Below are 112,653 nucleotides of genomic sequence, written 5' to 3' on the forward strand. Positions count from 1 at the left end.
GCCGCGGCGCTGAAGGAGCACAAGCTCACCCAGGTCCTGCACAATCTGCCGGCCGGCGACTGGGCGGGTGGGGAGCGCGGCATCGCCGTGCTGCCCGACCGCAAGGCCGAATTCCGCGAGGGCGTCGCCCAGGCCATCACCTATGCCAAGGCGCTCGACTGCAAGCTGGTCAACTGCCTGGCCGGCATCGCACCTGCCTCCGTCGATGCGGGGCAGGCAAGGACCACCTTCGTCGAGAACATCGGCTATGCCGCCGGCGAGCTCAAGAAAGCCGGCATCCGCCTGGTGATCGAGGCGATCAACACCCGTGACATTCCCGGCTTCTTCCTGACCAACACAAGCCAGGCCGCCGAGATCATCGCCGAGACCGGCTCGGACAATATCGGCCTGCAATACGACATCTACCACATGCAGATCATGGAAGGGGACCTCGCCCGCACCATCGAGAAGCACCTGCCGCAGATCTGGCACGTACAGCTGGCCGACAATCCCGGCCGCAACGAGCCGGGCACCGGCGAGATCGCCTATCCCTTCCTCTACCAGTGGCTCGACCAGCTCGGCTATGCCGGCTGGATCGGCTGCGAATACAAGCCCAAGGGCGAGACGGAAGCGGGTTTGGGTTGGCTGAAGGCCACGCGCTGAATCTATCAGGACGTTCCCCTTCTCCCCTTGCGGGACTCCGCAGTTCCTGCGGAACCGCTAGGGGTCCCGGCAGGGGGATGAGGGGTCTTGCGATCCCATGCCGGTGTGGTGGTTCACCCCTCATCCGCCCCTATCGGGGCACCTTCTCCCGCAGGGGGAGAAGGGAGCAACTCCCTAATGTTTTGACTTTATTCGAAGGACTCTCACCATGAATATCGGCTTTGTCGGACTTGGTATCATGGGTTCCCCGATGGCGGGACACCTGATCGCGGCCGGCCACACCGTCTACCTCACCACGCTCGGCAATGTGCCCGAGGTACTCGTCAAGGCTGGCGGCAAGGCCGAGCCGACCGCCGCCGACGTTGCCCGCAAGGCCGACATCATCATCACCATGGTGCCGGATACCCCGGACGTGGAAACCGTGCTGTTCGGCAAGAATGGCGTCGCCGAGGGCCTCTCCGCCGGCAAGCTCGTCATCGACATGAGCTCGATCTCGCCTGTTGAGACCAAGAAATTCGCCAAGCGCATCAACGAGCTCGGCTGCGACTATCTCGATGCGCCGGTCTCCGGCGGCGAGGTCGGTGCCAAGGCCGCCTCCCTCACCATCATGGTCGGCGGACCGGAAGCGGCTTTCGAGCGCGCCAGGCCGCTGTTCGAGACAATGGGCAAGAACATCACCCTCGTCGGCGGCAATGGCGATGGCCAGACAACCAAGGTCGCCAACCAGATCATCGTCGCCCTCAACATCGAGGCCGTTGGCGAAGCCCTGCTGTTCGCCTCCCGCGCCGGCGCCGATCCGGCCAAGGTGCGCGAGGCCCTGATGGGTGGCTTTGCCGCCTCCCGCATCCTGGAGGTGCATGGCGACCGCATGGTCAAGCGCACCTTCGATCCGGGCTTCCGCATCGCCCTGCACCAGAAGGACCTCAATCTCGCCCTCACCACGGCCCGCCAGCTCGGCCTTTCCCTGCCCAACACCGCCACGGCCCAGGAATTGTTCAATGCCTGCGTCTCGCATGGCGGCGCGGCCTGGGACCATTCCGGCTTGGTCCGAGCCCTGGAGATCATGGCCAATTACGAGATCGGCGCGCCGGTCAAGGGTTGACGCCAGCACGCGCCGGCTCTCGACCGGCCGTAGCGTTGTCCCGCACCCTGTCCCCGCTCGGAGCGGATTGGGGACAGGGCGAGGGGCGGCGCGACACATAATAATTCGCATAAGCGTTTCTTCCTCTGAAAGGTTCGCCATGTCGGAGCGGGCATTGTTGACATCGATGTTCGAGGCAGCAGTGGCTGCGGCGACGCCTTCTGCCTGCATGCCGGCCTTCCTGCCACGGCCGCCGAAGGGGCGGACCATCGTCGTCGGCGCCGGCAAGGCCGCTGCCGCCATGGCCAGGGCCCTGGAAGACACCTGGGACGGGCCGCTTCAGGGGGTGGTGGTGACGCGCTACGGCCATGCCGTACCTTGCCAGCGCATCGCGGTGATCGAAGCCGCTCATCCCGTGCCGGATCTCAACGGCGTCAAGGCCGCCGCGCGCATGCTGGCCCTGGTGGAAGGGGCCGGGGAAGACGATCTCGTCATCGCCCTGATCTCGGGCGGCGGCTCGGCCCTGCTCAGCCTCCCGGCCGATGGGCTGCTGCTTTCCGACAAGCAGGCGATCAACAAGGCGCTGCTCAAATCGGGCGCACCGATCGACGAGATGAACTGCGTGCGCAAGCATCTGTCCGCCATCAAGGGCGGGCGGTTGGCCGCCGCCGCTTTTCCGGCCCGCGTCGTCAGCCTGGTGATTTCCGACGTGCCCGGCGACGATCTCGCTGCCATCGCCTCCGGCCCCACCGTGGCCGATCCCACCAGCTTTGCCGATGCCCGCGCCATCCTTGCCCGCTATGGCATAGACGGGCCAGCCCCGGTGATCGCCCATCTCGAGGCAGCGCTGGAAGAGACGCCCAAGCCCGGGGATCCGCGCCTCGCGCGCTGCGAGACCCATCTGATCGCTTCGCCCCAGCAGTCGCTGCTTGCCGCGGCGGTGGTTGCCCGCAAGGCCGGTATCACGCCGATCATCCTAGGCGATTCCCTGGAGGGCGAAGCCCGTGATGTCGGCATCGTCATGGCCGGCATCGCCCGCCAGGTCGTCCAGCACGGCCAGCCCGCCGCCGCACCCTGCGTGCTGATTTCGGGCGGCGAGACCACGGTCACCGTGCGCGGCACGGGCCGGGGCGGCCGCAATGTCGAATATCTGCTCTCGCTCGCCGTCAAGCTCGGCGGGCAGCGCGGCATCCATGCCCTGGCCGGCGATACCGACGGCGTCGACGGCGCCGAGGAAGTGGCCGGTGCGGTGATCGACCCCACAAGTCTTGCACGCGCACGCGCCGCGGGGCTTGATCCGATCGCCAGCCTCGACAACAACGATGCCCATACCCTGTTTCAGGTCCTTGGCGATCAGATCGTCACTGGCCCGACCTTGACCAATGTCAATGATTTCAGGGCCGTTCTCGTGTTGTCCGAGGGAATGAAGCTGTAATGAGACTAGCCCTCGCGACATCAGCCATCTCCGGTGGAGACCATGCCATGGTCCGGCTCGACGAGCTGGCGGCCTGTTCCGCCGACAAAGGTGCGCTGACGCGGCTTTACCTCACGCCGGAGCATGCCGAAGGAGCCTCTCCCGCCAGCGGGAGGCTCTTTGGATTCGTGGTGCTCTCCGTCCCGTTTCGCCGTTTTCGGCAGGGGCCGCGCCACGGTATAGCGGCCGCGGGGCGGGATTCTCTCTCGCCGATACAGGACGTAGCGCACCTGCCTTTTCCTGCGAAGTGCCGGCGTCGGCGTGCTTCCCGATAGTGCGGTGTTTCTTTTCCGCGCCGTATGCCGGAAATGGCGCGAATATCCCTTGCCGGCTTCGGCTGTCTGATCCACCCGTCTGGCAATTTCAGTATGGAGCGCAGGAATCCCTCCCCAACGTCGTGGAAGCTGTCACCGCGCAGCGGCGACGGAAGGAGGAGAGTGGCGCCAACAGGTCGGAGGATGGCAAGATCGCGCGACTCGACCTCAACTCCACACGACCTCGCTGTGCCCGGCCACCCTCCCTGACGTCGGGGAGGGAGTCCTGCGCCCTATCCGCCCATGCTGCGATGTGTGGGTGCGGCAGCCGAAGCCAGGGACGAAACCTCGCGCGCCTTTCGCGAACCACGGGACGTGGGCATGCGGCAGCCTCTGGCGAGAAAGGCGGTTCCCGCCTTTGCCTGCTCTGCTTCGATCAACCCGTCGCCGAAACGGATGGGCACGCCGACCGGATGCTCGGTGGCTCGGCGATAAGGACATTGGCCCAAGACAAAAAAGGCCCCGCAAGCGGGGCCATTGCACGTGTCGAGGGAAAAGGGGAAGGAACTGGCGCCGAGGCTGGCTCAGCGGACGGCGAGTTGGACGGTGGAACCCGTTTCAACAGGCTTGGCTTCGGCAGCTTTGGCTTCGGCGGACTTGCCGGCGTCGACTGGTGTACCCTGTGCCGCGGCCTTCTCGCTCTTGAGCACCCAGTCGCGCAGCACGCGGCGTTCGTCCAGGGTCATTTCGGTCACGTTGTTCGGCGGCATGGCGTGCGTCATCACCGATTGCACGAAGACTTCATGCTCGTTGCGGGCGATATTGGTGGGCGAATCCAGGAGCACGCCCTTGGGCGGCATGTTGATGCCCTGATAGACCGGTGTCTCGGCATGGCACATCGAGCAGCGGCTGGTGATGATGTCGTGCACCGGTCCCGGCACCGTGGCGGCGAGCGCGGTTTCGGTTGCCGCCGGCGCCTCGATGGCGCCGAGGTCGAAGGCATCGCGGAAGGCCGGCGAGCGGAAGGCACTGATCCAGATGGCGCCGAAGATCAGGATGGCCGCAAGCGCCCAGGTCCACCACTTGTCGCCGCGTCCGGCATGGCGTTCGTTGTAGAACACGCGGATCAGCGCGCCGGCGACCAGGATCAGGCCCACCACCAGGAAGGCGTAGGGGCTGGAATAGGTCAGCGGATAGTGGTTGGACAGCATCAGGAACAGCACGGGCAGCGTCAGGTAGTTGTTGTGCGAGGAACGCTGCTTGGCTGCCTTGCCGAGCGCGGGGTCGGGCACCTGCCCGGCCTTGAGCGCGGCGATAACCTTGTGCTGGTTGGGGATGATGATGAAGAACACATTGGCCGACATCATCGTCGCCATCAGCGCGCCGGTGTGGATGAAGGCGCCGCGGGCCGAGAACATCTGCTGGAAGAACCAGGCCATGAACACCACGAAGACCAGGCCGATGCCGGCCAGCAGCGTCTCGTTCTTGCCGATCGGCGATTTGCACAGGAAGTCGTAGACCAGCCAGCCGGCGGCGAGGCCGCCAATGCCGACCACCAGGGCCACGGCCGGCGACAATACCCGCACGCTGGGATCGATCAGGAGCAGGCTGGATTGGGCGTAGTAGACCCACAGCAACAGGCAGAAGCCGGTCAGCCAGGTCGAGTAGGACTGCCATTTGTGCCAGGTCAGGTGCTCGGGCAGGAAGTCGGGCGCCACCAGATATTTCTGCACCTGGTAGAAGCCGCCGCCATGGACTTCCCAGGCCTCGCCGCCTTGACCCGCGGGGATCTTCGGGGTGGGGCGCATGCTTGCGTCCAGATGCATGAAGTAGAACGAGGAGCCGATCCAGGCGATGCCGGTGATGACATGGGCCCAGCGCAACATCAGACTGCCCCATTCGTACAGGGTCATCAGCATAGGTTATTTTCTCCCATTTCCTTCCCTGCCTGGAAAGCGGCCCTTTACGACCGGCTTACACAAGGCATGATTATTTCCTACAGTCACGGCAAGAACCGCCGGCCCGAAGAGCTGGCAAGCAAGAGTCTCGCCAGTTTGAGTGTCCTCGATCCGCATTCTATTCGTCGAATGAGGTCGAGAACGAAGAGTCGGCTCCGGCCGCAGGCAGCACGAGGGGGAGCATGATCAAGCACAAGCAGTCTTTTGCCGGGCGCTGCATCCGTTTCGATCAACGAACGGCAGTCGCCGCCGATCTGTCCTACGGAATCGCCCGCCATGCTTGAAAACTTCCGTTCCTTCGCCCGAGCCGTCGAAGCCGGCAGCTTCTCCGAAGCCGGCCGCCGCATGCGGGTTTCCGCCAATGTGATCAGCCAGCGCATCCAGGCGCTGGAAAACCACCTCGGCTGCCGGCTGTTCAATCGCACGACCCGCAATATGGGCCTGACCGAACAGGGCCGGATCTTCTATGACCACGTCATCGACGCCTTGCACACGATCGATATGGCCGAGGCCAATATCGGTGAGCTCGGTGCCATGCCGCTGGGGTCGATCCGGGTCGCCGCGCCGCTCGGCCTGGGGCGGCGCCTCGTCGGCCCGACCGCCGCGGCCTATCGCGACACCCATCCCCAGATCGACGTGCAATTGCGCCTGTCCGAGCGCCGCCTCGACATCATCGCCGAATCCTGCGACCTCGCTTTGCAATTCGTCACCTATGCCGACGGCTCGATGATCATGCGCAAGATCGCCGACGCCGAGCGTGTCCTGTGTGCCTCCCCCGCCTATGTCGAACGCGCCGGCATGCCGATGACGCCGGCCGATCTGGCGCGACACCAATGCCTGCTCCTGCGCTTTCCCGGCTCGCGCGAATTCCGCTGGTCCCTCAGCCAGGATGGCGAGGAAATCAGCGTTCCGATCAAGGGCTCGCTCGATGCCGACGACGGCGACGTGCTCACCGCCTGGGCGCTTGACGGGCGCGGCATCGTGCTCAAACCGGTCTACGAAATTGCCGATGCGCTTGCCCAAGGTCGTCTGGTTCCTGTTCTGACCGCCAATCCGCCACCGCCTGCCACGCTGGCCGTGCTCTATCCGACGCGAAATCTCGTGCCCCTCAAGGTGAAGGCTTTCGCCGACCTCTTGGTCGAGCGTGGCCGACGCTATCTCGCGACCGAACTCGCCCGGCTGGGGCCCTTGCCGTCCGGCCTGTCATCCTTGCAGGAGAATGAAGCCTGACACGCTCCATCAAGCCTCAGGACGGCCTGCAGCAGAAGAGTATTCTTTATCGAAACATCTTCACAAAATATTTGGAAATGCCGGGCCGCAAATTCGCTATCGTCTGGCGTGTGATTTGAAAATACGACGCGAATTGGGAACGACTCATACGTCCTTGCGAGCGACGCGAAGCAGTCCAGAGCCGGAAGCGCGGCGCTCGGTTGCTTCGCGTCGCTCGCAAGGGCGATAGCGGTCAAACATCATCAGCAGGCGCATGGCGCGGATCGCCAGAGCGTAGCCAAAGACAGGATTGGGTGAGAACGACATGGGAAGGCTCTCCACGCATGTGCTCGACGTCTCCAGCGGCAAGCCCGCGCGAGGCGTGACCATCGAACTCCAGCGGCTGGATGCATCGGGCGGGCGGGTCACCGTGACCACGACGACGACGAACCAGGATGGCCGCACCGACCAGCCTTTGATGGTGGGCGATGCCTTCGTGCCCGGCGTCTATGAGCTCATCTTCCACGTCGGCGCCTATTTCCGCGGCCTCGGCGCCACCGGGGCCGGCGAATTCCTCGATGTCGTGCCTTTGCGCGTGACGCTCGCGGACAAGGACGGCCATTACCACGTGCCGCTGGTCTGCTCGCCCTTCAGCTATTCGACCTATCGGGGCTCGTGAGAGATGACCGCAACGACGCAAGGAACCTATGATCGCGACCTCATCGGCTATGCCGGCAAGCCCCCCCACGCGGCCTGGCCCGGCAAGGCGCGCGTCTGCCTGCAATTCGTGGTGAATTACGAGGAAGGCGGCGAGAACTGCATCCTGCACGGCGATGCGGCCTCGGAAGCCTTCCTGTCCGAGATCGTCGGCGCCCAGCCCTGGCCGGGCCAGCGTCACATGAACATGGAATCCATCTACGAATATGGCTCGCGCGTCGGTTTCTGGCGCCTGCACCGGATGTTCACCGAGCGCCAGATCCCCGTCACCGTCTTCGGCATCGCCAGCGCCATGCAGCGCCATCCCGGGGCCGTGGCCGCCATGGTCGAGGCTGGTTGGGAAATCGCCAGCCACGGCCTGAAATGGATCGATTATCGCGACTACACCAAGGAAGGCGAACGCGAGCATATCGAGGAAGCCATCCGCGTTCACACCGAGGTCACCGGTTCCAGGCCGCTCGGCTTCTATCAGGGCCGCACCTCGGCGCAAACGCTGCAATTGACCATGGAGGAGGGCGGCTTCCTCTATTCGGCCGATTCCTACGCCGATGAACTGCCCTATTGGGTCGAAGGGCCGCGCGGCCCGCAGCTGATCGTGCCCTATACGCTCGACGCCAACGACATGCGCTTCGCCACGCCCCAGGGCTTCAACAGCGGCGACCAGTTCTTCGCCTATCTCAAGGACAGCTTCGACACGCTCTATGCCGAAGGCGGCGAGCAGCCGGCGATGATGTCGATCGGCTTGCATTGCCGCCTGGTCGGCCGTCCCGGCCGCGCCGCCGCACTCGCCCGCTTCCTCGATTACGCCCGCAGCCATGCCGAGGTCTGGTTCGCCACCCGCCTCGACATCGCCCGCCATTGGATCCGTCAGCATCCGCCGGAAGGCGGCTATGTGCCGACGCGCCTCAACCGCGCTCTGTTCGTCGAGCGTTTCGGCGGCGTGTTCGAGCATTCGCCCTGGGTGGCTGAGGGCGCCTATGACAAGGGGCTGACGCCGGCCGAGGATACGGCGGAGGGCCTGCATGCGGCGATGATGAAGGTGCTGAACTCGGCTTCCGACGATGCCAAGCTCGCCTTGATCATGGCGCATCCCGACCTTGCCGGGAAACTGGCCCAGGCCAAGATGCTGACCGCCGAATCCTCCGCCGAGCAGGCCTCTGCCGGCCTCGACCGCCTCACGCCGGCCGAACTCAAGCAGTTCACCGAGCTAAACGATGCCTACAAGGCCCGGTTCGGCTTCCTGTTCATCATGGCGATCAAGGGACGCAGCAAGGCCGAGATCGTCGCCGCCTTCGAGCGGCGCCTGCAGCATGACCGGACCCAGGAATTCGCCGAGGCCGTCAAGCAGATCGGCGAGATCGCCCGCCTGCGCCTGAAGGACATGCTGCCCGGCTGAGCGGTGGCAGCACGTGACACCACGTCCATGCCCTGCCATCACGGGGAGGGTATGGCGACCTCCGGCCGCCTCAGGCTTCCAGGAAACGGCCGATATTGTTGAGGGGGCCGACTCCGTCGCAGATGATCTTGAGGATGGCGAGCATCGGGACGGCCAGGATCGCTCCCGGCGCGCCCCACAGCCAGAACCAGAAGATCAAGGCGAGGATGATCAGTACCGGGTTGAGGGTGAAGCGCTTGGCCAGCAGCATCGGCGTGACGATCTCGCCCTCGATCAGATGGATCACCAGATAGAGGCCGGCCGGCAGGGAGGCCGCCAGGATGGTGTCGAACTGCAGCAGGCCGGCAAAGGCGAACAGGGCGACCCCGAAGAAGGGCCCCATGATCGGCACGAAATTGAGGGCGAAGGCGACGACGCCCCACAGAACCGGGTCACCCAGGCCCGTGGCCCACATGGTCAGGGCAGTGGCCAGTCCCACCAGCGCGTTCATCACGGTGATCGTCGCCAGATAGATCGAGATGTTCTCCTCGATCTGCTGCGACAGCGTCACGACCTGCCGCTTGTCGCTGAAGCGAGGCAGAATTTCGACCATACGCCGCAGGAAGGTGTCGCCGGATACCAGCAGGAAATACAGGATCAGGATCGTCTCGAAGAAGCCGCTGGCGAAATGCTGCGTGCCACGGAAGGCCGCGCCGAGAATGTCGACATTGGCACCGCCGCCGGCACCGATCTGCTGCATGAAGCTCTGGAAGGTCTGGATCGGCTGATTGAGGAAGGACAGGCGCTCCTGCAGCCGCGGCAGGGCATCCGGCAGGCGGGTGGCCCATTCGGTGGCGGGGCCAGCGACGGCGGCCCCCAGCCCCACGAACAGGCCGAAGAACACGAAGATCATCAGGAGGGCCGCGATGCTGCGCGGCAGGCGGAATCGCTCAAGCTGGCGCATGACCGGCTGGAACAGCAATTTCAATACGAAAGCGAGCACCAGGGGCAGAATGATGTCGGCGGCGACATAGGCGATCGTCAGGCTCGCCAGAAGGAGCAGGCAGGCTTGGATGGCCGTCTGGGGCGAGACGCTGCTAGGCCCCTCGTCGAGCTCGACGGGGGCACCGGGCTGCACGGCGGGCTTGTCGGCGGAAAGGGAAGTGGTCTGGTCTTGCATGCATGCCCCTGCTGGTAGCCCGGATTCGTTGTTTTTCGTCGAGGGTGCCTCGTCGGCACGCCATGGTCAGGCCCAACACAATGGAAGGCCTGAGAGTTCCGGCCCGCATGAAACGGACGATGATCGGGCCAGGTTCCGGCGGAACCATCGCGTAAGCAGTGCGTTTCCCGGCTGCCAGGCCTGTCGGCCTGGCAGCCGACGCTGCGGCGCCCGCCCGGTGTGCCCGGCATTCAAGCCACCCGCCGGGCATCCGGACGCGTGTCGCCAAGTGGGTGTGACGAAGCATGAGGCAGTTTCCTTGACCTTGCGCGTTTCATGTGAAACCGGATTTGCGACGAAACCCAAATGCTTGCATCGGCCCATGTTGCAGTGCAGTGTGCCGCGGTGATGCGCGGTACCTCTCGCTGCTCGATGCGCTGGTGGTCCGCAGGACGGCCGAACGGGAGACGATGGCATGACCCAGCTCTTCGGCACCCGGATCCGTGAAGGACATCCTCATCCGCGCGGTGCGATCTGGGACGGGGCCGGCACCAATTTCGCGCTGTTTTCGGCGCATGCCACCAAGGTCGAGGTCTGCTTGTTCGATCCGAGCGGCGTTGAGGAGCTCGAGCGCATCGAACTGCCGGAATTCACCGACGAGATCTGGCATGGCTACCTGCCCGATGTCAGCCCCGGCATGCTCTATGGCTATCGCGTACACGGCCCCTACGAGCCCGAGGCGGGGCATCGCTTCAATCCCAACAAGCTCCTGCTCGATCCCTATGCCCGCGCCCATGTCGGCGCGCTGACCTGGGATCCCGCCTTGTTCGGCTATACGCTCGGCGAGGGCGATCTCAGCTTCGATACGCGCGACAGCGCCCCCTTCATGCCCCGCTGCATGGTAGTGGATGCGCGTTTCGACTGGCCGGGCAACCGCTCGCTGGTGCCCTGGGACCAGACCATCGTCTACGAGACCCATGTGAAGGGCTTCACCAAGCGCCACCCCGGGATCGCGCCGGCCTTGCAGGGCACCTATGCCGGCCTCGCCTCGATCCAGTCCCTCGAGCATATCCGCTCGCTCGGTGTCACCACGGTCGAGCTCCTGCCGGTGCACACCTTCGTCGACGACGATCACCTGCTCCAGCGCGGCCTGAGGAACTACTGGGGCTACAACTCCATCGGCTTTTTCGCGCCCGATCCGCGCTATGCCGCCGACCCCGCGGGCGTGCTGGCCGAATTCAAGCAGATGGTGGCACGTTTCCACGATGCCGGCCTCGAGGTCATCCTCGACGTCGTCTACAACCACACGGCGGAGGGCAACGAACTCGGTCCGACCCTGTCCTTCAAGGGGATCGACAATGCCTCCTATTACCGGCTGATGCCCGATCAACCGCGCTACTACATCAACGATACCGGCACTGGAAACACCCTGAATGTCAGCCATCCGCGCGTGATCCAGATGGTGACGGACAGCCTGCGCTACTGGGTGAACGAGATGCATGTCGACGGCTTCCGCTTCGACCTCGGCACCGTGCTGGCCCGCGAGGTCGATGGCTTCAATCCCGATAGCGGCTTCCTCAAGGCTGTCAGCCAGGATCCCGTGCTCGAGAATGTCAAGCTGATCGCCGAGCCCTGGGATGTCGGGCTCGGCGGCTACCAGGTCGGCGGCTTCACGCCGGGCTGGGCCGAGTGGAACGACGTCTATCGCGATACGGCGCGTGACTTCTGGCGGGGCGAGGCTCGGCCTGCGGCCCTGGCGCCGCGCCTGTGTGGCTCGCCGGACAAGTTCGACCACCGCGGTCGCAAGTCCTGGGCCTCGGTCAACTTCGTCACCGCCCATGACGGTTTTACGCTGCGCGACCTGGTCTCCTATAACGACCGCCATAACGAAGCCAATGGCGAGGACAATCGGGACGGCAGCTCCAACAACCGCTCCTGGAATTGCGGTGTCGAGGGGCCGAGCGAGGATGCTGCCGTCACGGATCTGCGCGAACGTCAGATGCGCAACTTCCTGGCATTGCTGCTGCTCTCCCAGGGGACGCCGATGATCGTGGCCGGCGACGAGTTCGGCCGCAGCCAGCGGGGCAACAACAATGCCTACTGCCAGGACAACGAGATCAGCTGGCTCGATTGGCAGGCGGCGGAAGAGGGCAAGGCGCTGACCGATTTCGTCCGCAGGCTGACGGCGCTCAGACGCAAATATCCCATTCTGCGGCGATCACGCTTTCTGATCGGCGAGCGCATCAACGAGGCGATCGACGTACGCGAGGCGACCTGGATCCATCGCAGCGGCGAGGAAATGATGCGGTCGCACTGGGACGATGCGGGGGAACCTGCCTGCTTCGGCCTGTTGCTGGATGGCCGGGCCCAGGCCAGCGGCATCCGCAAGCGCGGATCGGATGCCACGCTGCTCGTCCTGCTCAATGCCCATCACGAGACGATGAGTTTCACCATGCCTCCCTGCTATGACGGTTCGGCATGGAAACGCCTGGTTGCCACCGACGATCCGGGGCTGCCCGAAGCCGATATCGGCGTCGGCGAAGCCTATGCGCTTGCCGGCCGCTCGCTGGTCCTGTTCGAGCGCGTCGATTGAGCGCGCTCCTGTTTTCCCGGTCAGATCGTCTATAGTGGCTCGAGCGCCCCGGGCGCCTATTTCAGCAGTCAGTGATTCTCAGGTCCGGAAGCGGTTTCCGGCAGCAATTTCGATTTGAGTCCGAGATCCGAAGCATGGCCGACCACGACAAGAGGACCATTCTCGTCGTCGAAGACGAGGCAGTCATTCAACTGCTCGTCGTCGATATCCTGAACGATCTCGGCTTTGCCACGCTTGCGGCCAAGGATGCCGATTCGGCCATACCCCTGCTGGAGGGGACGCAAAGCATCGATCTGATGATCACGGATATCGGACTGCCGGGCATGAACGGATGGGACCTGGCCCGTCGGGCACGCGAGGCGAGGCCTGCGCTGAAGGTGCTGTTCCTAACCGGCTATGAAGCCGCCGAGCGGCAGGATCTCGAAATGGATGAAGGACAGGACGTCATCGTCAAGCCCTTCGAGACCGGCGAATTCGAGGCCAAGGTCCGCTCGATGCTGCCTGCAGCTTGAGACGGAACAAAGGCTGGCTTCGGGCGTTCGCTCTCCAGAGCAGACGGGCATTCCCGGTTGGATGGCTGTCTGCTTCAACTCATTGTTTCGAAACGTCTTTGCGATGCCGATCCATCGCACGACGTCCTGACGGAGCCTGAGGGGACAAGAGCCGTGAAACAGCAAGCCTTCGCCGAGCCAGCCATGCACAATGCGCCGGAACATCGTACTGGCCCGCGCAAGCCGGTTCCTCGCAGTCCCGGCGTCGAATCGGGAGGCGACGATGTCGACAGCGCCCCTCCTGTGACAGTGGTGCTGGTCGATGACGACAAGGATGTCCGGCTGATCACGGCGGATCTGCTCGAAGATGCCGGCTTCAGGGTGCTGCAGGCCGGGCGCGCCGAAGCCGCGCTCGACATCCTGGCCTCGAACGGGGACGCCCGGGTCTTGATCACCGATGTTCGCATGCCCGGGCCGATGAGCGGCTATGATCTTGCCGTGAAGGCCAGGGAGCGCTGGCCCAGCCTGGAAATCATGTTCGTCTCCGGCTTTGGCTTGCCGGAGCGACGTCGGCTCTATTTCGACTGCCTCCTGGTCAGCAAACCCTTCAATCCCGATGAATTCGTCAACCAGGTGCGCGGCCTGGCCGAGCGCGCGAACTGAGCGGCCGGCAGAGTCAGGCCATGTCAGGCAGCGCCCGCAGCCTCGGCACGCGGGACAGCAGGATGACCAGGAGCTGGACCAGGAAGCCGATGGCGGCCGCGCCCAGGCAGGCTGCTGCGCCAGCATGAGCGGCTATGAAGGCACCCGCCGCGGCTCCGACCGGCCTCGAACCGAAAGTTGCGGTCATGACCAGGGCCGAGACGCGTCCCAGCATGGCGTTGGGTGTAATCGCCTGCCGGAGCGTTGTGGTGGTGATCGTCCATAGGATCGGCCCGGCGCCGAACAGGAAATAGCTGAATCCGGCAAGGATCGGCGAAGGGAACCATACCGTCCCCAGCATGAGGAGCGCGGCGCAGAAGCCGCCGAACGGCCCGAGCACGATCATGGTGCCGAAGGAGACGCGCCGAGCAAGTGCCGGGGCGATGCCGGCTCCGGCAATCATGCCGGCGCCATAGATGCCGAGGGTGACGCCGACCTCGAAAGCCGTCAGCCCAAGTATCTGTACGGCATAGGCGACATAGATGGCCTGGATGCAGAACCAGCCGATATTGAAGAAGACGGCGGTAAGAAGGATCGGCCTGAGCAGATCGTGGCGGATGACGAAGGCGGCGCCGTCCTTCAGATCGTGCAGGAGCCTGCGTCCGCTGCGAGCCGCCAATTCTTCCTTCGGCAGGCCGGCGAGCAAGAGCACCGCCCAGATCGAGAGAATGGCGGAGAGGACATAGGCGACGGGCGCCCCAATCCAGCCGACGAGGGCGCCGCCGAGGGCCGGGCCGCCGGCATAGGCGGCGCTACGTGCCAGTTCCAGCCAGCGATTGGCATCGGCAAGCTGGGTGCGCGGCACCAGCGTGGGGATCAGGGCCGGGGCGGCGACGCTGTAGCATACCGTGCCGATGGCGCCGACGCAGCCGAGCAAAGCCAGCAGGGACAGGTTCATCTGGCCGAGGCCGAGCAGCAGGACGGTGAGAGCCAGGGAAAGGGCGCGCAACGCCTCCGATGCCACCATCAGCTTTCGCCGTGAAGCCCGATCGGCGATCAGGCCGGCCGGGATGGAGAGCAGGAGAAAGGGCAGGGTCTGCGCCGTCTGAAGCCAGCCTGTTTCGGCCGGGCCGGCGGCGAGCAGGATCACGGCCGCGAGGGGCGCGGCGGCCAGGGCGATCTGCTCGGAGAGCTGGGCAAGGAGATTCGACCAGCCGATGCGCCGGAAAGCCGGCGGCAGGCGGTCTCTTTCGGGCGTCTTCATGACAGACCTCGGCAAGGAAAGGATCGCCGAACAAAAGCCGACGGCGCGGGTGCCAGCCACCCGTTTCCTGTGCTTGCCGAAGAGGTCATGCTGATCGCGCCGCTCCGTCGCTGGCGGGCATCGCTCCTTGCGTGGAACGCGGTTCAGGCCGGGCGCAGGCTGGCCCGTTTGTTGAAGAACAGTGCCTGGCTGATCGTGGCCTTCACGATTTCGGGCCTGAAGGGCTTGGTGATCAGGAAGGTCGGTTCCGGCTGCTGGCCGGTCAGCAGCCTTTCGGGATAGGCCGTGATGAAGATCACCGGCAGTTCCACGCTCGCCAGGATCTCGTTCACCGCTTTCAGGCCGGAGCTGCCGTCAGCGAGCTGAATGTCGGCGAGGATCAGGCCAGGTGAGTGTTCCGCCACCTGGGCGAGTGCCTGGGCATGGGTGCGTGCGATGCCGACGACGCGGTGTCCGAGCTCTTCCACGATCGATTGCAGGTCGAGCGCGATGATCGGCTCGTCCTCGATGATCAGGATCTCGGTGGCGATCTGGCGGGCGACCTCCTCGGTGGCCTCGGCCACCAGGGTGATCACTTCCTTTTCGTCGACCCGCATGATGGTGGCTGCCTCTTCCGAGGAAAAGCCTTCCATCGTGGTCAGCAGGAAAGCCTGCCGCGAGCGTGGGGCCAGGCGTTCCAGGCGCTGCTCCGGCGAGATGCCCTCGACCTGCTTGGCCGGCTCCATGTTGAGCGCCAGCGAAGACCACAATCTCAGGAACACCTGATAGAGCGCGATGCGTGGCGGAAGGGCGCGCGGAAAGCAAGCGGGATCGGCAACCAGGGCCTCCAGCGTCTCGACCACATAGGCGTCGCCGCTGGCCTGGCTGCCGCTCAGGGCCCGGGAAAAACGCCTCAGATAAGGCAGTTGCGGCGCGATCTCGGCTGCGATCGACATTGACATGCTCCCCAATCGGTCGCTCATGCGGCTGCGGCAGAGCACCACAGACGAATAGTTCCTGACAATGAATTTATTTCTTCGACAGAATGGAACGTATCCGGCATGGGATGCGTTTCGCCGGTTGGTATTGCATTGCCTCCTCCCCGACGACGGGCCTCCACGCCGGCCCAAGCAGAATTTCCCGGTGAGGCCGTGGATGGGCCTCCCCAAGAAACTCTGCAAATGTTCGGTATGGTGCCGATTCCTCTCGAGCGGGGCGATGGCCCGCTCGAGAGGAATCGGCTTGGAAGCAATGTCGGTGCCAGGCCGTTTCCACGGGAGTAGCAATGTCGAGGAATAAGAAGCCAGACGAGGATCTGCCCGATCAGAGCCCCCCCGATGGCGGCAAGCTCGATCCGCAGATCCGCGACTATGTCGCTCGCTCCCTGCAGGCCCATTATGAATCGATCGTCCGGGCGCCCGTGCCCGACAGGTTTTTGACACTCCTGGCCGAGCTCGAAGAGCAGGAGAAGAAGGCCGGGGAGGGCAAGGACGATGAGCGGCGATAGCTTCAAGGACGGGCTCATCGCACATATTCCCAGTCTGCGTGCCTTTGCCGCGTCCCTGTCGGGCTCGATCACCCTGGCGGACGATCTGGTACAGGATACGCTGCTGAAGGCCTGGGCCAATGCCGACAAGTTCGAGCCGGGCACCAATATGCGAGCCTGGCTGTTCACCATCCTGCGCAACATCTACTACTCGCTCTACCGCAAGCGTTCGCGCGAGGTGCAGGACAGCGATGGGGTCTATGCCGAGCGCCTGGCCGTCCATGCCGACCAGGAAGGGCACCTGGCGATCGCCGATTTCACGGCCGCCCTCGCCAAGCTGCCCGAGGAGCAGCGCGAGGCCCTGATCATGGTGGGCGCCTCGGGTATCTCCTATGAGGAGGCGGCGGAAATCTGCGGCGTTGCGCTCGGTACGATCAAAAGCCGCGTCAACCGGGCGAGGTCGCGGCTGGCCGAAATGCTCTCGACCAGCGATGCGGATGAAACGGGGCCGGATGCCAAGATGCTGGCGGCACTCCGGGTCGGCGGGCGCGAGCCTCCCTCGTGACGGCCCGCTTTCGCCAAGTCTTCAATAGGATCTTGGTCTTCAATAGGATCTTGGCCTTCGATACGGTCCAGGCCAAACTGCTGACCTTCTTCCTGATGGTCGCCATACCGGTCGGTGCCATCACCAGCATCATCGCGGTGGTGACCTATCGCGATGACGTCAAGACGATCGAGACGTCCCAGGCACAGACGGTCGGCAATTTCGTCGTTCGCATGGGCATCTGGTATGTCGGCGTCGTACGGGGGCTGATGATCTCGGCCGCCGAAGTCACGAACGGCGCCTCCTGCGAGGCGGTCGGCAAGGCCAATGTGGGACAGCTCGACGGCTACCAGGCCCTGCTGATCCAGGGGGATGGCAGCCCGGCCTGCCTGTTTTCCGGCATATCCGGCCTGGACCGGTCCTCGCTTGGCGCCGAATTGGCAGCGCAGGCTGCCAAGCCGGTGCTCCAACCCCGCGCGGTGTTGTCGCCGGTAACCAGCCGCTATGATTCGGTGGTGCTTGGGGGCGAGCGCCGGCTCGTCGTCTATGCCCGGCGCGAGGGCAAACCTGATGCGCCGGGCTGGCAGGCACTGCTGGTGATCGCTCCGCAGGCCCTCGATCGTGTCTTCAACCTCGGCGACGGTGCGCGTGACTTCGTCGCCGCCCTGATCACCGTGCATGAAGACATCGTGTTTGCTCGGGGGCGACCGGCCGACGACAATGGCTGGCTGCCGGCGAAGGGAACCTTTCCCGTGACCCGACAGCGCTGGGTCGCCGTCAGCGGCGCCGGCCAGACGCGGATCTACTATGCCATGCCGGCGGCGCCCGATCTCTATATCGTCGCCAGCTTCCGTGACATCCATCTGCGGGCGGCCCGCTCGCAATTCCTTTTCCTGCTGCTGGCGCCCCTCGCCGCCTTGCTGCTGTTGCTGGTCGTCTTTGCCCGGGTGATGAAACGGCATCTGGTGCAATGGCTCAAGGGCATCGAGGCTGCGTCGCGGGCTCGGCGCCATTCGGGCTGGGGACGTGTACCGCTCAGTGCCCAGATGCCGTCGGACATCCGCAATGTGGTGGTCGCCTTCAACGACATGGTGGAGGAGCAGGAAGCACGCGAGCACCGCCTGCAGACGGCGCTTGCGGCTAACCATGCCCTTACCCGCGAGCTGCATCACCGGGTGAAGAACAATCTCCAAGTGGTGCAGAGCTATATCGGCCTATCTAAGAACGCCTATGCGGGCGATGCCCGCATGGCCCTGAGCGAGGCTGAATGCAGGGTGCACGTGTTGTCGGCGGCCTATCGGGGGGCCCTGTCCGAGGGCGAGATGCATCCGGTGGCGGTCGAGCCCTTCCTGCGTGACGTCACACAGGTGATCGGCAGGCTGCTGTGCCGCCCCGGGCAAAGCATGGCTTTACGCGGGCGGACCGACATGGCGCTGCCGGTGGATCGCGCTATCCCGCTCGGCCTGCTCGTGGTCGACCATGCCTCCGCCATCCTGCATCCCGGCCTGACACTCGTTCTCACCCTCGACATCGAGGATCTCGACGGCGGGCGCTTCGGCTTCGGATTTGCTGCCGACAGGCCGGTGGAACCGCCGCAGCCCTCGCGAATCCTGCTGGGCCTCGTGCAGCAGCTCGACGCAGCTGAGAGGAAGGACCTTGCTGCGGGTGACCTGGGTGCCTGGGAGCTTGCCGCTGCCGGCGACGGCGAGCAGCAGGCGGGAGACCGGGGGACCGGCGCTTCCGCAGCGGAATAACCCTTGCCAACGGTCATATAGTGCCTATGTTTCCTGTTGAGGGGACCGGCAGACGGTCATCGATTAGGCGATGCTCGCCTGCTGGTGCTCCTCAGAGTAGGTGCCGCCTCATGGTCGATCGGTGCAGGATTGTTAGGAAATTGTAACTGAACTTTGCGCCCCCCGGCGCGTTAACAATTCAGCATGATCGGACGTTTGGCCGAGTATCAGGGGTATAGAACATGATAAACACTCTGCTTGCGGTTCTTTCGACCTTATTGGCCACGGGGCTCTGCACCCTCGCGGTAGCGTCGATGCGCCAGCCGGCTCGCGTCAAGGTCGTCGCGCGGCGCAACAGGCGGTCCCTGCCCCGGGATTGAGCCGGTTTCGTAGCAAGTAGGACGGAATGGGGGAGGAACGCGTGTTCCTCCCCCATTCCGTTTGATGGAGCTTGAACGGCCGGCCTCATCCGTCGATTGCCGCCCGGATGCGGCGTGAGAGCTGGTCGATCGAGTAGGGTTTGTAGAGTGGCCTGGTATCGAGGCCTGATATCTCGACCCGCCCATTGTCGTCCGGCGCGTAGCCGGTGGTGAACAACACCTTGATGCCGGGGGAATGGGCCCGGGCGCGGCTGGCGAGTTCGCCGCCGTTCATCCCGGGCATGACGATGTCGGTGAACAGCAAGGTGATGGGCCGGCCGGCTGCGACGAAACCGAGGGCCTCGCTCGGGGATGCGGCCTCGAGAATGGTGTAGCCGAGCCCGCGCAAGGCCTCCACCGCCATGGAGCGCACCCTGTCCTCATCCTCCACAACCAGCACGGTCTCGCCGGGATGACCATGGAAGGTGGTGGGAAGCCCGTCCCACAGGGGGCGCTGAGCCTCGGCAGCCTCCGAGCGTGGCAAATAGAGCCTGATCGTGGTGCCCTGTCCCGGCGTCGATGCGATGGTGACATGGCCACCGGTCTGACGCACGAAGCCGAAGACTTGGCTGAGGCCCATGCCGGTGCCCTTGCCCACGCCCTTGGTGGTGAAGAAGGGGTCGAAGGCGCGGGCAGCCACGTCTTCCGACATGCCGATGCCGGTATCGATCACCGCCACGCTGAGATAGGGACCGGAGGCGATGCCGAATTCCTCGGCTTGGCTGCGGCCCAGTATGGCATTGCTGGTTTCGATGGTGAGTTCGCCACCGTCGGGCATGGCGTCACGCGCGTTCACCGACATGTTGAGCAGGGCGTTTTCTAGCTGGCTCCTGTCGGTCTCCACCGCCCAGCCGTCCGGCGCCAGGATGGTGGTGATGTGGATATGCTCGCCCAGCGTGCGCGACAGCAGGTCGGCCATGTCGGCGATCATGGCGTTGGGCGACACGGCTTCCACCGTCAGCGGCTGCTGGCGGGAGAAGGCGAGCAGCCGCTTGGTCAGTGCGGCGGCGCGCTCGGCGCCGTCGAGGGCGCCGTCGATATAGCGTCCGACATTGGTCTGGCCGCGCTCCAGCTTGCGCTTGAGCAAAGTGAGGCCGCCGATGACCACGGCGAGCATGTTGTTGAAGTCATGGGCGATGCCGCCGGTGAGCTGCCCGAGAGCCTCGACCTTCTGCAACTGATGCAGGCTGTTCTCGGCCGTGGCCCGGGCGGCTATGGCGGTCTGGACCCGCTGCTCCAGCGTCTCGTTGAGTTCGCGGAGCCTGGCCTCCGCCTCTCTCTGCCTGGAAATGTCGGTATTGGTGCCGAACCAGCGCAGGATCCGGCCGGTATCGTCTCGGACCGGGGCGACGCGGGTAAGGAAAGGGCGGAAGATGCCGTCCCTGCCGCGGAGCGGGAAGACCATCTCGAAAGCGCTGCCCTGTTCGAGCGATTCCCGCCAATGCGCGATGATATCGGGCAGCTGCCTGCGGTCATGCACCGAACGCCAGCCCCATCCCTGCATCTGCTCGAGCGATGAACCCGTATAGTCATACCAGCGCTGATTATACCAGTAGATGCCGCCATGCGCGGCGGCCATCCAGCACAGGATCGGGATATTGTCCGCCAGGGTGCGGAAGTTGGCCTCGCTCTCGCGCAGGGCCGTTTCGGCTGCTCGGATGCGCAGCAAGGCGCGGACGGAGGCGACGAGTTCGACCGGTTCCCAGGGCTGGGCGAGGCAGGAATCGGCACCGGCTTCCAGCGCCCGCATGCGATTGTCGCCCGAAACGAAGGATGCCGAGGTCTGCAGCACCAGGGTATCGGGATAATCCTGCTTGATGATGCGGCAAAGATCGTGGCCGCTCATGTCGGGCAGCCTCTCCTCGAGCAGCACCAGGGTCGGCCGTCGCTCGCGAACCAGGACGAGGGCATCGAAGCCCGAGCCTGCTTCGATCACGTCGATTTCGCTTGCCCGGCCAAGGGCCTCGGTCTTGGCGCGCCGCTCGACCACGTGGTCGTCGAGGTTGAGGACGAGATGGCGTCGAAACTCCATTGTACCCACCAAGATCACCGCCCTGTCAGGGCTGTATTCCCATCTGCATCCTAACACGGATGCCTGAGGCGTCTTGTGATTGGACGGACGTATCAAGGATCACAAAGACACACTCGCCAATCCGTGGTCCATAACAGCCTCTAGAGCCAGCGTCCGGTCGTGAACGCGTCGGCTCTGAAGAACGCCCCTGCAGGATGGAAGGTTCCGGGCTCGATGGCACGGCCTGTTTTCGACCGTTCGGCGTGCCGTGGACGCTGCCATCATACTCTTGACCTGCCATGCCCATGCACCCGGTCTCTCGTCGTTCAATAAGAGATGAGGGTTATCAAAGCGCTTTGAGATGCCGATTTTGGTTGAAATCTGGCTTCCTCGCCCTATCTTAACGAGGGCACGCATCCGCCTTCCGAAGGTTGCTCCATTGAGGGGAAGGAAATTGATCGTGGCGGGGAACCGCCGGGATCATGGCGGGTTGAGGCTATGTGCCATCGCGCGATGCTCGCCGCGCCCGGCTTGTTCCGGGCACCTGGACGATAGGTGTTTCGAGTTCGTCCGCGGGGACCGGAAGCCGCCGGTCGCGGTAGATTCAGGTTTGAGCCTGACAAGGCCAGACAGACTCTAGGCCATGGGCGTTACTTGCCATAACCCAGACCGGGAGAGACATTGATGAGCAATGAGATAGAACAGAAGATCCGCGACAAGGCCCATGAATTGTGGGTCTTGGACGGACAGCCGGAGGGGCGCGAATTGTTCCATTGGGACCTTGCACGCCAACTGGTGCTGCAGGAAAATACGGCCGAGTTCACATTGGTGCCGACACCGCCCTGCATCGAGGATCTGATCGACCCGCTGGCCGCGCCGGACAATCTGCGCGAGATCCCGGACCTCACCCATCTCGGGGAAGATGCGGTGGAACCCGAAATCCCGCTCAAGAAGGTCGCCGGGGGACGCGGCTGAAACCGACCGCCGAGAGCATGGCTCTTCTCCTGCGGCCGGAGCGCGAAGGCGCGTTCCGGCCTTGAATTGTGGCAGCCCGTCCGGTGCCGATGACGACGCTGACTGCCAGTCCCATTCCTTGAAATTCGCCCTTTCGAGCGGCTGAAATCGCAAAATCCGCCCCGAATGCCCGCCTGACGCTTGCCTCCGCGCGCCAAGGTGCTTACTGCGAACGCTGACCGATTTGATAGGAAGCGTCCGCATGTCTGCCTCTTTGAACCGCCTCGTCGATGAGATGTTGGCGAATGCCTTTTCAGCCTGTGGATTGCCGACCGAGACCGCCCGAGCCACCCGCTCCACGCTGCCCGAGCTCGCGGACCTGCAGTGCAATGGCGCCATGCCGCTCGCCAAGAGCCTCAAGCGCAATCCGCGCGAGTTGGCGGCCGAGATCGCCGAAAAGCTCCAGGGCCTGCCGGCCTTCAAGGAAGTCTCGGTGGCCGGCCCCGGCTTCCTCAATCTGCGCCTGTCCGATGCCTTCCTCTCCGAATGCGCTGTGGCCCAGGCCGCCTCGCCCGATCTCGGCATCGTGCAGTTGCCGGCCGATACGGTTGTGCTCGACTATGGCGGCCCGAACGTCGCCAAGCCGCTGCATGTCGGCCATCTGCGCGCCTTGGTGATCGGCGAGAGCCTGCGGCGCATCAATGCCGCCCAGGGCCTCAACACGGTTTCCGACATCCATCTCGGCGATTGGGGCCTGCAGATGGGCCAGCTGATCTCCGAGATCCGGCTGCGCTGGCCCGACCTCGGCCCGGGCGAAGCGCCGGACCTGACCATGGACGACCTGCAGCGCCTCTATCCCGAGGCTGCGGCGGCCTGCAAGGCCGATCCCGCCCGCATGGAACTCGCCCGTGCCGCCACCGCTGCCTTGCAGGCCGGCGATCCTGACGCCACCGCGATCTGGCAGAAGCTGCGCGACATCTCGCTGACCGCCCAGCGCGTCGACATCGATCTTCTCGATACCCATTTCGACCTGTTCCTCGGCGAAAGCGACGTGCAGCCGCTGATCCCCGGCATGATCGCCGACATGCGCGCCAAGGGCGTGGCGGTGGAAAGCGACGGCGCCCTGATCGTCGACGTCGCCACCCCCGGCGACAACAAGCCGATGCCCCCGCTCTTGCTGCAGAAGAAGGACGGTGCCGCCCTCTACGCCACCACCGATCTCGCCACCATTGTGGCACGGGTGCGCGACCAGGATCCCAAGCGCATCGTCTATGTCGTCGACCAGCGCCAGGAACTGCATTTCCGCCAGGTCTTCAAGGCGGCCGAACGGGCGGAGCTCGCGCCGGGCGTCGAGTTGATCCATGCCGGCTTCGGCACGGTGAACGGCGCCGACGGCAAGCCCTACAAGACCCGCGAGGGCGGTGTGGCGCAGCTCAAGGACCTGCTCGGCGAGGCGATCGAGAAGGCAGGAGAGCGTCTGGTCAACGACGATCCGACGCTCGATCGCATCGAACTCGCCAAGCTGGTGGGTCTCGCCGCGGTCAAGTTCGCCGATCTCTCCTCCTACCGCATCTCGGGCTATATCTACGATGCGGACCGCATGGTCTCCTTCGAAGGCAAGACCGGGCCCTACGTGCAATATGCCTGCGTGCGCATCGGCTCCATCCTCGCCAATGCCGAGGCCAAGGGTTATCAGGCCGGCGCCCTGCAGGTGACGGCTCCGGCCGAGCGCGCCTTGGTGCTCGAATGCGCCAGGCTGCCCGAAGTGGTCGCTTCCGCCGGACGCAACAATGCGCCGAACGAGGTCGCCGACTATGTGTTTTCGGTGGCACAGGCCTTCAGCCGCTTCTACACCGATTGCCCGGTGCTGGCCGCCGATACCGAGGCCGAGCGTGCCTCCCGCCTCGCTTTGTGTGGCCTTGCTCGTGCCGTGCTGGCCAAGGGGCTGTGGCTGCTCGGCATCGCGGTTCCCGAACGGATGTGACGTGCGAGCGCGGGAGTCTCTTCCCGCGCCCCCGATTTGCTGCTACGCACGCCTCGAATTGACTGACAAATAGAGGCGGCCTTCATGAGCCAGCATTCCATCGCCATCATCGGCGTCGGCAAGATCGCGGTCGACCAGCATCTGCCTGTGATCGCCAAGAACCCGGCCTTCCGGCTGGCCGCCCTGGTCAGCCAGCGCGGCGTCGAGCAGGCGGGCGTGCCGACCTTCCGCACGCCGGCCGAACTCTATGCGGCGATGCCGGATCTCGACGCCGTGGCGATCTGCACGCCGCCTTCGGTGCGCCACCAGGTGGCGCTGGAGGCGCTCAATGCCGGCATGAACGTGCTCTTGGAAAAACCGCCGGCGCCCACCGTCAGCGAATTGGCCGACCTGGTGCGCCAGGCCGCAGCCCGGCGCTGCGTGCTGTTCGCCACTTGGCACTCGCAATACAATGCCGGGGTCGAGGAAGCGAAGAAGCGCCTGGCCGGCCGCAAGATCGCTTCCCTCGCCATCACCTGGAAGGAAGATGTGCGGCGCTGGCATCCGGGCCAGGAATGGATCTGGCAGCCCGGCGGCTTCGGCGTGTTCGATCCGGGCATCAACGCGCTGTCGATACTCACCGAGATCGCACCGGAACCCTTCTTCGTCACGGCCGCGACGCTGACCTATCCCGCCAATCGCGATACGCCGATTGCGGCCAGACTGACCTTCGCTTCCGATGCCGCCCTGCCCGGCGCGGCCCTGACGGCCGAGTTCGACTGGCGCCAGACCGGCGACCAGACCTGGACGATCGAGATCGTCGTCGAGGACGGCACCCGGCTCACCCTGATCGATGGCGGCTCCAAGCTCGCCGTCAACGGCAACCTGACCGTGGCCGAGCCGATGGTTGAATATGAAGGCATCTATGCCCGCTTCGCCGGCCTGCTCGATCGTGGCGAGAGCGCGGTGGATGCCGCGCCCTTCCACCTGGTCGCCGACGCCATGGTGGTGGGCAAGCGCGAGACCACCGACGCCTTCGAGTGGTGATCGCCCGAGGCTGTCACGGGGCATTGCTCACCTCTCCTCCTTTTAGGTCGTGCGGCCCCTCACCTTACCTCTCCCCGTAAGAACGGGGCGAGGGGACTTTGACGTCGCGTTTCATGCCGAGACCGCACCATCTCGCTCAACCGTTGGGCGAGATGAATGGACCGAGGGCCAGTCGCAACGCCTGTGCCTCCTCGCCCCGTTCTTACGGGGAGAGGTAAGGTGAGGGGCAGCGCGACCGTGAGCGATTATCTCTCTGCCGGATGTCCTTCATACCAAAAGCTATTTCGAAGACTCGGATGCATCGACATTCCCGAGCTTTGGTATCAATAGGTCGCCCGGCCGCCGGAAAGATCGAACACCGCGCCCGTGGTGAAGGAATTCTCCCTGGTGGCCAGCCAGCAGATCATGGCGGCTGCCTCGGCGAGTTCCAGCATGCGCCCGCGCGGGATCTTGGAGAGGATCATCTTCAGGAATTCGGGATCCTGGCTCATCGCCATCGTGGTCTTGGCCACGGCCGGCGTCACCGCATTGACCGAGATGTCGTATTTGGCGAGTTCCTTGCCGAGCGACTTGGTCAGCGCCAGCACGCCGGCCTTGGTGGCGGAATAGGCGGGGGCGCCGGGATTGCCTTCCTTGCCGGCAACCGAGCTCAGATTGACGATGCGCCCGTAATTGCGGGCGATCATGTGCGGCACCACGGCGTGGCAGACATGGAAGGTGCCGACCAGGCCGATATGCACCACCTCGGCGAAGGCCTCGGGCGGGTATTCCCAGGTATTGGCATTGGGGCCGACGATCGCGGCATTGTTGATGAGGACGTCGATCTGGCCGAAGCGCGCCAGGGTCTGCGTAACACCGGCCTCCACCGAGGCAAGGTCGCCGATGTCGACATTGAGGGCCTGGACCTTGCCGTTGCGGCCATATTTGGCCTCCAGGGCCTGCAGCAGGGAAGCGTCCCGATCCCAGATCGAGACGTTGCCGCCGCCGGCCAAAATGCGTTCGGCGACCGTCAGCCCGATGCCCTGGCCACCTCCGGTGACGATGGCGGCCTGTCCTGCGAAATCGTAGCTGTTCATGGGAAAGTCCAGGGAAACTGAGGTAAGGAAAGGCCGGCGCGGGAGACTTTCCGCGCCGGTTCGGTACTAGAAGTTGAACTGGTCGATATTGCCGGCGTCGAAGGTCGTCAGCTCGGCCTGGGTGTTGATGATGTGATCGGCCCCAATAGTGATCTGCCCGAGACCCGGAACCTCGAACTTGGTGCCGGGCTCGTTCTTGATGGTGCCGTTCTTCACGCCCACGGCGAAATAGGAGGTGAGCAGGCCTTCATTGTAGGGGCTCCAGAGCTGGAAGGCCTTGAGCGTGCCGTCCTTGATGAAGGGGCGCATCTGGTTGGGCGTGCCGAGGCCGGTGAGCGTGATCTGCTTGGCCTTGCCCTGGGTCTGCAGCACCTGCGCCGCTGCGGCGACGCCGACGGTGGTCGGCGAGATCACGCCCTTGAGGTTGGGGTATTTCTGGATCAGCGCTTCCATCTCGGTGGTGGATTTCTGCGGATCGTCGTCGCCATAGGCCACGGCCACCAGCTTCATCTTGGCATATTTGGCATTGCTGGCGAGGCTGTCCTTCATCGCCGCGATCCAGGTGTTCTGGTCGGGTGCGTCGGTGGTGGCGGAGAGGATGGCGATTTCGCCCTCGTAATTGATCTGCGAGCCCAGGAGCTCGACCTGGCTCGGCCCGGTCTTGGTGAAGTCGACGGGCAGGATGCCGGCATCGCGGTGGTCGAGATTGCCGACGAGGTCGCCATTGACCGCGAGCACCAGGATGCCGCGCGAGCGGGCGCGGTCGAGCACCTGGTTGAGGGCATCGGGGCTGTTGGGGGAGATGGCGATCACGCCGACGCCGCGCTGGGTCTGCGCGGTGATGAAGGGGATCTGCGAAGTGGCTTCGGCGGTCGCCGGGGCCTGCATGTCGAAGTCGCAGCCGACCTTGGCGCAGCCGTCCTGGAAACCCTTTACCAGCGAATCGAAATAGGGATTGCCGGTGTTCTTGGGAATATAGACGATCGAGACCTTGTCGGCCGCCTGCGCGCCGACGGCGGCAGTCAACGCGAGCCCGAGCGACAGTCCGAGTAGAAGCGTTTTCCTCAGCATGGTTCCCTCCTGATGATGGTCTAAGGCCGTTCTGAGCCGGCTATCTCTGGTTGCGGGCGTAGATCGTATTGGTTGCGATGATGGAGACGATGAGCAGGAGCCCCATCACCGTGAGTTGGTAGGTCACCGGGATGTTGGCGACCGTCATGCCGGTGGCGATGATCACCAGGAGCCAGGAGGCGATGAAGGTGCCGGCGATGGTGCCGCGCCCGCCGAAGATGTAGGTGCCGCCGAGCATGACGATCAGCACCATCTGCAGCTCGCCGCCGGTGGCGAGATCGTAGCGCACCGAGGCCAGCCGCGAGGCCGCAAGCAGGCCGCAGAGGGCGCTGGTGAGGCCCATCGCCAGGAACAAAGCGAACTTGATGCGCCGGACCTTGATGCCGGCATGGCGGGCGGCGATCTCGCTGGTGCCGATCTGGTAGATCTGCCGGCCAAGGATGGTGGCGCCGAGCACGAAGGCCAGGACCAGCGAGGCGGCGATGAAGATCAGCACCGGCACCGGCACGCCGAAAAGGGTACGATAGTCGATGCCGACGAACCAGGCCGGGAACTTGCCGATGGATTTGTCGCCCGCCAGCACCTGGGCGAGGCCGCGATACATGATCAGCGTGCCGATGGTGACCATCAGCGAAGGCAGGCGCAGCCACAGCACCATGAAACCGTTGAAGGCGCCCATCACAAGGCCGGCGGCGAGGCTCGCCGCGATCGCCCAGCCGATCGGCAGGCCGGCCTGGAACACTGTGCCGAACAGGCAGGCGGTCAGCGCCATGGTGGAGGCGGGAGACAGGTCGATCTCGCCAGCAATGATCACCAGGGTCAGCACCAAAGCGATGATCGAGAACTCGGCATAGTAGGTGGCGCTTTCCAGGATGAAGGTCAGCGAGGCGAAGAAGGGCGACAGCAGGCAGGCGATGACGATGGCGGCAGCCAGCAGCACCAGGGTCATGGTCTCCGGCCGCACCAGCACCGTACGCCAGAGCGGCAGCGGCTTGGCGGCGTCCTGCGGGGAGACGGCGGTGGCGGGGGTCTGGCTCATGGGTGCCCCCTTTGCCGGCCGGGGCGCGGGTTCCTTACCCTCCCCTGGAGGGGGAGGGTCGGCCTGAAAGGCCGGGGTGGGGTGAAGGGGCTCTTACTTGGCGATAAGGCGAGGTGCTCTTTTGAAGAAGACACCCCACCCCGAGGCTTTGCCTCGACCCTCCCCCTCCAGGGGAGGGTAAAATGTGTGTCGGTGCTGGTCATGCCGCATCCCTCGCCAGCAGGCCCTTGAGGCCGCCCTGCCGGACGCTGCGGTCGATCACCAGGGCCGCGAGGATCACCGCCCCGTAGATCGCCTGCTGCCAGAAGCCGGAGACGCCGAGGATCGGCAGCGCCACGCTGACGGCGCCGAGCAGGAGCACGCCGAGCACGGTGCCGGCGACCGAGCCGGAGCCGCCATTGATCGAGACCCCGCCGATGACCACGGGCGCGATCACCGTGAATTCGAAGCCGACGCCGGTGATGCCGGGATTCACATAGCCGAAGCGCGAGGCGTACATCACGCCCGCAAGCCCGGCGAGGCCCCCGGAGAGTACGAAGACCAGCACGGTGATCGGCGCGGCGCGGATGCCGCGCAGCGGCGCCGCCACCGGATTGGAGCCGATGGCATAGATCTGGCGCCCGAGCCTGGAATGGCCGAGGAAGAGGTAGGTGGCGAGCGCAACGGCGAAGGCGATCAGGATGATCCAGGGAATGCCGAAGACAAGTGAGGTCTGGCTGAGCTCGATCAGGCCGCGCGGGATATATTGCGGATCGACCTGGCGGGCATCGGAGATGAAGAAGATCAGGCCGCGATAGAGGCTGAGCGTGCCGAGCGTCACGATGATGGAGGGCAGCCTAAAGAGGGTGACCACCAGCCCGTTGATGAGGCCCAGCGCGCCGCCCACCGCGATCGCGGCGACGACACCGACCATGACAGGCAGCTCCGGATGGTCGCGCCAGAGCATGCCGGCCACGATGGCGGAAAAGCCGAGGATCGAGCCGATGGAAAGGTCGACATGGCGGGCGACCAGCACCATCATCTCGCCCATCGCCGCCACCATGATCAGGGGCACGGCCAGCAGCACGATGCGCAGCGTCTCTGCGGAGAGGAAGCGCGGCTGGATCAGGCCGACGATGAGGGCGAAGAGCGCGATCATCACCACGATGCCGGCCTCGCGCCGGCGCAGGAGGCTCGCGATGCTCATGCGGCGGCCCGTCCATCCGGGTTCGACTTGCGGCGCGGCACGGCGGCGTGCATCACGCTTTCCTCGCTGGCCTCGCCGCGGAGAAGATTGGCAGTGAGGCGCCCTTCCGACATCACCAGCACGCGGTCGCTGAGCGCCAGCAGTTCCGGCAGTTCGGAGGAAATCAGCAGTACGGCGCGACCCGAAGCGGCCAGCTCGCCGATCATCTCGTAGAACTCGGCCTTGACCCCGATGTCGATGCCGCGCGTCGGCTCGTCCAGGATGAGGATCTCAGGGTCGGTGAGCAGCCAGCGTGCCAGGATGGCCTTCTGCTGGTTGCCGCCGGAGAGTTCTCCGATGGGTTGGCGCAGGCTGGCGAGGCGGATGCGCAATTTGCGCACCTGTTCGCGGGCGATCGAGCGTTCGAGGGCACGACGAATGACGCCGCCGGGGGCCACCTTGCCGGGCACGGCGGCGGTGATGTTCTGCTCGACCGGCAGGCTGCGGAAGATGCCGGCGACGGCCCGGTCCTCCGGCACGAAGGCGAGGCCTTGCGCCACCGCATCCGCCGGCTCGCGGATGGCGACGGTCTTGCCGTTGACCTCGATGCTGCCGCTGGCGGCGGGAGCCACGCCGAACAGAGCGCGCGCGACATCGGTACGGCCGGCGCCGACCAGGCCGCCAAGGCCGACGATCTCGCCCTTGCGCACCTCGAAGCTGATGTCCTCGAACTTGCCGGGCAGGCTCAGGCTGCGAACCGCCAGCGCCACCGCGCCGATCTGCGACTTGTGCTGGGGAATATAGCCTTTCACCTCCCGCCCGATCATCAGGCGGATGATGTCGGCGTCGGAGAGGCTGGCGGTTTCCTCGGTGGCAATCCTGCTGCCGTCCCGGAAGATGGTGACGCGGTCGCACAGCGCCCGCACTTCCTCGAGCCGGTGGCTGATGAAGATGATGGTGCGGCCTTCCTGGCGAAGCTGACGGGCGATGCCGAACAGGGTTTCGACTTCCTTGGGCGTCAGCGGGGCCGTGGGCTCGTCCATGATAATCAGCCGGCTGTCGCTGGCCAGCGCCCGGGCGATTTCCACCATCTGCTGGTCGGCAATCGAGAGGCCGCGCATCGGCTTGCCGATATCGATGGCGATGCCGAGCCGGGCCATCAGGCTGTCAGCCTCGCGCCGGAGTTCGCCCCAGCGCACCCGCCCGAGCGCCGGGCCTTCATGGCGGCCGAGCACGAGGTTTTCAGCCACCGAGAGATCGGGAAAGGAGATCGGCTCCTGGTGGATCAGGGTGATGCCGAGCTTCTGGGCGATCAGCGGTGTCGTCACCTCCACGGGCGTGCCGTTGAGGGCGAGCGAGCCACGGCTGGGGCGGTGGACGCCGGCAATGATCTTGGCGAAGGTCGATTTGCCGGCACCGTTCTCGCCGAGCAAAGCGTGGATCTCGCCGGCATGGAGGTCGAGATCCACGTCGCGCAAGACTTCCACGCCGGCAAACTGCTTGGAGATGCCGCGGGCCGAGATCAGGATCGGCAGCGCTCTTGCAGGCTCGCCCGCCCTGTTCATGGCGTGGGCGCGTCCTTGTCGATCAGCCCTTCCGTCTTCAGGTCGGACCAGAATCCGGCCGGGATCGGGGCGTGATGGGAGGCGACATTCTCCGTGATCTCGCTCGGCTTCACCGCGCCCGGAATTTCCGAGACTACGGCAGGATGGGCGAGCACGAATTGCAGCGCCGCCGCCGGCAGGGCCACGCCATGCGCCTTGCACACAGCCTCGATGCCGCGCACCTTGGCCTGCACGGCCTCCGGCGCCTTGCTGTAATTGTAGTTGGCGCTGCCGCCCGAGCCGGTGACCAGGATGCCCGAGGCGAAGGGCGAGCCGATGACGACGCTGACCTGTCGCTTCACGCATTCGGCCATGCCGGTATGGAGGCACCCTTGGTCGATCAGGGTGTAGGGCATCGCCACCAGCACGAAGTCGAGATCGACCAGGGGCGCCACCGTCTCCAGGGCGTCGGCGGTGTTGATGCCCATGCCAATGGCCTTGATCTCGCCGCGCCGCTTCAATTCCTCCAGGGCCTTGATGCCGGAATAGACCAGGTCTTTCTTGCGGTAGCCGAAATCCGGGCCCTGATAGGCAGCGTCGAGGTCGTGGATGACCAGGGCGTCGATGGTGTTGAGGCCGAGCCGCATCATCGACTGCTCATAGGAGCGCATCACGCCGTCATAGGTGTAGTCGTAGCGGTGCTGGAAGGGCAGGCCGCCGAGCCACATCTCCGATTTGAAGATCGCGGGGTCGAAGGGGCGTTCGAGGATGCGCCCGACCTTGGTGACGAGCTGGTATTCGTTGCGCGGCCGGTGCCGGAGGCCATAGCCGAGGCGATGTTCGGAGAGGCCGAGGCCATACCAGGGCGCGGTGTCGAACAGGCGCACGCCCGCATCCCAGGCAGCGTCGATGGTGGCGCTGGCATCGGCCTCCGTCACCAGGCTGTAGAGCTCGCCCAGATGCGCCGCGCCATAGCCGAAGGTCGGCACGGTCATCGCTGTCTGGCCGACGCGGCGGCGCTCGAATTCCTTGGGCATTGCGGCACTCCCGGGCATTTCTGGATTGGCGGTTCCGGGCAGCCCGGCCGCATTTGCGGCTAAGTTGTCAGACAAAAATTAGTTTGACAAGTTTTTACTGGCTGGCGGAGAATGGCTGCGATGTCAGGCTGACGCACCGTGGCGCAGCCCCTCACCGTACCTCTCCCCGTAAGAACGGGGCGAGGAGACTTTGACGTCGAGCCTATGACTAAAACCTCTCATCTCGCCCAAGGGTCGGGCGAGATGAGAGGTTCGTGGATCGATCGCAACGCCCGTGCTCCCTCGCCCCGTTCTTACGGGGAGAGGTACGGTGAGGGGCGGCGCGACATCGGACATCGAGAATAGTTGCGTTCAGCTTGAACGCACTTTGCGCTGAGGATGCCATGCCCGATTTTCCCGTCATCGACACGCATCTTCACGTCTGGGACCATTCGAAGCTGAGATATTCGGCCTTCGAAGGCAGCCCGCTCTTTTCCAAGAGTTATCACGTCGAGGACTACCGGCGCGACCTTGGCGACGTCGAGGTCGAGGCCATGGTCTTCCTCGAATGCTATGCCGATTTCTGGGAGGGTGGCGGCCAATATCTCGACGAGATCCGCTTCGTCGAGGAGGAGGCCCGGCGCGATCCCGGCATCCGGGCGATCGTGCCGATGGCGCCGCTGGAATGTGGAAGCCGGGCCGAGCCGATCCTGGCCGAGATGAAGGAGAAGCACCCCGCGGTGCGCGGCATCCGCCGCATCGTCGAGTTCGACGCCGATCCGCGCGCCCTAACCCTGTCCGATGGCTTCATCGAGGGCGTCAATCTCCTCGAGAAATTCGGCTATCATTTCGAGATCAACGTCCATCATCACCAGATGGATATCGTGCGGGACTTCGTGAAGCGCATCCCGCATGTGCCGATGATCCTCGACCATTGCGGCAAGCCCGGCATCAAGGAAGGCGCCATCGCGCAGTATCGCGACGACGTGAACGAGCTGGCGCGCTGCCCCAACCTCTTCATCAAGCTCTCCGACCTGCCGGTGGAGGCCGACCTCGCGAGCTGGACCGATGCGGACCTCAGGCCCTACATCGACGCCACCTTCGAGAGCTTCGGCATCGACCGCACGATCTTTGCCATGGACTGGCCGATCTGCCTGCAGGCCACCAGCATGACGCGCTGGGTCGAGACGCTCGATCGCGCCATGGCGGGCTTTTCTGAAGAGCACCTGCGCAAGTTCTACCGGGATAACGCCAATTCCTTCTACCGCCTCGACCTGTGAGGCAGTAAGGCACTGCTGTGAGCAAGCTGATCAAAGACCCCGATTTCAGCGATCTGGCCGCCCTGGATGCCGGCGAGGCCTTGTCCGAGCCGTTCGGCGGCGGCGCGCTGGAGCGGCGCCCGATCGCCGAGCAGGTCGCCAACCGTATCATGGGCATGATCAAGTCGGGCAATCTTCGCTCCGGCGACCGCCTGCCGACCGAGCAGCAGATGGGCATCGCCTTCGGCATTTCGCGCCCGCCCTTGCGCGAAGCGCTCAAGGCGCTGACCCTGATGGGCGTGCTCGAAAGCCGCCAGGGCGGCCGCTACAGCGTCACCGACCTGTCGCCGAGCCGCCTGGTGGCGCCATTCTCCACCATGCTGTCCTTCGCCGACTACGACGTGCGCGAGCATTTCGAGGCGCGGGTGGTGGTCGAGCTCGAACTGGTGCGGCTCTGCGCCGAACGGGCGGACGAGGCGACGCGGGCGCGCATCCTCGAGTTGGCCGTCGACGGCCGCGCCTTCCATGAGGATCCGGTCGCTTTCCGCCTGCTCGACATCGAGTTCCACCGCGCCCTCTATGGCGGCGGCGGCAGCCGCCTGCTCGCTGCGATGGCCGAGGGGCTCTACGATGTCGGGCTCGACGTGCGCCGCGTCGCCAGCGCCCTGCCCGGCGTCATCGAGATCAGCGTCGCCCAGCATGTCCAAATCGCCGAGGCCGTGATGGCCCGCGACGGCGCTGCGGCCACGGCCGCCTATCGCCGGCATCTCGAACATGTACGCGATACGTCCGGCCAGGCACAGGACGTCATCGGCGCCGAGGCGGCTGCCAAGCGCTGATCAGGCTTCCGAGTTCGCACCAAACGCTTCGAGGACATCTCTCATGCCGGACCGCATCGCCTTTCGCATGAATCTCCATCCCGGCCAGGCTGCCGAATATGAAAGGCGCCATGACGAGATCTTTCCCGAACTGGTGGCGCTGCTCAAGGAGGTCGGCATCTCCGACTACACGATCTGGCTCGACCCGGAGGACCACCACCTCTTCGCCATCCTCACCCGTAGCGACGACCACAAGCTCGACCGCCTGCCCGACGAAGCGGTGATGAAGCGCTGGTGGGCCTTCATGGGCGACATCATGGCGACCAATCCGGACAGTTCCCCGGTACAGGTGCCGCTGAAGCGGGTGTTCTATCTCGCGTGACGGGCTCTTGCCCGCCCGTAGCGATGGGTTGCTTCAGGTGCACTGCCAGAAATGCGCACTGATGCGGCAATCGGGACACCAGAAAGCGTAGCTGCAGCCGCCGCTGCCCCAAAGCCACTCGCTCTCGTCAGACTGAGGCAGGCCTGAGTCGAATTGCGCAATGAAGGGCATTGGCTTTTCGCAATCTGGGCAGTCCGGATAGGAGGGCGTCTGCACCCAACTTGGCGCACCGCCGACGCGCGACAGGTTTTGACGATTGTTCGATGCACCCCAATCTTGTCGTTCCCAGCGCCGCGGCGCAGCAAAGAGGTGAGCCTCTGCCTCCAGCAAAGGTTCCGCCGGAAATCTAGAGGTCTGAGCTTCCTTCCGCTGTTGCGAAGGATGCGGACTGGGCCGGCCATCGCGGTCATGTCGGAAGAAAAGAATATCCTCCTCCCAGGTCTCGCAGGACAGGCAAGTCGCGAGCTCCAAATCCGTCTCGCAGGCGATGCCCAAGTTTCGAGGTTCGGCAATCCGGAGCAACCGATGCAAGGGCTGGTGGCAGAGGCCGCAGGGATGAGCGGCAACACCGCCCATGACAACGGCAGAGCCGTTTGTCGCTGCTGGCTGCCAACTGGCTTGATTGTCCCGGATCTCACGTATCCACTCAGGCTGCTGGGCCTGCATCAGTCGCCATTGTCGCGAATCGAAGCGGATGTGATGCGGGGCTTCGTTATGCAGGCTGCGTAGCACACCATCATCCAGGGCGTAGCCGGCTACCAGCAACAGGTCCTGTACGTCGTCGTCCGGATCGGTGCTCAACAGGCTCAACGCCTTCCGCGCCGACGGCTCGTGCCGCGACATCAGGATCGCGATTGCTCTGTCGCGATCCCTCTCGGCCAGAGACACAAGGCCTTCGAAGTGCCGGCACCAATCCAGGGCAGTCTCCTCGTCGAGCTCACGGCAGGCTTGGAGGAAGGGCTGATGAAACTTTACTTGGCCTTCGGCCGATAGTTGGAGAACCAGTTCCCAATCATCGTGGAACAGGCTTGGAAGCTGCAGGGCGGCTCCTTCCAGGATCTCGATCAGGGCTCTCGACCTTTCGCCCTGCCGAACCCGCTGCCAAGCGTGGCCGACGAGCTGGGAATAGGTGTCGTCATCCATCAAGTCGAGTGCCGCATCGATGAAGGTGTTCGTCGGCAGGGCGCGATCCAGGAATAGAGTGACCAGTTCACCCAATATCGTGGGCTGTTCCCGGCGCAATTCCAGCATTTGGCTCATCGGGTCATTGCCCTTCCAGCCAAGACGTTCGAAGCGATCGAGGATGTCGAGGGCAGTCGTCATTTCCGCTCACCCGTAGCGATGCAGCCCCGCCCCATGTGACTTCAGCCAGGCCCGGGCTTCCTCGGTACGGGGGCAGAGCTGGTGGCACAGGCGCCAGAAGCGGGGCGAGTGGTTCATTTCCTTCAGATGCGAGACCTCGTGCGCCGCGAGATAGTCGAGCACGAAGGGCGGCGCCAGGATCAGGCGCCAGGAGAAGGCGAGCGCCCCCGTCGAGGAGCAGGAACCCCAGCGGCTGGTGGTGTCCTTGACGCTGATCGGGCCGTGCTTGACGCCGAGCGCCGCGGTATGGCGCACGACGATGGCCTGCAATTCGCGCAGGGCCTGCTTCTTCAGCCAGTCGGTCAGGCGGCGCGGCAGATGCTGGACATCGCCATGCACGACGAGGACAGGCGGGGAGCCAGCCTCGATTTTCACCGTGCCGCGCCCCTCGCGATGCTCGATGCGGTGCGGCACATCGCGGAAGGGCACCATGGCGCCACCGGCGAAGCTGACATCCTGGGCGAGCTTGGCAAGCTTGAGGGCGATCCAGCCGGCATGCTTGTCGGCGAAGGCCTTGGCGGTGGTCAGGCTGCCGCGCGCCGGCATGGAGAGCACGATGTCGCGCTGGGCCGTGCGCACCCTGAGCGTATAACGGCGCGCCGAAACCAGCCGCCGGACGGCGACCGGATAGGTCGTCGCCCCGATCCTGACGGTGATCTGCTCGGGTTGGGGCGTCGGATTGCGTCGAAACAGCGATATCATGCTCGAATCAGGTTTGAGCCGACATCATAACCCGGATTGCGGTTTTGCCGCGGCTGGCGTAGGGGCGAGGCTTGGCAAAGTAAGGCGCCACTTGCCTTCTCCACGAAGTGGGGAAGGTGGCCCGGCAAAGCCGGGTCGGATGGGGTGTGGCGGGCAACGCTATATGTTTTCAAGGCCTGCACAACGGTCGTGCAATCTTGTCACCGTCGGTGCATTGCTCTCCACACCCCATCCGTCATTTCTTCGAAATGACACCGTCCCCACTTCGTGGAGAAGGCAAGTCGTGCCTTTTCTATTGAGCCTCGGGTCAGTTCGCAGGCGAAGATCTGCGGTTCCACTCTCCCCAAAGGGGAGTGGTGCTCGTATTCACGGAGAATCTGCCATGCCTTCCGTCCCCACCCCCTGGTGGCAGCCATCGGCCCATCAGGATCGCCGGCCTTTCCTGATCGGGCGCAACCGGCTGATGACGGCGCTGCGCGGCTTCTTCACGGCTGAAGATTTCACCGAGGTCGACACGTCAATCCTGCAGGTCTCGCCCGGCAATGAGGCGCATCTGCATGCCTTCGCCACCGACCTGATCGATGCCGATCTTTCGGTACGCCGGTTCTATCTGCACACCTCGCCGGAATTCGCCTGCAAGAAGCTGCTGGCGGCGGGAGAAGAGCGCCTGTTCACCTTCGCCAAGGTCTTCCGCAATCGCGAACGCACGGGCACCCATTCGCCCGAATTCACCATGCTGGAATGGTATCGCAGCGGCGAGCCCTATCAAAAACTGATGGATGATTGTGCCCGCCTGCTGGCGCTGGCCGCCGAAACCGGTGGCCTCAAGCGCTTCCGCTATCGCGGCGTGGAGACGGACCCCTTCGCCGAACCCGAGAGGCTCGGCGTCGCCGAGGCCTTCGAGCGCTTTGCCGGCATCGATCTCCTGGCGACGCTCGATCGGGACGGCGGCAGCGATCGCGACGCCTTGGCCGACGCCGCTGTTCGGGCGGGCTTGCGGGTTGCTGCCGACGATACCTGGTCCGACATCTACTCCGGCGTGCTGGTGCAGAAGATCGAACCCCATCTCGGCCAGGGACGAGCCACCATCCTCCACGATTATCCGAGCGTGGAAGCGGCGCTCGCCCGCCGTACCGCCGATGATCCGCGCGTATCAGAGCGCTTCGAGCTCTATGCCTGCGGCGTGGAACTCGCCAATGCCTTCGGCGAGCTGACCGACCCCGACGAGCAGCGCCGCCGCTTCCAGGCGGAGATGGACGAGAAGGAGCGCGTCTATGGCGAACGCTATCCGATCGACGAGGATTTCCTGGCGGCTCTCGCCATCATGCCGCAGGCCAGCGGCATCGCGCTGGGCTTCGACCGGCTCGCCATGCTGGCGACGGGCGCATCCCGCATCGACCAGGTGATCTGGACGCCGGTTGCGTGAGATTGTGAATAGCGGGGATAATCAGCGAAGCTGGCCACAATCTCGACAAAAGGAGCTGTGAGCTTCGTCCCATGCCGTTGACGCGGCACGAACTTGATCCGCGAGAGACCTCATTGCACCCGCCGGCCGCCAGGCCGGCGGTTTTTTTGGAGCGCGGACATCTCAGCGACATGCTTGCATGTCGCGATGTTCGCCTCTTTCTCTCCTGCAGATACAGCGTTTCCAAGAGCGGACAAGATGTCCGCGCTCCAAAACCCATCTTCGCAAACAAAAAGGGCCGGTGCTGAGACCGGCCCTTTCAGAATTCGTTCGTCGGCTCTTACGCAGCCGCATCCTTGGCACGATCGGCCTTCTTGCGCTCGTTGGGATCGAGGATGGCCTTGCGCAGGCGGATCGACTTCGGCGTGACTTCCAGGAGCTCGTCGTCCTGGATCCAGGCGATCGACTTTTCCAGCGTCATGCGGATCGGCGGCGTCAGGCGCACGGCCTCGTCCTTGCCGGCGGCGCGGACGTTGGAGAGCTTCTTGCCCTTGAGCACGTTCACTTCCAGGTCGTTCTCGCGGGTATGCTCGCCCACGATCATGCCCTGATAGACCTTCCAGCCGGGCTCGATCATCATCGGGCCGCGATCTTCCAGGTTCCACAGCGCATAGGCCACGGCCTCGCCGGCATCGGTGGAGATCAGGACGCCGTTGCGGCGGCCGGCCACCTCGCCCTTGAAGGGGGCGTAGGCATGGAACAGGCGGTTGAGCACAGCGGTGCCCTTGGTGTCGGTGAGCAGCTCGTTCTGGTAGCCGATCAGGCCGCGGGTCGGGGCGTGGAAGACCAGGCGCTGGCGGTTACCGCCGGAGGGGCGCATCTCGATCATCTCGGCCTTGCGCTCCGACATCTTCTGCACCACGGCGCCGGAGAACTCCTCGTCGACGTCGATCACCACTTCCTCGATCGGCTCCAGGGTCTCGCCGGTGGTCTCGTCCTTCTGGAAGACGACGCGCGGACGGGAGACGCCGAGCTCGAAGCCCTCGCGGCGCATCACCTCGATCAGAATGGCGAGCTGGAGTTCGCCGCGGCCGGAGACGATGAACGAGTCCTTGTCGGCCGATTCCTCGATCTTCAGCGCGACATTGCCCTCGGCTTCCTTGAGCAGGCGGTCGCGGATGACGCGGCTGGTGACCTTGTCGCCCTCGGTGCCGGCGAGCGGGGAATCGTTGACGGTGAAGGTCATCGACACGGTCGGCGGGTCGATCGGCTGGGCCTGCAACGGCTCGGTGACTTCGAGCGCGCAGAAGGTATCGGCCACGGTGCCCTGGGTCAGGCCGGCAATGGCGACGATGTCGCCCGCCTCGGCTTCCTCGACCGGCTGGCGCTCGATGCCGCGGAAGGCGAGCACCTTGGAGACGCGCCCCTGCTCGATCACCTTGCCATCACGCGACATCGCCTTGATCGCCATGTTCGGCTTCAGCGTGCCCGAGGAGATGCGGCCGGTGAGCACACGGCCGAGATAGGGATTGGCTTCCAGAATGGTGGCGAGCATGCGGAAGGGGCCGGGCTCGACGGTGGGCTGGGCGACATGCTTGAGCACCAGGTCGAACAGCGGAGCCATGCCGGCGCTCTGGTCGGCGTCCGGCGAATTGCCCATCCAGCCCTGCTTGCCCGAACCGTAGAGGATGGGGAAGTCGAGCTGTTCGTCAGTGGCGTCGAGGGCGGCGAACAGGTCGAACACCTCGTTGATCACCTCGGTGGTGCGGGCGTCGGGCTTGTCGACCTTGTTGATGGCGACGATCGGCTTGAGGCCGATCTTGAGGGCCTTTGCCACCACGAACTTGGTCTGGGGCATCGGTCCTTCGGCGGCGTCGACCAGCACGATGGCGCCATCGACCATATTGAGGATGCGCTCGACCTCGCCGCCGAAATCGGCGTGGCCGGGGGTGTCGACGATGTTGATGCGGGTATCCTTCCACACCACCGAGGTGGCCTTGGCCAGGATGGTGATGCCGCGTTCCTTTTCGAGATCGTTCGAATCCATCACGCGCTCGGCCACGCGCTGGTTGTCGCGGAAGGCGCCGGACTGCCGCAGCAGCTGGTCGACCAGCGTGGTCTTGCCATGGTCGACGTGGGCGATGATGGCGATATTGCGAAGTTGCATAGGTTAAACCGGGTTCCTGGGCTGTGGCCAAGTGCGTCTAGACGGAACGCTCTTCTGCCCCAACTCGTTGTTTCCAAGCCAATCCGATGGTTTGGCTAAAGCGACTGCACGATTCCCGACGTTCCACCAAATCGCAAAACGCTTGAGCCGATGGCATCGGGCCGCGTCAAAAAGAGGATCGTCTGTCGGATTTTGCGCCGCAATATCACAGGAGAGGGGGGCGCGGCAATGGCGCAGCCGGCAAGTAACGGCGCAATCGTGCCTCTAGCCGTCCTTTTCCGGCTCGTATTCCAGGAATGTCGGCAGGTCGTCCGCCGTGGCGAACCAGGAAACCTGGCTACGTGTCCAGATATGCTTGCGCGGCGCCGCCAGCGAGGGATCGTCGAGCGCGCCGGCATTGATGCTGATCTCGGTCGGATTTTCGCGGAGCCGGAAGCCGAGCGAGGCACCGCAATCGCCGCAAAAATGCCGTTCCCCGAAGCTGGAGGAATGATAGACGCGCGGATCGCCTTTCACATAGGCGAAGGCCCCGGCGGCAAACAGCGCCCAGGGCTGAGCGGGCGCGCCGGAAATACGCTGGCAGATGCGGCAATGGCACCAGCCGGCATCGAAGGGCGCCTCCCGCGCCTCATAGCGGATCGCCCCGCATTCGCAGCCGCCGGTCAGCAAGGCCATGGCATCCCTCCCCCGGGCCGACGATGCGCACGGCCGTCCCGCGCAGTTTACAGCTTCCTGCGATGACGGGGGAGGTGGGTTTTTAGGAACGATGTTCCGATGAAGACCTGCGGTATCGGCCCCTCATCGATGGGAACCGATACCGCAGGGGGCGGGCGAGCACTGGCTGACAGGGCGGAAAGCCTAGCGCTGCGCCACGAAGACCGCATTGTCGAGGACGAAGGAACCGTCGGCCTCAATGGCAAAGTGCTGGCGCACTTCCTCCGACATCGCCGCCTGCAGGGCACGGATGGCCTCGACGAAGACCGGCGGGGTACGCATGCGGGCGATCCAGGAGGAAAACTCCAGGGGCTGGTGCCCGGGCGTGGTCGCCCGCACCGTGAAGCCGGCGGTGGCGAGCATGGCCTGCCATTCCCGGATCGAGTAGTCGCGCACATGGGAAGGATCGCGCAGCATCTCGAACGCTTGCAGGAAGGTATCGCAGACGGTGCGTACCGGCGCGACGGCATCGGCCATCACCAGCCTGCCGCCCGGCTTCAACACGCGGAAGGCTTCGCGCAAGGCAGCCGGCACGTCACCCCAGTGATGGGCCGAATAGCGGCTCAGCACCATGTCGAAGCTGGCGTCGGCGAAGGGCAGCTGCTCGACCGTACCCTGGTGGGTGGCGATGTTGGCAAAGCCGCGCTTGGCGGCTTCCTCGGCGACCGCCGCCAGCATTTCCGAGGAGAGGTCGTAGGCGATGACCTCGGTGGCGACCGGGGCGGCCGCGAAGCTGACATGGCCGCCGCCGCAGCCCAGATCCAGCACGCGTTCGGGACGGGTGGCAGCAATCTCGTCGGCCACCAGCCTGAGATCTTCCCCCCTGGCATGGACGGGACTGGCGACATAGGCGGCGGCCTGCGAGCCGAATTGGCTGCTGACCAGATTTTCCAGGGTGGCCGATCGGGCCATGACTCTCTCCTCCTTGGGGTTCTTCCGTCGATAAACGAATCGAATTGGCTCGACCTTTGTCATTGCCGGGCTTGACCCGGCAATCCGGTTCCTGCTCCGGATGTCGAGGGCGGGCCTCTGGATGCCCGGGTCAAGCCCGGGCATGACAAGGTGGTGTTTCAGTGATTTCCGGGCAATGCTCTATCGACTGGAACATCGTGGACCGGAACACACTGGAACGTCTCTAGGTTCTGATTTACACTGGTACCAGATCCTTTTTTATCCTGGTATGAAAGTTGCCATGACAACGGAGTCGGATCAGGCACGCCGCCAGCAGCTCGGCGAATTCCTGCGGTCCCAGCGCGCCCGGCTCACCCCCGATCTCTTCGGCCTGCAGGGCGGGGCGCGACGGCGCACGCCGGGCCTGCGGCGCGAGGAAGTCGCCCAGCTCGCCGGGCTTTCGACCACATGGTACACCTGGTTGGAGCAGGGACGGGATATTTCGCTCTCGGCCCACGCCTTGGGCCGGCTCGCCAATGTCCTGAATTTCTCACCCGCCGAGCGGGCCTATCTCTTCGATCTCGCCGGCAAGCGCGATCCGCAGGCCAGCGCCGAGGCTGAGCCGGCGGCCTCGCCGGCGCTGCTCGCCGCCCTCGAGACGATTGCCGGCCCCGCTTATCTGCTCGATCATCTGTGGAACGCACTCGGCTGGAACGCACGCGCGGCCGAACTCTTCACCGGTTGGCTCGATGGCGACCATGACCGCAATCTCCTCGCCTACATCTTCCTCAGTCCTGCGGCCCGGAACCTGATCGAGGATTGGGAAGGACGGGCCCGGCGGGTGATCGCCGAGTTCCGCATCGACTATGGCCATCATATCGAGGAGGAGGCGATGCAGGCCCTGGTCGGCAGCCTGGCGGCGCGAAGCCCCTTTTTTGCGCAAGCCTGGCCGATCCACAGCGTGATCGGTCGTGAAGGCGGGCTTCGGCGATTCAATCATCCCGTGCTCGGCGCGCTCGAATTCCAGCAGATCACCCTCAATCCGACGACGCGTCCCGACCTCAAATTCGTGATGCTGGTGTAGCTGGTTTGGGGGCGGGTCTTTGGACCCGCCCGACCTTCCAACGGGCGTCGTGATCCCAGCACTGCAGTTGCCATCTTCACTCCAAATCCCTTTCCCTTTGGACAAACGCAACTGTCGTGCCAGGCGGGTCCGAAGTCCCGCTTCCCAATTGCTCGCCTTGCCGCGGCCTCGTCGCTCGGCTAGGTTTCGGGCCGATTTCCCCAAGGGTATACCTCCATGTCCCTAGAGACCGATCTCCTGGTCGACAGGCGTGTCCTGCGCCGCAAGCTCTCCGTCTGGCGCGTGCTGGCGTTCCTGTTCCTGGCCATTGCATTGGTGGTGGCCTATCTCGCCATTGCAGGCACAAGTGCCCTGCAGCATCGCAGCCCGCATATCGCCCGCATCAAACTCGACGGCTTCGTCGGCGACCAGACCGCCAACCTCAAGCTGTTCGATCAGATCGCCCAGTCGCAGGCCCAGGCCGTGATCGTGCGCATCAATTCGCCCGGCGGCACGACCTCCGGCGGCGAGGCACTCTATGACGGCCTGCGCAAGCTCTCGGCCAGCAAGCCGACCGTGGCCTTCATCGATGGGCTGGGGGCGTCCGCCGCCTATATGGCTGCCGTCGGCACCGACCATATCGTGGCCCGGCGTTCCTCCCTGGTCGGCTCGATCGGCGTGCTGGTGCAATACCCCAATGTCTCCAAGCTGCTCGACAGCATCGGCGTCAGCGTCGAAGCGGTGAAGTCGTCCCCGCTCAAGGCGGCGCCGGACGGATTCACCCCGACCAGCCCCGAGGCACGGGCCGCCCTCGCCTCGGTGGTCAACGACACCTATGGCTGGTTCAAGAACCTGGTGAAGGACCGTCGCAACTTCGATGATGCCGGCCTTGCCGCTGTCTCCGACGGGCGCGTCTTCACCGGCAAGCAGGCGCTCGATCTCAAGCTCGTCGACGAGATGGGTGACGAGGCCACGGCGATTGCCTGGCTCGGTAAGGACAAGCCGGGCATGAAGGCGCTGCCGGTCGAGGATTGGGACAAGCCTTCCACCACTTCCTCCTTCCCCTTTGCGCGCACGGGCCTGGCCTGGCTTGCCGACAGTGTCGGCCTCGCCAGCCTGGGCGATGCCATCCGCTCCGCGCCTGAAACGCCTCCGGCTGCGCTTGACGGGCTTGTTTCGGTTTGGCACCCTTGAGCCACTCGTGTCTCACGGTCTGTCCGGACCAGCGTAGGGTGTCTAGCCAGGACGAAGGGCGGGGGAGCTTTTGGGTTCGATCCGCATCATGCTGTAAGGGAAGCTTGGACGCGATTCGCGTCGAGCGAACATAACTTCACAAGACCGGCGACTGACGGGAACGAAAATGATCAAATCCGAACTGGTTCTGAAGATTGCGGAAGCCAATCCGCACCTCTATCAGCGCGACATCGAGAACATCGTCAATGCCATCCTCGACGAGATCGTCAATGCGATGGCCAAGGGCGATCGCGTCGAGCTGCGTGGCTTCGGAGCCTTTTCGGTCAAGTCGCGTCCCGCTCGTATCGGTCGTAATCCTCGCACCGGCGCGCATGTGCCGGTGGACGAGAAATTCGTGCCGTTCTTCAAGACCGGCAAGGACATGCGGCTGCGGCTGAACAAGTCGACGGCCTGACCGAGAGCAAAGCGCGCCTTGGCGAGAATGCTCGTTTGCTCTAACTCTCTGTTTGGATGCGTCTTCGTGATTCCTGGCGATGCCGGGAAATCGCAGGAGGCTTTTGCGATCATGCCGGAGCGGGGCAGGCCATGAAGCGCCTATTCTACTATTTCATCCTGGTCCTGGCCTTGATCGTGATGGCGGCGTTTGCCATCGCAAACAAGCAGTGGATCGCCGAAGGCGTCGCGCTCTCCTACGACCCCAGCGCACCGGGGGCTGAAGCCAGCACGCTGCATCTGCCGATGTTCCTGATTCTGTTCGGGGTCCTGGTCATCGGCATGCTGATCGGCGGTATCACGGTCTGGCTGAAGCAGAGCCGTTTTCGCCGTGCCGCACGGGTTGCCCAGGTCGAGGCGGAACGCCATCGCAACGAGCTCGACCGGCTGCGCAGCCAGGCGACTCCCGCGGCCGAATCGCGTGACAGCCACGCCGTCCTGCCCTCGAGCGTGCCGTTCTGACGCGCCTGCCGCGAGAGCAGACCTTCCCGTCCGCTCTTCGGCCCCCCTTCATCGGATCCTGCCTGCTTCCCGCAGCCGGATCGGTTATAATGGCTGCTGCCGGCCACACGGCCGGACCTTTCTCGTTGCCTTGGGCGAAACAGCCATGCGCGTCATCACGGCCGATGAGATCGATGGCCTTCTCAGTTTTCCCGACCTGATCGAGGCATTGCGCGCGGCCTTTGCCGCCGACTTCGTCACGCCGCCGCGCCAGCATTTCGAAATCAGACATGGCGCCGATGCGGCCACCGCCCTGATCATGCCATCCTGGAGCGGCAACGCACCGGGGCCGGGCGCTTATTTGGGCACGAAACTGGTGAATGTGTTCCCGGCCAATGGCGCCCGCGGCCTGTCGGCCGTGCTGGGCACCTATGTGCTGATGTCGGGAGAGACTGGAGCGCCGCTGGCCGCGATCGACGGCACCCGGCTGACCCATTGGCGCACGGCTGCCGCCTCCGGGCTCGCTGCCTCCTATCTCGCCCGCCCGGATGCGAGCCGCCTCGCCATGGTCGGGGCAGGGGCGCTGGCACCTTTCCTCATCCGGGCCCATGCCAGCCAGAGGCCGATCGACGATGTAGCGATCTGGAACCACCGGGCGGAGCGTGCGGAAAAGCTGGCGGAGGACCTGGCGCAGCAGGGGATCGCGGCCCGCTACGAGCCGGATCTCGAACGGGCGGTGCGCACGGCCGACCTGGTTTCCTGCGCTACGTTGTCGAATCTGCCCTTGGTCAAGGGCGCCTGGCTGCGGCCGGGCATGCATCTGGATCTGGTCGGCGCCTTCAATCTGCAGATGCGTGAAGCCGATGACGAGGCCGTGCGCACCAGCGACCTGTTCATCGACACGCCGAGTGCCCTGACCGAAGGCGGCGACATCGCGCTCGCCCTCAGGACCGGTATCATCGGCCGGGACGATATCCAGGCCACTCTCGCCGATCTCGCCCGTGGCAACCATCGCGGCCGGGCATCGGGCGAATCATTGACGCTGTTCAAGTCGATCGGCAGTGCGCTGGAGGACCTCGCCGCGGCGATCCTGGTGTGGCGCAAGACTGGCGGTGAAGGCTGAGCAGATGCCGCCTCAGGCGGCGTCGCTTTCCTGTTTCTGGTGCAGGTCGAGGGCCTCGCGCAGCCATTCTAGCCAGTCCTTGAGGGCACCGGCCTGGCCGGCTTCGAGGCCGGTGGTCGCGGTGATCTGGGCCGGTACGGCCCGGGCCTTCTCGCGCAGGGCCTTGCCCTCAGCAGTCAGGGAGATGCGGACCTGGCGCTCATCATGGCTGTCGCGCCGGCGCTTGAGCAGCCCCGCTGCCTCCAGCCGCTTGAGCAAGGGGGTCAGGGTGTTGGTTTCCAGGAAGAGCCGGGCGCCGATCTCGCCGACCTTGAGGCCGTCGCGCTCCCACAGGCAGAGCATGACCAGATATTGCGGATAGGTCAGGCCGAGCGGGTCGAGCAGGGGCTTGTAGGAGCGGCCAAAGGCATTGTTGGCGGCGTAGAGCGCAAAGCAAAGCTGGTTCTGCAGGAGCAGTGGCGTAAACTCGTTGGAAGACGGTTCCATCGGTGCCTCCTCTGGCGCAATGCATGTGACGCAACGTCTGGATGTCAGCAAATGCGTGACGCACCTTCATTCGTCGCGAAGCCGGCTGCAGGACATGGCCGGCGGTTGTCAGATGCGAATCATATCGCACGCGACAGGGAGGCAGAATCATTTTCGCAAGCTTTCCCGATAAAAATCGTCTCGGTTACCAAAATATATATCGCGTACGATATAAATGTGTGCGATATATATCGCCGTGTTCAACCCTCGAAGGGAGTTCTGTCATGAAGGTTCTCTACACCACCGCTGCCCGTTCCGATCACAATGGCCGTGACGGCGGTCGTTCCGGTACCGTGGATGGCCATTTCTCGGTCAAGCTCGATCTGCCCAAGGAGCTGGGCGGCGCCGGCGGCCCCGGCACCAACCCCGAGCAATTGTTTGCCACCGGCTATGCCGCCTGCTTCATGGGCGCACTGCGCTTCGTGGCCGGCAAGGAAAAGGTCGCCCTTCCCGAGGACGCCAGCGTCACCGCCACGGTCGGCATCGGCCCGCGTGACGATGGCGCCGGTTTCGGCCTCGATGTGGCTCTTGCCGTCGCCCTGCCGGGCATCGAGCATGCCCGCGCCGAGGATCTCGTCGCCAAGGCCCACATCGTCTGCCCCTATTCGGAAGCGACCCGCAAGAATCTCGACGTCCGCCTCAGCGTGGTCTGAGACCGGCTCTTTCCTCGTCTTTGGCGGAAAACATAGTTCCGCCCGAGGCCCCCGGGATGGTCCGGCGCGGTACGATCGTATCATCCCCCAATCGGGCACGCGGATCCTGTGGGCGACGCGTGCCTGCTCTCCGGCGGCCATGGCTGGCGTGCCGATTCGGCGCTAAGCAGGGAACTCTCCTCGGAGTCCCCCAATGTCGCTGCCTCGCCCCTGGCGTGAGATCCTGCCGCAGCTCCTGTCGACCGCTCTGATTCCGCTCACCGTGGCCGGAATCGGCTGGTACTACACGCGCTGGCAGCAAAATCTCGCCGATCTGCGCACCATGATCGACCTGATGACCGATGCCGCGCCGGAGAAGCGCAAATATGGCGTCGCCATGTTCGAATATCTCCTCAAGAACGACAAGGTGCCGGTGGAATTCATCACCGCCCAGCTCGACTACGCCAATTCCTCTTCCGACCGCGATCTGCTGCCTTTGCTGGAGAGCGCAGTGCAGAAGGCGTCTCTGGTCAACAATTCGGTGAAGTCGGCCTATGAGGAGGCCACCGCCCGCCTGCCGAGCCGGGTCTTCGTGCATGCCCTCAATGATAGCCAGCGCCCCTGCGCCGGCATCCTGCTCGACGAGATGAAGGACGGCGACAAATCGGCCATCACCTTCCCGTCGGTGGTGCTGGCCAAATGGTCGGGCGAGACGCATGAGCTGCGCTATTTCAAGGCGTCCGATCGCAAGCGCGCGGAGGCCTTGGCCGAACTGTTTGCCACCGTCGGCCTGCAGCTCACCGCCAAGGACCTGTCGACGAGCTGGAGCGGGGCCCGCGATTCGCGCCCCAACACCTTCGAGATCTGGTTCGGCAATCCGGCGCTTCCGCCGAATTGCCTGCAGCCGCAGAAATAGGCGAGGTCAGGCTGCCAGAGGCCTGAACCGCGCGGCGATGCTGGCGATGTCCCGGGCGAGGCGGGCGGCGTGGGTCACCATCACACCATGGGCGATGCCTTCATAGACCAGCAGATCCGCGCCCGGAATCAGGGCAGCATAGCGCCTGCCGGTGAGGTCCAGCGGCGCCGAGGCGTCGCGGTCGCCATGGATCAGGGTGACGGGCACCCTGAGGGCGGCGGCTTCTTCGCGCAAATCCGTCTCCACGATCTCGCGCTGGAGATCGAGCAGGACGCGCCGGGAACAGGCGAACACGCCGGCGATCAGGCGGTCCAGCGTGCGTTGGCCGGCCCCGGGCGCGAAGGGCTCGATATTGGCGTCGAGCCAGGCCGGCAGATTGTCGGCAAGTTCCGCCATCAGGGCCTCGATGGCTTCCCTGGGAATGCCCTGTTCGTTGCCTGGCCCGGCGGGCAGGCATGGGCCTTGCGCTCCGACCATGACGATGCGCCCGATTCGTTCGGCACCATGGCGGCCGATATAGCGCAGCACTTCGCCGGCCGCACAGGAATGGGCAACCACGGTGAGGTCGGAGAGACCGAGCTGGGTGATCACCGCGGCAAGGTCGTCGGCCAGCCCATCGAAATCGACGCTGCCGGGATCGCTCGAACGGCCATGGCCACGGCGGTCATAGGCGATGGTACGCAGGCCCTGGGCGTTGAGCCCGGTCATGGTGTCGGCCCACACACTGGAATCCATCCCCCAGCCGGCGAGCAGCAGTACGGGAGCGCCCCGGCCCCAGTCGCGAACGAAAAGGCGATGGCCGTCGGCAATCTCGACGAAAGGTGCGGTCATGGCGGTTCCTCCGGGTTGAGTGGCCCCGATCCTGCCCGCTCGCGCGGCGCTCGGCGATTACCCGGCAGGTAATCGCCTTCCCCGACCTTCCCGCTATTGTCTGTGGCGTCAAGACAGCGGGTTAGGGAGAAAGTGCGATTGCGGGAAGTCGCACTTTCTCTGGAGCAAAGCGTGTTCAAGCGTGAACGCTTATTTACTCTAACTCCTTGTTCCAACACGTTTTTGCGATTCCTGGTGATTCCACCAAATCGTAAATGCTTTAGCAGCGGGAATGCCGCAGGAGGACAGTCGAATGAGCGTGACCTATCTGATCACCGGTATCGTCAAGCCCGAGCAGCGCGAGCGCTTTCTCGTCATGCTCGATGAATTGCTGGACACCATGCGTCACGAAGAGAATTTCGTGAACGCCACGCTTCATAGCGATCCCGAAGACCCCTGCCGCTTCCTGCTCCATGAAACCTGGGTCGATCACCAGGACGTGCTCGACGTCCAACTCAACCGCCCCTATCGGCAGGCTTGGCACGAGGCGCTGCCGGAACTCCTGGCGCAGCCGCGCGAAGTCTCGATCTGGCAGCCGTTGCGCGTCGATCGGAAGGACTGAGCGTCCGCTACCACAAGTTCCGGCCGTCGATCACGGTGACGGGCACGGCCTCCAGCTCGAAATCGTCGAAGAGCCTGGCATTGATGCTGATCTTGGGGTTGTCGAAATCGGGCTCGCCGGTCGACCAGTCCGGCGTCTGCGTATAGGTGCCGCAGCCGCAGGTCGCGCAGAAATGATGCTGGATGGTTTTGGAGCCCCAGCGATAGGTGGCCACCTGCTCAGGCGGCGAGGTCAAGCGGAACTGTTCGGGCTTGTAGTAAGCCCAGAGCGAGCCGCGCTTGGAGCAGAAGCTGCAGGTGCAACGCGTCACCTCCTGCGGCGCCTCGCTCAATTCGAATGTGGTGCCGCCGCAATGACAGCTGCCTTTGAGAGCCATGGCTTGTTCCTTTCCGATCTTCGCGCTAGCTCTTGATAAAGCCTGCCTGCTGACATCTTCCTGTCAGCAATGATCCGTTAGAACGAGAGCTTGATGAGCGCCGCCCGCAAGATCCATACCTTGACCTTTCACCTCCTCGGCATCGCCGGCGAGGATGCCATGGATGATATCATCGATGAGATCGAGGAGTTCGCCGATGGCGTGGACTGGCCGATCGAGGCGCCGGATGCCTTCAAGCACAAGGTCAGCGAAACCGCCCCGGATATGGGCTGCGCGGTGGAACTGCCGGTACGCGCCAGCCTCGCCGGAGACACTATCGCGGGCGAGAAAGCCGACTTTGCCGGCGCCATGGCGCTTATCGAGCATTTGCGCCAGCTTTCGGCCCGCCATCGCTTCGACGTCGAGATCGCTTTCGACAAGGATATCGTCGGCACCATCGACAAGGGAGCCTATAGCGAGGCTCTACGCCAGGGCTTGGTCGAACCCTGGCAGGCCGGGTAGCCGCTTGCCCTGGCGGTCCGGCTGGCGTGTTCTCGCCATGGGGCTCGCATCCGGGCTGCTGTTCGGCTCGGTGCAAATCGCAGCCGCCCGGCTCTCCGTGACCGTTGACCGCCTCGCGGACCTGCCGCTCGAAATCTCTCCGGCACCCGCCGGGCAGGGCGGGCTGGTGCTGTTTCTCTCGGGCGATACCGGCTGGGGTGGGCTGGAGCGGAGCCTGGCCCGCCGCCTCGCCCGGGCGGGAATCGGCGTCGTCGGGCTCGATGCGCGTCGCTATTTCTTCACTGGGCGCTCGCCTGCCGAGCTCGCCCGGGACATCGAGCGTATCCTCGCCGTCTATCGCCGACGCTGGCATGCCGGCCGCATCGCTCTGGCCGGCTATTCCTTCGGCGCCGATGCCCTGCCTTTCGCCTGGCCCCTGCTTTCGCCGAGGACACGGCAGGAAACCAGACTGATTGCCCTCGTCGGATTGCTGCCGGAAGCTAATTTCCGCATTTCCCTCTTGGAAATGCTCGACTTGCCGGCTGCCGACGACGTGCCGGTCGCTCCGATGCTCCGCCAGCTACCCGTTCGCAAGGTGGTCTGTCTCTATGGCCGGGAGGAGCATAGCGCCTGTACCTTGCCCGAGCTTGCCGGAGCCGAGCGCATTGCGCGGCCCGGCGGGCACGATCGCGATGGCGATGCCGGTGCCGTGGTGCAGGCGATCCTACGCCGGTTGACCGTCAGACCGCCAGTTCCGCCACCACCGCATCGAGCAGCGGAAAGCCCGCGCGGGTGACGCGAACCCGGTCATCCCGGCGCTCGACCATGCCGTTTTGCTGCAGCCCGGCCAATGTAGCCTCCGCCATGGGCCGGCCGCGCAACCGGGCGAGACGAGCGAGATCGATGCCCTCGGCCAGGCGCAGGCCCATCAGCAGCATCTCGTCGCCCTGCTGGTCCGGCGTCAACGCCTGATCATCGACGAGACCATGGCCGTTCGTGCGGACTCCCGCGAGCCATTTCTCGGGGCTGCGTTCGGTCGACAGTGCCCGGCGGACGCCAGTGGCATCGATCAGGCGGCCATGGGCGCCGGGGCCGATGCCGGCATATTCGCCATAGCGCCAATAGACCAGATTGTGCCGGCATTCGGCGCCAGGGCGGGCATGATTGGAGATTTCATAGGCTGGCAGGCCGCGCCGTTCGCAGGTCTCGCGGGTGATGTCGAACAGGACACGGGCATCCTCGTCCGGCATCGGGATGAGCTTGCCGGCGGCGACCAGGCGCTCATACATGGTGTCGGGCTCGATGGTGAGCTGATAGAGCGATAAATGCTCGGCCGCCCGGTCGATGGCCTGGTCGAGCTCGGCCTGCCAATCCCTCGGCTGCTGGTCCGGGCGGGCATAGATCAGGTCGAAGGAATAGCGTTCGAAGGATTTGGCCGCGATCTCGACGGCCGCCATGGCCTCGGCCACCGAATGCATGCGGCCCAGGCGCTTGAGATCGGCATCGTTCATCGCCTGCACGCCGAGCGAGACGCGGTTGACCCCGGCGGCGCGATAGCCGGCGAAGCGGGCGGCGTCGACACTGGTTGGATTGGCTTCCAGCGAGATCTCGGCATCGGGGGCGATGGTCCAGGCGCCGCCGATGGCGTCGAGAATGGCGCCGACCGTCTTCGGCTCCATCAGCGAGGGCGTGCCGCCGCCGAAGAAGATCGACTGGACCTGCCGCCCCGGCGCGATGGCGGCCATGTGGGCGATTTCCTTGAGGTAGGCCTCGACATAGCCGGCCTGATCGACGCCGCCGGTGCGGACATGGCTGTTGAAGTCGCAATAGGGGCATTTGGCCAGGCAGAACGGCCAATGCACGTAAACGCCGAAACCGGGCTCGGAGGAGTTGGGGATCATGCCGGCTCAAGTGGCAGTTGCTTGGGGCTACGTCAATCCCGGAGCGCGACTTGAAGCGCGGACTTCCAGTCCGCTCTTGGAACCGCCGCACCTCAAGAAAGAGGCGGACAAGATGTCCGCGCTCCAGGCGAGTTACCCCGCAAGCTCCCCGAACAACTGCTTCAGCGCCGTATTCGCCTCGAAGCCGATTCCCTCGGCCTGTGGCAGCGAGGCGTAGCCTTCCGCGATCACACTGTCATCCGCGAGGCCGCTGAAGGGTTGGAAGGCAAAGGGGGTAATCTCGGCGCCGCCGAGGCCGAGGGCTGCGGCCAGGTGCAGGCCGAACAGGTGCCCGCCATGCGGCCAGAAGGCCTGCCTCGTCCAGCCCCTCGCGGTCATCGTCTCGATGATCTGGAGATAGCCGGGCAGGCCGTAGCAATGCACGGGGTCGAACAGCAGCACGTCGCGATCCGGGCGCAGGCCGCTATGGCGGGCAAGGAGCCGAGCTTCCGCCGCCGAAAACAGGGCCTCGCCTGCCCCGATCGGCGGCGCATAGGCCGATGCCAAAACGGATTGGACCTCGAAGTCGAGCGGGTCGCAGATATCTTCGAACCACCACAGGCCCAGAGGGGCGAGCCTTACGGCCGCTTCCAGGCCGGATGTCCGATCATAGGCGTTCATGGCGTCGACGGCGAGGCGGCCGGACGCTCCCAGTGCGGTGGCGGCCACCTCGATGCGCCGAAGATCCTGGCTGAGGCCGGCGCTGCCGATCTTGATCTTGGCATTGACGAAGCCAAGATCGGCGAGGCGGCCCATCTCCTCGGCCAGCAAGGCAAGGTCGTCGCGGGGATGGCGATAGCCGCCGCTCGCATAGACTCGGACCCTGTCGGTCTGGGCAGCCTTGCTGCCGAGCCGATCGGCAAGATAGGCGTGGAGCGGCAGATCGGCCTGCTTGGCGGCAATATCCCACAGCGCCATGTCGAGGGCGCCGACCGCGACGCAGCGCTCGCCATGTCCGCCGGGTTTTTCGCCCGCCATCATCGCCTGCCAGGCCTTGAAGGGATCCAGACCCCCACCCTTTCCCGATAAGGCATCCGCCGGCGCCTGCTTGAGGCGCGGGGCGAAACGTTCGCGGATCAGTCCGCTCTGGGCATAGCGGCCGACCGAGGCATAGCCATAGCCGATGAGGGGCCGGCCGGCGCGGGAGGTATCGGTGACGATGGCGACGATGCTGGTGGTCAATCCGCCCGGCTGCACCGGCCCGGCATAGCGGGAGATCGAGATACTGCGTTCGCGGATGTCGAGAATACGCATGGTTGGTCCCGCAGGGGGGGGGCGGTTCGTCCGCGGTTGTATCAGTCCCGCTTCACACGGGACTCCTGGTAGCGGTCGCGGGCCACTTCGCTGCATAGGCCCGACCATTCGCAGCCTACACAGGCCGAGCGGGTGAGATTGGCGGCAAAGGCGCCGCGGAAACGTGCCAGCAGAGTTGGGGTCAGGGCGATGCGAGTGCCGGTGCGGACGGGTAGGCGCATCAGGGCACTGACGTCGCGGATGGCGAGTTCGTCGCGCTGGTCGATCCGAGGCTCATGGCAATGCGAATCGACTTCTTGCAGCAGCGGGGCGCAGATATCATCAGGCCCCGCCACGATCACGATGTCTTCACCCTGGCTCAGTCGCGCTGCGATCGCGTCGTAATTGGCGACGAAGCCGGGGCTGTATCCTTTGCCGACATAGGTCAGCATGCAGAGGAGATGGTGGGCGCGAAGCCGCACCGTCACCGGGCGGCGCCGGCCTTGCCGCGAACCAGGGCCATCAGGGTGACGGCGCCGATGACCGACTTCAGCAGGCCGCCGAGCAGGAAGGGCGCAACACCGAGCAGGAAGGCCTTTTCCAGGCCGATCTGAGCGCCAAGCCAGGCACCGCCGATGGCCAGGCAGAGGGCATTGCCCAGGGTCATGTTGACGAAGGCGAGAACCGGGCGGTTGCCGTTCCAGCCACGCTCGGCCAGCAAGCCGCAAAGGGCAGCGACGAGCGGGAAGGAGATCAGATAGCCGGCCGTCGGACCGACGAACAACAGGGTGCCGATGCTGCCCGTCGCAGTGACCGGAAGACCCATCCAGGCTTCAGCCAGCCAGGCCAACACGGTAATGGCACCGAGCCGCCAGCCATAAAGCGCCCCGATCAAGGTCACGGCCAGGGTCTGCATGGTCATCGGCACGGGGAACATCGGCACCTGGATATGCGATGCCAGGGCCAGTACGGCCGTGCCTGCGACGACCGCCGCCGCCTGCCAGCCAAGCGAGCGCCGCGAGATGTCGAGGGGGCTGAAAGCCGGGGTCAGGGAGGAGGTGGCGCTGTGCGACATGGAGAGGCTCCGGGAAATTATAGATAATCTTGAATCCGATAATCTATAGAGGTCACAAAACGGCAAGTTTGGCAATATCCGGGTGCGCGGGCATCTTGCACGCTCTTCTCATCNTCCAAGAGCGGGCAAGATGCCCGCGCACCCGGAACTCAGCCGATGATGGCGAAGGCTTCCCGCGTGGTGCCGGAGGCCGACCGGACCGGTTTCAGGCCGACCCGCTGCACATGGCGGGCGAGGGTGACGGCAGCGTCGTCCAGCTTGCCTGACCGCAGCGCCGCCAGGATGGCACGGTGGTCCTGGTCGGTCGGGCTTTCCCATTCCGAGCGCCAGGCTGCGAACAGGAAGCGGGCGCTGGCGGCATGCAGGTCGTCGATCGCCGCGAGCAGGCGCGGCATGCGGCAGGGGGCCAGGATCAGGCGATGGAAGCGGCGATTGGCCTCTTCCCAACTGCGCACGTCGCGCGAGCGGTCGCCCGCCTTGGTGGCTTCCTCGGCTTCGTCCAGGATGGTGGCGGTGAGGTGCGGCGCGGCCTGGCGCAGGGCCAGCACCTCCAGGGCCGCCCGCATCTGGGCGACCTCCTTGACCTCTTCCAGGTCGAAGGCGGCGACACGCACGCCGCGCCTGGGTTCGCTCACCGCCAGGCCCTGTGCCTCCAGGCGCCTGAAAGCCTCGCGCACCGGCACATGGCTGGTGGCAAACTCCTCCGCGACATGGTCCTGGCGCAATCGGGCGCCGGGCTCGATCGCCCCGGAGATGATGCGATCCGCCAGCACCTTGGCGATGCGGATGGCGATGGTATCGTCCTTGGGCCCGCTCATGATTTTATAGATAATTTCTGCGATGCCGATTTGTCGAGAGGGGCTTGCGGGGGTCGCGCGTCCCGCCTGCGCTCCGGCTACCCCGCCGCCACGGGCAGAGCGCGCTTGTGGGCGCTGGCTCGATAGGTCGACAGGATGCGCTGGTGCGAGGCCTCGGCGATGGCCTTGCCCTCCAGGAAATCGTCGATCTCGTCATAGGTCACGCCATAGGCGTCCTCGTCGGGCTTCAATGGCACATTGGTTTCGAGATCGGCGGTGGGCACCTTGAACACCAGTTCGCGCGGGGCGCCGAGATGGGCGGCGAGGGCCCGCACCCGCCTCTTGTTGAGGCCGGCCAGCGGCAGGATGTCGGCCGCACCGTCGCCGAACTTGGTGTAGAAGCCCATCACTGCCTCGGCAGCGTGGTCCGTGCCGATGACGATGCCGCGCACGGCCCCGGCGAGGCCGAACTGGGCGATCATGCGTTGGCGCGCCTTGATGTTACCGTGGTGGAAATCGGAGCGCGGGCCCTCGATCAAATCGCCGGCTTCGCGCATGAGTTCGGCCATCATCGCGTCGGCGGCCGGCTTGATGTTTACGGTGACGACGCGGTCGGCCTTGATGGTCGCCAGGGATTGCTGCGCATCCTTTTCGTCCGCCTGCACGCCATAGGGCAGGCGCATCGCCAGAAACTGGGCCTGATACCCTTCGGTTCGCAACCGTTCGACGGCGGCCTGTGCCAGCAGGCCTGCGGTGAGCGAATCGACGCCGCCCGAGATACCGAGCACATAGGCCAGCCCTCCCGAGGCCTTGAGATAATCGGCCAGGAAGGCAACGCGCCGTTCGGCCTCTGCAGCGGGATCGAAGGCTTCGGGCACGATGATGTCGGGCGTGAGCGGTTGCGGCATGGTCGGCTTTCACGTGATTGAATCGGGTGACAACAGGCCATGTTCGTTTGGGAGCGTCAATATGGGCGCGGTGGTGGGGCGATCCGGAGATCGACCCACCTATCCACAAGCCTCCGGCCTCGGCCTCGTGCTCCCTTTGACCGCATCTGCTAGCGTGCGGCCATGACCTCCTCGCCCCGCAAACTCGACACCGCCGATGCGTCGGCGCCCGTCACGCCGATGATGGCGCAATATCTCGAGATCAAGGCCGGCCATCCTGGCGCCTTGCTGTTCTATCGCATGGGCGATTTCTACGAATTGTTCTTCGAGGATGCCGAGATCGCCTCCAAGACGCTCGGCATCGTCCTCACCAAGCGCGGCAAGCATCAGGGCGAGGACATCGCCATGTGCGGCGTGCCGGTGGTCCGGGCCGACGAATATCTGCAGCGCCTGATCGCTCATGGCCACCGTGTCGCGGTCTGCGAGCAGATGGAGGATCCGGCGGAGGCCAAGAAGCGCGGTTCCAAATCGGTGGTCAAGCGCGGCGTGGTCCGCCTGGTCACGCCCGGCACCATCACCGAGGAGACGCTGCTGGAGCCGACGCGCACCAATCTGCTGCTGGCTTTGGCGCGCTTGCGCATCTCCGACGACGAGGCTCGCTACGGTCTCGCCTTCGCCGACATCTCCACCGGCGAGTTCGGCCTGTCCGAATGCGACGAGGCGGGACTGCCGGCCGAACTCGCCCGGCTCGACCCGTCCGAAGTGGTCATGGCCGAGACAGTGCATGAGGATGCGGAGCTGGCCTCGCTCTGGCGCGAATGCCGTGCCGCCGTCACACCGGTCGGGCGCGACGTCTTCGATGGCAGCCAGGCCGAGCGCCGGCTTGCTGCCTTCTACGATGTCGGCACCATCGATGGCTTCGGCACCTTCTCGCGAGCCGAGCTGGTCGCCGCCTCCGGCCTCGTCACCTATATCCTGCGCACGCAGGTCGGCCAGAAGCCGGCGCTCGACCCACCACGCCGGGACGGCGCCAGCGCGCATATGGCGATCGATGCCGCGACACGCGCCAATCTGGAGCTGACGCGTACCCTGGGCGGCGAGCGCGCCGGCTCCCTGTTCGATGCGGTCGACCGCTCGGTGACGGCGGCCGGTGGCCGCCTGCTGGCGCAATGGCTGGCGAGCCCGCTGTTACAGCCCGAGGCCATCGCGCTGCGCCAGGATGCGGTGGCCTTCTTCGCCGAACAGGCCCTGCTGCGCGGCCAAGTCCGCGCCCGGCTGAAATCGGCGCCGGACATCGCCCGCTCCATGGCGCGCCTCGCCCTCGACCGGGCCGGGCCGCGTGATCTCGCCGCTCTCCGGGAAGGCTTGACCGGCATTGCCGCCATCGAAGCCCTGCTGCGGCAGCGCGAAGCTGAATTGCCGCCGGTGCTCGCCGGTATTCTCTCGGCCCTGGCAAGGCCGGACCAGGGCCAGGCGGCGCGCCTTGCCGCAGCCCTGCAGGACGATCTGCCGCTGCTCAAGCGCGATGGCGGCTTCGTGCGTGCCGGCTATGACCAGGCCCTCGACGAGACCAGGGCCCTGCGCGACGAGAGCCGGCGCGTCATCGCCGGCCTGCAGGCGCGCTATGCCGAGGAGAGCCAGGTCCGCCAGCTCAAGATCAAGCACAACAACATGATCGGCTATTTCGTCGAGGTGCCGCAGCAGGCCGGTGAAGCCTTCCTGCAGCCGGGCCTGCGCGAGACCTATGTGCATCGCCAGACCATGGCCGGCGCCATGCGCTTCTCCACCGCCGAGCTCTCGACGCTAGAATCGCGCATCGCCTCGGCGGCCGAGCGCTCGCTGGCGAGCGAGCTCCAGGTCTTCTCCGATCTCGCCGCGGCCTTGCTCGGTGACGGCGCCGCCATCCGGGCCGCCACCGAGGCCCTCGCCCTTCTCGACGTCATCGTGGCGCTCGCCGTGCTGGCCGACGAGGAAAACTATGTCCGTCCCGTTGTCGACACCTCGCTCGCCTTTGCCATCGAGGGTGGGCGCCATCCTGTGGTCGAGCGGGCGCTGAAGCGCGAGGGCAAGCCCTTCGTCGCCAATGATTGCGAATTGAGCGGCGAGGGCGAAGGCAGCAAGGCCGCCGGTAGGATCTGGCTGCTCACCGGCCCGAACATGGCGGGTAAATCGACCTTCCTGCGCCAAAACGCCCTGATCGCCGTCCTGGCGCAGATCGGTTCCTTCGTGCCGGCGAAATCGGCCCATATCGGCGCGGTGGACGCGCTGTTCTCGCGCGTCGGCGCCGCCGACGATCTGGCGCGCGGACGCTCCACCTTCATGGTCGAGATGGTGGAGACGGCGGCAATCCTCAACCAGGCCGGTCCCCGCGCGCTCGTCATCCTCGACGAGATCGGCCGCGGCACCGCCACTTTCGACGGCCTCTCCATCGCGTGGGCGGCAATCGAGAACCTTTCCGCCGTCAATCGCTGCCGGGCTCTGTTCGCCACGCATTATCACGAGCTCACCCAGCTCACCAAGAAGCTGCCGCGCCTCGCCAACGCCACCATGCGGGTGACCGAATGGCATGGCGACGTCGTCTTCCTGCATGAGGTGGTGCCGGGCGCCGCCGACCGTTCCTACGGCATCCAGGTCGCCAAGCTCGCCGGCATGCCGGCCGCCGTGGTCGAGCGGGCACGGGCCGTGCTGGCGCAGCTCGAGGCGACCGATCGCCAGGCTCCGGCTGCCCGCCTGGTCGACGACCTGCCCTTGTTCGCCGCAGCCCCCCGGGCGCTGGCACAGGCAACGGTCAAGCTGCCGGACGAGGTCGCCGAAGCCCTCGATGGGCTCGATCCCAACGACATGACGCCTCGCCAGGCGCTCGATGCCTTGTTTTCCTTGAAAGCCAAGCGCGATAGCGCCAAGAAGGGGTAATTCCTGGGACCGCCGGCTTCCAGCCGGCTTTTCTCATCCGGCGAGTGCTGCGGTTCCAAGGGCCGGCTGGAAGCCGGCGGTCCCAGGACACTCTCCTTCCTAGAGCAAAGCGCGTTCAAGTGTGAACGCCCATTTGCTCTAACTCCTTGTTCCAACGCGTCTTTGCGATTCTAGGTGATCCGTCAAACCGCAAAACGCTATAAGGCCTGCAATGCTCGACAAGCCCGATCGTGAGCTTCACCTCGTCCTCGACCGCATGGCGCTCGAAGCCGAGATCGACGCCTTGGCGCTGGAGCATGAGGGCAATGCCGACGCCCTCAGGCTGGCGGTGGTCACCCTGCTCAAGACCACCCTGCGTGACGGCCGCGAGACCATCCGCACCTGGTTCAGCGAGGATCGTCTCGGCACGGCCTGCGCCCAGCGGCTGTCCTGGCTCGAGGACGAGATCATCCGCGCCACCTACGCCTATGTGACGCGCTACGTCTATACCACCCACAACCCCACGGCAGGCGAGCGCATGGCCGTCATCGCCGTGGGGGGCTATGGCCGCGGCACCCTCGCGCCGGGGTCGGACATCGACCTGCTCTTCCTGCTGCCGGCCAAGCAGACGGCCTGGGGCGAGAGCGTCACCGAGGCCATCCTCTATGTCTTGTGGGACCTCGGGCAGAAAGTCGGCCATGCCACGCGTACGATCGACGAGTGCCTGCGCCTCGCCCGCGGCGACATGACCATCCGCACCGCCTTGCTCGAAGCGCGTCCGATCCTCGGCGACATGGGGCTGGCGAGCGAACTTTCCGCGCGCTTCGACCGCGAACTCGTCCAGCTCACGGCGGCCGAGTTCGTCGCCGCCAAGCTCGCCGAGCGCGACGAACGCCTGATCAAGGCCGGCAATTCGCGCTACCGGGTCGAGCCCAACGTCAAGGAAGGCAAGGGCGGCCTGCGCGATCTCAACACGCTCTACTGGATCGCCAAATATGTCTATCGCGTCAGGGATGCCGCCGACCTCGTCGAGGCCGGCCTGTTCACCCGGCGCGAATACCGCCAGTTCACCCTGGCCGAGGACTTCCTGTGGGCGACACGCTGCGCCCTGCATTTCCTCACCGGCCGCGCCGAAGAGCGCCTGACCTTCGACATCCAGCGTGAGATCGCCGCCTTTCTGGGCTATTCGGATCGTGGCGGCCTGCGCGGCGTCGAGCGCTTCATGAAGCATTATTTCCTGGTGGCCAAGGATGTCGGCGATCTCACCGCCATCGTCTGTGCCGCGCTGGAAGCGCGCCAGGAAAAACCCAAGGCGATGCTGGATCGCTTCATCGCGCCTTTCCGCCGCAGCCAGCGCCAGGCCCTGATCGGCACCAAGGATTTCGTGATCGAGACGGGTCGGCTCAATGTCGCCAACGACCAGGTGTTCGCGCGCGATCCGGTCAATCTGATCCGCCTGTTCCAGCTTGCCGACCTGCATTCGCTGGCGTTGCATCCCGACGCGATGCGCCTCGTCACCCGCTCGCTCAAGCTGGTGAACGCTTCGCTGCGCGAGAATGTCGAGGCCAACCGGCTGTTCCTGGAGATCCTGACCTCGCGCAATGCCCCCGAGACCGTGCTCAGGCGCATGAACGAGGCCGGCGTACTCGGCCGCTTCATCCCCGATTTCGGCAAGGTCGTGGCGATGATGCAGTTCAACATGTATCACCGCTACACCGTGGACGAGCATCTCCTGCGTTCTGTCGGCGAACTCGCCGACATCGATCGCGGCGAGGGTGGCGACGAGCATCCCCTCGTCAACGAGATCATGCCGACCATCCAGAACCGCACCGCCCTCTATGTCGCCACCTTCCTGCACGACATCGCCAAGGGCCGGCCGGAGGACCATTCGCTCGCCGGTGCCAAGATCGCCAAGCGATTGGGGCCCCGCCTCGGCCTGACGCCAGGCCAGACCGACACGGTGTCCTGGCTGATCGAGCAGCATCTGGTGATGTCGATGACGGCGCAGTCGCGCGACATCTCCGACCGCAAGACCATCGAGACCTTCGCCGGCACCGTGCAGACGCTGGAGCGGCTGAAGCTGCTGCTCATCCTCACCGTGGCCGATATCCGGGCAGTGGGGCCGGGTGTGTGGAACGGCTGGAAGGGTCAGCTCCTGCGCTCGCTGTTCTGGGAAACCGAGTTGGTGCTGGCCGGCGGCCATTCCAAATCCGACCGGCGCGCCAGCGTTCAATTGGCCCAGGACGAACTCAGGGCCGGCCTGTCCGATTGGAGCGCGGCGGAGGTCGATGCCTATGTGTCACGCCACTACCCGCCCTATTGGCTCAAGGTCGAGCTGCCGCGTCGCCTGCGTCATGCTCGCTTCATCCGCGCCGCGCGCGAACGCGGCGAGACGCTCGCGACCGAAGTCGCCACCGATGCCTTCCGCGGCGTGACCGAGCTGACCATTCTCGCCCCCGACCATCCGCGCCTGTTGTCGATCATTACCGGCGCCTGCGCGGCTTCCGGCGCCAACATCGTCGATGCCCAGATCAACACCACCACGGACGGGCTGGCACTCGACACCATTTTCGTCAGCCGCGAATTTCCGCAGGACGAGGACGAATTGCGGCGCGCCGGCCGCATCGCCCAGGCGATGGAGCAGGCACTCACCGGCACCATCCGCCTGCCGGAAGCCGTGGCCAAGCGCGGTGCCATCAAGCCGCGGCAGAAGGCCTTCCAGGTCGCGCCCGAGGTGGTGGTCGACAATGAATGGTCGAACCGCCACACCGTGGTGGAGGTCTGGGGCCTCGATCGTCCCGGCCTCCTCTACGACCTCACCACGGCGATCTCGCGGCTCAACCTCAACATCGCCTCGGCCCATATCGCCACCTTCGGCGAGAAGGCGGTCGACGTGTTCTATGTCACCGATCTCACCGGGGCGAAGATTACGTCGGTGCAGCGCCAGGACAGCATCCGCAGCAATCTGCTGGCGGTGTTCCGGCGCGAGGGGAAATCGGGCTGAACGGGGCGGGGCCGACGCTGCGCAACGGCCTTTCCGTGATTTTTGAGCGAAGTCCCTATTGCAGCCTCTGCACCAGCTGCTGGTAGAATTTCTGCGAATCCCTGCCCATCGGAAGGTCGTTCTGGGCATTGGGGCCAACCAGGTCGGCGGTGACCACGCGGGCCCGGTCGCGCAGGGCCGACCAGTCCGGCAAGGCCCATTGGGCCTGCGTGATGGTCGAGAGGATATAGAGCACATTGTAGCGCCCCGTCAGCGTCAGGCTCTGGACGGCGGGCCGGGCCAGCATGTTGACGAGGGCGCCGACCAGCATGCGCTGGTCGTCGGGCGAGACCGTCCCGTCGCGCAAGGCACGCACGAGATTCTCCGTGGTCGCTCGCCGCACATCGCCGTCGGGACCATCGATCAGGTTGACATTGGCGAGCAGCTGCTCCCCGGCCGTGAGCTGGGGGACGGGCGGCGGCTTGTAGGCGCGGGACTGGTCGATGGCCTGTGTCAGCACGGCATTCGAATCGCGCAGATACATGTGCTGGGTTGGATTCGACGTCGGTGATGGCGTCTGAGCCAGCGCGACCTTGAGCTTGGCCTGGGCTTCCTCGAGCGCGCTTTTCATTGCCAGGAGCTGATCGTTGAGCTCCTTGAGTTCGGCTGCATGCTGAAATCGTTCGGTCTGGAGCCGAACGTCGGCCGCTAGGAAACGCTGGGCCCGTTTGTCATTGTCCGCCGACAATTCCTCGGCCTGCCCGCGCAGGCGATCGGCCTCCTTGCGCGCGTCGTTCTCTCGAAGGAAGGAGATGAGTGCCAGGATGGCAAAGGCAATGGACAGGACGAGCGTGACGACGAAGCCCATGCGAATATGGCGCGTCCGGCGTTCGGCCGCCGTGCTCGCGCTGACGAAGGCCTCGATTTCCGGATCCTTGTCGCGATATCCGGCGGCTTCCACCAGGGCATTGCCGGTGAGCAGGTAGCCGGGTGCCCGGTTCGATCGGCGCCACTGATAGGCCAGGGCGCCGATGCGGATCTGGGCGCGGGCATCCTGCGCCGTCCCTGCTCGCTTCGATCTCCTGGCCGGCGGCGTGCCGGCAGGCAAGGACGGTTCCGGCGAGTCGAGATAGGGCGCGAGCGGCAGGTCGAGATCCGGCCTCGCGCCGTTCGTCGACCAGGTCAGCAGTTGCGTGCTCCAATAGTCGATGATGCCCTGGGCCGCCTCGCGATCCTCCTCCTTTCCAAGCCGTGCCCCGGCGGCTGCGACTTCGCCTCGGAAAGCGGTGATGCGATCGCGAAAGGCCGAGATCGCCTCCGGCGTATCGCCATCGCGCTGGCTGCTGGACCTGAGCAGTTCGAGATGCTCATGGCTGATATCCGCGATGCTTGCAAAAGTCTGCAGCGGATGAGGAGGCATCGTCTCGCTCATTGCACGGCTCCCAGAATGTTCTTCAGGCGGTCGCTGATCTGGAAGACGCTGTCGAAATCCGCCTTCAGCCTGCTGTCGAGCGCGAAGAACTGGGCGCTGGCATTCTTCTGGAAACCCGAAAAGGAGCGCTGCAGGGCCCGGATCGCCGGGGCGCTCTTGAGGTTGAAGGCGGTGTCGCGCTGCGCGATCTCGACATCCTGCAGGCAGGCATCGATCTTGTCGCAATCCTCCCCGTCGACAGTCAGATCTGCCCGTTCCAGGCCAAGCGCGGCCAGGTTCAGCAGCATGGCCCTGGTCTCGGGCCAGAGGGCGGCGATCTCATCCACGATCAGGACGCCGGGATCGTCCAGGCAACTGGCGAGGATCGAGAGGTTCTGCTCCACCCTCTGTAGACGGTTATGTGTCGCGATCCGGCTCATCAAGGTGCGCTGCAGGGCGCCAAGGGCGCTGATCGCCTCATCGAGCGCTGCCTGCAGGCCGGTATCGGCTCCGCCGATTTCGACCAGGGCACCTGCCAGTTCCGGCAGGGGCAACTTGGTCGCTGCATCGAAGATGCCCTTGTTCAATTGCACCGACTGGCTGTCGCTGATCGCGGCGATCTGCCGGACGGCGATGAGCACCGGTCCCGGCCTGTCGGCATCGAGCCCCTCCTGGCAACGCTGTGAACTGCTTTCGAGGTCGTCGACCCAGGAAAGATCGAGACCGGCCAGGATCTCGTCCGCACCCGGCCTGGTGATCTGGGTGCGGATGGCGGTGACGGCGGCGCGCACCTGCGAAATATAGACCTGAACCGTCTCATAGCTGATCGGATTGTCCATGCTCGCCACGGCCTGCAGCAGGATGCGGGTGTGGTTGATCTGGATGTGATGAAGACTGTCATGCAGCCCCTTATAGGCGGCCAGCAGGTTGATGCGCTGGCCGATTTCGGCAAGCCGCTGCTTCGAGATGCCGGCCTTCTTGCGCACCTCGTCCTTGGCCAGATAGGCGGCGAGGCTGTCGAGCCCGGAGACGACGGTGCCGACCTGCGAGGCCACGCTCGGCGGTGCGGTCAGGGCATCGGGGACCAATTGCGTGACCAGCTCCCTGAACGCGGTGTTGTCGTTCTTGGCATGCAGCACGATGGCGACGAAATTCGTCAGGATCCCGCATTTTTGCGCCCAGTCGACGCAATCCCGGGCGACCTTGCGCCGGGGCTGTTCGGCAAAGCTTACCCCGGTGATGGCAACCGAGGTGCCGTAGCAGATCTGCATGAGGTCGCCGAGCTCGCGAAAGGTGCACAGGTCTCCGATGGCGTTGGAGATCGAGATGACGCTTTGAGGAGGAAGTGTGACGACGCCCATGCCGTTCTCCCTTCCTCAGGCCGCCGGGATTGCCGCGCCGAAGCCAGCTGCCTCGATATCGGCCCGGATCAGGCCCGCCGGGACACCCTGGTTGAATTTCGGCTCGCCCCAGGCCGGATCGCCGAAATGATGGAGGGCGAGAAGCTGCCATTCCATGCTCAGGCAGGGTGAGCCCGAGGAGCCCGGATCGGTGTTGGTGGCATAGCGCAGCCTCGGCCGGTCTGGCGGGGCGGGAGTGGGCAGGATCGCCTCGGTGTCGATCGCCAGCTTGACGGGGCCGCCATGGGGATGCTGGGCGATGATCAGCGGCGAGCCTTGGCCCATGGCCTCGTCCCGCTTCGGCAGGGCGAGCCAGCCGCGTTCGGCGCCGACGGTGCCGGCGAGCTGCAGCAGCGCAAAGTCGAGCTCGGTCGCCGAGGGCGGCGGCTCGTCCGGCGCCTCGGTCATTTCGGCCGGCGCATAGGGGCGATGATGCAGCAGCGCAGTGCCGGATAAGGCGACCGCCTCGCCCTCGTTGAAGGAACCGTCGGTCTTGCGGGCATAGTCGAAGCGGCAGGAAATGGCGGGCATGCCGTTCTGTCCGGCCGCTGCCTCGACGACATGCCAGTTCGTCAGCACGGCCTGCGGCCCGACCAGGAAACCGGTGCCGGCCGGGCTGCCGTCGATCTCGATGCGGCACACCCGGCGCAGCGTCTCGTTCATGCCGGCGACCCACAAGGCGGGATCAAGCATGCGCAGATGGGGCTTGATGTTGCGCTGCAGGCCGGGGCCCAAGGTCTCGGCGCTGGGCTGGGTGCCGCGATGATCCTTGTCCAGCACCACCAGGTCATAGGGGTTGGTCAGGGTTTCAGCCGCCGCTTCCGGCGCCAGGCGGACGATGAGTTGGCGAATATCGTCGCGATGCGGGCGGTTGACGTAGATCGCCTTGAGGAAATTGCCGGTCTGGCCTTCCTGTTCGAGGCGAATGACGAGTTCGCGCAGCACCGAGACCAGCGGCTGCCTCACATCGGTCCAGTAGACCTCGAGCTGGTCGCCGGTCGCCACATAGACGAAATTGCCGAGATCATCGAGATTGACGGTCGTCGACAGGGCCTTGGCCAGTTCAGAGACTTGCGCGCCTGTGAGCTTGTCCACCTTCGCCCCCTCTTGCCGCCTGGCGCTTGCCGCTCGCTCGACTATCCCGATGTCGGCTCCCGGCTGAGCGCCTGCTTGCTCGAGCTCCCTGCTTCGACGCGCCCTTGCGGTTCCAAGTATCTCCGTCCGATCGCAAGACGCTTTAGCATAATCGCGTGAGAGCGCCGTGAATCCCGGCAGGGGCTCGGCGGACTTCAGCCTGGGGCGGAGGACGTCGGGAGGACGCCACGGCGCCCGATGCGGATGCCGGTTTCGGTGAAGCCGGGATGGCAAGCGCCGCAACGAGAACCGCCTCCGTCACATATGCAACGGAGGCGGGGAAAGGCGCGAGGCGTGGAACTTGCCGCGTCGGCTCAGGTGCGGGCGCTGCCGGAGGAGCGCAGACGGTCGAGGGCGACGGCGCCGATGATCACCAGGCCCTTGATGATGAACTGCCAGATGTCGGACACGCCGATCAGGATCAGGCCGTTGGAGAGCACGGCGATGATCAGGGCGCCGATGAGCGTACCCCAGATCGAACCGATGCCGCCGACGAAGCTGGTGCCGCCGAGGATGACGGCGGCGATGGCGTCGAGCTCATAGGACTGGCCGAGCTGCAGGCCGTTGGCGGCATAGAGCTTGGCGGCGGACATCGCCCCGCCCAGGCCCGCCAGCAGACCGGAAATGCCGTAGACGATGAGCAGGATCGACCAGACCTTGATGCCCGACAGCCGGGAGGCCTCGGCATTGCCACCGATGGCATAGATGCGCAGGCCCAGCACTGTGCGGCGCAGGATCAGCCAGGACACCACCACCGTGGCGAGCGCGATCACCATCAGCCAGGGCACGCCGAAGATCGTGCCGTTGCCGATGAAGGCGAAGGGCAGGCTGGGATTGAAAATCGTCTTGTCCTCGCCGAACAGGCGGGCGAGGCCGCGCACCGCCGTCATCGAGCCGAGGGTGACGATGAAGGGCGGCAGGCGCATGAAGGCGATCAGCGCGCCGTTGACGAGGCCGAGCAGGCCGCCGGTCACCAGGGCGGCCACCAGCCCCATCATGCCCCAGCCCGGGATTAGCGAGACGATCAGGGCGATCATCGCCGAGGCTGCCAGCACCGAGCCGACCGAGAGATCGATGCCGCCGGTGAGGATGACGAAGGTCATGCCGGCGGCGAGCACGGTGTTGATCGAGGCCTGCTGGGCCACGATCGACAGATTGTTCCAGCTCATGAAGCGGCCGCTGGCCCAGGACAGGCCGCCGGATTCGACATAGCCCGACAGGAGCTGGAACAGGATGGCGATCAGCACGAGGGCTGGCAGCATGCCCAGGCCCCGCAGGGTGCCCGACAGGGCGAATTTGCGGCGGGCGGTATCTGCGGTGGAAGGGTTGGTGGATGTCATCGCACAGTCCTGCCTGTCTTGTGGGCCGTGTTGTCTTGCCGAGATCTGCGGATACCCGATTGGAGGGTAAAGGCGGGGTGCTTCATGCCGCGTCCTTCGCGGCGGATGTCGCGATGGCCATGATGTTCTCCTGGCTGACCGCTTCGGCATCGGGGCCGCCGCCGAGTTCCCCGGCGATGTGGCCTTCTCGCATCACGATGACGCGGTCGCAGATGCCGACGATTTCGGGCAGTTCGGACGAGATCACCGCCACGCCGACGCCCTCGCGGGCCAGCCGGTCGATCAGGCGGTAGATTTCCGATTTGGCGCCGATGTCGACGCCGCGGGTCGGCTCGTCCAGGATCAGCACGCGCGGCTTGGTCTCGAGCAGGCGCGAAAGCAGGACCTTCTGCTGGTTGCCGCCGGACAGGCCGCCGACCGGCGCGTCGGGCGAGGCGGTACGGATGCCGGTGGCCTGGATCGCCTCGGCCGTGCGCCTGCGGCCCTTGGCGAGGTTGAGGAAGCCGCCGGCCAGGGCGTCGCGGGCGATCACCCCCAGATTGATGTTCTCGGCCACCGACATGTCCAGCATCAGGCCGAGCAGCTTGCGGTCCTCGGTGAGATAGGCAATGCCGGCCTCGATGGCGTCCTGGGGCGAACGGATGCTGACCTCCTTGCCATCGACCGAAATGGCACCCGATATCTTCGCATCGGCGCCGTAGACCAGGCGGGCAAGCTCGGTGCGGCCGGCGCCGACCAGGCCGGCAATGCCGAGCACCTCGCCTTCGTGGATGTCGAAGGAGCAGGGCTGGATGCGCCGGCCGTCGGCGATGTCGCGTACCGAGAAGATGATCCGGCCGCGGCTTTGATGGGCATCGTGCTCCTTCTTGTAGAAGGAGGAGAGGTCGCGCCCCACCATCATGCGCACCACCGCGGCGGGAGTGATCGCCTCGCGGTCCAAGGTGCCGACATAGGTGCCGTCGCGCAGCACCGAAACGCGATCGGAAAGCTCGTAGACCTCTTTCATGCGGTGGCTGATATAGACGATGGCGAGCCCCTCCTGCTTGAGCTGGCGCACCAGAGCGAACAGCCGCTCGGTCTCGCGCTCCGACAGGGTGGTGGTGGGCTCGTCCATGATCAGCACGCGGGAACGGGCATGCACGGCGCGGGCGATCTCCACCAGCTGGCGTTCGGCGATCGAGAGCTCGGCCACCTTGTCGCGCGCCGTGAAGGTGGCGCCGAGGCGCTGCAGCACGCTTTCGACGCCGGCAATCATGGCGCCGCGGTCGATCAGGCCGGCCCGGCTCGGTTCGCGGCCGAGATAGATATTCTCGGCCACGGTGAGGTTGGGCGCGAGGGCAAGCTCCTGGTAGATGATGGCGATGCCCAATTGCTTGGCCGCCATCGGCCCGGAGATCGCCACCTTCTGGCCATCGATCAGGATTTCCGAGCCCTCATCTGGCGTGTAGGCGCCGGAGAGGATCTTCATCAGGGTCGATTTGCCGGCACCATTCTCGCCCATCAAGGCATGGATCTCGCCGAGCTTGACGTCGAGCGACACGTTCTTGAGGGCCTGGACCCGGCCGAACGTCTTGGAAACATTGCGCATTTCCAGGAAGGGATGCGTCTGGCCTGGGTTCATCCTGCCCCCGTTTTCATGCTGTTATTTCAGCAGTTGCGCCAATGTTGCAGCTGTTCCCTGGCTTGCCAATGATTTTGACTGGATTTGGTAAGCGGCGACGAAGGCCGGGCTCTGGCGCAGGCCGAGACCGGCAAAGGCCTCGATGTCGAGCACGGCCAGGGGATCGCCGCTCTTCAGCCGCTGCCAATCGGCTTCGCCGATGCGTGGCTCGAAGATGTCGAAGGCTATGCCCCGATCGTCCATGCCGCCGAGATAGCGGGCAAAGCAGGCAAGCAGGAAGGCTTCGCGCGCAAGGTCCGAGCCGCCAGCGATCAGCTGGCCGATGGTCTTGCCGTGGAAGACCACGATCTTGGAGGCGCCATCGCCGGCCACCCGGAGGAGCTGGTCCTTGATCGCGGGATTGGCGAAACGCTCGATCACCGTGTCGGTGAAAGCCGTCGTCGAATAGCCGGCGGGCGGTTCGACGAGACGGCGGGCATCGCGCTCCCAGAAGGTGCGGAGAAGGCGGGGAATGTCGGGATGGCGCATGCCTTCGTCGACCAGGCGGGCACCCATCAGCAGGGACGGGTAGCACATCAGCATATGGGCGGCATTGGACAGCCTGCCCTTCACCGCGACATAGGCCGGCACCTCACTGCTGAACACCACGCCGGCCCGTTCGAGCTCGGGGCGGCCGGCACAGAAACGGTCCTCCACCACCCAGCTCGTATAGGGTTCGCAGGTGGCGGCGACGAGATCCTCGACGCCGATGCCGGCGGTGATGCGCCGGCGCTCATCCTCCGGCACCTGCGGCGCAATGCGGTCGACCATCGAGTTGGGGAAGGCGCCGTTCGCTTCGATCCAGTCGGCGAGGCCGGGATCGAGGGCACGGGCAAAACCGAGCACGGCAAGGCGCGAGGTGTCGCCGTTGCGGGCGAGGTTGTCGCAGGACATCACGGTGAAGGGCGGCAGGCCGGCCTGGCGCCGGCGTGCCAGCGCGGCCACGATATAGCCGAACACCGTCCGCAGCGGCCCGCCCTCGAGGTCGTGGCGGATGTCGGGCGCGTCGAGGCGGAAGGCGCCGCTCGTTTCGTCGATGTTGTAGCCGCCCTCGGTGATGGTGAGCGAGACGATGCGGGTGGCGGGATCGGCGAGGCGGGCGAGCACGGCTTCGGGATCGGCCGGGGCATGCAGATAGTCGATCATCGCGCCGACGATCTGCGTTTCCTTCGGGGCCGGGGAGGTGAGCTGCGTCACCGTGTACAGATTGTCCTGCCGGCGATAGGCTTCGGCCTTGGCCCGTGCGGCGGGACCGTCGGTCAGGCCCACGCCGCAGATCGCCCACCCCTCTTGCCCGGGATGATGCAGGCAGGCCTCGATGGCGATGGCCTGGTGCACGCGGTGAAAATTGCCGACCCCGAAATGCACGATCCCGGCCCGCAGCCGGCTGCGATCATAGGTCGGCCGGGTCACGGTCGGGCCGAACGAGGCGAGTGTCGATGTCTTGAGCGGGAGCATGGCCTGTACTTTCAGGAGTTGAAATGGCCTCCTCGGGCAGGAGGAGGCCATCTTGGACCAGACGGCGACGTCAGTCGTCGTGCTTGGCATTCCATCCCTTGTAGTCGCCGACATTCTCGCGGGTGACCAGTGCGGAGGGAATCAGGATGACCGGTTTCTCGGGCTTCTTGCCGTTGACCAGGTCCATCGCGGTCTGCGCCGAGACCTTGGGAATGGCGTAGAAATCCTGGCTGGCGGAAGCCTTGATCATGTCCAGCGCCGGATCCTTCAAGGCAGCCTCGATATCCGGCGAGCCGTCGACCGAAGTGATGAAGAACTCGCTGCGGCCGGCCTGCTTGGCGGCGAGCGCCGTGCCGATGGCCTGCGGATCGTTGATGGTGAAGATCGCGTCGATCTTGGGGAAGCGCGTCAGGTAGCCCTGGGCCACCGCCATGCCGCCGTCGCGCGAGCCCTTGCCGTCCTGGTCGTCCGACAGGATCTTGATGTCTGGATATTTGGCCAGGACCTGCTTGCAGCCCACCACGCGGTCGATCACCGAGGAGACCTGCGGCCCGTTCTGGATGACGACATTGCCGGCGCCCTTGAGCTTGTCCGCGATGTACTGGCAGGAAACGCTGCCGGCCATGATGTTGTCGGTCATCACGATGGCGTCGGCGCCCTCGGCGCCGGTGTCGAAGGCAATGACGGGGATGCCAGCCGCCTGGGCCTTCTTGATCGCCGGCGTGATCGCCTTGGGGTCACCGGGGTTGAGCAGGATGAAATCGGCACCGGCCGCGATGAAATTATCGATCTGGTTGACCTGCTTGCCGAGATCGTAGTCGTAGCCGACGGTGGTCACCTGCGCCTGGGGATAGGCCTTCTTGATGATCCGGGTCGCCGTGTTGGCGATGATCACGAAGCCGGGATTACCGAGCGATCCTACCGATATGCCGACCGTCTTGACCTCCTTGGCCAGGGCAGGGGCCGATAGGCCCGTGACCAGGGCCGCGCCGGCCATGGCGATGCCGGCGAGGCATTTCAAAGCCTTCATGATTTCCTCCTAATGAATGAGATCGATCTCATTTTATTATAAAAACTTATAACTCAAATGATGCACGAGAAGGCAGGTCTGTCAACGCTGGTCCGCGATCAAGGCGCGAGATCGAAGACCGATTCCCGGTCGATCAGGATGGTCGGCATCTCGACATCCCTGCCGGATTCGCCGCCCTGGATCTGCCGGACCAGCAAATTGACGGCTGCGCGCCCCATTTCATGGATCGGACGCTGCACCACCGAGATCGCCGGCGTGAGGGCACCCGACCAAGGCGATTCGTCGAAACTGATGAGGGCGACATCCCGCCCCACCGCGAGATTCAGGGCCCGGCAGGCAGCCAGTACCCCGATGGCGATTTCCTCGCATGTCGCCAGGATCGCGGTGGGCCGCGGATCGGCGCTGAGAATCGACGTCGCAGCGTCGATGATCATCTGGGGATTGTTCGGCGTGTAGCGCAGCCAGGCCTTCGGCAGGTCGAGGCCGGCGGCTGCCAGGGCTTCGCGCGCGCCGAGGACGCGATCGCGCGCGCTCGAGACGGCGCCCCGCGGCTCGCTCTGTCGATGCGAGGTGGCAGCTGCCGTCAAGACGACGAGGCCGATGCGGGTGTGTCTGCGGGCGATGAACAATTCCACGGCTTCGCGGGCGCCGCCGCGATCATCCGTGGTCACTGCGCTGACCGGAATATCCGCGATGCGGCGGTCGAGCAGCACCATGCGTCCCTCGCCGGCGCCGGCCTTCTGCAGATGCTCGTTATGGTCGGGCGAGGACGGCACCACGATCATGCCGGCGACGCGCTTTTCCATCAGGGTCTGCACCGCCTCGACCTCGGTCTTGAGATCGTCGTCCGTGTTGACGATCAGGGTCTGGTATCCGAGGGAAGCGCAGGTATCGATGATGGCCCGGGCCGCACTGGCGAAGAAGGAATTGCTGATGTCGGCGAGCACCACGCCGATGACCTGGGTGCGACCTGCCCGCATGGCCCGGGCCGCTTCGTTGAGCCGGTAGTTCAGCGTCCGGGCCGCCGCCGCGACGCGCTCGCGCGTCTCCTCGGTCACCAGGCCATAGCCGCCGAGAGCGCGGGCCGCCGTTGCGCGGGAAACCTTGGCAAGACGTGCCACGTCCAGGAGGCGGGCAGGACGGGAAGGGCCGGCTCGTGGGCTTTCCTCGTCGGTTTTCTTGTTTTGGGTCATGCCTCTACTTGGTGCAGGAGGCTTTCTTTGGCCAAATTGAAAAGTATTCGCTGTCGCGGGAAGCCTGCCTACTCCCTTTACGGTAGAAAGGCAAACCATCCGCGTCTGCTGGTGGACGATGCTGCCCGGTCAAGATCAGGCCGTCGGTTGTTCAGCAAAGTTTGGAAATAGTCGGCCTTCTTAAAGTCATCGGATCGCCGCGATGACAGCGGACACCTCGCCGATACTGCTGCCACCCTGAATGGGGGAGGCGGTGGTGACGAAGCAGGACCTTGACCCTGCACGGGTCGTTTTCAATCGTTTCGGCCTGGGGCCTCGCCCCGGCGACCTGGCGAGGCTGGGCGGCGACCCGCGCGCGGCGTTGCGGGCGGAGCTTGCCAAACCCGATATTGCCCTGATCCCGGTTGCGGCGGATGCAGACCGCCTGCCGGGCAGTGCCGCGGCCCTCCAGGCCGTCATGAACGAAAACCTGCAGCGCAGGATGGAGCGGATGACGGCGCCCGCCGCCGTCCAGATGGACCCGGAAGGCAAGCCCGCTATATCCGCCACTCCCGCCCCGCAGGGGCCGATGAAGCCGGAGCCTCCCGTCGAGGCCAGGCTTCTGAAGGCGGAAGCGCAGGCGCGCTTTGCCAAGGCGATGGTGGCGGAAATCGGCTTCGTCGAGCGCCTCGTCGCCTTCTGGTCCAACCATTTCTGCGTCTCGGCCGCCAAGGACAACATCGTGCGCGCGGCGGCGGGCGCCTTCGAGCGCGAGGCGATCCGCCCCTTCGTGCTCGGTCGCTTTGCCGACATGCTGGTGGCCGTCGAGCATCATCCGGCCATGCTCTATTACCTGGACAATCAGCAATCCATCGGCCCGGGCTCGCGGGCGGGGCGCAATCACAACCGTGGCCTGAACGAGAACCTCGCCCGCGAGATCCTCGAACTGCATACGCTCGGCGTCGGCAGCGGCTATAGCCAGGCCGACGTGACCGCCTTCGCGCGCATCCTCACCGGCTGGATGGTGGCGGGGCGGGAAGGGCGGCTCGGCGAGCCCGGCAGCTTCGTCTTCAATGCCAACACGCATGAGCCCGGCGACCAGGTCTTCTTCGGCAAGACCTACCCGGCCGGCGGCATGGGCCAGGCCGAGGCCGTGCTCAACGATCTCGCCCGCCATCCCGCCACCGCCCGGCATATCGCCACGAAGATCGCGCGCCATTTCATCGCGGACGATCCACCACCTCAGATGGTCGCACGCCTGGCGGAGACGTTCGCCAAGACGGATGGCGATCTTCGCGCCATCGCCGTGGCGCTGGTCAACGCGCCGGAAGCCTGGTCGCAGCCGCTGGCGAAGATGCGCTCTCCCCTCGATTTCGTTCTCGCCCTGCGCCGCGGTATCGGTCCCGGTTCCGAGGCCGATCCCGGGCAGACCCTCAATTGGCTGGCGGTGCTGGGCGCGCCCCTGTGGCAGCCGCCCGGCCCGAACGGCTTTTCCGATCTCGTCGATGCACAGGCCTCCCCGGCGGGCATGGCGATGCGCCTCGATATCGCCTCGCAGGCGGCGCGCCAGGCCAGGACTCTTGCCGAGCCTGCCGATCTCCTGGAAGCGCTCATCGGTCCCTCGGTATCAGCCGAGACGCGCCAGGCCGTCATCCGCGCCGAGTCGCGCCAGCAGGCGGTGGCGCTGCTCTTGATGGCTCCCGAATTCCAGAGGAGATAGCCATGAACTCACTATGCGAGCGTCCGCATCCCTCCCGCCGCGCTGTCCTGCTGGCCGGCGGCGCCCTGTTCGGCTGGGCCTATCTGCCGCGTTTTGCCCGAGCGGCCGGGACAAGGGATCCGCGCCTGGTCGTGCTCGTGCTGCGTGGCGCGATGGACGGGCTCTCGACCGTGGCGCCGGTCGGTGACCCCGATTATAGCGGATCGCATGGCGATATCGCCCTGGCGCTGGACGGGCCGCATCCGGCCCTGCCCCTGGATGGGTTCTTCGCTCTCCATCCCGCTATGCCGACCTTTGCCCGGCTGTTCCAGGCCCGGCAGGCTCTGGTGGTGCATGCCGCTGCCACCGGCTATCGCGAACGCTCTCATTTCGATGGGCAGGACGTGCTGGAGAGCGGCTTTCCGGGGCCGGGCCATACCGCGACGGGCTGGCTCAACCGCGCTCTCGCCGCCTTTCCTGCCGGCGACCGCGTCGCGCCGCAGGGCGGCCTCGCCGTCGGGCCCTCGACGCCCCTGGTGATGCGGGGTGCCGCGCCGGTGCTCGGCTGGGCCCCGCAAGTGCTGCCGGATGCGGGCGATGATCTCGCCGCGCGGCTTCTCGATCTCTACGACCGCCGCGATCCGGTCCTCGCCTCCGCCTTGCGCCGGGGGCTGGAGGCCGAACGCATGGCGGCCGGAGACGGCATGGGCATGACCAGGCGCAAGGGAGGTCTCGACAGTGCCGCCGGCATGCGCCAGGCCGCCGAAGGAGCGGCCCGCCTGATTGCGGCCGATGACGGGCCACGCGTGGCGGCGCTGGCCTTCGACGGCTGGGACACCCATGTCAATGAGGGCGGGGCGACCGGCCGGCTCGCGACCTTGCTTGGTGGTCTCGATGGTGCCTTTGCGGCGTTCGAGAGCGGCCTGGGGCCGCATTGGAAAGATACGATCGTGGTCGCCGTCACCGAATTCGGTCGCACTGCGCGCATCAATGGCACCGAAGGGACCGATCACGGCACCGGCACGGTCATGCTGCTGGCGGGCGGTGCGGTCAAGGGAGGGCGCGTCGTCGCCGATTGGCCGGGCTTGAAGATCGCCCAGCTTCACGAGGGCCGCGATCTCAAGCCGACCACGGATGTGCGCAGCGTGCTGAAGGGATTGCTGGCCGACCAGTTCGGCCTCTCGCCAATGGTGCTAGGATCGACTGTTTTCCCGGATTCGCTGCCGGTTCAGCCGCTGCCCGGACTTGTTGCCTGAACCGCAGGGATCGCAATCAAATCAGTCAATCGGTTCGAAATTGTGGCCAAATTCGGCGTCAACGTCACAAGAATTACTGATTTATTAGGAAGAAATATTTGAAATAAACCATTGTTGTTCATCTGGCTTTAAGGCATCAGCCGATATTTTACTGACAATGCTGGGGTAATCAAATCGGAGTTCCTGTTACAATGACGATGAAGATCTGCCTTTCAGCCGCGATTCTTTGCGTGACGACAGCATTGGCGGTCACGCCGGCCTCTGCCGGCGATGGCCGCACCGGTGCTTTCGTCGGCGGTGCAGCGCTTGGCGCGGTCGGCGGCGTCCTGCTCGGCCAGGCACTGGCCGACCGTCCCGCCCCGCCGCCGCGGCCTGCGCCGGTGTATGAGCCGGCCCCGGTCGCCTATGATCCCTATGTCGACCGCCTCGATCGCCTGCATGCAGGCTGCGACAGGGGCGACCGCCGGGCCTGCGTCCAGTTCGGCGAAATGATCGGCGCCCATCGCGAGCGCGTGGCGGAATGGCGCCGTACCCATCCCGACTTCTTCGAGTGGGAATGAAGCATTTTGCGTCGGGGGAACGGGTGGGCGCTTTGGAAACGCCCGTTCCCCAATTATCCATGTGATACGAGCCGAAGAAGGTTCAGCCGGTCGGCCTCATCGTGATCATGCAGGCAATGCCGGCGCTCACCGTGAGGCGCTGGTTGAGGCAGCGGATGGTGGCGAAGCCCTCGGTAACGACCCGGGCCTTGCCGATGTCGCCATCGGCATCGCCGCGCATCACGCCGAGATCGAGCGTGTCCTGTTCGATGTCGTAGTCGCTCTTCTCCGGCCCGATCGCATGCAACAGGCTTTCGAGGTGGGCGGTGAAGTTGATCAGGTCCGCCGGGCTGGCCCGGTCACCCACCAGGCCGATCGAATCGACTACATTGCCGGCGAGGACGATGGTCATCGAGGTGGGCGAACGGGACGTGCCGATCGAGCCGGTGACATCACCTCTCGGCGTGATCGTCGTGAGATATTCGATGTCGTCGAAGGTGCAGGCGTAGGACTCCTCGTCCTTCCCGCGGCAGGCACGGACTGGATCCAGCCCGTCCCGGACGAGGCGGGCATCGAACAGGTCGATCAGGCGCCGTTCCGTCAGCGGTGCGGACTGGGCCTGGGTTGCGCCGAACAGGGCGCTCGCAAAGAGGATAGATGGCAGCAGGCGCATGGCCGTAGCGAACTCCGGCCCCCCGAGGGGATTAAGCACCCGCCACCTTAAACATTGATGAAAGCGGCCGGACGATGCCGCTCGTCAAACACCCTGCCGCCTCAGGCCGCGCGGACTTCCTGTACTTCCGGCACGAAATGACGCAGCAGGTTCTGGATGCCGTTGCGCAGCGTGGCCGTGGAAGAGGGGCAGCCCGAGCAGGCGCCCTTCATGGCGAGATAGACCACGCCTTCGCGATAGCCGCGGAAGGTGATGTCGCCGCCATCGGCCGCCACGGCCGGGCGCACGCGGGTCTCGAGCAGGTCCTTGATGGTCTCGACCGTGTCCTCGTCGGCCTCGTCGAAGAACTCCGCGCCTTCCTCCAGCGGCGCGACATCCTTGTTGAGGATGGGCACGCCGGAAAGGTAGTGCTCCATGATCGCGCCGAGCACGGCAGGCTTGAGGTGCTGCCATTCCACGCCCGAGCGGGTGATGGTGATGAAGTCCGAGCCGAAGAACACGCCGGCGACGCCCTCGATGGAAAAGAGCTTCTGCGCCAGCGGCGATTGCGCGCCCTCGGCGGCATTCGTCATGTGCAGCGTGGTGCCTTCGGGCAGCACTTCGCGGCCGGGCAGGAATTTGAGAGTCGAGGGATTCGGCGTCGCCTCGGTCTGAATAAACATCTGTCTCTCCGCTCCAAGGGTCGGGTCAAGGCCGGCCAGGACCTCGCAATTATAGGAGGAGCTGTGATTTGGGCGCAATGCCCTCCACCGCTTCCACCAGCTTGTCGAGATCCTGCGGGCGCGACAGGCGATGGTCGCCGTCCTTGATCAGCGTCACCGTCACATCGTCCTCGGCCAGGCTCTCGACCAGCGCCATGGCATGCTGCCAGGGCACGTCCGGGTCCTCCATCCCCTGCAATATATGGACGGGGCAGCCGGTTTTCACCATGTCGCCGAGAAGAAGATGGTTGCGGCCTTCCTCGATCAGCGCCCGGGTGATCGGATAGGGCTCGGGCGAATAGTCGGATGGGCGCAGCCAGGCCCCCTTGTCGATGATCTCGCGTTTCACCGTATCGGGGAACTGGTCCCACATCAGCCTTTCGGTGAAATCGGCAGCGGGGGCAATCAGCACCATTCCGGCCGGTGCCAGCGGCGTGCCGGCCAGGGCCCGCGCGGCGAGAAGGGCGATCCAGCCCCCCATCGAAGAGCCGACCAGGATCGGCGGCGTCTTCACGCCTTCGCGGATCACGGCCAGGGCGTCCTCGAGCCAGGAGCCGATAGTACCCTCCTCGAAGCGGCCACCTGATTCGCCATGGCCGGAATAATCGAATCGCGTCACCGCCCGGTGATGGCGCGCGCCCCACTCGGCCAGAAAACTGGCCTTGGTCGCCTGCATGTCGGAGCGGAAGCCGCCGAGCCATACCACATCCGGGCCGCGCCCGGGCTGGTGACGCCAGGCAATAGTGCGGCTGGACGGGCCTTCGCCGACGCTGATCATGGCGGGGTTGCTGGTCATCCGGTCACTTCCTCTTGCTGGTGCGGCGGCGCGTTCTGGGGGACGCCCGAAAAAATATGCGGGGCCGGCCCGAAAATCCTGCGCTGCATCACCTTTCATTTAGAACATGGGGCGCTCTATAGAGGGTGTCATGGACGAAGGTCCATTGGCCACCCTCATCATCACGCCGAACCAAGCCGGAAAAATCTGCACCCATGTCCGATTTCTCGTCCAAAGCTCGCCCGGTCGGCCGACGGCCGAAGGAGGAACGCTTTGCCGGTATCACCGTGCTGCAGATCATTCCGGCCCTGGATGCCGGCGGTGCCGAGCGCACCACCATCGACATCGCGGATGCGCTGACGCGGGCGGGTGCCCGGGCCCTGGTCGCCACCGAAGGCGGCCGGCTGGTCGGCGAGCTGCAGGCCCGTGGCGGCCTTTGGATCCCGTTCAATGCCTCGACCAAGAATCCGCTGCGCATCTGGGGCAATGCCCGGCGGCTCGAGCGCCTGGTGCGCGAGGAGAAGGTCGATCTCATCCATGCTCGCTCGCGCGCGCCGGCCTGGTCGGCCCGCCTCGCCACCAAGAAGCTCAACCTGCCCTTCGTCACCACCTATCATGGCGCCTATTCGGCGAGTTCCGAATGGAAGAAGCGCTATAACGGCGTGATGGCGCAGGCCGATGTCGTCATCGCCAATTCGAACTTCACCGCCGCCACCATCAAGGAAAACTGGCCGGAGGCGGCGGAGCGCCTGCGCGTCATCCATCGCGGTACCGACCTGACGGCCTTCACGCCTTCCGCCGTGTCTTTCGAGCGCGTGGAGACGCTACGCCGGGCCTGGAACGTGGCGCCGCATCAGCGCATCGTGCTGCTGCCCGGCCGTCTCACCGGCTGGAAAGGCCAGCGCGTGCTGATCGACGCCGCCGCCATCCTCAAGCAGAAGGGCATCGAAGACACCGTCTTCGTCCTGGCGGGCGATGCCCAGGGCCGGGACGGCTATGTCGCCGAGCTCGAGACGCGCATCGCCGAGCGCGGCCTCAAGGGGCTGGTGCTGCGCGTCGGCCATTGCTCGGACATGCCGGCCGCCTATCTCTCCGCGGCAGCGGTCGCCATTCCGTCCACCAGCCCGGAGGCGTTCGGACGCACGGCGGTGGAAGCGCAGGCGATGGGCTGCCCAGTGGTGGTGGCCGACCATGGCGCCACCTCCGAAACCGTGCTGGCTCCGCCGGAGATCGTCGGCAATCTGCGTACGGGCTGGCGCACGCCGGTGGGCGATGCCGAAGCCCTGGCCGAGGCCCTGCACGAGGCGTTGACCCTGGGCGCTTCGGCCCGCGATGGCCTCGCGGCACGTGCCCGCGCGCATGTCGAGGCACATTTCTCGCTGGACGTGATGTGCAATGCCACGCTCGATGTCTATGCCGACCTTCTGATGAAGAGCCGCAAGCTCAAAGACGAGTGAGCGAAAAGCCGCGAATTGTTCGCCGCATAGCGAGCCCGTGACAGTCTATCGGGCTGATTTGTGATCTAAATTTCGCGCAGCGGGCATGAAAGCGTTGACTTCCGGGCGCTTCGGCAACATCTTCCCGCATCCGGGCGCGGGCTTCGACGCGAAGCCGTCGGCTCGCCCAAATCAATTCATGGTAGAGGAGTTTACCGCCATTCGTCGCCCTATGAGGACAAACGCACCCGTCGTCAAGGACGGCCCGCGCATCAATGAGGAGATTCGGAACCGCGAAGTCATGCTGATCGATCAGGACGGGCAGAATCGCGGTGTCACCGACACCAGGGCGGCGATCGCCATGGCCTTTGAAGCCGGACTGGACTTGGTCGAAGTGGCAGCCAATGCCGAGCCGCCGGTCTGCAAGATCATGGACTACGGCAAGTTCAAGTTCAACGAGCAGAAGAAGGCCGCCGAGGCCCGCAAGAATCAGAAGACGGTCGAGATCAAGGAGATCAAGCTCCGCCCGGCCATCGACGATCACGACTATGACGTCAAGATGAAGGCCATGAAGCGCTTCTTCGAGGAAGGCGACAAGGTCAAGGTCACCTTGCGCTTCCGTGGCCGTGAAATGGCGCATCAGGAGATCGGCTATCGCCTGCTCAACCGTGTCAAGGACGACACCGGCCTGATCGCCAAGGTGGAATCCGATGCCTCGCTCGAAGGCCGCCAGATGGTGATGGTGCTGGCACCGCGCTGATCGAGCCGGATAGATGGAGTGTCGACCACGGTCGACATCCTTCTTGTCGGCAAAAGCGGTGGCGCCAAGATTGTCGATCTCTCGGCTCCATCGATTGATGGAGCGTGGTCGACGCTCTAGATCTAATGCGGTTCCGGGCCGCCATCGTCGCGCCATGTTCCGGGCACAGGAACAGACAGTTCATCTGTTTCATGCCGTCCCATGGTCCGTTCCCTGACATTACGGCGTTTCGCCTTTCTGACCCTTGTCGTCGCAGGTGGCGTCTTCGTCGACGCCAAGGTGTTGCCGCGCTGGTTTCCGCAGGCCTTTGGCGGGGTCTGGGGTGGATTGGCCGCCCCCGACAATGCCAATGTGCCCGCTTCCTTGCGCGACCTTCCGATCGTCCTCGTCAAGGGCAGGCGCGATGATGGCCCCATTGCTATCCTGCTATCGGGCAATGGTGGCTGGTGGGGCATCGATGACGGTATCGCCGAGGGGCTTGCCCGCGCCGGCGTGACCACGGTCGGCCTGAACAGCCTGGCCTATTTCATCCATCGCCGCTCCCCCGACGAGGTCGCGGCCGCGATCGACAGGATGGCTGCCTCGATCGGCCCCGACAGGCCGGTCATCCTGGTCGGCTATTCCTTCGGCGCCGATATCGCTGCCACGATTTATACCCGCCTCTCCGACGACCTGCGCGCGCGCATTCGCCAGGTCTCGCTGCTCGGCCTCTCGCGGGAAGCCGACTACGCCGTCGGTTTCATGAAGGTCGCCGGCGGGCGCAGGGCGACCATCCCGGCCGTCGACGCCATTGACGGCCCCCATATCCAGTGCTTCCACGGCGCCGATGAAGGCGCGCGGTCGGGCTGCAACGATGTCGATGCCGCAAAGGTGCAGGTGGTCGAAGTCCCCGGCGGGCACCATTTCGACGGTGATTACGACAGGATTGCCAGCCTCATCCTTGAAGGCATGCCGGCGTCGCCGAGCAGCGATCCGATCCGTTATGCGGGGATGGATCGATTCGCCTGGCTGGCCCACCCCGTCGGGATGGAGACGCAGGCGAGCAAACGCTGAAACGATTGAATCGCCGGGTTCCGCTATTTATGTGTGTGCGGCAGGTCCTGGAGCAGAGCACATTCCGGTGGAAGGTTCTTTCGCCCAGTTCCTGGAGTGTTTTGCGATCTGGCTGACTCGCCACAGCGTTTTGTGATTTCCTGGAATCGCCAAGAATCGCAAAGACGCGTCCAAACAAAGAGTTAGGGCAAATAGCCGTTCACACTTGAACGCGTTTTGCTCTAGGAATCGCAAAGCTTTGGCACAACGCGATAATGGCTCCAGGCGGATCGATCCATGTCCACTCCCCTCGTCGGCAAGCGTATTCTTCTGATCATCGGTGGCGGTATCGCGGCCTATAAGGGCCTCGAACTGATTCGCCGCCTGCGCGAGCGCGGTGCCGATGTGCGGGCCATCCTGACCAAGGCCGGCGAAGCCTTCGTCACACCGCTCTCCGTCTCCGCCCTCACCGGCGACAAGGTCTATACCGACCTGTTCTCGCTGACGGACGAGGCCGAGATGGGGCATATCGAGATGTCGCGCGATGCCGACCTATTGGTGGTGGCGCCGGCGACGGCCGATCTCCTCGCCAAGATGGCGCAGGGGCTCGCCAATGATCTTGCCTCCACCACGCTTCTGGCCACCGACAAGAGCGTGCTGGTCGCCCCGGCCATGAATGTGCGCATGTGGCTGCATCCGTCGACCCAGCGCAACATCGCCCAGTTGCGCGAGGACGGTGTGCTCTTTGTCGGCCCGAATGACGGTGAGATGGCCTGCGGCGAATACGGGCCGGGACGGCTGGCCGAGCCCCTGGAGATCGTCGCTGCGATCGAAAAGGCCCTGGCGGGCCCGACCTTCATTCCGCTGCCTGGCTCGGTGGCTGCCGATACGCGCCTGCTGCCGGCGCTGCCCCTTGCCGGCAAGCATGTACTGGTGACGGCCGGGCCGACGCATGAGCCGATCGATCCCGTGCGCTACATCGCCAACCGCTCATCCGGCAAGCAGGGCTATGCCATTGCGGCGGCGGCCTTGGCCGCGGGGGCTCGCGTCACCCTGGTCTCGGGGCCGGTTGCGCTGCTGCCGCCGCCGGGGGTGAACCTGGTGCCGGTAGAGACAGCGCGCGAAATGCTGGATGCCGTCAGCACTGCGCTGCCGGCCGACATTGCCATCTTTGCGGCAGCGGTGGCCGATTGGCGCGTGGCCGATGCCGGTGCCCAGAAGATCAAGAAGGGCGCCGAGGCCACGCCGAGCTTTTCGCTGGTGGAAAATCCCGACATTCTCGCCACCATCGCAAAGGACAAGGCGCACCGGCCGTCCTTGGTCGTCGGTTTCGCGGCGGAGACCGAGCATGTCGTCGAGCACGCCAAGGCCAAGCTCGCCCGCAAGGGCTGCGATCTCATCGTCGCCAACGATGTCTCGCCGGAGAGCGGCGTGATGGGCGGGGACCGCAACCGCGTTCATCTGGTTTCCGCCTCGGGCATCGAGACCTGGCCCGACATGGACAAGGATGCGGTCGCCCGGGCCCTGGTGGCTCGTTTTGGCGAATTGGCCAGTGCCGCGGCGTGACCGGGGGCCGGTGTTCGAGGCCTGACCGAAAACCGGGGGAACCTCGACTTTTTGTCATCACCGGGCTTGTCCCGGTGATCCAGGGATCCCAGTCTCGATGGGGGTGCGGTATCCGGATGCCCTGGACGAGCCCGAGCATGGCAAAGGTGGAGTTATTCCGGGCCGTGTTGCGAGTTTTGAGACAGGCTCTTCAGACCCATCGACGCCGTCACCTGTCCCCACGATTTTGAAACAGGCGGGTCTGAAGACCCGCCCTCCACGCAGGATTGCCATGACTCTGACCATTCCCGTCAAGAAACTCGCCCATGCCGCCGAGCTGCCGCTGCCCGCCTACCAGAGCGAGGGGGCGGCAGGTCTCGACCTGCCGGCAGCGCTGGGTCCGGGGGAAACCCTGGTTCTTGCACCGATGATGCGTGCTCTGGTGCCGACCGGGCTGGTTTTCCAAATTCCACAGGGCTATGAAGGACAAGTGCGCCCACGTTCCGGGTTGGCTGTGAAAAGCGGAATTACCGTTTTGAACGCACCCGGTACGATAGACGCCGATTATCGCGGTGAGATTAAAGTCGCCCTGATCAATCTGAGTGTAGAATCTTTTGCCATCACCCATGGCATGCGAATCGCCCAGTTGGTCATTGCCCCGGTGACGTTGTCTGTCCTGGTCGAAACGGCGGAAGTCGATTCGACCGTTCGCGGCAGCGGCGGCTTCGGTTCGACGGGCACCACAACCTAAAGCGTTTTGCGGTTCGAAAGAATCATTCGAATCGCAAGGACGCGTCGGAACGAGAAGTCAGAGGAAATGGACGTTCAGTCTTGAACGCTCTTTGCTCTGGAATAGGACCGTATCAGGGGGTCGACATGCAGTTGCTTTCGCGCCGTTCCTTGCTTGGCCTCGCCGCCGTGGTCGATATCGCCCACCATTCGAGGCCCACGCCGGTCGCCGCCAAGGCTCTTGCTTCCCGGCATGCCTTGCCGCCGCGCCATCTGGAAACCTTGCTGCAGACCCTGGTGCGCCACAATATTCTCAAGGGGGTGCGCGGTCCGCGGGGCGGCTATGAACTGGCCCGCGAGCGGCGGCGCATCAGCGTCGGCGACATCGTACGCGCGGCGATGACCGATGCCGCCGGCGAGGATGATCCGGCGCCTGTCTCCACCCTGGTCGACCAGGTTATCGCCCCGGCGGTGAACCAGGCCTCGCAATCCTTCCTGGCCGAACTCGACCAGATCACCGTCGAGGATCTTTGCCGGGATGCCGAGCGCAAGCATGTCTTTGGCGGCACGCCTGCGAATATCGACTTTGCGATCTGAAAAACTTGGCGATCTAAAAACATTAGAAATATGTAATTCAACATAAACCTCGACATTTTCGTGGATTAATGTTGAATTCCAGCCGCTTTCAATCAAGGACGTTCCCCATGGCGAATGCCAATCATGTGCCCGGCCGCGGCCGCATCTACCAGTCGATCACCGAGACCATCGGCGACACGCCGCTGGTGCAGCTCAACCGGCTGGCCAAGGCCAAGAACGTCAAGGCGCGCATCCTCGCCAAGCTCGAATTCTTCAACCCGATCGCCAGCGTCAAGGACCGTATCGGCGTCAGCATGATCGATGCGCTGGAGAAGTCCGGTCATCTCAAGCCCGACACCGTGCTGGTGGAGCCGACCTCCGGCAACACCGGCATCGCGCTCGCCTTCGTCGCGGCCGCCCGCGGCTATCGCCTGATCCTGGTCATGCCGGAATCGATGTCGATCGAGCGCCGCAAGATGCTGGCCCTGCTCGGCGCCGAACTGGTGCTCACTCCGGCTGCCCAGGGCATGCGCGGCGCGGTCGCCAAGGCCGAGGAGATCGTCAAGGAACTGCCGAGCGCCATCATTCCCCAGCAGTTCCGCAATCCCGCCAATCCCGAGATCCATCGCCTCACCACGGCCGAGGAGATCTGGAACGACACCAAGGGTGACATCGACTATTTCGTCTCGGGCGTGGGCACCGGCGGCACCATCACCGGCGTCGGCCAGGTGCTCAAGCCGCGCAAGCCCGATCTCAAGATCGTCGCTGTGGAGCCGGAGGATTCGCCGGTGCTGTCGGGCGGCCAGCCCGGCCCTCACAAGATCCAGGGCATCGGCGCCGGCTTCGTGCCCGACGTGCTCGATCGCTCGGTGATCGACGACATCATCACCGTCGGCAACCAGACCTCCTTCGACACCGCCCGTCTCCTCGCCCGCATCGAGGGCATCCCCTGCGGTATTTCTTCGGGTGCGGCAGTTGCCGCGGCGCTGGAATTGGCGGCCCGCCCCGGCATGGACAACAAGTCCATCGTGGTGATCGTACCCTCCTTCGCCGAGCGCTACATTTCCAGCGCCCTGTTCGAAGGGCTGTAAGCCGACCTGCTTGCCACGCAAAACACCCCCGGTCAGGCACTGGCCTGGCGTGTTTTGTCAGGTCATATGGTTCGCGTCTTTCCGGTGCACGGGCATCCTGCCCGTTCTATCTCACCGGCAAACGGTACGTTTCCAAGGACGGGCATCGCGACATGCAAACATGTCGCTGTGATGCCCGTGCACCCGGAGACGGCTCGATCAGATCCAGCTGTCGTCGCCGCCGCCGGAATCGTCCGAATCGTAATCGCCATCATCGTCGTCATTCGAATCGTAGCTGGCGTCGCGCACATTGTCGTCGTTGTCGCGGCCCTTGTCGGCGCTTTCGTTGATGATGGTCTCGTTGATGGTGGTGTTGCCTTCGCCCCAGGGAGCAGAGTTGCCGCCGCCGAACAGGCCACCGCCGCCGCCGAACATCGAGCGCACGCCCTCGAACAGCAAGGCGCCGCCGGCGACGCCGGCCGCCGTCTGCAGGGCGCCCTGCAGGAAGCCGCCGCCACGGGCGGGCTGCTCGGCCTGCTGCGGAGGCACCTGCCCTGGTTGAGCCTGGTTGCGCTGGCCACCGAAGCCCTGCAAGGCCGAGCCGGCGCGCTCGAGGATGGATTGCGGCTGTGCAGGCTGCTGGGGCGCCTGCGGAGCTTGTTGCGCTTGCTGGGAGGCCGTTTCGGCGGCCTGCACTTTGGCATGCGCCTCGCGCAGGGCGTGGTCCTGCACCAGGACGGTTTGCACCAGCGCATAGGCTGCGCCGGGCGAGCGGGCCATCTCGGCCGCAATGGCGGCTTCCGCCTCGTTATCGCGCCCGGTCGGGGCGGAACTGCGCAGGCGGTTGAACAGGTCCTCGATGAGGGCTTTTTCGTTGGGGGTCATCCTGACTCTCCTTCGCGGCTGCTTCCTGAGGGGGTAGGCCGCAACGCCCCCCATGTGGGTGCTGCACCTCAATCGGACAAGAACCGGCCAGAATTGGGGCGCGTTACAAAGGAGTAATGCCCCGGAGCGCGGACATCCTGTCCGCTCTTGANNNNTCGTTTGCCTTCGGCTTTTGCAGAGAAAAACGGGCGTTGTCCTATCCTGATATCTGATTGTTTCAAGAGCGGACAGGATGTCCGCGCTCCAGGCCTCAATGCGCTTCTTCCCAGTTGCCGGCGGCCCGTGCCTCGACCTGCAGCGGCACCTTGAGCTGCAGGGCCGGAAGGGCTGCGTGCTCCATCACCTGGGAGACCACCGGCAGCGTCGCCTCGACTTCCTCCTCGGGTGCCTCGAAGACGAGTTCGTCATGCACCTGCAACAGCATCTTGGCCGAGAGCCCGGCCTTGAGGAGGGCGGCGTCCATCCGGCTCATGGCGCGTCGGATGATGTCGGCGGCCGAACCCTGGATCGGGGCGTTGATGGATTGGCGCTCGACGAAGGCCCGCTCGGACGGATTCTTCGATTCGATCGCCGGAAAATGCATCTTGCGGCCGAAGACGGTCTCGACATAGCCATTCGCGCGGCATTCGGCCTTCATCCGGTCCATGTAGTCGCGGATGCCGGGGAAGCGTTCGAAATACTTCTTGATATAGGCGCTCGCCTCCTCGCGGGGAATCGAGAGCTGATTGGCGAGCCCGAAGGCCGAGATGCCGTAGATGATGCCGAAATTGATGGCCTTGGCGCGCCGCCGCACCAGCGGATCCATGCCCGCGACCGGCACGCCGAACATCTCGGAAGCCGTCATGGCGTGAATGTCGACGCCGTCCTCGAAGGCCTTGGTCAGCTGCGGGATCTCGGCGACGTGGGCGAGCACGCGCAGCTCGATCTGCGAATAGTCGGCCGAGATCAGCTTGGCGCCGGGCGCAGCGATGAAGGCCGAGCGGATCTTGCGGCCTTCCTCGGTGCGCACCGGGATGTTCTGCAGATTGGGCTCGGAGGAGGACAGGCGCCCCGTCGTGGTCGCCGCCAGCGAGTAGGAGGTGTGCACCCGGCCGGATTTCGGGTTCACATAGGTCGGCAGCGCGTCGGTGTAGGTCGATTTGAGCTTGGTGAGCTGGCGCCAGGCCACGATGCGCCGCGGCAGTTCCAGGCCCTGGTCGGCCAGGTCCTCCAAGACCTGGGCCGAGGTCGCCCACTGGCCCGTGGGGGTCTTCTTGCCGCCGGGCAGTCCCATCTTGCCGAACAGGATGTCGCCGAGCTGCTTGGGTGAGCCGACATTGAAATTCTCGCCGGCGAGTTCGTGGATCTCGGCTTCGAGCCGGGCGGCGCTCTGGGCGAATTCGCCCGACAGCCGCGCCAGGATCTGGCGGTCGATCATGATGCCGCGCGATTCCATCTTGGCGAGCACGGCGACGAGCGGGCGCTCCAGCGTCTCGTAGATGGTGACCAGTCCCTCCGCGACCAGGCGGGCCTTGAGCAGCAGCCACAGGCGCAGCGTGACGTCGGCATCCTCGGCGGCATAGGCGGTGGCGCGCTCGATGGTGACCTGGTCGAAGCCGATCAGCGACTTGCCGGAGCCGCAGACCTCGGAAAAGGCGATCGGCTTGTGGCCGAAATGGCGCACGGACAATTCATCCATGCCGTGATTACCGCGCCCGCCATCGACGACATAGGACATCAGCATGGTGTCGTCATAGGGCGCAACCCTGACGTTCTCCTCGCCCATCACCAGCGTGTCATATTTCAGGTTCTGGCCGATCTTCAGCACGCCGGGATCTTCGAGCAGGCCTTTCAGCCGCTTCAGGGCCTCTGACACATCGACCTGCCCGGCCATCATGCCGCCGCCGAACAGATCGGCCTTGTCGCGATGGCGCAGGGGCACGTAGCAGGCCTTGCCCGGCTCGACCGACAGGGAGAAGCCGACGAGATCGGCCTGAAGCGCATCGAGCGAGGTGGTTTCCGTGTCGAAGGCGACATAGCCGAGTTCGCGGGCCCGGCTGATCCAGCCGTCGAGCGCTTCCAGGCTCGCGACGGTTTCGTAGGAGCCGGCGTCGAAGGGAATGGCCGCGAGCCTGGCCTTGACGCTCTCCACCACCGCGGGGGGTGTGCCGGCTCCAGTGGCAACTGCCGGCGCAGGAACGGCGCCGTCGGCATCTGGCCTCGGCGCCGGCGTCCGGGCCGGGGCGGGCGAGAAATCGCTGTCGGGGATCTTCAGTGCCTCGTCGGGCGGGATATCGGCGACGTCGAGGCCGGCATCCTCGGCGATGCGGCGGGTCAGGGTGGAGAACTCCATCGCCTTCAGGAAGGCGATGGCGCCCTTGGCATCGAGGCCGGGGGCGATGAGATCCTCGATCGGCGTTTCCAGGGTGACGTCGGTGACGAGCTTCACCAGTTCGCGCGAGATACGGGCGAGCTTGACGTTTTCGGGATCGGTCAGGCTCTCGCGGCGCTTGGGCTGCTTGATCTCGCCGGCCCGGGCGAGGAGCCCTTCCAGGTCGCCATATTCGTTGATGAGCTGCGCCGCCGTCTTGACGCCGATGCCGGGCACGCCGGGGACATTGTCGGTGGAATCGCCGGCCAGGGCCTGCACATCCACCACCTTGTCCGGCGTCACGCCGAACTTCTCCAGCACCTCGGGCTCGGCGATCAGGCGCTCGGGACGCGAGCCCTTGGCCTTCTGGTCGCCCGAAGCGGGATCGAACATCACCACGCCCGGCCGGATCAGCTGCATCAAATCCTTGTCGGCCGAGACGATGGTCACGTCGGCGCCGGCCTTGACGGCAATGTCGCAATAGGTGGCGATCAGATCGTCTGCCTCGTAGCGGGACTGCTCCACCGGCTTCAGGCCGAAGGCGCGTACAGCAACCCGCATCAGCGGGAATTGCGGCACCAGCTCTTCCGGCGGCGGGGGACGGTGGCCCTTGTAGGGCGGGTAGATCTCCTTGCGGAATGAGTCTTCAGATTTGTCGAAGATGATGCCGAGATGGGTGGGCTGCTTGCCCATCACCCCTTCCTTGATCATCTTGTGCAGCACGTTGCAGAACAGGCGCACCGCCCCCGTCGGCAGGCGGTCGGAGCGGTAATTGTAGCGGGCGTCCTGGTTGATCGACTGGAAATAGGCCCGGAAGATGAAGGATGAGCCGTCGACCAGGAAGACGTGGTCGCCCTTTCCGGGGGGGCGCGGAGCAGGAGTCATCAGGGCCTCGTCTTCGGTCTGTTCAGGACTGATTCTTGGAGCGCGATCATACAGGCTCGCATCGAGAAGGCGAGACCATGGATAAGTCCTCCCAGGAGGGCCCTCCCCGCGATTGCGCCCAACCTTCCGCGCCCCTACATTCGCCCCATGGCATTCTCATCCGAAGAGCTGGAGCGCTACGCCCGGCATGTCGTCATGCATGAGGTCGGCGGCGCCGGGCAACAGGCCCTGTCGCGGGCCCGTATCCTGGTGGTCGGTGCCGGCGGGCTCGGCGCCCCCGTGCTGCTCTATCTGGCGGCGGCAGGTGTCGGCACGCTCGGCATCGTCGACGACGACATCGTCTCGCTCTCCAACCTGCAGCGCCAGATCATCCATGCCACGCCCGATATCGGCCGTCCCAAGGTCGAGACGGCAAGCGAGGCGATCGCACGGCTCAATCCGCATGTGACGGTGGTTCCGCATGCCTTGCGCATCGATCCCGCCAACGCGGCTGACCTGATCGCCGCCTATGACCTGGTGATCGACGGCTCGGACAATTTCGACACCCGCTATGCCGTCTCCGATGCCTGCTTCTTCGGCCGCAAGCCGCTGATCATGGGGGCGCTCGGCGTGTTCGACGCCATGCTGACCACATTGCGGCCCTTCGAGAGGAATGCCGAAGGCGAGCCCAACCCGACCTGGCGCTGCCTGTTCCCGCAAAAGCCGCCGCCGGGCACCATTCCAAGCTGTTCGGAGGCCGGCGTGCTCGGCGCGCTTGCCGGCGTGGCCGGCTCGATGATGGCGCTGGAGGCGATCCGCGAGATCGTCGGCTTCGGCACGGGCCTTACCGGCCGCCTGATCCATCTCGACGCGCGCGACATGCGCTTCGGCGAAACCCTTTATGGCTGGGATCCCGACAACCCGCTGAATGGCGAAGCGGCGCAAGCAACGGGCGAAACGGCGATGGCGCTTCGCGGCTGAGTATGGCATGTCTCGCTGCCATGACCGAACCGCGATCCTATAGCCGCGTCTTTCTGCGCGCCCTCAATCTCGAAGCCCATATCGGCTATTACGAGCATGAGAAGGGCGTAACCCAGCCCCTGGTCGTGGATGTCGAGCTGACGTTGGCCGAAGCCCGTTTCGGCGACGACGATATCGAGGGCACGATCGATTATGACAAGATCGCCGCCATCGGCCGGGACCTGGCCGCCAGCCATGTCGACCTGCTCGAGACGTTCGCCGAGCGGCTCGCGCAGCGCTGCCTTGCCTTCGACCGTGCCGCAACCGTGCGCGTGCATGTCGAAAAGCCGCGCGCCGTGCCGGGCGCCATGGCCGGCGTCGAGATCCTGCGCGTCAAGTAGCCGGCCGCGGCCGCGATAGCCATCCAACTCGATTACAATTTGGCAAGGCTGGGTTCCCAGGCCGGGCGCGTCCCTCTATTTTGCCCGCGATTGTTCAATCGGGTTGAGATTTTCCATGGAAAAAATGATCGAGCGCTGCCTTGTCGCCTCGCGCTGGGTGCTGGCGCCCTTCTATATCGGGCTGGTCATCGCCCTGTTCGTCGTCCTGCTGAAATTCGGGCAGGAACTGCTCCATTATGTCGTCGGCGCCTATGGCTTCACCACCGAGGAAACGGTGATCGGCGTGCTGGAGCTGGTCGATCTTGCCCTGCTCGGCAGCCTGATCCTCATCGTGATCTTTTCGGGTTATGAGAATTTCGTCTCGAAGATCGACGGCACCGAACATCTGTCCTGGCCGTCCTGGATGACCAAGGTCGATTTCGCCGGCCTCAAGCTCAAACTGCTGGCCTCGATCGTGCTGATCTCGGCCATCCAGCTCCTGAAGGGCTTCATGCAGATCGAGAAGCTGACCGACCGCGACCTTTATTGGCTGGTCGGCATCCACATGGTGTTCATGATCTCGGGCGTGTTGCTGGCCTTCTCGGACCTGTTGCAGGCCAAGGCGGGCCATCCCGACGATTGAGGTCGCGGCTTGGCGCTGCTCGACTGCCCATGCCGCCTTCGGCCGGAAGGCAGGCTTCCGGCCGCTTCTACGGCGCCGCAATCACCTGGCTGCAGGCGGCGGGCAGATCGCTCAGGGTGAGCTGGCGCGGCGGGTGCGGCGGCTTGGGGCGCGGCTTGGGATGCAGCACCGCATCCGAGAACCAGTAGTCGAGTTCCTTGCCGCAGCCCTCATCGCCTGTCGGCGGCTTCTGTGGCGTGCAGCTCGGGCTGCCGCGCGGGCAGGTGATGCGGACATGGAAATGATAGTCGTGCCCATACATCGGGCGCACCTTGCCGAGCCAGGAGCGGTCACCGGTGGCATCGCGGCACATCGCCTTCTTGATGGCGGCGTTGACGAAGATGCGTTCGACCGCCGGATCCTGGGCGGCGGCGCGCACGATGCCCATCTGGCCCGCGGTCCACGAGCGCGAGACGTCGAGCCGGTCCGGGCGCACCATCATCACGGCACTCTTGGTCTCGCGCTCGGCGACGCTGAGCCTGCGGTTCGGCATGGGCGTCAGCCAGATGTCGGCATCGAGCCCGATCTGATGCGAGGCATGGCCTGTCAGCATCGGGCCGCCGCGCGGCTGCGCCATGTCGCCGATCAGGATGCCGGGCCAGCCGGCCACGGTCGGGGCCTTGGCCGCGAGATTCTTCACCACCCGGATGACGGCAGCATTGCCCCAGGCGCGATTGCGCGAGGGGCGCATGACCTGCCAGGTCGGTCCGTCGGCCGGCAGTTCCACGCCGTTCGACAGGCAGCCCTTGGCGTAGAAGCCGATCGAACCGAGGCCGATATTGGCCGGCGTCTCGGCGCGGCCGAAGAGCTGCTTGGCGGGGGTGGCAGCCGTCACCGCGCCGAGCGGCGGCAGTTTGTAGCCGGGCGGGGTGATGTCCTGCGCCGCGGCCGATCCTCCCATGGCCAGGAACGGCAAGGCGGCCAGGGCCAAGCCGCATTTGAGCGACGGGAAGGTCCGGACGAAACGGCGCATGCGTGCTCCCGCGAAGTGATTCGTGACTGCATCCTATCCTGTCTTTTCCCAAACGGCAGCATCGACGGTCGGGAGGGGACGGGGGCTCGATTCTGCAAACCGGCCCGGGGAAGGCGAGCGGAAACCGAAAATTAACCATGTTCGATTCATGCTTTGTTCGGTTCCGGGCGGACTTGCATCCTGTGCGAAAGCGCATGGCGAATAAGGGCCCGGTACGGCCAATGTCAGCGAACCGCATCGAGGAACCTGTCATGCCTGCCCCGCATCTGAGCGCGAAATTCCGCTGGATCGTCGTTGCCTTCACGCTCTTCGTCGCCGCGCTCTGCCAGCTGGCCCCGGCCTCCGCGGGCGTCGTGGCCAAGGTCGATATCGCCAGGCAGCGCATGACCGTGATCGTGGACGGCAATGTCGAGGCGGTCTGGGCCGTGTCGACCGCGCGGCGCGGCTATTATACCCCGCGCGGCATCTACCGCCCCAAGCTGCTCAAGCGCATGCATTACTCCAAGAAATACGACAATTCGCCGATGCCCTATTCGGTGTTCTTCAAGGGGGGCTATGCGGTGCACGGTACCTATTCGGTCAAGCAGCTCGGTCGTGCCGCTTCCCATGGCTGCATCCGGCTGGCGCCGTCCCACGCTGCAGCCCTCTACCAGCTCATCCGGCACCGAGGCATGTCGGATACGCGCGTGGTGATCGGCTAGCCGCTGGATTTCACCGAACTGGGCCGGTAATCGCCTCGAATCTGCATATCAGCCGTGCACATTCGCGCGAGAGGCCATTCCGCTCCTTGACGCTGGGCCGGTGCATTCCTAGCTTGAGGGCAACGGATATTTGCATGGCGATTCCGCCATTCCCGCTGTGGAGATTCTCGAAATGGGTGCCAACACGATCAAGGTCACGGATGCCTCCTTCGCCAATGATGTGCTGAATTCGGCTGAGCCGGTCGTCGTCGATTTCTGGGCCGAGTGGTGCGGTCCGTGCCGCATGATCGCGCCCGCCCTCGACGAGATCGCCACCGAGATGGCCGGCAAGGTCAAGATCGCCAAGCTGAACGTCGACGAGAACCCGCAGATCGCTTCGCAGTTCCGCGTGATGTCGATCCCGATGCTCATCGTGTTCAAGGACGGCAAGCCCGTTGCCCAGAAGGTCGGCGCCGCTCCCAAGGGCGAGTTGTCGCGCTGGGTTTCGGCCTCGGCGGCCTGAGACGAAAACTCGCTTCAGCATCTGCTTTGTGAATGAAGGCGGCCTCCGGGCCGCCTTTTTCATGCCGCCAGCGTTGCCGCACGCAGGGCATCGGCATCGCCGATCTTCAGGCCGATCGCCTCGATCGCCTGGCGTGTCAGCGACACCAGTTCGGCATTGTCCCGGGCCAGCGTGCCGTCGGGGCGATGAAGGTTGTTCTCGAATCCGACGCGGGCGTGCCCGCCAAGTCGGGCTGCGGCGGTGACGCAGGCTGCTTCCTGCGGCCCGGAGGCGCACAGGCTCCAGGGATCGAAGCGTGGCATGTCCTCGGCGAGGAAGGGCAGAAGATCGGCGGGGCTGGAGGTCTGGTCCGCCGTATAGCGGCCGAGAACATAGAGCACGGGCAGTTTTTCATAGGGGATGAGGCCCCGCTGCTGCATGTCGGCCAGGCGCACGGCTTCGTCCGGCGTGTAGAGGATGATCTGCGGCATGGCGCCGATCAGCCTGAGGAACAGCAGCAATTCGGCAAAGGCGGCTTCCTCGCCGGCAACGGGCACGAGTTCGCGCAAGGCAAGCGATACCGCCTCCGGCCTGGTGGCGCGGATGACGGCCCTTTGTTCCGCCGGTGAATAGAGGCCGAGCGCCTCGCTGGTGACCTGCACCACGAGATCCTTGCCCGCCACGGCGGCAATCGCGGCGATGACGGCGCGATAGGCCTCGGCATCGAGCAAGTGGCTGCCATCCTTGCGCCGGACATGGACATGGATCATGGCCGCCCCGGCCTCGAGACAGGTTGCGGCCGTCTGCGCCAGGGCGGAGGCCGTCATCGGCAGGGCCGGGTGATCCGCCTTGGTACGCCGGCCGCCATTAGGAGCGACGGCTATGAAACGGGGCGCGCAATCCAGCGTAGCCGACAAATCCGTCTCCGGGTAAGGATTCATTTGTGCCAATATGATAGCATATGATACATTTGTTTCAATAATCCTTCCGACGGAGCACAGCGCATGACCAAGCTTGTGGATCTCGACGGCCTGGCCGCGGAGATCGTCAGGGGCTTTGACGCGATGCCGGCGCAGATCAAGGCAGCCGCGCGCTATGTGCTGGAGAATCCGCGCGATGTCGCTCTTCTGTCGATGCGGGAACAGGCCCGCCGTGCCGGCGTGCAGCCGGCGACCATGATGCGGCTGGCTCGGCAATTGGGTTTCGACGGTTACGAGGCCCTGCGGGAACGGCATGCCGACACATTGCGGGAAGCGCCGACAGGTTTCGCGGGCAAGGCGGGCGACCATCTTACCCGGCAGGAGCGGGGCGGCGACGGAGACCTTGCCGCCGCCATGCTCGCCATGCTCGGCGCCCAGCTTGGTGGGCTTGCGACAGCCAGGCCGCTTGCCGCATTTGCTGGCGCTGCGCAGGCGCTTGCTTCAGCACGCCGCATCCATTGCCTTGGCCTGCGGGCGAGCCATCCGGTCGCCTGGCACCTGCATTATGCACTCACCCTGATCGGCAGGCCCAGCGTGCTGCTCGACGGGATCGCCGCCACCGGCGCCGACGCCCTCATCGGTGCCGCCCCGGGCGAGGTGATGGTGGCTGTCAGCCTGCAACCCTATACGCGCCTCACCCTCGAGCTCGCTGAGCATGCCGCTTCGCATGGGCTGTCGGTCCTCGCCATCACCGACAGCGAAGTGGCGCCGCTGGCCAGGATCTCGCGCCATCACCTCGTCGTGCCGACGGCCAGCCCCTCCTTCCTGCATGCCGCGACGCCGGCCTTCGCGGCGGCCGAAGTGCTGGCTGCGCTGGTGGCCGGCCATGACGGCGAAGCCGCACTTGCCGCCTTGCGCCGGACCGATGCGCATCTGGCCGCCCTCGGCACCCACTTGACCCAGCGTCCCCAGCCGAAACTTCCGGGAGCCTCTCCATGAGCCATCTGCTCCACCGTGCCGCCAATGCCGTCATGCCGGTTGCCGCCGGGGCGCGCGGCATCGAACTGATCGATGCCGCCGGCAAGCGCTATATCGATGCCTCGGGCGGGGCCGCGGTCTCCTGCCTCGGCCATGGCCATCCGGCCGTGCGGGAGGCCCTGCACCGCCAGCTCGATATGCTTGCCTATGCCCATACCTCTTTCTTCACCACCGAGGTCGCCGAGCAACTGGCGGATTGCCTGATCGCCCATGCGCCTGCCGGGCTGGAGCGGGCCTATCTCGTCAGCGGAGGCTCGGAGGCCGTCGAGGCGGCCCTGAAGATGGCGCGGCAATATTTCGTCGAGAAGGGGCAGCAGCAGCGCCGGCATGTGATTGCCCGGCGCCAGAGCTTTCACGGCAATACGCTGGCGGCCCTCGCCGCCGGAGGCAATCAGTGGCGCAGGGCCCAGTTCCTGCCGCTGCTGATCGAGACCCATCATATCGATCCCTGCTTCGCCTATCGCTTCCAGGCACCAGGGGAGAGCGACGAAGCTTATGCAGCGCGGGCCGCACAGGCCCTTGAGGACAAGATTCTCGAATTGGGGCCGGATGAAGTCCTCGCCTTCCTGGCCGAGACGGTGGTCGGCGCCACGGCGGGCGCGGTGCCACCCGTTGCGGGCTACTTCGCCCGCATCCGCGAGATCTGCGACCGCTACGGTGTCTTGCTCATCCTCGACGAAGTCATGTGCGGCATGGGGCGTACGGGCACGCTGCATGCCTGCGAGCAGGAGGGCGTGGCGCCCGATCTCATGACCATCGCCAAGGGCCTCGGCGGCGGCTATCAGCCGATCGGCGCCGTCCTGCTCAGCGGCGCGATCTTCGAGGCCTTCGCCGGAGGTTCGGGATTCTTCCAGCATGGCCACACCTATATGGGCCATGCCATGGCCGCCGCGGCCGCCTTGGCCGTACAGGAGACAATCGTGCGCGATAATCTTCTGGCCAATGTCGTCGTCATGGGCGGCCACCTGCAGGAACGGCTGGAGCAACGTTTCGCCAACCATGCCCATATCGGCGACATCAGGGGCCGCGGCCTGTTCCGCGCCATCGAGTTCGTCGCCGAGCGCAGCAGCAAGCAGCCCTTCGATCCCGCGCTCAAGCTCCACGCCGCCGTCAAGCGCGAGGCCATGGCGCGCGGGCTGATGATCTACCCGATGGGCGGTACCGTCGATGGCGTCGAGGGCGACCATGTCCTGCTGGCACCACCCTTCATCATCGAGCGCAACGCGGTCGATGCCGTGGTCGAGCGCCTTGGCGATGCGGTCGATGCGGTCGTGGCCAGCCTGCCGGTGGCAAAGCGCCGAACGATTTCTTGAAGCTGAGAGGGTGCTGGGTCAGACACGGCTCTATCGACGCAAGCCGAAATCCCGTCTAGCAATGAGACCTTCGGAGGCGTGCGCCGCCGGCGGGCCGTTGATGCGGTCACGGGGAGCGGTCGTGCCGAGATGATCGATGTTCCCGAGCAAGTCGGGTGCAGCGGAGGCCTGATTCTCTCAATCTGGTTCGAATCAGGCTCTGAACGTCAAGGAAATGAGCGCGGTGTTCCGGCCTCGGGGGGCGGAAACCGCGCAGTCAGAGGAGGAGCCTATGCACCACGTCCGTCCGGTGACCGTCACCGGTCTTGTCGTCGCACTGACCTTCGCACCCCTTGCAGGGGCCCATGCCGCTTCGCCGGCGCCGGTGGAGGCCGAGCACGGCATGGTCGTCACCACCCAGCGCCTGGCCACCCAGGCCGGCGTGGATGTCCTCAAGAAAGGCGGCAACGCCATCGATGCCGCCGTGGCGGTCGGCTACACGCTGGCGGTGGTCTGGCCGGAAGCCGGCAATATCGGCGGCGGCGGCTTCATGACCATCCGCACCAAGGACGGCAAGTCGACCTTCATCGATTTCCGCGAACGGGCGCCCAACGCTGCCACCAAGAACATGTATCTCGACGACAAGGGCAATCCGGTGAAGGGCGCCTCCACGGATGGCTATCTCGCCGTCGGCGTGCCCGGCTCGGTGGCAGGCTTCGAATATGCCCGCGAGAAATATGGCTCCCTGCCGCGCAAGGATTTGATGGAAGCCGCCATTCGCTATGCCAAGGATGGCTATGTGCTCGGCCAGGGCGACGTCGCCTCGGTGAAGGAGAATGCCGACTGGCTCAAGCGCGATCCCAACGCGGCCAAGATCTTCCTGCAGGCCGACGGCAAGCCGCATGCGGTCGGCGACACCTTCAAGCAACCCGATCTCGCCGCCTCGCTTTCCGCCATTTCCGAAAAAGGCCAGGATGCCTTCTACAAGGGCGCGATCGCCGATGCCATCGTCAAGGCGTCCGGCGCCAAGGGCGGCATCCTCAAGAAGGAGGATTTCGAGCAGTACAAGGTGCGCGAGCTCGAGCCGGTGAAGTGCAATTATCGTGGCTACGACATCATCTCCTCGCCCCCGCCGAGCTCGGGCGGCGTGATCATCTGCGAGATCCTCAACGTGCTGGAGGGCTATCCGCTCTCCTATCTCGGCGCCGATTCGGCCAACACCGTGCATCTGATGGTGGAGGCGATGCGCTACGCCTATGTTGACCGCAACTCCAGCCTGGGCGATCCCGATTTCGTCAAGAACCCCGTCCCGCATCTGCTCGACAAGAACTACGCCGCCGAGATCCGGGCCAAGATCAATCCCTACAAGGCCGGCGTTTCCAAGGAGCTGATGCCCAAGGGCATGGGCGAGTCCAAGGAAACCACGCATTATTCGATCATCGACAATGACGGCAATGCCGTCGCCGTCACCTATACGCTGAACGGCTCCTATGGCGCCGGCGTGGTGGCCGAGGGTACCGGCATCCTGCTCAACAACGAGATGGACGATTTCACCGCCAAGCCCGGCGTGCCCAATCTCTACGGGCTGGTGCAGGGCGAGGCCAATGCCATCGAACCCAAGAAGACGCCGCTTTCCTCGATGAGTCCCACCGTGGTCACCAAGGACGGCAAGCCCTTCATGGTGATCGGCAGCCCCGGCGGCTCGCGCATCATCACCATCACGCTGCAGGCCATCCTCAATGTGATCGACCATGGCCTGGATATCCAGGAAGCCGTCGATGCGCCGCGCATCCACCATCAATGGCTGCCCGACCAGATCTATACCGAACCCCAGGCGCTCTCGCCCGACACGGTGAAGCTGCTGGTCGAGATGGGCTACAAGGTGGATGAGGGCGACCCGGCCTGGCCGGTCTGGGGCAAGGCCGCCGGCATCCTGGTCGGCGGCAAGGATCTCGCCACCATCAAGAAAGGCGACGGTGCCCGTTACAACGGCGCCATGGACAGCCGCGTCGAATCAGGCCTGGCGGCCGGATATTGAGGCTGTCTCTCTACCTGAAAAGACCGTGACATTTGTCATTGCCGGGCTCGACCCGGCAATCCAGTCCGGCTTTCGGGAGAACTCGACATCTGGATGCCCGGGTCAAGCCCGGGCATGACAAGGATCGGTGTTTATTGGATTCAGGCCTGCTTTTCGGCTTCGGCGGCCTGCTTCGGGCCGCCGCGGGCGACGCCGACCATGGCCGGGCGCAGCACGCGCGAGCCGATCGAATAGCCGACCTGCACCACCTGGGCCACGGTGCCGTTGGGCACGGAGGGATCGGGGATCTCGAACATCGCCTGATGGAAATTGGGGTCGAAACGCTCCCCCTTGGGGTCGAGCTTCTTGACGCCGTGCTTTTCCAGCGAGCGCAGCATTTCCTTCTCGGTGAGCTCCACGCCCTCCATCAGCGCCTTGACGGCGGCATCTGTCTCGCGAGCCTCGGCAGGGACGCTCGCCAAAGCACGTTCCATGTTGTCGGCGACGCCGAGCATGTCGCCGGCGAATTTGGCGATGGCATATTGGCGTGCATCGTTGAGTTCGCGCTCGCCGCGGCGGCGCACATTCTCGATCTCCGCCATGGCGCGCAACACGCGGTCCTTCAGCTCGGCATTCTCGGCCTGCAGCTTGGTGAGAACCTCGAAGGCATTGTCGTTCTCGGCGGTCTGGTCGGCGCCGGCTTGTTCGCCACCAGCCTGGCCCGCGCTGTCCGCCGTCGGCGCCGCCGGGGCGGCCGCCTCGGCCGCGGCGCGGGTCTCGGTTTCGGGTTTGGTCTTGCTGGTCATTTCACCTTTTCCAACTCATGTTCGGCCGGGATATCAGCGTCCTCGCCGATAAAATCAAGGGTTGATGCTGCGGACAACCTTAATCCGCCCATTTTGAATCAACGCCGATGGCGCTCGACCAGAGCCAGGGCGGCGGCAAAGGCGCTCTCGACGTCGAGGGCGGTGGTGTCGAGCACATGGGCGTCGGGCGCCGGCTTGAGGGGGGCATCGGCGCGGCCGGCGTCACGGGCATCGCGCTTGCGGATATCGGCGAGCACGGATTCGAAAGGCGGGGCATCGCCGCGCTTCTCGAGCTCGAGATGGCGCCGGCGTGCCCGGATCTCGGCATCGGCGGTAACGAAGATCTTCACCTCGGCGCCGGGCGCGATCACCGTGCCGATGTCGCGCCCATCGAGCACGGCGCCGCCGCGCTGATGGGCGAAGCGACGTTGCAGGTCGAGCAGGGCCTTGCGCACCTTGGGGTGGGCGGCGACCACCGAGGCCGCTTCGCCCATTTCCCGCCCGCGCAGCCGGTTCTCGTCGAGGCTGCCGACATCGAGCCCGTCGGCGATCTCGGCGGTGGCGTCCGCATCCTCGAGATCGAAGCCACCATCGATGGCGGCTCGTCCGACGGCGCGATAGAGCAGGCCGGTGTCGAGATGGGGCAGGCCGAGATGGGCGGCCAGGCGCTTGGCCAGGGTGCCCTTTCCGGAGGCGGCGGGGCCATCAATGGCGATGATCATGACGAGGCACCAGGACTAAACATCAGCGACTACACATCAGCGGAGGAAGGCGGAGTTTCCGCCGGTAAGGTTATGGTCGCGGGTCGCAGCGTCGGGCGGCCCTGAAGCACGATGAGGCGTGCGGAGCGCTCGGACGCTGTCGCGACATCCGCTCCGAAGAGCCGAAACAGGCATATGGCTTCGTCTCCGGCCGCCTGCGGCGCGACGACGCGGGTCTCACCGGGCGCATTGAGGCCGGCGAGCAGCACGGCCGAGATCGCCAGGTCCGGCTTGATCGGGGATGAAGTGCCGCCCTCGGGCATCTGCCAGACGATCGGCACCGCGTCGACGGCACCCCGCAAGGTCAGGGGCAGGCGTGTGCCCTCGGCCGAGGTGACGATCTCGGCGCCCATCCGCGTCAGGGGCACCAAGGCAGGCGCTATCGGGCAGGCCTGCAAGGTGGGATCGCCATCGAAGCTGGCCGTGACGCCGTGGCTGGCGGCAACGCCCATCATCAGGACAGCGCCTGCCAGGGATCCCCCCAAATCGAGGCTGCCTTCCGGCGAGAGCAGGCCGCCGACCCCGACGCCGTGAATGCGCCAGCTTCCGTCCGCGGCGCGCTCGATCGCCGCACCCAGCCTGCGGCAGGCCTCGGCGGTTGCCAGGATGCCATCGCTTTCAGGAAGGTTTTCGATACGCGTCTCGCCCACGCTGAGGAGGCCGAGGACGATGGTGAGCAGACCGGCTGTATCGTCGCGTGCCGCCGGGTTTGCCCGACCCTGCTCCGTGGACCGGTGCGCAGGAAGCGAAACGGCGTGGGAGGGCGATGCGGGCAAGGAGCGGCTCCGAACAGGCGGAAGGAATTTGCGGCAGGGCGGAATGCCGATGGCGAGGGGCTCGGCCCCGCATGGGCAGACCTGGAAGTCCGCCCGGCCAAACGCCCTAGCATGGATGGCCCGAAGGGCAAAGCCGGCGGTGGGAGGAATTCTTGATTCAACCCCTTGCCAGATCGCGAAAAAACGCCATCTTTGCGATTCTGATTGACATAGGGGCTTCTAGTCTGTAGCGGCCTCGCACTTCGATTTCCGACATAAGGTACACGCCGTGGCCAGACCCGAACTTGGCACGAAACGCGTCTGTCCGACGACTGGGCGCAAATTCTACGATTTGAACAAGGATCCGATCATCTCGCCCTATACCGGCCAGGTGGTCACCATTGCAGCACCGCTCCTGCGCGGCCGTCCCGATGCGGTCGCTCCGCGCGCCGCCGATCAGACCGAGGACGACAACGATCTCGATCAGAACGCGGACGCCGAACTGATCAGCCTCGAAGAGGCCGATGACGAGGCGAGCGCCGCCAAGGCTGTGGTCGGCGACGACGACATCGATGTCGAGGATGATCCGGTCTCCGACGACACCTTCCTCGAAGAAGACGAGGACGAGAATGACGACGTCACCGATCTGATCGGCGACGGCATCGAGGACGACGAGGAAAGCTGAGGCTCGCAACGAGCTCGTTCAGGGACGCGGAGCCGGCCCGGTACCGCGTCTTTTCTCCAATCGAAAGATTTTACAAAATTTCTTCGCAAGACGTCTTGCATCGGGCCGCGAAACGTGACAAACGAGCGGCCCGTCGGCGGTGACGCCGAGGGACACCGAAGCAGCTCCCAGGCCGCTTCGCAAAAGTGGGGTCATAGCTCAGCTGGGAGAGCGCTACAATGGCATTGTAGAGGTCGGCGGTTCGATCCCGCCTGGCTCCACCACTTTCTTCCAGGACTTCAATGGCAGAAGTCAGGTTGCACCAAGCCCGCCGGCATCGAGCGGGCTTTTTTATTGCGCGATGAAAGCCCCCAAGGATTGCATTGCCTCTGTGCTGATGAGCGCCTAGAGTTTGATGGCGTTCCGTTCGGTTATCTCGAATGCCCGTCGATCATTGCAGCTCGATTGCTGCTTGCCGAGTTCGCCTGGTTCTGTGTTTCGCAGGCGATAGCCCGGATGACCGGGGTCAGCGAAAATGACCGAGGCAAGAGATGCCAAGCAAAGGGAGATAAAGCATGCGCTTTTCACTCAAGGCCTTGTTCGCTGTCGTCATGATGCTCGGCGGACTGGCTCTGACTTCGGCGCCGTCTTCGGCCCTGCCGGTTGCGCCGGTCGAGCGGACGGCCCCCATGGCAAATACGCTGGAAGGCACGGCCCAGGTCCAGCAGGCGCAGTATTACTATTATCGCCGGCACTACCGGCCGCGCTATTATCGGCCACGCTACTACCGGCCCTACCGGTATTATCGCCCCTATCGGCGCTATTATCGGCCGCGCTACTACTATTACCGGCCCTATTACCACCGCCGGTACTATTACGGCTATTGAGCCCTGCGGGTTTCGTCGTCGGGAGGCCCGCTGGTCGGGCCTCCCGATTCGATGTGGAACCATGACCCGATCCATGCGTTCTCACCGCGGGGCCAGCAGGGTCCCGTCTCGGTGCCATAGCGTCTAGCGAAGCCGGCAGCCTTGCCGCCAGTCGCAGGGATTGCCTTCAGCGGGCGTGCTTGGCTCCAGGCCTCACAAGAGGGGTGCAGTATGGAGAATCCGCAGGTGGGTTGGATCGGAGCCATCATCATCGGCGGCCTGGCGGGGTGGCTGGCCGAAATGTTCATGAAGAGCGATATGGGCATCCTCATGAACATCATTCTTGGCATCGTCGGCGCGGCCGTCGCCAATCTGGTGCTGGGCATGTTCGGCGTGGTTCTGGGTGGCTGGATTGGGTATCTCATCGCCGGATTCGTCGGAGCCTGCATCCTGATCGCGCTCGGAAGAATGCTGAAACGATCCGCCTGAGGCGCCGACGACCTGCGCCCGGCCGCTACCGGACGATGGGTGCGGGGCACGGCCCAGCCAGCGAACGCTGCTGGAGAACCCGGCCGGGCCGTGGCAGGGCGAGAGAGAGGCCCGATGCCCGGCCATGCTATCGTTGGCTTGCGACAGTTTCGTAACAAGTGCAGCGGGCTGTCGGGCTTCAGAGGCTGCGGGTTTGTGCCATGAAGCGGTCGAGTTCGATGAAACCCGCGCTCCCTTCCATCGGCCCCTGCACGGTCACGGTGTGGGCGCCGGCGGCATTGGCATAGCGTAGGGCCTCCGCGACCGGTTTGCCGAACCGGCGCGCCACCAGAAATGTTGCGCCGAAGCAGTCGCCCGCGCCGGTCGGATCGATTTCGGTCGCCACAAAGCCGGGCATGTCGGTGCGGCCCTCCTGGCTGAAATGGCTGGCGCCGCGGGCCCCGCGTTTCAGCACGATCTCCCTGACGCCCGTCGCCAGCAGGCCCGCCACCGCCTTGTCCTCGTCGCTCTCGCCGGAGAACAGCGACAACTCCTCCCCTGAGGGCAGGAAGAGATCGGTTGCTGCCAGCACGGTATGGAAGATCGCCTTGCTGCCGTCCCGCAGCGTCTCACGCCGGATGTTGGGGTCGAAGGAGACGGTGCCGCCGCGTGCCTTGAGCCCCGGCAGGGTCTTCAGGATCATGTCGGCGACCGCCGGCACCGGCAGTCCGGATCCCATGATGTGGAGATGGCCCGCTTCGGCGAGCACCGCCTCGGCCTCGGGCGTGGCGGCGATGCGCCCGGCGGCGCTGTCACGCATGTTGTAGACGAAGGCGCGGCCGCCATCCGGCCGGTAGCGTACGAAGGCGCTGCCTGTGGCCGCTCCCGCATGCACGGCCACGGCCGAGACGTCGACACCGTCGCGCCGCAGGCGCTCGAGGTTCAGCGTACCGAAATCGTCGTCGCCCACGGCCGAGACGATCGCGGCGGGATGACCGAGCTTGCCGACCTGGTCGATGAAGATCGCCGGCGCACCGCTCGGGAAGGGGCCGACCAGCGGTTGCGGCTCCAGGAAGCCGTTGCCGGTGGTGGTCGCCATGATCTCCACCAGGATCTCGCCGATGGTGACGATCTTGCCTGCAAGCATGGGAGGTTCCTCGATATCGGAGAAAAGGGGAGCGAGCCTGGGGCCTAGCTCTGGAACAGCGTGATGGGCTGTTCACTGGCATAGATCGCGCTCTCGTCGATGGAGAACATGCGCTGGTGCATCAGGAGGGCGCCGCCAAGGGCGGGGCCTTCGACGCCGAGAGCGGAAACCTCGATGCGCGGCAGCGGAAAGCCCTCGAGCAGTTCGCGCTGCATGGCCTTGCTGACCTCGGCGGCGACATGGGTGAAGACCGGCGCGACAGAGCCGCCGAGAATGATCAGGCCGGGGTTGAGCACGCTGGTGACCTGGATCAGGCCGGCGGCGAGGCGTTCGCCCCAGGCCCGCGCGGTGGCCACCGCCGCGCCTTCCCCGCGTGCAAGGCCCTGCAGCAGCCTGTCGAGATCGGCCTCGCCGCCCTGGCTGCGATAGAAGCCGAGGATGGCGTCCTTGCCGATATAGCTTTCCAGATGGCCCGGCTTGGAGCGGCCGGCCTGGACACTGTCGCCGCCGAGCACGATCTGGCCGAATTCGCCGGCAAAGCCGGCTGAGCCGCGCAACAGGCGGCCGCCAATGACGATGCCGCCGCCGGCACCGTTCTCGATCAGCAGGAAGGCGACGGTCTCCGAGCGATGCGTGGTGTCGCGATAGGTCTCGGCGATGGCGAAGGCATTGGCGTCATTCTCGATCGAGATCGCGGGATCGAGCGAGGGGAAGCGCCGCTTCAATCGATCGGTGACCATCTCTCTCAGCTTCACGTCGCGCCAGCCGAGCATGAGCCCGTTGATCACGGTGCCGTCCGAGGCCAGCAGGGCCGGCAGGGTCACGCACAGGCCGCGCAGGCGCTCGGGCCGATCGAGGCTTTCGATGGCCTCGGCGATCAGCGCGACCATGCGGTCGGTGCCGGCCTCGGGGGTTTCGCGATAGGTCGGGAAGGGCAAAGTGAGGCGCAGGATCTCCTGTGCCAGCATGTCGATGGCGACGACCGTAAGCCGGTCGACGCCGATCTCCGCGCCCAGAAAGCTGGCGCCGGCAGGATCGATCTGCACCCGGATGCCAGGGCGGCCGGTCTTGCCGGCATTCTCGCTGCGCGGTTCGTCGCGGCGCTCGACGGCGAGGCCTTCCGTCATCAGGCCGGTGATGATGTTGCCGGTGGTCGAACGGTTGAGGCCGAGGGCCCGGGCGAGGTCGGCCCGGCTCATGCCAGCGTCGCGGAACAGGGCATTGAGAGCCCTGATTTCATTGAGATGACGGACGGTTTGCGGCGTTGCCAAGATGGGGAGATCCGCTCGGAAGGGAGGAGGACACTACAATGTCTTGCGACCCGATGGAATCGTCAAACCGCGCAAAGGCGCGTCGAAACAACGTGTTAGAACAGCGTTGTCCCGGTCGCTTCCATGGATGGCGCATGATGCGAAGCGGCGCGGGCGGGCCGTATAGCAAGCCGCCTTCACGGCGTGCGGGCCGTCTCGGCCTTGCGCCGGGCTTCGGCGTAGCGATCGTCGATGAAGGCCTTGGCGCGCTTGGCGAGCTCGACATTGTCGGTCCAGGTGTTGCGCCAGATCGCGCAGATGATCGAGAGATCCTCGTCGACCACTTCGGAGGAAAAGCTCTCGAAGGTGATCCAGTCCTCGTAGCCGCTGGCAACGAGGGCGTCGAAAATGGCGGGGAAGTCGATCACGCCCGAGCCGAGATAGCCGCGATTGCTTTCGCCGATGTGGAAATAGCCGAGCTTGTCGCCGGCAAGCCGGATGGCCTGCACGGGGTCGGCTTCCTCGATGTTCATGTGGAAGGTGTCGAGGTGCAGGAAGATGTTGTCCGAACCGGTATCCTTGATGAAGGCAAGGCCCTGCGCGGTGGTGTTGAGCAGGTTGGTCTCGAAGCGGTTGACGATTTCGAGATTGAGGCTGACGCCGGCCTGCTTGGCCTTGTCGGCCAGGCGGGACAGCGTGGCCACGCTGTTGTCCCAGCCCTTGCGCGTGGGCAGGCTGCGATATTTGGTATGGGCCGAGAAGATGATGCCGCCGAGCTTGTGGCCGCCGAGATCGCGCGTGATGGCGACCGCGTCGGACAGGATCTCCTCGCCCCGGCGCACCACGGCGGCATCCTCGCTCGAAATGTCGCCTTCCAGGGGCAGGCCCATGGTGACTGTCACGGCAAGATCATAGTCCTTGAGGCGCTGCGCCAGCCAGGACACATCGAATTTGCGGGGATCGAGACGGGGAAATTCGATCAGCTTGTAGCCGAGGCGATGCGACTTCTCCATCGCGCCTTCGAGATCCTGCTGGGTGGTGCCGCCCGTCCATACGAAGGAATGAATACCGAGTTTGTCCATGATGGATCCTGCCCTGTTGCGCCGGCCGGGTTCCGTCCGGAACGTGCCGGCTCGATCATGCTTTTTTGGTCTTATTTTGTTGTGAGTAGCAGCAAACTTCTTTTCGTTCAAGCAAGGCCGCTCGCGTCCTCTCGGCGATGCTATCCGATGGTCGCAACGCCCAGTCCCGGTCGCTCGGCGCGGGCGGCAACGAAACGAAGGCCCTCGCGCGCCCGATGGAGGGCCGGATTGTCCCGCCGGGCGGCATGGAGCGCATAGATCGAATGGGAGAAGGCCGGTGCCCCCTTCACCAGCCGCAGGCGCCCATCGGCGAGGAAGGGCGTAACCGCGCCGGCGCGAAAATAGCCCGAGCCCCCCACCGAGAGAATGTGGGTCAGCGCCAGGGGCCCGAGCGAAATCGCCAGGGGGGCGGCGGCGAAATCGGGAAAGGCGGCGCGGTGGTTGAGGGCGAAAGCCGGTCCCCAATCGACCTGGATGTAGCTGTCCCGATCCACCGTGCCGTCGGTGGCGGTCGTCACCAGCACCAGTTGTTCCTCCACCACCAGCTCGGCGACGATGTCGCGATATTGCGGCGGGTTGTAGAGCGTGACCAGATCGAGCGAGCCTTCCCTGACGCGCTCGACCAGCCGGGATGGCGTATCGACCTCGACGCGCAGAGCGACGCGCGGGCATTCGCGATGCATCCAGGCCAACCAGTCGGCAAGAAGGGGATGCCAGAGGCTGAGCTCGCCGCCCAGGCTGATGCCGTCCTCCCGTCCGGGCGGCAGCGCGACCTCCTGCCGGGCGCGTTCCCACACCTGGACCAGGGCGGCGGCCGGTCCGACGAAGCGCTCGCCGGCCGGCGTGAGCCGGGCCCCGGCCTTGTTGCGGACGAAAAGGCGGCGGCCGATCTGCTGTTCGAGGGCCCGGATGCGCGCGCTGACCGCCGTCTGCGTCAGATTCAGGCGCTCGGCCGCGGCGGCGAAGCTGCCATTCTGCGCAATTTCCAGGAAGGTTCGTGCAAGCCCGATATCCATGAAAATAAGATTATGGATTTTGCATTGAACTGCAATAACAATGCGTTTGTCTGAGTTCATTTCCGATGTCACAACTCCAGGACCGCCTGATGCGGCAGGACGGATCCGCTGTGCGGCGGGGCGTCGGCCCGGTGTCTGGCCTGGCGGAGGCAAGACGCGTTTCGATCGAAACGCGGTGGTATCGAGTGAAATGGCATGACGGACGACAGGTCTCCCGAAACGATTGCCGCCAACAACGGCATGGCGGCCGACAAGGCCTTCCGCGCGGTGGCTCCGCCTCTCTACCTCGCCAGTTCCTACGCCTTCGGCGGCTTCGAACAGGCCGGGACCTATGAATATGGGCGTACACGCAACCCGACGCGGGACCAGCTTGCCGAGACGCTCGCGGCGCTTGAAGGGGGGGCAGGTGCCGTGATTGTCGCCAGCGGCATGGCGGCGGTCGATCTGGTGCTGTCGCGCCTCAATCCCGACGAGACCATCCTGGCGCCGCATGACTGCTATGGCGGCACGCAGCGCCTCCTGGCCATGCGTGCCAACAAGGGCCAGTTCAACCTCACTTTGGTCGACCAGACTGACGAGAACGCACTCGATGCCGCCCTGGCCCGGCGTCCAGCCCTGGTGCTGGTCGAAAGCCCCAGCAATCCCCTGATGCGCGTCGTCGACATCGCCGCCATCGCCGGCAAGGCCCATAGGGTGGGGGCGGCGCTTGCGGTCGACAATACCTTCCTCTCGCCGGCGCTGCAGAAGCCGATCGGCCTCGGCGCGGATTTCGTCATCCATTCCACCACCAAATATCTGAACGGCCATTCCGACGTGATTGGCGGCGCAGTCGTGGCTGCCAGGGCCGAGGATGTTACGGAGCTGGCTTTCTGGGCCAATCTGACCGGTGTCACCGGTTCGCCTTTCGATGCCTATCAGACGCTGCGCGGCGTCCGCACCCTGTTTCCCCGCATCGAGCACCAGCAGCGTTCGGCGGGCGCGATCGCGGCTTTCCTGGCCGGCCATGACGGCGTTGCCGCCGTGTATTATCCGGGTCTGCCAGGCCATCCCGGCCACGAGATCGCCCGGCGTCAGCAGGCCGGTTTCGGCGCCATGCTCAGTTTCGAGATCGCCGGCGGCCCCCTGGCCGTCAAGCGCTTCGCCGAGGCCGTCAGGGTGTTCACCCTCGCCGAGTCGCTCGGCGGCGTCGAAAGCCTGGTTGCCCACCCCGCCACCATGACCCATCTCGGCATGGGTGAGGCCGCGCGGGCAGCCGCGGGCATCAAGGACAGCCTGTTGCGGCTTTCGGTGGGGTTGGAGGCCGAGGGCGACCTGCTGGCCGATCTCGCCCAGGCGCTGGAGGCGGCTCGCCCGCACGAGACTGGCCGGCAGCGGGCGTTTGGGACATGATAGCCGTATCTTCGATCAGGGAGCCGATGCCATGATGGAAGCCGATCGCAACGACGCCGACGATGCTGTGCGTCCCTTCGCCTCGTCAGCCTGTTTCGCTCATGAGGCCGAGGGCGGCCAGCTCGATACCGCAGCGCGGATGCAGGGCGAGCGTCGCGCGGAGATCATGGCCTGGCGCAAAGGAGAGCGGGCGCGCCTGATCGCCGAGCGCCTGGCCATGCCTCTCGATCTGAGAACCGGGAAGACCCAGGCGATCGCCGGACATCTCGATGCCGTCGTCGGCGATGTCGCCGGGCGGGTGGTGAGCTTCTACTGGCCCTTGCGGGGCGAACCCAATCTGCGCGATTGGGCCGAGGCACTCGCTGTGCGGGGGGCGATCACGGCACTGCCCCTGGTGGTTGAAAAGAACACGCCGCTGGTGTTCCGCACCTGGCGGCAGGGCGAGAAGCTGGTCAAGGGCTTCTGGAACATCCCGGTGCCCGAGGGCGGTCGCAAGGTGGTGCCCGACATCTGCCTGGCGCCGGTGGTCGGCCATGATGCCCGGGGCTTCCGGCTCGGTTATGGTGGGGGCTATTTCGACCGCACGCTGGCGAGCCTGCCCGCCAGCGTGGTGGCGATCGGCGTCGGCTATGCCGAGGCGGCGATCCGTACCATCCACCCCCTGGCGCACGATATCCCGCTCGACGCCATCATCACGGATCAGGGTGTACGGCGCTACCCCAGCGATTGAAGACGGGCGCCCGTTCGGTGGGAAGCGCCGAATTTCATCGGGAACCTTTGGAGACGGGGCGCATCCAATCACGCGTTCCCAACGAGGTATCGACTCCGATGTCCCATCCCGGTCTGCAGATTCATCCGGTCGACGACCTGATCGACAGGGCGATCCGGCGTGAGCCCGAGGCTATTCGTACGATCACGACGCAGCACAATCGCCGCCTCTATCGGATCGCCCGCAGCATCCTGCGTGACGACGACGAGGCGGAGGAAGCCCTGCAGGCCGCCTATATGCGGGCCTTTGCGGCGCTGCCGGCCTTTCGCTGCGATTCCAGCCTTGCGACCTGGCTGACTCGCATCGTCATGAACGAGGCGCTCGGCCGCGTGCGGGCAAGGCGGCCCGCAATCGGGATCGAGACGGGTAGGGCCCTTCTGGCCGGCGAGGTGATCCCCTTCCCAATCCAGGCCATGGCGGCCGATCCGGAGCGGACCATGGCCCAGAGACAGATCCAGTCCCTGCTGGAAATGGCGATCGACGAGTTGCCGGCGATCTACCGGGTTGTCCTGATGGCACGGGTGGTCGAGGAGATGAGCCTGGAGGAGACGGCGGCGCTGCTCGGCCTCAGGCCCGAAACGGTGGAGACCCGTCTGCACCGGGCGCGCCGCCTGCTGCGCGAGGCACTGGAGCGCCAGGCCGGCCCGCATCTGATGGACACCTTCCCATTCGACGGCTGGCGCTGCGAACGCATGACGCGAGCCGTGATCGAAAAAATTCTGTCCAGCCCCTGAGGCAGCGGAAACCAAGTCGCGGCGCCGGCATCCAATCTCCTGCAGACGTCTTTGCACAGGAGAAATGCCATGTTGATTGCCAGGCTTGCGGGAACAGCAGCCGTTCTCGCCATTCTGACCGCCGGCGCGCCGGCCCGGGCCGGCGGCCTTACCGATCCGCAGATCGCCCATATCGCCTACACCGCGGGCGTGCTGGACATCGAGACAGCCAGGCTGGCGCTGAAGAAATCGAAGAACAAGGAGGTCGTGGCCTTCGCCCGGAACATGGTCCATGACCATGAGGCCGTGAACGGCAAGGCGCTTGCACTGGTCAAGAAGCTGAAGGTCGCGCCTGAAGACAACGATGTCAGCAAGGGTCTGGTCAGCCAGGCCGAAGCCAAGCGCGCCAGCCTTGCGGCTCTCGAGGGGCCGGCCTTCGACAAGGCCTATGCGGACAATGAGGTCGGCTACCACAAGACCGTCAACGCCGCCCTCGCCGATACGCTCATTCCGGCTGCCGGCAATGCCGAGCTCAAAAGCCTGCTGCAGACCGGGCTCAAGATCTTCCAGGGTCATGAACTGCATGCCGAACATCTGGCGGGCTCACTGAAATGAGGCGTCACTCCGAGGCAGGGGCATCGTGCCGCGCCGCGCTCGGCATTGCAGCCGGCATGATACTGCTCTGGGGCGGAACGGCATGCGCCGCCACGATCGCGATCACGGTCAGCGATCTTGCTTTCGAGCTCGCCGTCGTCGAAGCCCGGGTCGGCGACGTCATCGAATGGCGGAACGCCGATTTCGTCGGCCATACTGCGACAGAGCGTAGCGGCCAATGGGACGTCGCCCTGCCGGAGGGAAAGAGCGGGAGCATACCCATGACCGCGCCTGGCGTGATGTCCTATTTCTGCCGGTTTCATCCGCAAATGACCGCCATTATCCGGGTGAAGCCGAAACTGTGACGGCCAGACAATGCCGGCAAGAGCGCTGGCATTGTCTTTTCTGCCCCTAAAGCGTTTTGTGATTGCTCGGAATCACCGAGAATAGCAAAGACGCGGCGAATCAAAGAGTTAGAGAAAACGAGCGTTCACGCGTGAACGCGCTTTGCTCTAGGGGCGACAGCCGCCTCGCCTTGCAGCCCCGCTCCCGCGGTGACATGCTGGGTTGCTGCCTATTCTCCGCGCAAGAAACGCACTTGCGCCGGCAGCCCCGACATTCTATGTAAAATGCCCTAATTACACATTTTCCAATGTGAAAAGGGCCCATAGGCGCCAATGTCCCGCACCCTCTCCCCTCATCTCAAGCGGCTCGAAGCCGAGTCGATCGGGATCATCCGCGAAGTCGCGGCCGAATTCGCCAATCCGGTGATGCTCTATTCCATCGGCAAGGATTCGGGGGTGATGCTGCATCTGGCCCTGAAGGCGTTCTATCCTTCCAAGCTGCCTTTCCCGCTGCTCCATGTCGACACGACCTGGAAGTTCAAGGACATGATCTCGTTCCGCGACGAGATCGCCAAGCGCTACGGGCTCGACCTGATCGTGCACATCAACCAGGACGGCGTCGAGCGCGGCATCAACCCGATCACCTCCGGTTCCTCCCTGCATACCCAGGTGATGAAGACCGAGGGGCTGCGCCAGGCCCTCGACAAGTACAAGTTCGACGCGGCCTTCGGCGGCGCCCGTCGCGACGAGGAGAAGAGCCGCGCCAAGGAGCGCATCTTCTCCTTCCGTACCGCCAATCACACCTGGGATCCGCGCAACCAGCGCCCCGAATTGTGGTCGCTCTACAACACCAAGATCCGGCAGGGCGAATCGATCCGCGTCTTCCCGCTGTCGAACTGGACCGAGCTCGACATCTGGCAATACATCCTCGAAGAGGACATCCCGATCGTGCCGCTCTATCTTGCCAAGGAGCGGCCGGTGGTGTTCCGGGCCGGCACCATGC

At 65.1% G+C, this 112,653-nt stretch carries 106 protein-coding genes and 1 tRNA gene (1 of these 107 only partly in view); 59 read left to right on the forward strand and 48 right to left on the reverse strand.

From position 1 onward, the window contains the following. The 3 genes from ACTJKX_RS26460 to ACTJKX_RS26470 form a co-directional block, all read left to right on the forward strand. The coding region (locus tag ACTJKX_RS26460) for a hydroxypyruvate isomerase family protein (RefSeq protein WP_440727039.1) at positions 1-642 on the forward strand (642 nt) is incomplete at its 5' end. Positions 643-850: 208 nt separating this feature from the next. Beyond that, positions 851-1,744 (forward strand): 2-hydroxy-3-oxopropionate reductase, encoded by an 894-nt coding sequence (gene glxR, locus ACTJKX_RS26465; RefSeq protein WP_440727040.1) that lies wholly within the window; start codon positions 851-853, stop codon positions 1,742-1,744. Between the two features lie 166 nt (positions 1,745-1,910). Next, on the forward strand, positions 1,911-3,158 hold the full coding sequence (locus ACTJKX_RS26470; RefSeq protein WP_440727105.1) for a glycerate kinase type-2 family protein: 1,248 nt from the start codon (positions 1,911-1,913) through the stop codon (positions 3,156-3,158). A gap of 877 nt (positions 3,159-4,035) precedes the next feature. On the opposite strand, the gene ACTJKX_RS26475 is transcribed toward ACTJKX_RS26470, so the two are convergent. After that, the gene (locus tag ACTJKX_RS26475; RefSeq protein WP_440727041.1) at positions 4,036-5,370 is read right to left on the reverse strand and encodes a urate hydroxylase PuuD; all 1,335 of its coding nucleotides are present in this window, start codon (positions 5,368-5,370) and stop codon (positions 4,036-4,038) included. A 315-nt stretch (positions 5,371-5,685) separates the two neighbouring features. On the opposite strand from ACTJKX_RS26475, the gene ACTJKX_RS26480 reads away from it, so the two are divergent. Continuing rightward, positions 5,686-6,639: a LysR family transcriptional regulator gene (locus ACTJKX_RS26480; protein WP_311934207.1), complete on the forward strand. Its 954-nt coding sequence runs from the start codon at positions 5,686-5,688 to the stop codon at positions 6,637-6,639. A gap of 144 nt (positions 6,640-6,783) precedes the next feature. On the opposite strand, the gene ACTJKX_RS26485 is transcribed toward ACTJKX_RS26480, so the two are convergent. After that, complete coding sequence (locus tag ACTJKX_RS26485) at positions 6,784-6,945, reverse strand: hypothetical protein (protein WP_440727042.1); 162 nt, start codon at positions 6,943-6,945, stop codon at positions 6,784-6,786. Here ACTJKX_RS26485 and uraH point away from each other — a divergent pair. Both uraH and puuE read left to right on the forward strand, forming a co-directional pair. Continuing rightward, on the forward strand, positions 6,944-7,297 hold the full coding sequence (gene uraH, locus ACTJKX_RS26490; protein ID WP_311934209.1) for a hydroxyisourate hydrolase: 354 nt from the start codon (positions 6,944-6,946) through the stop codon (positions 7,295-7,297). The genes ACTJKX_RS26485 and uraH overlap by 2 nt on opposite strands. Positions 7,298-7,300: 3 nt before the next feature. Beyond that, positions 7,301-8,731 carry an allantoinase PuuE gene (gene puuE, locus ACTJKX_RS26495; protein ID WP_440727043.1) on the forward strand — a complete coding sequence of 477 codons (1,431 nt, stop codon included), beginning with the start codon at positions 7,301-7,303 and terminating at the stop codon, positions 8,729-8,731. A 70-nt stretch (positions 8,732-8,801) separates the two neighbouring features. Here puuE and ACTJKX_RS26500 read toward each other — a convergent pair whose 3' ends face one another. Further along, positions 8,802-9,890, reverse strand: coding sequence for an AI-2E family transporter (locus ACTJKX_RS26500; protein ID WP_440727044.1), 1,089 nt, complete (start codon positions 9,888-9,890; stop codon positions 8,802-8,804). A gap of 454 nt (positions 9,891-10,344) precedes the next feature. Between ACTJKX_RS26500 and glgX the strand changes: the two genes are divergently transcribed. The 3 genes from glgX to ACTJKX_RS26515 all read left to right on the forward strand — a co-directional run bounded on the left by glgX (position 10,345) and on the right by ACTJKX_RS26515 (position 13,616). After that, complete coding sequence (glgX, locus tag ACTJKX_RS26505; RefSeq protein WP_440727045.1) at positions 10,345-12,462, forward strand: glycogen debranching protein GlgX; 2,118 nt, start codon at positions 10,345-10,347, stop codon at positions 12,460-12,462. 134 nt (positions 12,463-12,596) lie between these two features. Then, the gene (locus tag ACTJKX_RS26510; protein ID WP_394313494.1) at positions 12,597-12,974 is read left to right on the forward strand and encodes a response regulator; all 378 of its coding nucleotides are present in this window, start codon (positions 12,597-12,599) and stop codon (positions 12,972-12,974) included. 153 nt (positions 12,975-13,127) lie between these two features. Continuing rightward, the gene (locus tag ACTJKX_RS26515; RefSeq protein ID WP_440727046.1) at positions 13,128-13,616 is read left to right on the forward strand and encodes a response regulator; all 489 of its coding nucleotides are present in this window, start codon (positions 13,128-13,130) and stop codon (positions 13,614-13,616) included. A gap of 13 nt (positions 13,617-13,629) precedes the next feature. On the opposite strand, the gene ACTJKX_RS26520 is transcribed toward ACTJKX_RS26515, so the two are convergent. After that, positions 13,630-14,859, reverse strand: a complete 1,230-nt coding sequence (locus tag ACTJKX_RS26520; protein ID WP_440727047.1) for an MFS transporter — start codon at positions 14,857-14,859, stop codon at positions 13,630-13,632. Between the two features lie 143 nt (positions 14,860-15,002). Further along, positions 15,003-15,794, reverse strand: coding sequence for a response regulator (locus ACTJKX_RS26525; RefSeq protein ID WP_440727048.1), 792 nt, complete (start codon positions 15,792-15,794; stop codon positions 15,003-15,005). Positions 15,795-16,123: 329 nt separating this feature from the next. Between ACTJKX_RS26525 and ACTJKX_RS26530 the strand changes: the two genes are divergently transcribed. The 3 genes from ACTJKX_RS26530 to ACTJKX_RS26540 are packed head-to-tail and all read left to right on the forward strand — an operon-like array spanning position 16,124 to position 18,622. Then, the gene (locus ACTJKX_RS26530) at positions 16,124-16,345 is read left to right on the forward strand and encodes a NepR family anti-sigma factor (protein WP_068292011.1); all 222 of its coding nucleotides are present in this window, start codon (positions 16,124-16,126) and stop codon (positions 16,343-16,345) included. Further along, positions 16,332-16,889, forward strand: a complete 558-nt coding sequence (locus ACTJKX_RS26535; RefSeq protein WP_440727049.1) for a sigma-70 family RNA polymerase sigma factor — start codon at positions 16,332-16,334, stop codon at positions 16,887-16,889. The genes ACTJKX_RS26530 and ACTJKX_RS26535 overlap by 14 nt, the downstream gene beginning before the upstream one ends. Before the next feature lie 50 nt (positions 16,890-16,939). After that, a complete protein-coding gene (locus tag ACTJKX_RS26540) occupies positions 16,940-18,622 on the forward strand; it encodes a sensor histidine kinase (protein ID WP_440727050.1) in 1,683 nt (560 codons plus the stop codon). Positions 18,623-19,066: 444 nt separating this feature from the next. On the opposite strand, the gene ACTJKX_RS26545 is transcribed toward ACTJKX_RS26540, so the two are convergent. After that, entirely contained in the window at positions 19,067-21,052 is a 1,986-nt protein-coding gene (locus ACTJKX_RS26545; protein WP_440727051.1) for a response regulator, read from the reverse strand. Between the two features lie 663 nt (positions 21,053-21,715). Between ACTJKX_RS26545 and ACTJKX_RS26550 the strand changes: the two genes are divergently transcribed. From ACTJKX_RS26550 to ACTJKX_RS26560, 3 genes are all read left to right on the forward strand, one after another. Further along, entirely contained in the window at positions 21,716-22,006 is a 291-nt protein-coding gene (locus ACTJKX_RS26550) for a DUF2934 domain-containing protein (protein ID WP_311934220.1), read from the forward strand. A 241-nt stretch (positions 22,007-22,247) separates the two neighbouring features. Then, the gene (gene argS / locus ACTJKX_RS26555) at positions 22,248-23,969 is read left to right on the forward strand and encodes an arginine--tRNA ligase (RefSeq protein ID WP_440727052.1); all 1,722 of its coding nucleotides are present in this window, start codon (positions 22,248-22,250) and stop codon (positions 23,967-23,969) included. A gap of 84 nt (positions 23,970-24,053) precedes the next feature. Continuing rightward, on the forward strand, positions 24,054-24,995 hold the full coding sequence (locus tag ACTJKX_RS26560; protein WP_440727053.1) for a Gfo/Idh/MocA family protein: 942 nt from the start codon (positions 24,054-24,056) through the stop codon (positions 24,993-24,995). 323 nt (positions 24,996-25,318) lie between these two features. On the opposite strand, the gene ACTJKX_RS26565 is transcribed toward ACTJKX_RS26560, so the two are convergent. The 6 genes from ACTJKX_RS26565 to ACTJKX_RS26590 form a co-directional block, all read right to left on the reverse strand. Next, complete coding sequence (locus ACTJKX_RS26565) at positions 25,319-26,071, reverse strand: SDR family NAD(P)-dependent oxidoreductase (RefSeq protein WP_440727054.1); 753 nt, start codon at positions 26,069-26,071, stop codon at positions 25,319-25,321. Between the two features lie 66 nt (positions 26,072-26,137). After that, positions 26,138-27,142: a substrate-binding domain-containing protein gene (locus ACTJKX_RS26570; RefSeq protein WP_440727055.1), complete on the reverse strand. Its 1,005-nt coding sequence runs from the start codon at positions 27,140-27,142 to the stop codon at positions 26,138-26,140. A 40-nt stretch (positions 27,143-27,182) separates the two neighbouring features. Continuing rightward, positions 27,183-28,181, reverse strand: coding sequence for an ABC transporter permease (locus ACTJKX_RS26575; protein WP_440727056.1), 999 nt, complete (start codon positions 28,179-28,181; stop codon positions 27,183-27,185). Positions 28,182-28,380: 199 nt separating this feature from the next. Continuing rightward, positions 28,381-29,367, reverse strand: a complete 987-nt coding sequence (locus tag ACTJKX_RS26580) for an ABC transporter permease (protein WP_440727057.1) — start codon at positions 29,365-29,367, stop codon at positions 28,381-28,383. Further along, positions 29,364-30,911, reverse strand: a complete 1,548-nt coding sequence (locus ACTJKX_RS26585) for a sugar ABC transporter ATP-binding protein (protein ID WP_440727058.1) — start codon at positions 30,909-30,911, stop codon at positions 29,364-29,366. Before ACTJKX_RS26585 ends, ACTJKX_RS26580 begins: the two co-directional genes overlap by 4 nt. After that, positions 30,908-31,927 carry an aldo/keto reductase gene (locus tag ACTJKX_RS26590; protein WP_440727059.1) on the reverse strand — a complete coding sequence of 340 codons (1,020 nt, stop codon included), beginning with the start codon at positions 31,925-31,927 and terminating at the stop codon, positions 30,908-30,910. Before ACTJKX_RS26590 ends, ACTJKX_RS26585 begins: the two co-directional genes overlap by 4 nt. Positions 31,928-32,310: 383 nt before the next feature. On the opposite strand from ACTJKX_RS26590, the gene ACTJKX_RS26595 reads away from it, so the two are divergent. From ACTJKX_RS26595 to rhaM, 3 genes are read left to right on the forward strand one after another with little or no spacing between them, the layout of a single operon-like run. After that, complete coding sequence (locus ACTJKX_RS26595; RefSeq protein ID WP_440727060.1) at positions 32,311-33,186, forward strand: amidohydrolase family protein; 876 nt, start codon at positions 32,311-32,313, stop codon at positions 33,184-33,186. Between the two features lie 17 nt (positions 33,187-33,203). Then, a complete protein-coding gene (locus tag ACTJKX_RS26600) occupies positions 33,204-34,004 on the forward strand; it encodes a FadR/GntR family transcriptional regulator (RefSeq protein WP_311939901.1) in 801 nt (266 codons plus the stop codon). A 43-nt stretch (positions 34,005-34,047) separates the two neighbouring features. After that, entirely contained in the window at positions 34,048-34,365 is a 318-nt protein-coding gene (gene rhaM, locus ACTJKX_RS26605; protein WP_440727061.1) for an L-rhamnose mutarotase, read from the forward strand. Positions 34,366-34,398: 33 nt separating this feature from the next. On the opposite strand, the gene ACTJKX_RS26610 is transcribed toward rhaM, so the two are convergent. Both ACTJKX_RS26610 and ACTJKX_RS26615 read right to left on the reverse strand, forming a co-directional pair. Beyond that, on the reverse strand, positions 34,399-35,688 hold the full coding sequence (locus tag ACTJKX_RS26610) for a hypothetical protein (protein WP_440727062.1): 1,290 nt from the start codon (positions 35,686-35,688) through the stop codon (positions 34,399-34,401). A gap of 6 nt (positions 35,689-35,694) precedes the next feature. Beyond that, complete coding sequence (locus ACTJKX_RS26615) at positions 35,695-36,429, reverse strand: M48 family metallopeptidase (protein WP_440727063.1); 735 nt, start codon at positions 36,427-36,429, stop codon at positions 35,695-35,697. Between the two features lie 382 nt (positions 36,430-36,811). On the opposite strand from ACTJKX_RS26615, the gene epmA reads away from it, so the two are divergent. Next, positions 36,812-37,855, forward strand: coding sequence for an EF-P lysine aminoacylase EpmA (gene epmA / locus ACTJKX_RS26620; RefSeq protein ID WP_440727064.1), 1,044 nt, complete (start codon positions 36,812-36,814; stop codon positions 37,853-37,855). A 319-nt stretch (positions 37,856-38,174) separates the two neighbouring features. Here the strand turns inward: epmA and typA are convergent, their stop codons facing one another. The 3 genes from typA to ACTJKX_RS26635 all read right to left on the reverse strand — a co-directional run bounded on the left by typA (position 38,175) and on the right by ACTJKX_RS26635 (position 41,771). Next, a complete protein-coding gene (gene typA / locus ACTJKX_RS26625) occupies positions 38,175-40,001 on the reverse strand; it encodes a translational GTPase TypA (protein ID WP_367623656.1) in 1,827 nt (608 codons plus the stop codon). Between the two features lie 264 nt (positions 40,002-40,265). After that, positions 40,266-40,676 carry a GFA family protein gene (locus ACTJKX_RS26630; protein ID WP_440727065.1) on the reverse strand — a complete coding sequence of 137 codons (411 nt, stop codon included), beginning with the start codon at positions 40,674-40,676 and terminating at the stop codon, positions 40,266-40,268. A gap of 183 nt (positions 40,677-40,859) precedes the next feature. Next, complete coding sequence (locus ACTJKX_RS26635; protein ID WP_440727066.1) at positions 40,860-41,771, reverse strand: class I SAM-dependent methyltransferase; 912 nt, start codon at positions 41,769-41,771, stop codon at positions 40,860-40,862. A 136-nt stretch (positions 41,772-41,907) separates the two neighbouring features. On the opposite strand from ACTJKX_RS26635, the gene ACTJKX_RS26640 reads away from it, so the two are divergent. From ACTJKX_RS26640 to ACTJKX_RS26660, 5 genes are all read left to right on the forward strand, one after another. After that, on the forward strand, positions 41,908-42,690 hold the full coding sequence (locus ACTJKX_RS26640; RefSeq protein ID WP_311939886.1) for a helix-turn-helix transcriptional regulator: 783 nt from the start codon (positions 41,908-41,910) through the stop codon (positions 42,688-42,690). 216 nt (positions 42,691-42,906) lie between these two features. Further along, a complete protein-coding gene (gene sppA, locus ACTJKX_RS26645) occupies positions 42,907-43,863 on the forward strand; it encodes a signal peptide peptidase SppA (protein ID WP_311939884.1) in 957 nt (318 codons plus the stop codon). A gap of 166 nt (positions 43,864-44,029) precedes the next feature. Then, on the forward strand, positions 44,030-44,317 hold the full coding sequence (gene ihfB / locus ACTJKX_RS26650; protein WP_311939883.1) for an integration host factor subunit beta: 288 nt from the start codon (positions 44,030-44,032) through the stop codon (positions 44,315-44,317). A 131-nt stretch (positions 44,318-44,448) separates the two neighbouring features. Next, positions 44,449-44,817 carry a LapA family protein gene (locus tag ACTJKX_RS26655; RefSeq protein WP_311939881.1) on the forward strand — a complete coding sequence of 123 codons (369 nt, stop codon included), beginning with the start codon at positions 44,449-44,451 and terminating at the stop codon, positions 44,815-44,817. 145 nt (positions 44,818-44,962) lie between these two features. Next, positions 44,963-45,919, forward strand: coding sequence for an ornithine cyclodeaminase family protein (locus ACTJKX_RS26660; RefSeq protein WP_440727067.1), 957 nt, complete (start codon positions 44,963-44,965; stop codon positions 45,917-45,919). Between the two features lie 12 nt (positions 45,920-45,931). On the opposite strand, the gene ACTJKX_RS26665 is transcribed toward ACTJKX_RS26660, so the two are convergent. Beyond that, positions 45,932-46,405, reverse strand: coding sequence for a MarR family winged helix-turn-helix transcriptional regulator (locus tag ACTJKX_RS26665; protein ID WP_311939877.1), 474 nt, complete (start codon positions 46,403-46,405; stop codon positions 45,932-45,934). A gap of 263 nt (positions 46,406-46,668) precedes the next feature. On the opposite strand from ACTJKX_RS26665, the gene ACTJKX_RS26670 reads away from it, so the two are divergent. Together ACTJKX_RS26670 and ACTJKX_RS26675 are read left to right on the forward strand one after the other, a co-directional pair. After that, entirely contained in the window at positions 46,669-47,097 is a 429-nt protein-coding gene (locus ACTJKX_RS26670; RefSeq protein ID WP_068282400.1) for an organic hydroperoxide resistance protein, read from the forward strand. 193 nt (positions 47,098-47,290) lie between these two features. After that, on the forward strand, positions 47,291-47,992 hold the full coding sequence (locus ACTJKX_RS26675) for a hypothetical protein (protein WP_311939873.1): 702 nt from the start codon (positions 47,291-47,293) through the stop codon (positions 47,990-47,992). Positions 47,993-47,998: 6 nt separating this feature from the next. Here the strand turns inward: ACTJKX_RS26675 and ACTJKX_RS26680 are convergent, their stop codons facing one another. Then, positions 47,999-48,823: an alpha/beta fold hydrolase gene (locus ACTJKX_RS26680; protein WP_394313452.1), complete on the reverse strand. Its 825-nt coding sequence runs from the start codon at positions 48,821-48,823 to the stop codon at positions 47,999-48,001. 292 nt (positions 48,824-49,115) lie between these two features. Here ACTJKX_RS26680 and ACTJKX_RS26685 point away from each other — a divergent pair, with 292 nt between their 5' ends. Then, entirely contained in the window at positions 49,116-49,424 is a 309-nt protein-coding gene (locus ACTJKX_RS26685; protein WP_311939870.1) for a putative quinol monooxygenase, read from the forward strand. 7 nt (positions 49,425-49,431) lie between these two features. On the opposite strand, the gene ACTJKX_RS26690 is transcribed toward ACTJKX_RS26685, so the two are convergent. Beyond that, on the reverse strand, positions 49,432-49,800 hold the full coding sequence (locus ACTJKX_RS26690) for a GFA family protein (protein ID WP_415084956.1): 369 nt from the start codon (positions 49,798-49,800) through the stop codon (positions 49,432-49,434). Positions 49,801-49,893: 93 nt separating this feature from the next. On the opposite strand from ACTJKX_RS26690, the gene ACTJKX_RS26695 reads away from it, so the two are divergent. Together ACTJKX_RS26695 and ACTJKX_RS26700 are read left to right on the forward strand one after the other, a co-directional pair. Beyond that, the gene (locus ACTJKX_RS26695) at positions 49,894-50,301 is read left to right on the forward strand and encodes a hypothetical protein (protein WP_311939866.1); all 408 of its coding nucleotides are present in this window, start codon (positions 49,894-49,896) and stop codon (positions 50,299-50,301) included. A gap of 4 nt (positions 50,302-50,305) precedes the next feature. After that, positions 50,306-51,076: an AcvB/VirJ family lysyl-phosphatidylglycerol hydrolase gene (locus tag ACTJKX_RS26700; RefSeq protein ID WP_394313449.1), complete on the forward strand. Its 771-nt coding sequence runs from the start codon at positions 50,306-50,308 to the stop codon at positions 51,074-51,076. On the opposite strand, the gene hemW is transcribed toward ACTJKX_RS26700, so the two are convergent. The 6 genes from hemW to nadE form a co-directional block, all read right to left on the reverse strand. Continuing rightward, positions 51,021-52,181 carry a radical SAM family heme chaperone HemW gene (gene hemW, locus ACTJKX_RS26705; protein ID WP_440727068.1) on the reverse strand — a complete coding sequence of 387 codons (1,161 nt, stop codon included), beginning with the start codon at positions 52,179-52,181 and terminating at the stop codon, positions 51,021-51,023. The genes ACTJKX_RS26700 and hemW overlap by 56 nt on opposite strands. A gap of 132 nt (positions 52,182-52,313) precedes the next feature. Then, the gene (locus ACTJKX_RS26710) at positions 52,314-53,474 is read right to left on the reverse strand and encodes an enolase C-terminal domain-like protein (RefSeq protein ID WP_440727069.1); all 1,161 of its coding nucleotides are present in this window, start codon (positions 53,472-53,474) and stop codon (positions 52,314-52,316) included. A gap of 41 nt (positions 53,475-53,515) precedes the next feature. Further along, entirely contained in the window at positions 53,516-53,941 is a 426-nt protein-coding gene (locus ACTJKX_RS26715; protein ID WP_311939858.1) for a DUF1284 domain-containing protein, read from the reverse strand. Further along, on the reverse strand, positions 53,938-54,528 hold the full coding sequence (locus tag ACTJKX_RS26720) for a biotin transporter BioY (RefSeq protein WP_311939856.1): 591 nt from the start codon (positions 54,526-54,528) through the stop codon (positions 53,938-53,940). The genes ACTJKX_RS26715 and ACTJKX_RS26720 overlap by 4 nt, the downstream gene beginning before the upstream one ends. A 149-nt stretch (positions 54,529-54,677) precedes the next feature. Next, on the reverse strand, positions 54,678-55,346 hold the full coding sequence (locus ACTJKX_RS26725) for a GntR family transcriptional regulator (RefSeq protein ID WP_311939854.1): 669 nt from the start codon (positions 55,344-55,346) through the stop codon (positions 54,678-54,680). 77 nt (positions 55,347-55,423) lie between these two features. Next, a complete protein-coding gene (gene nadE, locus ACTJKX_RS26730; protein ID WP_311939852.1) occupies positions 55,424-56,233 on the reverse strand; it encodes an ammonia-dependent NAD(+) synthetase in 810 nt (269 codons plus the stop codon). 162 nt (positions 56,234-56,395) lie between these two features. Here nadE and mutS point away from each other — a divergent pair, with 162 nt between their 5' ends. Together mutS and ACTJKX_RS26740 are read left to right on the forward strand one after the other, a co-directional pair. Next, entirely contained in the window at positions 56,396-59,125 is a 2,730-nt protein-coding gene (gene mutS / locus ACTJKX_RS26735) for a DNA mismatch repair protein MutS (protein ID WP_440727070.1), read from the forward strand. Positions 59,126-59,336: 211 nt separating this feature from the next. Beyond that, positions 59,337-62,108 carry a [protein-PII] uridylyltransferase gene (locus ACTJKX_RS26740; RefSeq protein ID WP_376717716.1) on the forward strand — a complete coding sequence of 924 codons (2,772 nt, stop codon included), beginning with the start codon at positions 59,337-59,339 and terminating at the stop codon, positions 62,106-62,108. A gap of 55 nt (positions 62,109-62,163) precedes the next feature. Here the strand turns inward: ACTJKX_RS26740 and ACTJKX_RS26745 are convergent, their stop codons facing one another. From ACTJKX_RS26745 to ACTJKX_RS26780, 8 genes are all read right to left on the reverse strand, one after another. Then, positions 62,164-63,519, reverse strand: a complete 1,356-nt coding sequence (locus ACTJKX_RS26745; protein ID WP_394313442.1) for a hypothetical protein — start codon at positions 63,517-63,519, stop codon at positions 62,164-62,166. Next, positions 63,516-64,859 carry a hypothetical protein gene (locus tag ACTJKX_RS26750; RefSeq protein WP_394313440.1) on the reverse strand — a complete coding sequence of 448 codons (1,344 nt, stop codon included), beginning with the start codon at positions 64,857-64,859 and terminating at the stop codon, positions 63,516-63,518. The genes ACTJKX_RS26745 and ACTJKX_RS26750 overlap by 4 nt, the downstream gene beginning before the upstream one ends. 15 nt (positions 64,860-64,874) lie before the next feature. Then, entirely contained in the window at positions 64,875-65,993 is a 1,119-nt protein-coding gene (locus ACTJKX_RS26755) for a trypsin-like peptidase domain-containing protein (protein WP_440727071.1), read from the reverse strand. Between the two features lie 353 nt (positions 65,994-66,346). Then, positions 66,347-67,372: an ABC transporter permease subunit gene (locus tag ACTJKX_RS26760; RefSeq protein ID WP_311939842.1), complete on the reverse strand. Its 1,026-nt coding sequence runs from the start codon at positions 67,370-67,372 to the stop codon at positions 66,347-66,349. 82 nt (positions 67,373-67,454) lie between these two features. Then, positions 67,455-68,993 carry a sugar ABC transporter ATP-binding protein gene (locus tag ACTJKX_RS26765; protein ID WP_394313437.1) on the reverse strand — a complete coding sequence of 513 codons (1,539 nt, stop codon included), beginning with the start codon at positions 68,991-68,993 and terminating at the stop codon, positions 67,455-67,457. Positions 68,994-69,014: 21 nt separating this feature from the next. Beyond that, positions 69,015-70,490: a mannitol dehydrogenase family protein gene (locus ACTJKX_RS26770; protein ID WP_394313435.1), complete on the reverse strand. Its 1,476-nt coding sequence runs from the start codon at positions 70,488-70,490 to the stop codon at positions 69,015-69,017. 70 nt (positions 70,491-70,560) lie between these two features. Further along, positions 70,561-71,520 (reverse strand): ABC transporter substrate-binding protein, encoded by a 960-nt coding sequence (locus ACTJKX_RS26775; RefSeq protein WP_367623672.1) that lies wholly within the window; start codon positions 71,518-71,520, stop codon positions 70,561-70,563. A gap of 98 nt (positions 71,521-71,618) precedes the next feature. Next, complete coding sequence (locus ACTJKX_RS26780; protein WP_311939835.1) at positions 71,619-72,713, reverse strand: LacI family DNA-binding transcriptional regulator; 1,095 nt, start codon at positions 72,711-72,713, stop codon at positions 71,619-71,621. Between the two features lie 256 nt (positions 72,714-72,969). Here ACTJKX_RS26780 and ACTJKX_RS26785 point away from each other — a divergent pair, with 256 nt between their 5' ends. The 3 genes from ACTJKX_RS26785 (at position 72,970) to ACTJKX_RS26795 (ending at position 76,207) form a co-directional block, all read left to right on the forward strand. Next, on the forward strand, positions 72,970-74,412 hold the full coding sequence (locus ACTJKX_RS26785) for a DUF1800 domain-containing protein (RefSeq protein WP_394313434.1): 1,443 nt from the start codon (positions 72,970-72,972) through the stop codon (positions 74,410-74,412). A gap of 2 nt (positions 74,413-74,414) precedes the next feature. Continuing rightward, positions 74,415-75,647, forward strand: a complete 1,233-nt coding sequence (locus ACTJKX_RS26790; protein WP_440727072.1) for a DUF1501 domain-containing protein — start codon at positions 74,415-74,417, stop codon at positions 75,645-75,647. A gap of 230 nt (positions 75,648-75,877) precedes the next feature. Then, the gene (locus ACTJKX_RS26795; RefSeq protein WP_311939829.1) at positions 75,878-76,207 is read left to right on the forward strand and encodes a hypothetical protein; all 330 of its coding nucleotides are present in this window, start codon (positions 75,878-75,880) and stop codon (positions 76,205-76,207) included. Between the two features lie 82 nt (positions 76,208-76,289). On the opposite strand, the gene ACTJKX_RS26800 is transcribed toward ACTJKX_RS26795, so the two are convergent. The 3 genes from ACTJKX_RS26800 to ACTJKX_RS26810 form a co-directional block, all read right to left on the reverse strand. Further along, positions 76,290-76,859: a hypothetical protein gene (locus ACTJKX_RS26800; protein WP_440727073.1), complete on the reverse strand. Its 570-nt coding sequence runs from the start codon at positions 76,857-76,859 to the stop codon at positions 76,290-76,292. A 101-nt stretch (positions 76,860-76,960) separates the two neighbouring features. Further along, positions 76,961-77,521 (reverse strand): NifU family protein, encoded by a 561-nt coding sequence (locus ACTJKX_RS26805; protein WP_440727074.1) that lies wholly within the window; start codon positions 77,519-77,521, stop codon positions 76,961-76,963. Between the two features lie 49 nt (positions 77,522-77,570). Further along, positions 77,571-78,356 (reverse strand): alpha/beta hydrolase, encoded by a 786-nt coding sequence (locus ACTJKX_RS26810; protein ID WP_440727075.1) that lies wholly within the window; start codon positions 78,354-78,356, stop codon positions 77,571-77,573. A 194-nt stretch (positions 78,357-78,550) separates the two neighbouring features. Between ACTJKX_RS26810 and ACTJKX_RS26815 the strand changes: the two genes are divergently transcribed. The 7 genes from ACTJKX_RS26815 (at position 78,551) to cysK (ending at position 85,504) form a co-directional block, all read left to right on the forward strand. After that, positions 78,551-79,792: a glycosyltransferase family 4 protein gene (locus tag ACTJKX_RS26815; RefSeq protein WP_367623679.1), complete on the forward strand. Its 1,242-nt coding sequence runs from the start codon at positions 78,551-78,553 to the stop codon at positions 79,790-79,792. Positions 79,793-79,991: 199 nt separating this feature from the next. Then, a complete protein-coding gene (gene infC / locus ACTJKX_RS26820) occupies positions 79,992-80,531 on the forward strand; it encodes a translation initiation factor IF-3 (RefSeq protein ID WP_371260377.1) in 540 nt (179 codons plus the stop codon). A gap of 201 nt (positions 80,532-80,732) precedes the next feature. Continuing rightward, positions 80,733-81,584: an AcvB/VirJ family lysyl-phosphatidylglycerol hydrolase gene (locus ACTJKX_RS26825; RefSeq protein ID WP_440727076.1), complete on the forward strand. Its 852-nt coding sequence runs from the start codon at positions 80,733-80,735 to the stop codon at positions 81,582-81,584. A 276-nt stretch (positions 81,585-81,860) separates the two neighbouring features. Then, entirely contained in the window at positions 81,861-83,129 is a 1,269-nt protein-coding gene (gene coaBC / locus ACTJKX_RS26830; protein WP_311939817.1) for a bifunctional phosphopantothenoylcysteine decarboxylase/phosphopantothenate--cysteine ligase CoaBC, read from the forward strand. 271 nt (positions 83,130-83,400) lie between these two features. Beyond that, positions 83,401-83,859 carry a dUTP diphosphatase gene (dut, locus tag ACTJKX_RS26835; RefSeq protein ID WP_440727077.1) on the forward strand — a complete coding sequence of 153 codons (459 nt, stop codon included), beginning with the start codon at positions 83,401-83,403 and terminating at the stop codon, positions 83,857-83,859. A 125-nt stretch (positions 83,860-83,984) separates the two neighbouring features. Next, positions 83,985-84,434, forward strand: coding sequence for an RrF2 family transcriptional regulator (locus ACTJKX_RS26840; protein ID WP_311939813.1), 450 nt, complete (start codon positions 83,985-83,987; stop codon positions 84,432-84,434). A gap of 107 nt (positions 84,435-84,541) precedes the next feature. Beyond that, positions 84,542-85,504 (forward strand): cysteine synthase A, encoded by a 963-nt coding sequence (gene cysK, locus ACTJKX_RS26845; RefSeq protein ID WP_068292673.1) that lies wholly within the window; start codon positions 84,542-84,544, stop codon positions 85,502-85,504. Between the two features lie 198 nt (positions 85,505-85,702). Here cysK and ACTJKX_RS26850 read toward each other — a convergent pair whose 3' ends face one another. Together ACTJKX_RS26850 and polA are read right to left on the reverse strand one after the other, a co-directional pair. Continuing rightward, entirely contained in the window at positions 85,703-86,368 is a 666-nt protein-coding gene (locus ACTJKX_RS26850; protein WP_440727078.1) for a DUF2076 domain-containing protein, read from the reverse strand. Positions 86,369-86,618: 250 nt separating this feature from the next. Then, complete coding sequence (polA, locus tag ACTJKX_RS26855; RefSeq protein ID WP_440727079.1) at positions 86,619-89,603, reverse strand: DNA polymerase I; 2,985 nt, start codon at positions 89,601-89,603, stop codon at positions 86,619-86,621. A 147-nt stretch (positions 89,604-89,750) separates the two neighbouring features. Between polA and ACTJKX_RS26860 the strand changes: the two genes are divergently transcribed. The 3 genes from ACTJKX_RS26860 to ACTJKX_RS26870 all read left to right on the forward strand — a co-directional run bounded on the left by ACTJKX_RS26860 (position 89,751) and on the right by ACTJKX_RS26870 (position 91,565). Continuing rightward, positions 89,751-90,563 carry a HesA/MoeB/ThiF family protein gene (locus ACTJKX_RS26860; protein ID WP_367623684.1) on the forward strand — a complete coding sequence of 271 codons (813 nt, stop codon included), beginning with the start codon at positions 89,751-89,753 and terminating at the stop codon, positions 90,561-90,563. A gap of 20 nt (positions 90,564-90,583) precedes the next feature. Next, positions 90,584-90,943, forward strand: a complete 360-nt coding sequence (folB, locus tag ACTJKX_RS26865) for a dihydroneopterin aldolase (RefSeq protein ID WP_210249987.1) — start codon at positions 90,584-90,586, stop codon at positions 90,941-90,943. 115 nt (positions 90,944-91,058) lie between these two features. Beyond that, positions 91,059-91,565 carry a TIGR00645 family protein gene (locus tag ACTJKX_RS26870; protein WP_068292686.1) on the forward strand — a complete coding sequence of 169 codons (507 nt, stop codon included), beginning with the start codon at positions 91,059-91,061 and terminating at the stop codon, positions 91,563-91,565. A gap of 67 nt (positions 91,566-91,632) precedes the next feature. Here the strand turns inward: ACTJKX_RS26870 and mepA are convergent, their stop codons facing one another. Further along, complete coding sequence (gene mepA, locus ACTJKX_RS26875; RefSeq protein ID WP_367623685.1) at positions 91,633-92,577, reverse strand: penicillin-insensitive murein endopeptidase; 945 nt, start codon at positions 92,575-92,577, stop codon at positions 91,633-91,635. 251 nt (positions 92,578-92,828) lie between these two features. Here mepA and ACTJKX_RS26880 point away from each other — a divergent pair, with 251 nt between their 5' ends. Together ACTJKX_RS26880 and trxA are read left to right on the forward strand one after the other, a co-directional pair. Continuing rightward, on the forward strand, positions 92,829-93,278 hold the full coding sequence (locus ACTJKX_RS26880) for a L,D-transpeptidase (RefSeq protein WP_440727080.1): 450 nt from the start codon (positions 92,829-92,831) through the stop codon (positions 93,276-93,278). 172 nt (positions 93,279-93,450) lie between these two features. Further along, positions 93,451-93,780, forward strand: coding sequence for a thioredoxin (gene trxA, locus ACTJKX_RS26885; protein WP_068292695.1), 330 nt, complete (start codon positions 93,451-93,453; stop codon positions 93,778-93,780). Between the two features lie 59 nt (positions 93,781-93,839). Here the strand turns inward: trxA and ACTJKX_RS26890 are convergent, their stop codons facing one another. Next, complete coding sequence (locus tag ACTJKX_RS26890; RefSeq protein WP_440727081.1) at positions 93,840-94,700, reverse strand: 3-keto-5-aminohexanoate cleavage protein; 861 nt, start codon at positions 94,698-94,700, stop codon at positions 93,840-93,842. A 75-nt stretch (positions 94,701-94,775) separates the two neighbouring features. On the opposite strand from ACTJKX_RS26890, the gene ACTJKX_RS26895 reads away from it, so the two are divergent. The 3 genes from ACTJKX_RS26895 (at position 94,776) to ggt (ending at position 99,047) form a co-directional block, all read left to right on the forward strand. Next, positions 94,776-95,678 carry a MurR/RpiR family transcriptional regulator gene (locus ACTJKX_RS26895; RefSeq protein ID WP_440727106.1) on the forward strand — a complete coding sequence of 301 codons (903 nt, stop codon included), beginning with the start codon at positions 94,776-94,778 and terminating at the stop codon, positions 95,676-95,678. Next, positions 95,675-97,030: an aspartate aminotransferase family protein gene (locus tag ACTJKX_RS26900; protein WP_440727082.1), complete on the forward strand. Its 1,356-nt coding sequence runs from the start codon at positions 95,675-95,677 to the stop codon at positions 97,028-97,030. Before ACTJKX_RS26895 ends, ACTJKX_RS26900 begins: the two co-directional genes overlap by 4 nt. A 271-nt stretch (positions 97,031-97,301) precedes the next feature. Beyond that, a complete protein-coding gene (ggt, locus tag ACTJKX_RS26905) occupies positions 97,302-99,047 on the forward strand; it encodes a gamma-glutamyltransferase (RefSeq protein WP_311939787.1) in 1,746 nt (581 codons plus the stop codon). Between the two features lie 140 nt (positions 99,048-99,187). Here ggt and grpE read toward each other — a convergent pair whose 3' ends face one another. The 3 genes from grpE to ACTJKX_RS26920 all read right to left on the reverse strand — a co-directional run bounded on the left by grpE (position 99,188) and on the right by ACTJKX_RS26920 (position 101,369). Then, positions 99,188-99,832: a nucleotide exchange factor GrpE gene (grpE, locus tag ACTJKX_RS26910; RefSeq protein WP_440727083.1), complete on the reverse strand. Its 645-nt coding sequence runs from the start codon at positions 99,830-99,832 to the stop codon at positions 99,188-99,190. Between the two features lie 98 nt (positions 99,833-99,930). After that, positions 99,931-100,554 (reverse strand): (d)CMP kinase, encoded by a 624-nt coding sequence (cmk, locus tag ACTJKX_RS26915; RefSeq protein WP_311939783.1) that lies wholly within the window; start codon positions 100,552-100,554, stop codon positions 99,931-99,933. A 29-nt stretch (positions 100,555-100,583) separates the two neighbouring features. Further along, positions 100,584-101,369: a hypothetical protein gene (locus ACTJKX_RS26920; protein ID WP_440727084.1), complete on the reverse strand. Its 786-nt coding sequence runs from the start codon at positions 101,367-101,369 to the stop codon at positions 100,584-100,586. A 268-nt stretch (positions 101,370-101,637) separates the two neighbouring features. Here ACTJKX_RS26920 and ACTJKX_RS26925 point away from each other — a divergent pair, with 268 nt between their 5' ends. The 4 genes from ACTJKX_RS26925 (at position 101,638) to ACTJKX_RS26940 (ending at position 103,367) form a co-directional block, all read left to right on the forward strand. Continuing rightward, positions 101,638-102,033, forward strand: a complete 396-nt coding sequence (locus ACTJKX_RS26925; protein WP_367623691.1) for a TIGR02300 family protein — start codon at positions 101,638-101,640, stop codon at positions 102,031-102,033. Between the two features lie 187 nt (positions 102,034-102,220). Next, positions 102,221-102,296 (forward strand) — tRNA-Ala (locus tag ACTJKX_RS26930). Between the two features lie 291 nt (positions 102,297-102,587). Further along, a complete protein-coding gene (locus tag ACTJKX_RS26935; RefSeq protein WP_394313411.1) occupies positions 102,588-102,899 on the forward strand; it encodes a hypothetical protein in 312 nt (103 codons plus the stop codon). A 210-nt stretch (positions 102,900-103,109) separates the two neighbouring features. After that, positions 103,110-103,367 (forward strand): GlsB/YeaQ/YmgE family stress response membrane protein, encoded by a 258-nt coding sequence (locus ACTJKX_RS26940; RefSeq protein WP_311939775.1) that lies wholly within the window; start codon positions 103,110-103,112, stop codon positions 103,365-103,367. A 178-nt stretch (positions 103,368-103,545) separates the two neighbouring features. On the opposite strand, the gene ACTJKX_RS26945 is transcribed toward ACTJKX_RS26940, so the two are convergent. The 4 genes from ACTJKX_RS26945 to ACTJKX_RS26960 all read right to left on the reverse strand — a co-directional run bounded on the left by ACTJKX_RS26945 (position 103,546) and on the right by ACTJKX_RS26960 (position 107,841). Continuing rightward, positions 103,546-104,493 carry a tagatose kinase gene (locus tag ACTJKX_RS26945; protein ID WP_440727085.1) on the reverse strand — a complete coding sequence of 316 codons (948 nt, stop codon included), beginning with the start codon at positions 104,491-104,493 and terminating at the stop codon, positions 103,546-103,548. A gap of 44 nt (positions 104,494-104,537) precedes the next feature. Beyond that, complete coding sequence (locus ACTJKX_RS26950) at positions 104,538-105,764, reverse strand: ROK family protein (protein ID WP_367623695.1); 1,227 nt, start codon at positions 105,762-105,764, stop codon at positions 104,538-104,540. Between the two features lie 176 nt (positions 105,765-105,940). Continuing rightward, positions 105,941-106,825, reverse strand: a complete 885-nt coding sequence (locus ACTJKX_RS26955; protein WP_311939769.1) for a sugar phosphate isomerase/epimerase family protein — start codon at positions 106,823-106,825, stop codon at positions 105,941-105,943. Between the two features lie 140 nt (positions 106,826-106,965). Next, a complete protein-coding gene (locus ACTJKX_RS26960) occupies positions 106,966-107,841 on the reverse strand; it encodes a LysR family transcriptional regulator (protein ID WP_440727086.1) in 876 nt (291 codons plus the stop codon). Between the two features lie 195 nt (positions 107,842-108,036). On the opposite strand from ACTJKX_RS26960, the gene metB reads away from it, so the two are divergent. The 6 genes from metB to cysD all read left to right on the forward strand — a co-directional run. Continuing rightward, on the forward strand, positions 108,037-109,230 hold the full coding sequence (gene metB / locus ACTJKX_RS26965) for a cystathionine gamma-synthase (RefSeq protein WP_440727087.1): 1,194 nt from the start codon (positions 108,037-108,039) through the stop codon (positions 109,228-109,230). Positions 109,231-109,261: 31 nt separating this feature from the next. Then, complete coding sequence (locus ACTJKX_RS26970) at positions 109,262-109,960, forward strand: 5-formyltetrahydrofolate cyclo-ligase (RefSeq protein WP_440727088.1); 699 nt, start codon at positions 109,262-109,264, stop codon at positions 109,958-109,960. A 98-nt stretch (positions 109,961-110,058) separates the two neighbouring features. Beyond that, positions 110,059-110,733: an RNA polymerase sigma factor gene (locus ACTJKX_RS26975; RefSeq protein WP_440727089.1), complete on the forward strand. Its 675-nt coding sequence runs from the start codon at positions 110,059-110,061 to the stop codon at positions 110,731-110,733. 69 nt (positions 110,734-110,802) lie between these two features. Further along, a complete protein-coding gene (locus ACTJKX_RS26980) occupies positions 110,803-111,327 on the forward strand; it encodes a DUF4142 domain-containing protein (protein ID WP_440727090.1) in 525 nt (174 codons plus the stop codon). Continuing rightward, entirely contained in the window at positions 111,324-111,671 is a 348-nt protein-coding gene (locus ACTJKX_RS26985; RefSeq protein WP_440727091.1) for a cupredoxin domain-containing protein, read from the forward strand. The genes ACTJKX_RS26980 and ACTJKX_RS26985 overlap by 4 nt, the downstream gene beginning before the upstream one ends. 312 nt (positions 111,672-111,983) lie before the next feature. Beyond that, positions 111,984-112,653, forward strand: partial view of a sulfate adenylyltransferase subunit CysD gene (gene cysD / locus ACTJKX_RS26990; protein WP_367623701.1) — the 5' portion only. Its footprint extends 239 nt past the window's final position; the window shows 670 of its 909 coding nt (coding positions 1-670); the start codon lies at positions 111,984-111,986; its stop codon lies beyond the right edge, outside the window.

Origin of the sequence: Labrys sp. 22185 (genome assembly GCF_052045555.1) — a bacterium.
GTDB lineage: Bacteria > Pseudomonadota > Alphaproteobacteria > Rhizobiales > Labraceae > Labrys > Labrys neptuniae.

Excerpts from the sequence above, each read along its gene's own strand:
- glxR (WP_440727040.1), top strand. The coding sequence starts at position 851 with ATGAATATCGGCTTTGTCGGACTTGGTATCATGGGTTCCCCGATGGCG.
- ACTJKX_RS26470 (WP_440727105.1), top strand. The coding sequence starts at position 1,911 with ATGTTCGAGGCAGCAGTGGCTGCGGCGACGCCTTCTGCCTGCATGCCG.
- ACTJKX_RS26475 (WP_440727041.1), bottom strand. The coding sequence starts at position 5,370 with ATGCTGATGACCCTGTACGAATGGGGCAGTCTGATGTTGCGCTGGGCC.
- ACTJKX_RS26480 (WP_311934207.1), top strand. The coding sequence starts at position 5,686 with ATGCTTGAAAACTTCCGTTCCTTCGCCCGAGCCGTCGAAGCCGGCAGC.
- uraH (WP_311934209.1), top strand. The coding sequence starts at position 6,944 with ATGGGAAGGCTCTCCACGCATGTGCTCGACGTCTCCAGCGGCAAGCCC.
- ACTJKX_RS26485 (WP_440727042.1), bottom strand. The coding sequence starts at position 6,945 with ATGTCGTTCTCACCCAATCCTGTCTTTGGCTACGCTCTGGCGATCCGC.
- puuE (WP_440727043.1), top strand. The coding sequence starts at position 7,301 with ATGACCGCAACGACGCAAGGAACCTATGATCGCGACCTCATCGGCTAT.
- ACTJKX_RS26500 (WP_440727044.1), bottom strand. The coding sequence starts at position 9,890 with ATGCAAGACCAGACCACTTCCCTTTCCGCCGACAAGCCCGCCGTGCAG.
- glgX (WP_440727045.1), top strand. The coding sequence starts at position 10,345 with ATGACCCAGCTCTTCGGCACCCGGATCCGTGAAGGACATCCTCATCCG.
- ACTJKX_RS26510 (WP_394313494.1), top strand. The coding sequence starts at position 12,597 with ATGGCCGACCACGACAAGAGGACCATTCTCGTCGTCGAAGACGAGGCA.
- ACTJKX_RS26520 (WP_440727047.1), bottom strand. The coding sequence starts at position 14,859 with ATGAAGACGCCCGAAAGAGACCGCCTGCCGCCGGCTTTCCGGCGCATC.
- ACTJKX_RS26525 (WP_440727048.1), bottom strand. The coding sequence starts at position 15,794 with ATGTCGATCGCAGCCGAGATCGCGCCGCAACTGCCTTATCTGAGGCGT.
- ACTJKX_RS26530 (WP_068292011.1), top strand. The coding sequence starts at position 16,124 with ATGTCGAGGAATAAGAAGCCAGACGAGGATCTGCCCGATCAGAGCCCC.
- ACTJKX_RS26535 (WP_440727049.1), top strand. The coding sequence starts at position 16,332 with ATGAGCGGCGATAGCTTCAAGGACGGGCTCATCGCACATATTCCCAGT.
- ACTJKX_RS26545 (WP_440727051.1), bottom strand. The coding sequence starts at position 21,052 with ATGGAGTTTCGACGCCATCTCGTCCTCAACCTCGACGACCACGTGGTC.
- ACTJKX_RS26550 (WP_311934220.1), top strand. The coding sequence starts at position 21,716 with ATGAGCAATGAGATAGAACAGAAGATCCGCGACAAGGCCCATGAATTG.
- argS (WP_440727052.1), top strand. The coding sequence starts at position 22,248 with ATGTCTGCCTCTTTGAACCGCCTCGTCGATGAGATGTTGGCGAATGCC.
- ACTJKX_RS26560 (WP_440727053.1), top strand. The coding sequence starts at position 24,054 with ATGAGCCAGCATTCCATCGCCATCATCGGCGTCGGCAAGATCGCGGTC.
- ACTJKX_RS26565 (WP_440727054.1), bottom strand. The coding sequence starts at position 26,071 with ATGAACAGCTACGATTTCGCAGGACAGGCCGCCATCGTCACCGGAGGT.
- ACTJKX_RS26570 (WP_440727055.1), bottom strand. The coding sequence starts at position 27,142 with ATGCTGAGGAAAACGCTTCTACTCGGACTGTCGCTCGGGCTCGCGTTG.
- ACTJKX_RS26575 (WP_440727056.1), bottom strand. The coding sequence starts at position 28,181 with ATGAGCCAGACCCCCGCCACCGCCGTCTCCCCGCAGGACGCCGCCAAG.
- ACTJKX_RS26580 (WP_440727057.1), bottom strand. The coding sequence starts at position 29,367 with ATGAGCATCGCGAGCCTCCTGCGCCGGCGCGAGGCCGGCATCGTGGTG.
- ACTJKX_RS26585 (WP_440727058.1), bottom strand. The coding sequence starts at position 30,911 with ATGAACAGGGCGGGCGAGCCTGCAAGAGCGCTGCCGATCCTGATCTCG.
- ACTJKX_RS26590 (WP_440727059.1), bottom strand. The coding sequence starts at position 31,927 with ATGCCCAAGGAATTCGAGCGCCGCCGCGTCGGCCAGACAGCGATGACC.
- ACTJKX_RS26595 (WP_440727060.1), top strand. The coding sequence starts at position 32,311 with ATGCCCGATTTTCCCGTCATCGACACGCATCTTCACGTCTGGGACCAT.
- rhaM (WP_440727061.1), top strand. The coding sequence starts at position 34,048 with ATGCCGGACCGCATCGCCTTTCGCATGAATCTCCATCCCGGCCAGGCT.
- ACTJKX_RS26610 (WP_440727062.1), bottom strand. The coding sequence starts at position 35,688 with ATGACGACTGCCCTCGACATCCTCGATCGCTTCGAACGTCTTGGCTGG.
- ACTJKX_RS26615 (WP_440727063.1), bottom strand. The coding sequence starts at position 36,429 with ATGATATCGCTGTTTCGACGCAATCCGACGCCCCAACCCGAGCAGATC.
- epmA (WP_440727064.1), top strand. The coding sequence starts at position 36,812 with ATGCCTTCCGTCCCCACCCCCTGGTGGCAGCCATCGGCCCATCAGGAT.
- typA (WP_367623656.1), bottom strand. The coding sequence starts at position 40,001 with ATGCAACTTCGCAATATCGCCATCATCGCCCACGTCGACCATGGCAAG.
- ACTJKX_RS26630 (WP_440727065.1), bottom strand. The coding sequence starts at position 40,676 with ATGGCCTTGCTGACCGGCGGCTGCGAATGCGGGGCGATCCGCTATGAG.
- ACTJKX_RS26635 (WP_440727066.1), bottom strand. The coding sequence starts at position 41,771 with ATGCCCGGGCTTGACCCGGGCATCCAGAGGCCCGCCCTCGACATCCGG.
- ACTJKX_RS26640 (WP_311939886.1), top strand. The coding sequence starts at position 41,908 with ATGACAACGGAGTCGGATCAGGCACGCCGCCAGCAGCTCGGCGAATTC.
- sppA (WP_311939884.1), top strand. The coding sequence starts at position 42,907 with ATGTCCCTAGAGACCGATCTCCTGGTCGACAGGCGTGTCCTGCGCCGC.
- ihfB (WP_311939883.1), top strand. The coding sequence starts at position 44,030 with ATGATCAAATCCGAACTGGTTCTGAAGATTGCGGAAGCCAATCCGCAC.
- ACTJKX_RS26655 (WP_311939881.1), top strand. The coding sequence starts at position 44,449 with ATGAAGCGCCTATTCTACTATTTCATCCTGGTCCTGGCCTTGATCGTG.
- ACTJKX_RS26660 (WP_440727067.1), top strand. The coding sequence starts at position 44,963 with ATGCGCGTCATCACGGCCGATGAGATCGATGGCCTTCTCAGTTTTCCC.
- ACTJKX_RS26665 (WP_311939877.1), bottom strand. The coding sequence starts at position 46,405 with ATGGAACCGTCTTCCAACGAGTTTACGCCACTGCTCCTGCAGAACCAG.
- ACTJKX_RS26670 (WP_068282400.1), top strand. The coding sequence starts at position 46,669 with ATGAAGGTTCTCTACACCACCGCTGCCCGTTCCGATCACAATGGCCGT.
- ACTJKX_RS26675 (WP_311939873.1), top strand. The coding sequence starts at position 47,291 with ATGTCGCTGCCTCGCCCCTGGCGTGAGATCCTGCCGCAGCTCCTGTCG.
- ACTJKX_RS26680 (WP_394313452.1), bottom strand. The coding sequence starts at position 48,823 with ATGACCGCACCTTTCGTCGAGATTGCCGACGGCCATCGCCTTTTCGTT.
- ACTJKX_RS26685 (WP_311939870.1), top strand. The coding sequence starts at position 49,116 with ATGAGCGTGACCTATCTGATCACCGGTATCGTCAAGCCCGAGCAGCGC.
- ACTJKX_RS26690 (WP_415084956.1), bottom strand. The coding sequence starts at position 49,800 with ATGGCTCTCAAAGGCAGCTGTCATTGCGGCGGCACCACATTCGAATTG.
- ACTJKX_RS26695 (WP_311939866.1), top strand. The coding sequence starts at position 49,894 with ATGAGCGCCGCCCGCAAGATCCATACCTTGACCTTTCACCTCCTCGGC.
- hemW (WP_440727068.1), bottom strand. The coding sequence starts at position 52,181 with ATGATCCCCAACTCCTCCGAGCCCGGTTTCGGCGTTTACGTGCATTGG.
- ACTJKX_RS26710 (WP_440727069.1), bottom strand. The coding sequence starts at position 53,474 with ATGCGTATTCTCGACATCCGCGAACGCAGTATCTCGATCTCCCGCTAT.
- ACTJKX_RS26720 (WP_311939856.1), bottom strand. The coding sequence starts at position 54,528 with ATGTCGCACAGCGCCACCTCCTCCCTGACCCCGGCTTTCAGCCCCCTC.
- ACTJKX_RS26725 (WP_311939854.1), bottom strand. The coding sequence starts at position 55,346 with ATGAGCGGGCCCAAGGACGATACCATCGCCATCCGCATCGCCAAGGTG.
- nadE (WP_311939852.1), bottom strand. The coding sequence starts at position 56,233 with ATGCCGCAACCGCTCACGCCCGACATCATCGTGCCCGAAGCCTTCGAT.
- mutS (WP_440727070.1), top strand. The coding sequence starts at position 56,396 with ATGACCTCCTCGCCCCGCAAACTCGACACCGCCGATGCGTCGGCGCCC.
- ACTJKX_RS26740 (WP_376717716.1), top strand. The coding sequence starts at position 59,337 with ATGCTCGACAAGCCCGATCGTGAGCTTCACCTCGTCCTCGACCGCATG.
- ACTJKX_RS26745 (WP_394313442.1), bottom strand. The coding sequence starts at position 63,519 with ATGAGCGAGACGATGCCTCCTCATCCGCTGCAGACTTTTGCAAGCATC.
- ACTJKX_RS26750 (WP_394313440.1), bottom strand. The coding sequence starts at position 64,859 with ATGGGCGTCGTCACACTTCCTCCTCAAAGCGTCATCTCGATCTCCAAC.
- ACTJKX_RS26760 (WP_311939842.1), bottom strand. The coding sequence starts at position 67,372 with ATGACATCCACCAACCCTTCCACCGCAGATACCGCCCGCCGCAAATTC.
- ACTJKX_RS26765 (WP_394313437.1), bottom strand. The coding sequence starts at position 68,993 with ATGAACCCAGGCCAGACGCATCCCTTCCTGGAAATGCGCAATGTTTCC.
- ACTJKX_RS26770 (WP_394313435.1), bottom strand. The coding sequence starts at position 70,490 with ATGCTCCCGCTCAAGACATCGACACTCGCCTCGTTCGGCCCGACCGTG.
- ACTJKX_RS26775 (WP_367623672.1), bottom strand. The coding sequence starts at position 71,520 with ATGAAGGCTTTGAAATGCCTCGCCGGCATCGCCATGGCCGGCGCGGCC.
- ACTJKX_RS26780 (WP_311939835.1), bottom strand. The coding sequence starts at position 72,713 with ATGACCCAAAACAAGAAAACCGACGAGGAAAGCCCACGAGCCGGCCCT.
- ACTJKX_RS26790 (WP_440727072.1), top strand. The coding sequence starts at position 74,415 with ATGAACTCACTATGCGAGCGTCCGCATCCCTCCCGCCGCGCTGTCCTG.
- ACTJKX_RS26800 (WP_440727073.1), bottom strand. The coding sequence starts at position 76,859 with ATGCGCCTGCTGCCATCTATCCTCTTTGCGAGCGCCCTGTTCGGCGCA.
- ACTJKX_RS26805 (WP_440727074.1), bottom strand. The coding sequence starts at position 77,521 with ATGTTTATTCAGACCGAGGCGACGCCGAATCCCTCGACTCTCAAATTC.
- ACTJKX_RS26810 (WP_440727075.1), bottom strand. The coding sequence starts at position 78,356 with ATGACCAGCAACCCCGCCATGATCAGCGTCGGCGAAGGCCCGTCCAGC.
- ACTJKX_RS26815 (WP_367623679.1), top strand. The coding sequence starts at position 78,551 with ATGTCCGATTTCTCGTCCAAAGCTCGCCCGGTCGGCCGACGGCCGAAG.
- ACTJKX_RS26825 (WP_440727076.1), top strand. The coding sequence starts at position 80,733 with ATGGTCCGTTCCCTGACATTACGGCGTTTCGCCTTTCTGACCCTTGTC.
- coaBC (WP_311939817.1), top strand. The coding sequence starts at position 81,861 with ATGTCCACTCCCCTCGTCGGCAAGCGTATTCTTCTGATCATCGGTGGC.
- dut (WP_440727077.1), top strand. The coding sequence starts at position 83,401 with ATGACTCTGACCATTCCCGTCAAGAAACTCGCCCATGCCGCCGAGCTG.
- ACTJKX_RS26840 (WP_311939813.1), top strand. The coding sequence starts at position 83,985 with ATGCAGTTGCTTTCGCGCCGTTCCTTGCTTGGCCTCGCCGCCGTGGTC.
- cysK (WP_068292673.1), top strand. The coding sequence starts at position 84,542 with ATGGCGAATGCCAATCATGTGCCCGGCCGCGGCCGCATCTACCAGTCG.
- ACTJKX_RS26850 (WP_440727078.1), bottom strand. The coding sequence starts at position 86,368 with ATGACCCCCAACGAAAAAGCCCTCATCGAGGACCTGTTCAACCGCCTG.
- polA (WP_440727079.1), bottom strand. The coding sequence starts at position 89,603 with ATGACTCCTGCTCCGCGCCCCCCCGGAAAGGGCGACCACGTCTTCCTG.
- ACTJKX_RS26860 (WP_367623684.1), top strand. The coding sequence starts at position 89,751 with ATGGCATTCTCATCCGAAGAGCTGGAGCGCTACGCCCGGCATGTCGTC.
- folB (WP_210249987.1), top strand. The coding sequence starts at position 90,584 with ATGACCGAACCGCGATCCTATAGCCGCGTCTTTCTGCGCGCCCTCAAT.
- ACTJKX_RS26870 (WP_068292686.1), top strand. The coding sequence starts at position 91,059 with ATGGAAAAAATGATCGAGCGCTGCCTTGTCGCCTCGCGCTGGGTGCTG.
- mepA (WP_367623685.1), bottom strand. The coding sequence starts at position 92,577 with ATGCGCCGTTTCGTCCGGACCTTCCCGTCGCTCAAATGCGGCTTGGCC.
- ACTJKX_RS26880 (WP_440727080.1), top strand. The coding sequence starts at position 92,829 with ATGCCTGCCCCGCATCTGAGCGCGAAATTCCGCTGGATCGTCGTTGCC.
- trxA (WP_068292695.1), top strand. The coding sequence starts at position 93,451 with ATGGGTGCCAACACGATCAAGGTCACGGATGCCTCCTTCGCCAATGAT.
- ACTJKX_RS26890 (WP_440727081.1), bottom strand. The coding sequence starts at position 94,700 with ATGAATCCTTACCCGGAGACGGATTTGTCGGCTACGCTGGATTGCGCG.
- ACTJKX_RS26900 (WP_440727082.1), top strand. The coding sequence starts at position 95,675 with ATGAGCCATCTGCTCCACCGTGCCGCCAATGCCGTCATGCCGGTTGCC.
- ggt (WP_311939787.1), top strand. The coding sequence starts at position 97,302 with ATGCACCACGTCCGTCCGGTGACCGTCACCGGTCTTGTCGTCGCACTG.
- grpE (WP_440727083.1), bottom strand. The coding sequence starts at position 99,832 with ATGACCAGCAAGACCAAACCCGAAACCGAGACCCGCGCCGCGGCCGAG.
- cmk (WP_311939783.1), bottom strand. The coding sequence starts at position 100,554 with ATGATCATCGCCATTGATGGCCCCGCCGCCTCCGGAAAGGGCACCCTG.
- ACTJKX_RS26935 (WP_394313411.1), top strand. The coding sequence starts at position 102,588 with ATGCGCTTTTCACTCAAGGCCTTGTTCGCTGTCGTCATGATGCTCGGC.
- ACTJKX_RS26940 (WP_311939775.1), top strand. The coding sequence starts at position 103,110 with ATGGAGAATCCGCAGGTGGGTTGGATCGGAGCCATCATCATCGGCGGC.
- ACTJKX_RS26945 (WP_440727085.1), bottom strand. The coding sequence starts at position 104,493 with ATGCTTGCAGGCAAGATCGTCACCATCGGCGAGATCCTGGTGGAGATC.
- ACTJKX_RS26955 (WP_311939769.1), bottom strand. The coding sequence starts at position 106,825 with ATGGACAAACTCGGTATTCATTCCTTCGTATGGACGGGCGGCACCACC.
- ACTJKX_RS26960 (WP_440727086.1), bottom strand. The coding sequence starts at position 107,841 with ATGGATATCGGGCTTGCACGAACCTTCCTGGAAATTGCGCAGAATGGC.
- metB (WP_440727087.1), top strand. The coding sequence starts at position 108,037 with ATGACGGACGACAGGTCTCCCGAAACGATTGCCGCCAACAACGGCATG.
- ACTJKX_RS26970 (WP_440727088.1), top strand. The coding sequence starts at position 109,262 with ATGATGGAAGCCGATCGCAACGACGCCGACGATGCTGTGCGTCCCTTC.
- ACTJKX_RS26975 (WP_440727089.1), top strand. The coding sequence starts at position 110,059 with ATGTCCCATCCCGGTCTGCAGATTCATCCGGTCGACGACCTGATCGAC.
- ACTJKX_RS26980 (WP_440727090.1), top strand. The coding sequence starts at position 110,803 with ATGTTGATTGCCAGGCTTGCGGGAACAGCAGCCGTTCTCGCCATTCTG.
- ACTJKX_RS26985 (WP_440727091.1), top strand. The coding sequence starts at position 111,324 with ATGAGGCGTCACTCCGAGGCAGGGGCATCGTGCCGCGCCGCGCTCGGC.